This window comes from Sphingobium algorifonticola (assembly GCF_004005485.1).
GTDB classification, from domain to species: domain Bacteria; phylum Pseudomonadota; class Alphaproteobacteria; order Sphingomonadales; family Sphingomonadaceae; genus Sphingobium; species Sphingobium algorifonticola.
The window spans coordinates 1-114,066 of the sequence record NZ_RZUL01000002.1; the positions used below are offsets into that span (position 1 = coordinate 1).

At 63.6% G+C, this 114,066-nt stretch carries 106 protein-coding genes and 2 tRNA genes (1 of these 108 only partly in view); 52 read left to right on the forward strand and 56 right to left on the reverse strand.

What is annotated here, in order from left to right; all coding sequences use genetic code 11:
- Positions 1-49 precede the first annotated feature (49 nt).
- The 4 genes from ENE74_RS05085 (at position 50) to tnpC (ending at position 2,671) form a co-directional block, all read left to right on the forward strand.
- A tRNA-Met gene (locus ENE74_RS05085) sits at positions 50-126 on the forward strand.
- 247 nt (positions 127-373) lie between these two features.
- A complete protein-coding gene (gene tnpA, locus ENE74_RS05090) occupies positions 374-733 on the forward strand; it encodes an IS66-like element accessory protein TnpA (RefSeq protein WP_127689598.1) in 360 nt (119 codons plus the stop codon).
- Complete coding sequence (tnpB, locus tag ENE74_RS05095) at positions 730-1,077, forward strand: IS66 family insertion sequence element accessory protein TnpB (RefSeq protein ID WP_009824048.1); 348 nt, start codon at positions 730-732, stop codon at positions 1,075-1,077. Before tnpA ends, tnpB begins: the two co-directional genes overlap by 4 nt.
- A 61-nt stretch (positions 1,078-1,138) precedes the next feature.
- The gene (gene tnpC, locus ENE74_RS05100; RefSeq protein ID WP_127689599.1) at positions 1,139-2,671 is read left to right on the forward strand and encodes an IS66 family transposase; all 1,533 of its coding nucleotides are present in this window, start codon (positions 1,139-1,141) and stop codon (positions 2,669-2,671) included.
- Positions 2,672-2,776: 105 nt separating this feature from the next.
- Here the strand turns inward: tnpC and ENE74_RS05105 are convergent, their stop codons facing one another.
- From ENE74_RS05105 to ung, 3 genes are all read right to left on the reverse strand, one after another.
- Positions 2,777-5,299, reverse strand: a complete 2,523-nt coding sequence (locus tag ENE74_RS05105; protein WP_127689600.1) for a TonB-dependent receptor domain-containing protein — start codon at positions 5,297-5,299, stop codon at positions 2,777-2,779.
- A gap of 149 nt (positions 5,300-5,448) precedes the next feature.
- A complete protein-coding gene (gene purT, locus ENE74_RS05110) occupies positions 5,449-6,621 on the reverse strand; it encodes a formate-dependent phosphoribosylglycinamide formyltransferase (RefSeq protein ID WP_127689601.1) in 1,173 nt (390 codons plus the stop codon).
- Between the two features lie 36 nt (positions 6,622-6,657).
- Positions 6,658-7,380 carry a uracil-DNA glycosylase gene (gene ung / locus ENE74_RS05115; RefSeq protein ID WP_127689602.1) on the reverse strand — a complete coding sequence of 241 codons (723 nt, stop codon included), beginning with the start codon at positions 7,378-7,380 and terminating at the stop codon, positions 6,658-6,660.
- A gap of 157 nt (positions 7,381-7,537) precedes the next feature.
- Here ung and ENE74_RS05120 point away from each other — a divergent pair, with 157 nt between their 5' ends.
- Together ENE74_RS05120 and ENE74_RS05125 are read left to right on the forward strand one after the other, a co-directional pair.
- On the forward strand, positions 7,538-7,897 hold the full coding sequence (locus ENE74_RS05120; protein ID WP_127689603.1) for an Mpo1-like protein: 360 nt from the start codon (positions 7,538-7,540) through the stop codon (positions 7,895-7,897).
- Between the two features lie 48 nt (positions 7,898-7,945).
- Positions 7,946-9,037, forward strand: coding sequence for a GNAT family N-acetyltransferase (locus ENE74_RS05125; RefSeq protein ID WP_127689604.1), 1,092 nt, complete (start codon positions 7,946-7,948; stop codon positions 9,035-9,037).
- On the opposite strand, the gene ENE74_RS05130 is transcribed toward ENE74_RS05125, so the two are convergent.
- From ENE74_RS05130 to ENE74_RS05155, 6 genes are all read right to left on the reverse strand, one after another.
- Positions 9,015-9,893, reverse strand: a complete 879-nt coding sequence (locus tag ENE74_RS05130) for a cupin-like domain-containing protein (protein WP_127689605.1) — start codon at positions 9,891-9,893, stop codon at positions 9,015-9,017. The two genes, ENE74_RS05125 and ENE74_RS05130, sit on opposite strands and share 23 nt — an antisense overlap.
- Positions 9,894-9,896: 3 nt before the next feature.
- The gene (locus ENE74_RS05135; RefSeq protein WP_127689606.1) at positions 9,897-11,042 is read right to left on the reverse strand and encodes a GNAT family N-acetyltransferase; all 1,146 of its coding nucleotides are present in this window, start codon (positions 11,040-11,042) and stop codon (positions 9,897-9,899) included.
- A 74-nt stretch (positions 11,043-11,116) separates the two neighbouring features.
- The gene (locus tag ENE74_RS05140; RefSeq protein WP_127689607.1) at positions 11,117-11,827 is read right to left on the reverse strand and encodes a class I SAM-dependent methyltransferase; all 711 of its coding nucleotides are present in this window, start codon (positions 11,825-11,827) and stop codon (positions 11,117-11,119) included.
- Positions 11,827-12,954, reverse strand: a complete 1,128-nt coding sequence (prfB, locus tag ENE74_RS05145) for a peptide chain release factor 2 (RefSeq protein ID WP_127689608.1) — start codon at positions 12,952-12,954, stop codon at positions 11,827-11,829. Before prfB ends, ENE74_RS05140 begins: the two co-directional genes overlap by 1 nt.
- Before the next feature lie 47 nt (positions 12,955-13,001).
- Positions 13,002-15,551 (reverse strand): penicillin-binding protein 1A, encoded by a 2,550-nt coding sequence (locus tag ENE74_RS05150; protein WP_127689609.1) that lies wholly within the window; start codon positions 15,549-15,551, stop codon positions 13,002-13,004.
- Between the two features lie 70 nt (positions 15,552-15,621).
- The gene (locus tag ENE74_RS05155) at positions 15,622-16,521 is read right to left on the reverse strand and encodes an N-acetylmuramoyl-L-alanine amidase family protein (RefSeq protein ID WP_127689610.1); all 900 of its coding nucleotides are present in this window, start codon (positions 16,519-16,521) and stop codon (positions 15,622-15,624) included.
- 515 nt (positions 16,522-17,036) lie between these two features.
- On the opposite strand from ENE74_RS05155, the gene ENE74_RS05160 reads away from it, so the two are divergent.
- The 3 genes from ENE74_RS05160 to ENE74_RS05170 all read left to right on the forward strand — a co-directional run bounded on the left by ENE74_RS05160 (position 17,037) and on the right by ENE74_RS05170 (position 22,054).
- The gene (locus tag ENE74_RS05160; protein ID WP_241241845.1) at positions 17,037-19,781 is read left to right on the forward strand and encodes an Rne/Rng family ribonuclease; all 2,745 of its coding nucleotides are present in this window, start codon (positions 17,037-17,039) and stop codon (positions 19,779-19,781) included.
- A 129-nt stretch (positions 19,782-19,910) separates the two neighbouring features.
- A complete protein-coding gene (locus ENE74_RS05165; RefSeq protein WP_127689612.1) occupies positions 19,911-21,284 on the forward strand; it encodes a M48 family metalloprotease in 1,374 nt (457 codons plus the stop codon).
- Complete coding sequence (locus tag ENE74_RS05170) at positions 21,281-22,054, forward strand: DsbA family protein (protein WP_127689613.1); 774 nt, start codon at positions 21,281-21,283, stop codon at positions 22,052-22,054. Before ENE74_RS05165 ends, ENE74_RS05170 begins: the two co-directional genes overlap by 4 nt.
- Before the next feature lie 27 nt (positions 22,055-22,081).
- Here the strand turns inward: ENE74_RS05170 and ENE74_RS05175 are convergent, their stop codons facing one another.
- Together ENE74_RS05175 and ENE74_RS05180 are read right to left on the reverse strand one after the other, a co-directional pair.
- The gene (locus tag ENE74_RS05175; protein ID WP_127689614.1) at positions 22,082-22,765 is read right to left on the reverse strand and encodes an RlmE family RNA methyltransferase; all 684 of its coding nucleotides are present in this window, start codon (positions 22,763-22,765) and stop codon (positions 22,082-22,084) included.
- On the reverse strand, positions 22,762-23,910 hold the full coding sequence (locus ENE74_RS05180) for a Ppx/GppA phosphatase family protein (RefSeq protein WP_127689615.1): 1,149 nt from the start codon (positions 23,908-23,910) through the stop codon (positions 22,762-22,764). Before ENE74_RS05180 ends, ENE74_RS05175 begins: the two co-directional genes overlap by 4 nt.
- A 201-nt stretch (positions 23,911-24,111) precedes the next feature.
- On the opposite strand from ENE74_RS05180, the gene ENE74_RS05185 reads away from it, so the two are divergent.
- Positions 24,112-24,185: transfer RNA gene (locus tag ENE74_RS05185), tRNA-Gln, on the forward strand.
- Between the two features lie 79 nt (positions 24,186-24,264).
- A complete protein-coding gene (locus ENE74_RS05190) occupies positions 24,265-24,966 on the forward strand; it encodes an NnrU family protein (protein ID WP_127689616.1) in 702 nt (233 codons plus the stop codon).
- Positions 24,967-24,969: 3 nt separating this feature from the next.
- On the opposite strand, the gene ENE74_RS18155 is transcribed toward ENE74_RS05190, so the two are convergent.
- From ENE74_RS18155 to ENE74_RS05200, 3 genes are all read right to left on the reverse strand, one after another.
- Entirely contained in the window at positions 24,970-25,119 is a 150-nt protein-coding gene (locus ENE74_RS18155; RefSeq protein WP_164847383.1) for a hypothetical protein, read from the reverse strand.
- Between the two features lie 34 nt (positions 25,120-25,153).
- Positions 25,154-25,894 (reverse strand): hypothetical protein, encoded by a 741-nt coding sequence (locus ENE74_RS05195; protein ID WP_127690535.1) that lies wholly within the window; start codon positions 25,892-25,894, stop codon positions 25,154-25,156.
- Positions 25,895-26,031: 137 nt separating this feature from the next.
- Positions 26,032-27,246, reverse strand: a complete 1,215-nt coding sequence (locus ENE74_RS05200) for a toxic anion resistance protein (RefSeq protein ID WP_127689617.1) — start codon at positions 27,244-27,246, stop codon at positions 26,032-26,034.
- Positions 27,247-27,492: 246 nt separating this feature from the next.
- On the opposite strand from ENE74_RS05200, the gene typA reads away from it, so the two are divergent.
- Positions 27,493-29,310, forward strand: coding sequence for a translational GTPase TypA (gene typA / locus ENE74_RS05205; protein WP_127689618.1), 1,818 nt, complete (start codon positions 27,493-27,495; stop codon positions 29,308-29,310).
- Between the two features lie 45 nt (positions 29,311-29,355).
- On the opposite strand, the gene ENE74_RS05210 is transcribed toward typA, so the two are convergent.
- From ENE74_RS05210 to ENE74_RS05240, 7 genes are all read right to left on the reverse strand, one after another.
- Positions 29,356-30,591 (reverse strand): SAM-dependent methyltransferase, encoded by a 1,236-nt coding sequence (locus ENE74_RS05210; protein WP_127689619.1) that lies wholly within the window; start codon positions 30,589-30,591, stop codon positions 29,356-29,358.
- Positions 30,592-30,622: 31 nt separating this feature from the next.
- A complete protein-coding gene (locus ENE74_RS05215) occupies positions 30,623-31,384 on the reverse strand; it encodes a molybdopterin-binding protein (RefSeq protein WP_127689620.1) in 762 nt (253 codons plus the stop codon).
- Positions 31,381-32,118 carry a cytochrome b/b6 domain-containing protein gene (locus tag ENE74_RS05220; protein WP_127689621.1) on the reverse strand — a complete coding sequence of 246 codons (738 nt, stop codon included), beginning with the start codon at positions 32,116-32,118 and terminating at the stop codon, positions 31,381-31,383. The genes ENE74_RS05215 and ENE74_RS05220 overlap by 4 nt, the downstream gene beginning before the upstream one ends.
- Before the next feature lie 395 nt (positions 32,119-32,513).
- Positions 32,514-32,966, reverse strand: a complete 453-nt coding sequence (locus ENE74_RS05225) for a hypothetical protein (RefSeq protein ID WP_241241846.1) — start codon at positions 32,964-32,966, stop codon at positions 32,514-32,516.
- A 226-nt stretch (positions 32,967-33,192) separates the two neighbouring features.
- Complete coding sequence (gene rlmN, locus ENE74_RS05230) at positions 33,193-34,434, reverse strand: dual-specificity RNA methyltransferase RlmN (protein ID WP_127689622.1); 1,242 nt, start codon at positions 34,432-34,434, stop codon at positions 33,193-33,195.
- Positions 34,434-35,153, reverse strand: a complete 720-nt coding sequence (locus ENE74_RS05235) for an NYN domain-containing protein (protein ID WP_127689623.1) — start codon at positions 35,151-35,153, stop codon at positions 34,434-34,436. The genes rlmN and ENE74_RS05235 overlap by 1 nt, the downstream gene beginning before the upstream one ends.
- Positions 35,154-35,283: 130 nt before the next feature.
- Complete coding sequence (locus tag ENE74_RS05240; RefSeq protein WP_241241847.1) at positions 35,284-35,784, reverse strand: hypothetical protein; 501 nt, start codon at positions 35,782-35,784, stop codon at positions 35,284-35,286.
- A 153-nt stretch (positions 35,785-35,937) separates the two neighbouring features.
- Here ENE74_RS05240 and dnaN point away from each other — a divergent pair, with 153 nt between their 5' ends.
- Positions 35,938-37,050 carry a DNA polymerase III subunit beta gene (gene dnaN / locus ENE74_RS05245; RefSeq protein ID WP_127689624.1) on the forward strand — a complete coding sequence of 371 codons (1,113 nt, stop codon included), beginning with the start codon at positions 35,938-35,940 and terminating at the stop codon, positions 37,048-37,050.
- Between the two features lie 143 nt (positions 37,051-37,193).
- On the opposite strand, the gene ENE74_RS05250 is transcribed toward dnaN, so the two are convergent.
- The 6 genes from ENE74_RS05250 to ENE74_RS05275 form a co-directional block, all read right to left on the reverse strand.
- Entirely contained in the window at positions 37,194-38,525 is a 1,332-nt protein-coding gene (locus ENE74_RS05250) for a dicarboxylate/amino acid:cation symporter (RefSeq protein ID WP_127689625.1), read from the reverse strand.
- Between the two features lie 269 nt (positions 38,526-38,794).
- Positions 38,795-39,601: a hypothetical protein gene (locus ENE74_RS05255; RefSeq protein ID WP_127689626.1), complete on the reverse strand. Its 807-nt coding sequence runs from the start codon at positions 39,599-39,601 to the stop codon at positions 38,795-38,797.
- Between the two features lie 220 nt (positions 39,602-39,821).
- Positions 39,822-40,910 carry a chorismate synthase gene (aroC, locus tag ENE74_RS05260; protein ID WP_127689627.1) on the reverse strand — a complete coding sequence of 363 codons (1,089 nt, stop codon included), beginning with the start codon at positions 40,908-40,910 and terminating at the stop codon, positions 39,822-39,824.
- A 167-nt stretch (positions 40,911-41,077) separates the two neighbouring features.
- Positions 41,078-41,872, reverse strand: coding sequence for an enoyl-ACP reductase FabI (gene fabI / locus ENE74_RS05265; RefSeq protein WP_127690538.1), 795 nt, complete (start codon positions 41,870-41,872; stop codon positions 41,078-41,080).
- 23 nt (positions 41,873-41,895) lie between these two features.
- Positions 41,896-42,864, reverse strand: a complete 969-nt coding sequence (locus ENE74_RS05270; RefSeq protein WP_127689628.1) for a YihY/virulence factor BrkB family protein — start codon at positions 42,862-42,864, stop codon at positions 41,896-41,898.
- 18 nt (positions 42,865-42,882) lie between these two features.
- Positions 42,883-43,833: a DnaJ C-terminal domain-containing protein gene (locus ENE74_RS05275; protein ID WP_127689629.1), complete on the reverse strand. Its 951-nt coding sequence runs from the start codon at positions 43,831-43,833 to the stop codon at positions 42,883-42,885.
- A 139-nt stretch (positions 43,834-43,972) separates the two neighbouring features.
- On the opposite strand from ENE74_RS05275, the gene pdxH reads away from it, so the two are divergent.
- Entirely contained in the window at positions 43,973-44,551 is a 579-nt protein-coding gene (gene pdxH, locus ENE74_RS05280; protein ID WP_127690539.1) for a pyridoxamine 5'-phosphate oxidase, read from the forward strand.
- A gap of 71 nt (positions 44,552-44,622) precedes the next feature.
- On the opposite strand, the gene ENE74_RS05285 is transcribed toward pdxH, so the two are convergent.
- The 3 genes from ENE74_RS05285 to hflK all read right to left on the reverse strand — a co-directional run bounded on the left by ENE74_RS05285 (position 44,623) and on the right by hflK (position 48,258).
- Positions 44,623-46,131: a Do family serine endopeptidase gene (locus ENE74_RS05285; RefSeq protein ID WP_127689630.1), complete on the reverse strand. Its 1,509-nt coding sequence runs from the start codon at positions 46,129-46,131 to the stop codon at positions 44,623-44,625.
- A 130-nt stretch (positions 46,132-46,261) separates the two neighbouring features.
- Positions 46,262-47,107: a protease modulator HflC gene (gene hflC / locus ENE74_RS05290; protein ID WP_127689631.1), complete on the reverse strand. Its 846-nt coding sequence runs from the start codon at positions 47,105-47,107 to the stop codon at positions 46,262-46,264.
- Positions 47,107-48,258: an FtsH protease activity modulator HflK gene (hflK, locus tag ENE74_RS05295; protein WP_127689632.1), complete on the reverse strand. Its 1,152-nt coding sequence runs from the start codon at positions 48,256-48,258 to the stop codon at positions 47,107-47,109. The genes hflC and hflK overlap by 1 nt, the downstream gene beginning before the upstream one ends.
- A 72-nt stretch (positions 48,259-48,330) precedes the next feature.
- On the opposite strand from hflK, the gene ENE74_RS05300 reads away from it, so the two are divergent.
- The 4 genes from ENE74_RS05300 (at position 48,331) to msrA (ending at position 51,751) form a co-directional block, all read left to right on the forward strand.
- Positions 48,331-49,308: an Mrp/NBP35 family ATP-binding protein gene (locus tag ENE74_RS05300; protein WP_127689633.1), complete on the forward strand. Its 978-nt coding sequence runs from the start codon at positions 48,331-48,333 to the stop codon at positions 49,306-49,308.
- A gap of 109 nt (positions 49,309-49,417) precedes the next feature.
- Positions 49,418-50,620 carry a pyridoxal phosphate-dependent aminotransferase gene (locus ENE74_RS05305; RefSeq protein ID WP_127689635.1) on the forward strand — a complete coding sequence of 401 codons (1,203 nt, stop codon included), beginning with the start codon at positions 49,418-49,420 and terminating at the stop codon, positions 50,618-50,620.
- Between the two features lie 233 nt (positions 50,621-50,853).
- A complete protein-coding gene (locus tag ENE74_RS18160; protein ID WP_164847382.1) occupies positions 50,854-51,042 on the forward strand; it encodes a hypothetical protein in 189 nt (62 codons plus the stop codon).
- 37 nt (positions 51,043-51,079) lie between these two features.
- The gene (gene msrA, locus ENE74_RS05310; protein WP_127690540.1) at positions 51,080-51,751 is read left to right on the forward strand and encodes a peptide-methionine (S)-S-oxide reductase MsrA; all 672 of its coding nucleotides are present in this window, start codon (positions 51,080-51,082) and stop codon (positions 51,749-51,751) included.
- 610 nt (positions 51,752-52,361) lie between these two features.
- Here msrA and ENE74_RS05315 read toward each other — a convergent pair.
- The 7 genes from ENE74_RS05315 to thrS all read right to left on the reverse strand — a co-directional run bounded on the left by ENE74_RS05315 (position 52,362) and on the right by thrS (position 58,721).
- Complete coding sequence (locus ENE74_RS05315) at positions 52,362-52,574, reverse strand: hypothetical protein (RefSeq protein ID WP_127689637.1); 213 nt, start codon at positions 52,572-52,574, stop codon at positions 52,362-52,364.
- 65 nt (positions 52,575-52,639) lie between these two features.
- Complete coding sequence (locus ENE74_RS05320; protein WP_127689639.1) at positions 52,640-53,590, reverse strand: hypothetical protein; 951 nt, start codon at positions 53,588-53,590, stop codon at positions 52,640-52,642.
- Positions 53,591-54,027: 437 nt separating this feature from the next.
- Positions 54,028-54,204 carry a hypothetical protein gene (locus tag ENE74_RS18165; RefSeq protein WP_164847384.1) on the reverse strand — a complete coding sequence of 59 codons (177 nt, stop codon included), beginning with the start codon at positions 54,202-54,204 and terminating at the stop codon, positions 54,028-54,030.
- On the reverse strand, positions 54,201-55,175 hold the full coding sequence (locus ENE74_RS05325; RefSeq protein ID WP_127689641.1) for an IS1595 family transposase: 975 nt from the start codon (positions 55,173-55,175) through the stop codon (positions 54,201-54,203). Before ENE74_RS05325 ends, ENE74_RS18165 begins: the two co-directional genes overlap by 4 nt.
- A gap of 487 nt (positions 55,176-55,662) precedes the next feature.
- Positions 55,663-55,809 carry a lmo0937 family membrane protein gene (locus ENE74_RS05330; RefSeq protein WP_127689643.1) on the reverse strand — a complete coding sequence of 49 codons (147 nt, stop codon included), beginning with the start codon at positions 55,807-55,809 and terminating at the stop codon, positions 55,663-55,665.
- Between the two features lie 243 nt (positions 55,810-56,052).
- The gene (infC, locus tag ENE74_RS05335; RefSeq protein WP_127689649.1) at positions 56,053-56,586 is read right to left on the reverse strand and encodes a translation initiation factor IF-3; all 534 of its coding nucleotides are present in this window, start codon (positions 56,584-56,586) and stop codon (positions 56,053-56,055) included.
- Between the two features lie 125 nt (positions 56,587-56,711).
- On the reverse strand, positions 56,712-58,721 hold the full coding sequence (gene thrS / locus ENE74_RS05340) for a threonine--tRNA ligase (protein ID WP_127689651.1): 2,010 nt from the start codon (positions 58,719-58,721) through the stop codon (positions 56,712-56,714).
- Between the two features lie 150 nt (positions 58,722-58,871).
- Here thrS and ENE74_RS05345 point away from each other — a divergent pair, with 150 nt between their 5' ends.
- The gene (locus ENE74_RS05345) at positions 58,872-59,951 is read left to right on the forward strand and encodes a YjgN family protein (protein ID WP_127689653.1); all 1,080 of its coding nucleotides are present in this window, start codon (positions 58,872-58,874) and stop codon (positions 59,949-59,951) included.
- A complete protein-coding gene (locus tag ENE74_RS05350; protein WP_127689654.1) occupies positions 59,935-61,050 on the forward strand; it encodes a M48 family metallopeptidase in 1,116 nt (371 codons plus the stop codon). The genes ENE74_RS05345 and ENE74_RS05350 overlap by 17 nt, the downstream gene beginning before the upstream one ends.
- 43 nt (positions 61,051-61,093) lie before the next feature.
- Here ENE74_RS05350 and ENE74_RS05355 read toward each other — a convergent pair whose 3' ends face one another.
- Positions 61,094-61,480 carry a hypothetical protein gene (locus tag ENE74_RS05355; RefSeq protein WP_127689656.1) on the reverse strand — a complete coding sequence of 129 codons (387 nt, stop codon included), beginning with the start codon at positions 61,478-61,480 and terminating at the stop codon, positions 61,094-61,096.
- Between the two features lie 58 nt (positions 61,481-61,538).
- Here ENE74_RS05355 and ENE74_RS05360 point away from each other — a divergent pair, with 58 nt between their 5' ends.
- The 3 genes from ENE74_RS05360 to ENE74_RS05370 all read left to right on the forward strand — a co-directional run bounded on the left by ENE74_RS05360 (position 61,539) and on the right by ENE74_RS05370 (position 63,621).
- Entirely contained in the window at positions 61,539-62,288 is a 750-nt protein-coding gene (locus ENE74_RS05360) for an alpha/beta hydrolase (RefSeq protein ID WP_127689658.1), read from the forward strand.
- Positions 62,285-63,124, forward strand: coding sequence for a tetratricopeptide repeat protein (locus tag ENE74_RS05365; protein WP_127689660.1), 840 nt, complete (start codon positions 62,285-62,287; stop codon positions 63,122-63,124). Before ENE74_RS05360 ends, ENE74_RS05365 begins: the two co-directional genes overlap by 4 nt.
- Before the next feature lie 80 nt (positions 63,125-63,204).
- Positions 63,205-63,621, forward strand: coding sequence for a VOC family protein (locus tag ENE74_RS05370; RefSeq protein WP_127689662.1), 417 nt, complete (start codon positions 63,205-63,207; stop codon positions 63,619-63,621).
- Between the two features lie 10 nt (positions 63,622-63,631).
- Here the strand turns inward: ENE74_RS05370 and ENE74_RS05375 are convergent, their stop codons facing one another.
- Positions 63,632-64,345, reverse strand: a complete 714-nt coding sequence (locus ENE74_RS05375) for an SIMPL domain-containing protein (protein ID WP_127689664.1) — start codon at positions 64,343-64,345, stop codon at positions 63,632-63,634.
- Positions 64,346-64,437: 92 nt separating this feature from the next.
- Between ENE74_RS05375 and gloB the strand changes: the two genes are divergently transcribed.
- Both gloB and ENE74_RS05385 read left to right on the forward strand, forming a co-directional pair.
- The gene (gloB, locus tag ENE74_RS05380; RefSeq protein WP_127689665.1) at positions 64,438-65,166 is read left to right on the forward strand and encodes a hydroxyacylglutathione hydrolase; all 729 of its coding nucleotides are present in this window, start codon (positions 64,438-64,440) and stop codon (positions 65,164-65,166) included.
- Positions 65,167-65,214: 48 nt separating this feature from the next.
- Positions 65,215-65,619 carry a hypothetical protein gene (locus ENE74_RS05385; protein WP_127689667.1) on the forward strand — a complete coding sequence of 135 codons (405 nt, stop codon included), beginning with the start codon at positions 65,215-65,217 and terminating at the stop codon, positions 65,617-65,619.
- Positions 65,620-65,625: 6 nt separating this feature from the next.
- Here the strand turns inward: ENE74_RS05385 and ENE74_RS05390 are convergent, their stop codons facing one another.
- From ENE74_RS05390 to ENE74_RS05400, 3 genes are all read right to left on the reverse strand, one after another.
- Positions 65,626-67,419, reverse strand: a complete 1,794-nt coding sequence (locus ENE74_RS05390) for an AMP-dependent synthetase/ligase (RefSeq protein ID WP_127689669.1) — start codon at positions 67,417-67,419, stop codon at positions 65,626-65,628.
- 274 nt (positions 67,420-67,693) lie between these two features.
- Positions 67,694-69,361, reverse strand: a complete 1,668-nt coding sequence (gene ggt, locus ENE74_RS05395) for a gamma-glutamyltransferase (RefSeq protein ID WP_127690541.1) — start codon at positions 69,359-69,361, stop codon at positions 67,694-67,696.
- Positions 69,362-69,417: 56 nt separating this feature from the next.
- Positions 69,418-70,452, reverse strand: coding sequence for a quinone-dependent dihydroorotate dehydrogenase (locus tag ENE74_RS05400; RefSeq protein WP_127689671.1), 1,035 nt, complete (start codon positions 70,450-70,452; stop codon positions 69,418-69,420).
- Between the two features lie 530 nt (positions 70,453-70,982).
- Between ENE74_RS05400 and ENE74_RS05405 the strand changes: the two genes are divergently transcribed.
- The 10 genes from ENE74_RS05405 (at position 70,983) to ENE74_RS05450 (ending at position 79,154) form a co-directional block, all read left to right on the forward strand.
- A complete protein-coding gene (locus ENE74_RS05405) occupies positions 70,983-71,795 on the forward strand; it encodes a helix-turn-helix domain-containing protein (protein ID WP_241241849.1) in 813 nt (270 codons plus the stop codon).
- Positions 71,796-71,901: 106 nt separating this feature from the next.
- A complete protein-coding gene (locus ENE74_RS05410; protein WP_127689675.1) occupies positions 71,902-72,339 on the forward strand; it encodes an SUF system Fe-S cluster assembly regulator in 438 nt (145 codons plus the stop codon).
- The gene (sufB, locus tag ENE74_RS05415) at positions 72,336-73,820 is read left to right on the forward strand and encodes a Fe-S cluster assembly protein SufB (protein ID WP_127689677.1); all 1,485 of its coding nucleotides are present in this window, start codon (positions 72,336-72,338) and stop codon (positions 73,818-73,820) included. The genes ENE74_RS05410 and sufB overlap by 4 nt, the downstream gene beginning before the upstream one ends.
- Positions 73,820-74,311 (forward strand): endonuclease domain-containing protein, encoded by a 492-nt coding sequence (locus ENE74_RS05420; protein WP_338142980.1) that lies wholly within the window; start codon positions 73,820-73,822, stop codon positions 74,309-74,311. The genes sufB and ENE74_RS05420 overlap by 1 nt, the downstream gene beginning before the upstream one ends.
- A complete protein-coding gene (gene sufC / locus ENE74_RS05425) occupies positions 74,295-75,041 on the forward strand; it encodes a Fe-S cluster assembly ATPase SufC (protein WP_127690543.1) in 747 nt (248 codons plus the stop codon). The genes ENE74_RS05420 and sufC overlap by 17 nt, the downstream gene beginning before the upstream one ends.
- A 100-nt stretch (positions 75,042-75,141) precedes the next feature.
- Positions 75,142-75,894, forward strand: a complete 753-nt coding sequence (locus ENE74_RS05430) for a SufD family Fe-S cluster assembly protein (RefSeq protein ID WP_127689679.1) — start codon at positions 75,142-75,144, stop codon at positions 75,892-75,894.
- Positions 75,891-77,201: a cysteine desulfurase gene (locus tag ENE74_RS05435; protein WP_127689681.1), complete on the forward strand. Its 1,311-nt coding sequence runs from the start codon at positions 75,891-75,893 to the stop codon at positions 77,199-77,201. The genes ENE74_RS05430 and ENE74_RS05435 overlap by 4 nt, the downstream gene beginning before the upstream one ends.
- Positions 77,198-77,671: an SUF system Fe-S cluster assembly protein gene (locus tag ENE74_RS05440; RefSeq protein ID WP_127689683.1), complete on the forward strand. Its 474-nt coding sequence runs from the start codon at positions 77,198-77,200 to the stop codon at positions 77,669-77,671. Before ENE74_RS05435 ends, ENE74_RS05440 begins: the two co-directional genes overlap by 4 nt.
- Positions 77,672-77,775: 104 nt before the next feature.
- Entirely contained in the window at positions 77,776-78,135 is a 360-nt protein-coding gene (locus tag ENE74_RS05445) for a HesB/IscA family protein (protein WP_127689685.1), read from the forward strand.
- A gap of 203 nt (positions 78,136-78,338) precedes the next feature.
- Positions 78,339-79,154, forward strand: a complete 816-nt coding sequence (locus ENE74_RS05450; protein ID WP_277601356.1) for a ferredoxin--NADP reductase — start codon at positions 78,339-78,341, stop codon at positions 79,152-79,154.
- A gap of 148 nt (positions 79,155-79,302) precedes the next feature.
- On the opposite strand, the gene ENE74_RS05455 is transcribed toward ENE74_RS05450, so the two are convergent.
- The 3 genes from ENE74_RS05455 to rnd all read right to left on the reverse strand — a co-directional run bounded on the left by ENE74_RS05455 (position 79,303) and on the right by rnd (position 82,030).
- On the reverse strand, positions 79,303-80,376 hold the full coding sequence (locus ENE74_RS05455; protein ID WP_127689686.1) for a calcium:cation antiporter: 1,074 nt from the start codon (positions 80,374-80,376) through the stop codon (positions 79,303-79,305).
- Between the two features lie 135 nt (positions 80,377-80,511).
- A complete protein-coding gene (locus ENE74_RS05460) occupies positions 80,512-80,826 on the reverse strand; it encodes an I78 family peptidase inhibitor (protein ID WP_206517651.1) in 315 nt (104 codons plus the stop codon).
- Between the two features lies 1 nt (position 80,827).
- Positions 80,828-82,030 carry a ribonuclease D gene (rnd, locus tag ENE74_RS05465; RefSeq protein ID WP_127689688.1) on the reverse strand — a complete coding sequence of 401 codons (1,203 nt, stop codon included), beginning with the start codon at positions 82,028-82,030 and terminating at the stop codon, positions 80,828-80,830.
- Positions 82,031-82,154: 124 nt separating this feature from the next.
- Between rnd and aspS the strand changes: the two genes are divergently transcribed.
- The 4 genes from aspS (at position 82,155) to ENE74_RS05485 (ending at position 85,656) form a co-directional block, all read left to right on the forward strand.
- Positions 82,155-83,939 (forward strand): aspartate--tRNA ligase, encoded by a 1,785-nt coding sequence (gene aspS, locus ENE74_RS05470; RefSeq protein WP_127689690.1) that lies wholly within the window; start codon positions 82,155-82,157, stop codon positions 83,937-83,939.
- A 141-nt stretch (positions 83,940-84,080) separates the two neighbouring features.
- Positions 84,081-84,473 carry a hypothetical protein gene (locus ENE74_RS05475; protein ID WP_127689692.1) on the forward strand — a complete coding sequence of 131 codons (393 nt, stop codon included), beginning with the start codon at positions 84,081-84,083 and terminating at the stop codon, positions 84,471-84,473.
- Complete coding sequence (locus tag ENE74_RS05480) at positions 84,470-84,853, forward strand: type II toxin-antitoxin system VapC family toxin (protein WP_127689694.1); 384 nt, start codon at positions 84,470-84,472, stop codon at positions 84,851-84,853. The genes ENE74_RS05475 and ENE74_RS05480 overlap by 4 nt, the downstream gene beginning before the upstream one ends.
- An 11-nt stretch (positions 84,854-84,864) precedes the next feature.
- Positions 84,865-85,656 (forward strand): polyphosphate kinase 2 family protein, encoded by a 792-nt coding sequence (locus ENE74_RS05485; RefSeq protein ID WP_127689696.1) that lies wholly within the window; start codon positions 84,865-84,867, stop codon positions 85,654-85,656.
- 30 nt (positions 85,657-85,686) lie between these two features.
- Here the strand turns inward: ENE74_RS05485 and greB are convergent, their stop codons facing one another.
- Together greB and ENE74_RS05495 are read right to left on the reverse strand one after the other, a co-directional pair.
- Positions 85,687-86,172: a transcription elongation factor GreB gene (gene greB, locus ENE74_RS05490; RefSeq protein WP_127689698.1), complete on the reverse strand. Its 486-nt coding sequence runs from the start codon at positions 86,170-86,172 to the stop codon at positions 85,687-85,689.
- Between the two features lie 32 nt (positions 86,173-86,204).
- A complete protein-coding gene (locus ENE74_RS05495) occupies positions 86,205-88,289 on the reverse strand; it encodes a lytic transglycosylase domain-containing protein (RefSeq protein ID WP_127689700.1) in 2,085 nt (694 codons plus the stop codon).
- A gap of 98 nt (positions 88,290-88,387) precedes the next feature.
- Here ENE74_RS05495 and dapA point away from each other — a divergent pair, with 98 nt between their 5' ends.
- From dapA to recA, 6 genes are all read left to right on the forward strand, one after another.
- The gene (gene dapA, locus ENE74_RS05500; RefSeq protein WP_127689702.1) at positions 88,388-89,266 is read left to right on the forward strand and encodes a 4-hydroxy-tetrahydrodipicolinate synthase; all 879 of its coding nucleotides are present in this window, start codon (positions 88,388-88,390) and stop codon (positions 89,264-89,266) included.
- A gap of 145 nt (positions 89,267-89,411) precedes the next feature.
- Positions 89,412-89,900, forward strand: coding sequence for an SsrA-binding protein SmpB (gene smpB, locus ENE74_RS05505; RefSeq protein ID WP_127689704.1), 489 nt, complete (start codon positions 89,412-89,414; stop codon positions 89,898-89,900).
- Positions 89,897-90,487, forward strand: coding sequence for a DUF2062 domain-containing protein (locus tag ENE74_RS05510; protein WP_420902561.1), 591 nt, complete (start codon positions 89,897-89,899; stop codon positions 90,485-90,487). The genes smpB and ENE74_RS05510 overlap by 4 nt, the downstream gene beginning before the upstream one ends.
- A 173-nt stretch (positions 90,488-90,660) precedes the next feature.
- Entirely contained in the window at positions 90,661-93,057 is a 2,397-nt protein-coding gene (locus ENE74_RS05515; RefSeq protein WP_241241910.1) for a PAS domain-containing sensor histidine kinase, read from the forward strand.
- Between the two features lie 98 nt (positions 93,058-93,155).
- On the forward strand, positions 93,156-93,524 hold the full coding sequence (locus ENE74_RS05520; RefSeq protein WP_127689706.1) for a response regulator: 369 nt from the start codon (positions 93,156-93,158) through the stop codon (positions 93,522-93,524).
- A gap of 131 nt (positions 93,525-93,655) precedes the next feature.
- Positions 93,656-94,753 carry a recombinase RecA gene (recA, locus tag ENE74_RS05525; protein WP_127689708.1) on the forward strand — a complete coding sequence of 366 codons (1,098 nt, stop codon included), beginning with the start codon at positions 93,656-93,658 and terminating at the stop codon, positions 94,751-94,753.
- 254 nt (positions 94,754-95,007) lie between these two features.
- Here the strand turns inward: recA and ENE74_RS05530 are convergent, their stop codons facing one another.
- A complete protein-coding gene (locus tag ENE74_RS05530) occupies positions 95,008-97,149 on the reverse strand; it encodes a S8 family peptidase (RefSeq protein ID WP_127689709.1) in 2,142 nt (713 codons plus the stop codon).
- Positions 97,150-97,475: 326 nt separating this feature from the next.
- On the opposite strand from ENE74_RS05530, the gene ENE74_RS05540 reads away from it, so the two are divergent.
- Together ENE74_RS05540 and dapD are read left to right on the forward strand one after the other, a co-directional pair.
- Entirely contained in the window at positions 97,476-98,141 is a 666-nt protein-coding gene (locus ENE74_RS05540) for a pyrimidine 5'-nucleotidase (RefSeq protein WP_127689712.1), read from the forward strand.
- 1 nt (position 98,142) lies between these two features.
- A complete protein-coding gene (gene dapD / locus ENE74_RS05545; protein ID WP_127689714.1) occupies positions 98,143-98,982 on the forward strand; it encodes a 2,3,4,5-tetrahydropyridine-2,6-dicarboxylate N-succinyltransferase in 840 nt (279 codons plus the stop codon).
- Between the two features lie 18 nt (positions 98,983-99,000).
- On the opposite strand, the gene ENE74_RS05550 is transcribed toward dapD, so the two are convergent.
- Entirely contained in the window at positions 99,001-100,695 is a 1,695-nt protein-coding gene (locus ENE74_RS05550) for a hypothetical protein (RefSeq protein WP_164847385.1), read from the reverse strand.
- Between the two features lie 480 nt (positions 100,696-101,175).
- Between ENE74_RS05550 and ENE74_RS05555 the strand changes: the two genes are divergently transcribed.
- The 3 genes from ENE74_RS05555 to ENE74_RS05565 all read left to right on the forward strand — a co-directional run bounded on the left by ENE74_RS05555 (position 101,176) and on the right by ENE74_RS05565 (position 105,418).
- Entirely contained in the window at positions 101,176-103,017 is a 1,842-nt protein-coding gene (locus ENE74_RS05555) for an ABCB family ABC transporter ATP-binding protein/permease (RefSeq protein WP_127689718.1), read from the forward strand.
- A 146-nt stretch (positions 103,018-103,163) separates the two neighbouring features.
- Positions 103,164-104,933 (forward strand): DNA helicase RecQ, encoded by a 1,770-nt coding sequence (gene recQ / locus ENE74_RS05560; RefSeq protein ID WP_127689720.1) that lies wholly within the window; start codon positions 103,164-103,166, stop codon positions 104,931-104,933.
- 56 nt (positions 104,934-104,989) lie between these two features.
- A complete protein-coding gene (locus ENE74_RS05565; RefSeq protein ID WP_127689722.1) occupies positions 104,990-105,418 on the forward strand; it encodes a protein tyrosine phosphatase family protein in 429 nt (142 codons plus the stop codon).
- Positions 105,419-105,421: 3 nt separating this feature from the next.
- Here ENE74_RS05565 and ENE74_RS18635 read toward each other — a convergent pair whose 3' ends face one another.
- The 6 genes from ENE74_RS18635 to ENE74_RS05590 all read right to left on the reverse strand — a co-directional run bounded on the left by ENE74_RS18635 (position 105,422) and on the right by ENE74_RS05590 (position 110,478).
- Positions 105,422-105,556, reverse strand: coding sequence for a hypothetical protein (locus ENE74_RS18635; RefSeq protein ID WP_277601357.1), 135 nt, complete (start codon positions 105,554-105,556; stop codon positions 105,422-105,424).
- Between the two features lie 9 nt (positions 105,557-105,565).
- The gene (locus ENE74_RS05570) at positions 105,566-106,219 is read right to left on the reverse strand and encodes a glutathione S-transferase family protein (protein ID WP_127689724.1); all 654 of its coding nucleotides are present in this window, start codon (positions 106,217-106,219) and stop codon (positions 105,566-105,568) included.
- A 314-nt stretch (positions 106,220-106,533) separates the two neighbouring features.
- Entirely contained in the window at positions 106,534-107,964 is a 1,431-nt protein-coding gene (locus tag ENE74_RS05575) for an ammonium transporter (protein WP_127690548.1), read from the reverse strand.
- A gap of 13 nt (positions 107,965-107,977) precedes the next feature.
- Positions 107,978-108,316 (reverse strand): P-II family nitrogen regulator, encoded by a 339-nt coding sequence (locus ENE74_RS05580; protein WP_127689725.1) that lies wholly within the window; start codon positions 108,314-108,316, stop codon positions 107,978-107,980.
- A 293-nt stretch (positions 108,317-108,609) separates the two neighbouring features.
- The gene (tldD, locus tag ENE74_RS05585) at positions 108,610-110,052 is read right to left on the reverse strand and encodes a metalloprotease TldD (protein ID WP_127689727.1); all 1,443 of its coding nucleotides are present in this window, start codon (positions 110,050-110,052) and stop codon (positions 108,610-108,612) included.
- 198 nt (positions 110,053-110,250) lie between these two features.
- The gene (locus ENE74_RS05590; RefSeq protein ID WP_127689729.1) at positions 110,251-110,478 is read right to left on the reverse strand and encodes a zinc-finger domain-containing protein; all 228 of its coding nucleotides are present in this window, start codon (positions 110,476-110,478) and stop codon (positions 110,251-110,253) included.
- Between the two features lie 84 nt (positions 110,479-110,562).
- Between ENE74_RS05590 and ENE74_RS05595 the strand changes: the two genes are divergently transcribed.
- Positions 110,563-111,516 (forward strand): ABC transporter ATP-binding protein, encoded by a 954-nt coding sequence (locus ENE74_RS05595; RefSeq protein WP_127689730.1) that lies wholly within the window; start codon positions 110,563-110,565, stop codon positions 111,514-111,516.
- 146 nt (positions 111,517-111,662) lie between these two features.
- Positions 111,663-113,267 (forward strand): L-aspartate oxidase, encoded by a 1,605-nt coding sequence (gene nadB / locus ENE74_RS05600; RefSeq protein WP_127689732.1) that lies wholly within the window; start codon positions 111,663-111,665, stop codon positions 113,265-113,267.
- Positions 113,268-113,400: 133 nt separating this feature from the next.
- Here nadB and ENE74_RS05605 read toward each other — a convergent pair whose 3' ends face one another.
- A protein-coding gene (locus ENE74_RS05605; RefSeq protein ID WP_127689734.1) for an alpha/beta fold hydrolase crosses the window boundary here: on the reverse strand, positions 113,401-114,066 show its 3' portion. The gene runs 183 nt beyond the window's last position; the window shows 666 of its 849 coding nt (coding positions 184-849); its start codon lies off the right edge, out of view; the stop codon is at positions 113,401-113,403.

The following is a 114,066-nucleotide window of genomic DNA, read 5'->3' on the forward strand; positions in this document are numbered from 1 at the left end:
GGCTTGCGGAGACTACCCCTCCGTCTCCTCCTGAGACCAATATTGGTGGCGCGGGATGGAGCAGCCCGGTAGCTCGTCAGGCTCATAACCTGAAGGTCGTAGGTTCAAATCCTACTCCCGCAACCAGTTCAAGCACATCACGTGCGCCACCCCCCTTATTGTTGCCGCTCAGAGCTAGTGCCCCGCTGAGGGACCCCGGTTGCTTGTGGTGATGGCAATATGTCCGCCGATGAAACGTAACCGTGGCGCCGAGGCCGCCTTGCGCGGTTGCTGGATGAAGGGCTGATTGCCGCTCGGATAGGGGGCGGCGATGGATAGCGAGATCGAAGGTGGACCAGCGAGCAGTCATATGAGTGCTCATACGAGCGGTCGTATGAGCACTCGGATTGAGGTCGTTGCAGGTCGGCGCCGCTGGACAGTGGAGCAAAAGCTGGCGGTCCTTCGCGATGCCTTCGGCCCCGAGGGTTCGGTTGGGGACGCCTGCAAGCGACACGCGATCGGCAGCGGGTCGATCTACACTTGGCGGCGGCAGGCGATGTCGGGTGAGCTTGGCGGTGCCAGACCAGCAGCATTGCCCACATTCGCGGAGGTCGAGCTTTCTACCCCGGTTCCGGCACTGTCGGCGCCCGGCGGTCATATCGGGATCGAACTGCCCTCGGGCGTGAAGCTGACCGTGGACGCCGGTGTCGATGCCGAGGCCCTGGCACGGGTCATTGCCGTTCTCACGCGATGATACCGCTGCCACCTTCCACCCGGATCTATTTGGCCTGCGGCGCGACCGACATGCGCAAGGGCTTTGACGGCCTGGCAGTGCTGGCCCAGCAAGTGCTGGAGCAGAGTCCACATTCTGGGGCGCTATTTGCCTTCCGGGGCAAGCGTGGCGATCTGGTGAAGCTGCTCTGGTATGATGGCCAGGGCCTATGCCTGTTTTCCAAGCGGATGGACCGTGGCCGGTTCGTCTGGCCAGTGACGAAGACGGGCAAGGTCGGCCTGACCTCTGCACAACTTTCCATGCTGCTTGAAGGCATTGACTGGCGACGCCCGGAGCGGACAGCCGCGCCGCTGCTGGCGGGCTAAAAAGTACGGATTCCTGTGGGTTTATCTGGCATCGATGGTGCCGCTTTGATACTATTCCAAGGTGTCGGATCGAGGCTCTTCCCCCGTCGATAAGGACGCCCGCATTGCCGAGCTGGAGGCAGCTCTGGCGGCCCGCGACACGCTGATCGATACCTTGCGTTTCCAACTGGCCCAGCTCCAGCGGCTCACCTTTGGTCAGTCTTCGGAGAAGCTGTCCCTCCAGATCGAACAACTCGAACTCACCCTTGAGGAGTTGGAAGGCGAAGCCGAGCTTACCGACATCCGCAAGGTCCAGGCGGATCAGAAGGAGCGACCGGCGCCGGTCCGTGCCTTGCCGGCGCATCTGCCGCGGGCCGAACGCCGGATTGAGCCGGAAGCAGGCACCTGCACCTGTCCTTCCTGCGGAGGCGCCCTGCGTCCGCTCGGGCAAGACAGCGACGAGATGCTCGATGTCGCGCCGGTGCAATGGCGCGTCATCCGCACTGTCCGTCCTAAATATAGCTGCCGATCCTGCGAGCAGATCGTGCAAGCCCCGGCACCCGTAAAGGCGATTGCCCGGGGCAAGGCCAGCTTCGCCACACTCGCCCATGTCATCGTCGCCAAGTTCGATCATCATCTCCCCCTCTATCGCCAGGCCGAGATGATGGCGGCACAGGGCCTCGATATAGACCGATCGACGCTGGCAGGCTGGGCAGCACAGGCCGCACATCTGCTCGACCCGATCGTCAGTCGCATCCGGGAAGAAGGGATCAAGGCCGGCAAGATCCATGTCGATGACACGCCCGTGCCGATGCTGATGCCCGGTAAGGGCAAGACGGTGCAGGCAAGGCTCTGGGCCTATGTCGTCGATGATCGTGCCGCTGGCGCATCCACGCCCGCGCTGGCCTGGTATCGCTTCACCCCTGACCGCAGCGGCGTCCACCCGCAAAGCGAGCTCAAGGACTTTACCGGGCTGCTACAGGCTGATGCCTATGCAGGCTTCGACAAGCTCTACAGGGGCAACCGCATTCGGGAGGTCGCCTGCTGGGCGCATTTCCGGCGCAAGATATTCGAGAACCATGCCACCAGCCCGACGCCGTTGACGAGCAACCTGCTGGATCGGATCGCCGCTCTCTACCGGATCGAGGAAGAGATACGCGGGCAGCCGCCCGACCAGCGCCGCCGGCATCGGCAGGACAGAAGCAGGCCTCAGGTGAACGAGTTACGCTCAATCATCGACGATGCGCTGCGCCGCCTGTCGCCCAAGTCCAACATGGCCAAGGCGCTCAGCTATGGCCGCAAGCGCTGGGATGCGCTCACCCGCTACATCGACGAGGGCGTTGCCGAGATCGACAACAACATCGCCGAGCGTGCGATCCGCCCCGTGGCGATCGGCCGCAAGAACTGGATCTTTGCCGGATCGAAGGCTGGCGGCGAACGGGCTGCCGCCATCTATTCCGTCATCGAGACCGCCAAGCTCAACGGCATCGAACCGCAGGCCTACATCGCCGATGTCATCGAGAAGATCGCTGGCGACTGGCCCGCTTCTCGCTGGGACGAGCTCATGCCCTGGAACTGGCAGCCAACCCAGCAGCACGTCGCTCAAGCCGCATAACGGTACTCAGGCCACGCTTACGATGAAACGGCGGCACGGCTTCGCGCAATGCCTCATGACGGGTGAAGGGAGCGCAAATCTTTTCGCCCACTTCACCCGCCGTCTTCAGAATTCCAGCTTTGCTGTCGCGCTGACCGTCCGACCGTTGATCGCGCGGGCCCGGACGAAGTTGGTGATGCCGCTGGTGATGCTGCCTTCCTCCGCTTCCGTCAGACCGAAAGCGTTGAAGATGTTGTTCGCATTCACGGAAAGCGTCAGCGTCGGCAGTATCCGCGCTTCGACGAAGCCGTTGACCACCGTATAGGCGGGCATCACGAGATCGTTGGTGTTGGTCGAAAAGCTCTTGGTCGTACCCACGACATTGGCACCGATCGTGAACCGGTCCAGCGTGTATCGCGGCGACACCGCATAAATGAAGGTCGCCTGCCGCTGCGGCCGGTTCCCGTTCAGCGCCGGGGCCTGCTCGTCCCGCTTGATGTTTGCATCGGTAAGCGTGGCCGTGGCGTTAAGCGAGAAGCCGCCGGACCGGAAGCTGCCCTCCAGCTCGACCCCCTTCGATTCATAGACACGGTTGGTCACGAACTGCCCGGCGCGATCGTCCGCCAGCAACTCGCTGGTGCGGGCGTAGAAGCCCGTGAGGAAGATGCCGAAGCCGCGCCCCCGATATTTGATCCCGGCTTCCGCCTGTTTCACCGGATTGACGATGTCGCCCGGCCGTGCCGAGCCGTCGGGCCGGATGCGGTCGATAAGTAGACGATCGTTGTTGGCGCGCGCGCCCTTGCTGTAGCGGGCGAACAGGGCCGTGTCGGGGGTCACCAGATAGTTGAGGCCTGCCGAATAGGACCAGTAGCCATAATCAAAGTCGATGACGCGGCGCGTGGCGGGATCGAAGGTGTTGACGCGCCGCTCGATCGGCGAAATCGTGCCGTTCCCGTCGACATCGACATTCTGGCGCAGCGTGCTGCCGATATAATAGCCTTTCGTCGAACCTTCGTCGCGCCGTACGCTGAGGTCGACATTCAGCGCGTCGAAATTGGCGACCAGCGATCCGAAGAAGGCGTCGGTGTTGGTTTCGGTATAGGATGTGCGCGTGCAGCAATTGCCGAAGGTCGGCACGCCATAGGCCCATTGGCCGCCCTGCGTCAGCTTGTTCCCGGTCGCGTCATAGACATCGAGGAATGCTGACTGGCCGTCGCCACGCACATCCTGGAGATAGCTGGCCCAGGTCCAGGTCGTGCCGACTTCCTGATAGCTGTGATAATAGCCGGCCGTGGCGCTGATCGATCCGGTGCCGACGTCGAAGGTCTTGGACAGTTTGAGGTTGTTCATCCAGTTGTCGAGGCTGTCGAGCTTGGTATTGAATGTATTGGTCTGCATCGCCAGGCCATTGCCGTTCAACGTCGCGGGATTGACGACTTGCCCCGCATTGGGGCCGGTCGCAAAACGCAGGTTGTAGACTGCACCGGTCGGCGTCAGGCTGCCCGTGTTGATATAGGCACCCACCTGATTGGCGGCCGCCTGCGCGCTGATGACGCTGGAGGGGAACAGCGAAATAAACTCGCCGCCGACATCGGCAATCTTGAAACGGTTTTCGATCACCCAGCCGTCGGCAAACTCATAGCTGCCTTCAAGGCCGAACTGCTTGACCGTCGGGTTCATCCCGTTGCCCACATCGTCTTCGGAACGACGATTGTCGGTGGTCAGCGATGCGATCGCGCGGGTGAAGGGGCTGTGCGGCGTATCCTGCTTGATGTCGAAGTCGGCGATGGAGGCATAATCCGGGTCGCCATTGCTGCCGGTCACCTGCAACGGCATCGGCAGATAGGATATCGCCTTGTCGTTGAGATATTTGAAGTTGGCGCGGATATAGCCGCCGTCGAATGTCTTGGTGATGTTGGCGCGGACCTGCCCGCCCTTTTCGGCAGTAAAGCCCGTGCGCCGCGCGCCTTCGCCCCAGCGGTAGAAGCCGCCGACATGCGCGGTCCAGCCAGCGCCGAAATCATGGCCGTAGTCGCCGTCGAACCGGTTCAGCCCGAAATCGAGACCCTTGGTAAAGGCGATTGCGCCGCCAGGCCGGGCACCAGTCTTGCTGATGAAGTTGATGACGCCGCCCGGCGAGTTGCTGGCGAGCGTCGATGCCGAGCCGCCACGAATGCTTTCAATCGTATCGATATTATAGTCGGCGCGTAGAAAGATGTCGGCATTGCCAAAGGCGATGTCGCCATATTCCAGCACCGGCAAGCCGTCTTCCCACAGTTGCAGAAACTTGGCGCCGCCAGAGGAAATCGGCAGCCCGCGCACCGCAATATTGGCATTGCCTTCCCCGCCCGAGCTTTCGGCGCGCACACCCGGAATGCTGCGCAGCAGTTCCGCGGTTGACCGCGGGGCATTCGCGAGCGCCGCTGCGGCATCCAGATTGCTGACCGATACGCTGGTGTCGAGCCGTGTCTGTCCGCGCCGGGTTGCGGTAACGACGATATCGCCAAGGCCAAGCGCGTCATCACCGGCGGTGGCTGCTTCGGTTTGGACGGCTTCGGGGGCCGGGGGTGCCTCCTGCGCGAACGCATGGCAGGAAATTGCGGTAGCAGCGACGGTGGTCAGGGCTGCGGTACGCCAGGCTTTGGTCATTTCACTCTCCTCCACAATGCCGCATCTCGGTACGGTACAGCCCATCGGCTATCGCATCATGCAAACGATTGCAAGAAGATTAATGTAAACGTTTGCAGAAATCCGTACGCGCGTTTCGTTTCAAATGTTTATCGGATGGTTCCCCACCTTCAGGGGTAGTGCAGAATGATCCGTTCCGTGACCGCGGCCGCCAGCGCGCGCGCTTCATCCGTTGTGGCGCCGCGGGCAAGGGCCAAACCCATGCGGCGGTTCACCCGCGTAACAGGCTTGCCGAACAGGCGGACATCGACATCCCGCCCTGGCTCGCCCAGCGCCAGCGCACCGGCAAGCCCGCCGATGTGAAAGGCATCGGCGTCGCGATCCGCCAGTATGACCGCGGATGCGGTCGGCCCATGGAGGGTGATATCGCCGATCGGCAGGCCCAGTATCGCCCGGATGTGCAGATCGAACTCCGTCAGGTTCTGTGACATCAGCGTGACCATGCCGGTGTCGTGCGGGCGTGGCGACAACTCGGAAAAGATCACTTCGTCGCGCGTCACGAAAAACTCGATGCCGAACAGCCCATAGCCGCCCAGATCGTCCACCACTTTTGTCGCCATGGTCTGTGCTTCCGCCAGAATGGCGTCGGTCATCGGCGCGGGTTGCCAGCTTTCCTGATAGTCCCCGCGTGCTTGCCGGTGCCCGACCGGCGGGCAGAAGAATACGCCCTGTCGCGTCCGCACCGTCAGCAGGGTAATTTCATAGTCGAAGGCGATATACTCCTCGACGATCACCTTGCGTCGGTCGCCGCGCATGTTCGCCACGGCATAATCCCACGCGGCTTTCAGCCCGTCCGCGTCCTGCACAGTGCTCTGTCCCTTGCCGGACGACGACATCACGGGCTTTACCACGCAGGGGAAGCCGGTATGCGCGGCACCCTCCAGCATCGCTTCCCAGCTTTCGGCATAGCGATAGCGCGCGGTGCGTAGGCCCAGGTCAACTGCGACCAGATCGCGGATACGGTCCCGGTTCATCGTCATCGCGGTGGCCCGCGCCGATGGTACGACCGTGAAGCCGTCGGCTTCGGCGTCCTGCAACACTTCGGTACGGATCGCCTCGACTTCCGGCACGATGAAATCGGGGCGATGCTTCAGGATCGTCGCGCGCAGGGCGTCGGCATCGAGCATGGAAAAGACTTCACGCGCGTCCGCAACCTGCATGGCCGGCGCATCGTCATAGGCGTCGCACGCCACGACATGACAGCCCAGCCGCTTGGCCGATATAGTGAACTCCTTGCCCAACTCGCCCGAACCGAGCAGCAGCAGCTTTGCAACAGGTGCCATGAATTATGCTCCTCAAATGCCGACCGGACTGCTGCGTTATACGCCTGGCCGGTCAGCCTCAACCACCGGTGGCAGCGACCAGTCGATCGGCGCGTGGCCATGCGCTTCCAGAAAGGCGTTGGTCCGCGAAAAGGGGCGGCTGCCCAGAAAGCCATTATGCGCCGAAAGTGGCGAGGGATGCGCGGATTTGATGACGAGGTGGCGTCCGCCGCGCTCGACGCTGTCCACAAAAGCCGCCTTGCGCTGCGCATAGGCGCCCCACAGAAGAAAGACGACCGGATCAGGCCGTGCGTTGACCAGTCGGATTACAGCGTCTGTAAACTGTTCCCAGCCCTTGCCCTGATGCGAAGCGGCCTGCGCCTGCTCGACGGTCAGCACGCTGTTGAGCAGCAGCACACCCTGCCGCGCCCAATGATCCAGAAAGCCATGGCGAGCCGGGGCGACACCCAGATCGCTCTGCAATTCCTTGAAAATATTGACGAGCGATGGCGGGGTGCGGACGCCCGGCAATACGCTGAACGCCAGACCATGCGCCTGGCCAGGCCCGTGATAGGGGTCTTGGCCCAATATCACCACCCGCACGGCGTCCAGCGGTGTCAGGTCGAGCGCACGGAAATACTGGCTTCCCTTCGGAAAAATGACTTTGCCAGCGGCCTTTTCCGCCACAAGAAATGCGCGCAGCGTCTGCATGAACGGCATCGCGAAAGTGTCGGCCAAAGGCTGCTTCCAGCTCTCGTGCAGTTTCACATCCTGTGCCATGGTCGTCTCCTTGCGCGGTGCAACTGTGGGTCCGGTAGCAGGCAAGTCAATGCACTGGCTGTCATTTGTGGATGACGACCAACCGTTGGTCGCAAGACTCTTATCCTGGATCAGCTTTCACGATATCCTCTGTGGTGGAGAGGAAGGACGGGGCGTCATGCGACATTTCCCGACATTTCGGGATTTCTGGCCATTTTACCTGCAGGAACATGCGCGCCCGGCGACGCGTGCGCTTCATTATGCGGGGACCAGCCTTGCGTTGCTGCTTGTCCTTACTGCCCTGTTTCGCCACTGGCTCTGGCCGCTCGCGCTTTTGCCCGTCGCAGGCTATGGTTTTGCATGGGCCGCGCATTTTCTGGTGGAGCGCAATCGCCCGGCCACCTTCCGTTATCCGCTCTGGTCGCTCGCTGCCGACTGGGTGATGTGGTTTCGCTTCCTGACCGGGCACATTGATGGCGACCTCGCTTTGGCAGGCGTCAGGCCCGACGGTACGGTAGACCCGGCCCGGCGGCTGTAGCGGCGCTATTTCCTTGACGCTCGCGCCTGCCTCTGGACAAGGGGGGCGATGCCTCTTGCCGCCACCTTCTCTGCCCTTCCCGATCTGGCGTCGCTCGGCCAACGCTGGCAGGCGCTTGAGGCCCGCAGCGCACCGGGGACCAGCATCTTTCTGGGATGGACATGGATGGAAAGCTGGCTGTCGACCAGCGGCGCGCGGCCCGAACTGCTCGCCATCACGGCGGACGGGGCCGATGTCGCGCTTGCGCTCATGGGCCGCGCGATGATGTCACGGCCGCTCGGCGCGGTCGCGTCGCTCTCGCTCAACCAGGCGGGCGTCGCCGCGCAGGATCGCGGCTTTATCGAGTATAATGGCCTGCTCACCGCCGCCGATGCGCCGGAGGATGTTGCCGCCTGCGCGATGCACGCGTGCCTCGCGCGGAACGACTGGCGGGTGCTGCGCCTCGCCGGGGTCGCGCCGGACAGTCCTTTGCTCGGCCCTCTGCCCGGCGCGCCTCGCCTGCGCCGCCGGGTGCGGATCGACGAATCGCCTGCCTATTTCATCGACCTGGCGGCTGTTCGGGCGGCAGGTGGCGATTATCTCTCGTTGCTCAGTGCCAATACGCGCAGCCAGATCAAGCGATCGTTCAAGGATCATGGCGCCGGTCAGGCGGCCATCGAGGTTGCCCCCGATGGCGCGACGGCCAGCGCGTGGCTTGCCGAAATGGCGGCACTCAATGTCGGGCGGCATGTTGACAATGCATGGGATGATCCGCTGTTTCGGGCCTTTGCCCAGGCGCTCGTGCAGCGGGGGCTGACAACGGGCCAAGTCGAGCTGCTGCGCATCGCGATCGGCGACACGCTGCTCGGCTATCTCCTCAATTTCCGCCATGCGGACAGGGCCATGAACTATCAGTCGGCCTTCACCGCGCCGATCTCCCCCAAGACCAAGCCGGGCCTGATGTGCCATGCCGCTGCGGTCGCGCGCTATGCCGATGCCGGCCTGTCGGTCTATTCGCTGCTGGCCGGGAAAGATCGCTATAAGCAAAGCCTCGCCACCGGGCACGAGACGCTTGAATGGTGGAACCTCGAACGCTTCTCGCCGCGTCTCGAAGCCGAAGCCTTGCTAAGAACCGTGCTCAGGCGCCCAGCTTCCGCATGATGCGGTAGAGGAGCCGCGCGCCGCGCTGGCTTTCGGGGCGGCGGGTGACCGGCCATTGCGGCAGTCTGCGGCGGCGCAGCATGGCGTTCAGACTATGCAACTCCCCCTCCGCGATGCTGCGCCGCGACCGCCAGGTGATCGAGAAGCTGATGGAGACGGCAGCGCCGTTGTGCACGAAATGGGGTGCCTTGACGGGCACATGGATCGCGTCGCCCGCATGCAGGACTACGGCTTTTCCCCGGCCGCGGAACGCTTCGTCCCACGCAAGATTGCGATGCGCCCCCGCGTGGAACGCTTCGCTCTGTTGCGACGGCACCAGTGCGTCGTCGCCTGCGGGAAAGACGGTCATTGTCTTTTCCCCTTCGATCTGGAGCAGGATGTTATGTTCCGGGTCCATGTGGAACGGTGTCACGCTTTCGGGGGAGGACAGGAAGATGAACGCTTCCCGGTGCAGCATCGGTCCGGTCCGGCGCGCGACGATCGGCGCAAGCTCCGCCAGTGCGGCATCCAGCATCGCCGCATAGGCGGGATCGCGCTCGACATTCTTCATGACCACCCAGCTTCCATTGCTGTCGATGGTGCGGACGGTCTCGCCCAATGTCAGGCCGTTGGTCGGCACATCCTCCGGGCGGATACCGAGCGGCAGCTTGCCCGGATTATATTCGACGCGATCGGCCGGCATCCGCTCTGCCAGCTGGGCCAGCGCCTCGCGGGAAAACAGCGGATGACCCGCCAGTTCGTGGTGCAGTTTCGTCGCGGCATCGGGATAAGCCGCGCCGAACGCTACACGCGCCGATTCTGGAAAGGCACGCGGCGCGCTGGCCACACCGGGATCAATGGGATCATGCAGCGACATGGATCATCGTTCCTTCAGACGGGCCGCTAGGCCCTCGACCAGATTGGCTGCGGCGAATGTGGCGGATCGGCGCATCTTCGCATAACCTGCGCCGCGCAATGCGATGCGATATTGCACGATGCTGCGCCGTTCGCCCCACAGGCTGTCGATCATCGGATGATCGGGGGCCGCACAGCTGTCCATCCACGCAATGCCGGGGTCGCCCAGGACCGCGCGCAGATTGTCGATTTCGATCAGCACACCGGGGGAAAACCGCCCCAGCGTCTCGTCGATCGCGATCTTGAAGGAAAAGGCACCCTCGCCGTGGCGGAAATTGACAAGCATGGCGATCGCCTTGCCGTCGAGGTCGATGCGGAGGAACTGCAAGCGCCCCGCCGCCATCGCTGCCGCGGTCGCCGCGCGAAAGAATGCGGCAGTATGCGGCGCGCAGGACAAGGCGGTGCCCGCACGACCTTTCCACCCCGAAGCCTCCAGCGTCAGGAAATCCCCGCACCAGCGTGGCAGGGTGGCCGCATCCGTCAGAATGTGGCTTTCGATTCGCCCCATGTCCGCCAGTCGGTTCTGCAATCGGCGGATTTCCTTGCGCGTCTTGGCACGTACATTGGCTTCCCAATAGGCTTCGGCCGACAGATCGGATCGCAGCAGCGCCCGGTCGTAGCGCCCGATTTCACGAACCGGACGACGCTGTGCGGCACAGACCGCTTCCAGCGCGGCGGCATTCGCACCGGCCGCGTCAAGGCCGCGCATGTGCAGAAATCCCGGCGCCCAGTCGGCCTGGTCGAGCTGTGCGAGGAACGCTGTCCAAGCCGCGCGCTCACGCCCCCGCGCCACAATGGGTGCGCCGAAAAAGCATTGGTCGTGCATCCAGTTGGCGATGTTGGCGACCGGCAAACGGCCATGCGCGCGCATCGCCGTCACCGGCATCAGGCCGATGAGGTACGGCCCGTCAAAGGCTTCCAGGATCCGCACGTCGGCATTGCCGCGCAGATGGTCGATGGCCGCGCGGAGCATGTCGGGCGCATAGAAGGCATTGGGTTCGGCCGCCGCCTCGGCCAGCGTGGCCCAGCGGGCATCGGGCGACAGACCATCGGGGGGCTGCAACGGATGCCCCATGCCGGGCTTGAGGGCGGGATTGGGCGCCATGTCCATGCCCCTGCGCCTAACGCCAAATGATTAGGGAATGGCTAAGCGCCTGCGCCTTGTAGCGCCTGCATCGCCGATGCTCAGTCGCGCAGCGCGCAGGGCACGATGCTGTCGGGGCGGGGGCGGGCGGCGATCTTGCGAAAACGCGCCAGATAGCCTCCCGCGCTCGGGCGCGCGATCACCTGTTCCAGCCGATATCCCACCGCTGCGAACTCGCAGGCCAGCAGGCGCGGCGGTGTCCCGTGCTGTTCGGTCGGCCGGTTGGCGTCGACCACGATAACTTCGCCGTCCTTTTTCAACGCCGGGTGCAGATTCCACAGAAACGCATAAGGCTCGCTGATCTCGTGATACATATGCACCATCAGCACCCGGTCGAAACTGTTGGCCGGCAGCTTGGGATCATCGACGGTGCCCAGTTTCAGGCTTACATTCTTCCAGTCTTCCCGCGTCACGCGGCGGCCCAGCGCGTCGATCACCTCCGCCAATATGTCTTGCGCCAGCACGCGGCCTTCCGGCCCCACCCGTTTGGCGAGGCGCACGGTGTAATAGCCTTCGCCCGCGCCGATGTCCGCCACGGTCATGCCGGGCCGTATCCCGGCGAGGTCCATGATGCCTTCCGCTTCGTTGACCCGGTCGCGGGCCTCCTCGGTCGACCAGCGTGTCGATACGATCGGTGCGACCGGGCGGTCGGCCTTGGGAAAGGCCTGGGCCGACGCCGGGCGATCGGGATCAACGGCCGCGCCGCATCCGGCAAGCAACGCTGCAACAGCGAGCAGGCCGGACCGGACCATCAGTCGACATCCTCGACGACGACCTTCTCTCCCGTCACCTTCTGGCTGAGGGCAGCCGCCATATAGGGGTCAAGCGCGCCATCGAGCACATCGTCGGGCGCGGTGGAAACGACGCCGGTGCGCAGGTCCTTCACCATCTGATAGGGTTGCAGGACATAGGACCGGATCTGGTGGCCCCAGCCGATGTCGGATTTCGATGCATGTTCCGCGCTCGCCGCTGCCTCACGCCGTTGCAGTTCGGCTTCATACATCCGCGCCTTCAGCATGTTCATGGCTTCCGCCTTGTTCTTGTGCTGGCTACGCTGGTTCTGGCAGGCAACGATGATGCCGGTCGGGATGTGGGTGATGCGCACCGCCGAATCGGTGGTGTTGATGTGCTGGCCGCCTGCACCCGACGCGCGATAGGTGTCGATTTTCAGGTCGCCTTCGTTCACTTCGATATCGATGTTGTCGTCGATCACCGGATAGACCCAGACCGAGGAAAAGCTCGTGTGTCGCCGCGCGGAGCTGTCATAGGGGCTGATGCGGACAAGGCGATGCACACCGCTTTCGGTCTTGGCATAGCCATAGGCGTTCTCGCCCTTGATGAGCAAGGTGGCGGACTTGATGCCCGCCTGCTCGCCGCCATGATAATCGACGATCTCGACCTTGTATCCGCGCCGCTCAGCCCAGCGCACATACATGCGCTGGAGCATTTCGGCCCAGTCCTGGCTTTCCGTGCCGCCAGCACCGGCGTGGATTTCGAGATAGGTGTCGTTGCCGTCGGCTTCCCCGGCGAGTAGCGCCTTGACCTTGTCCTGGTCGGCGCGTTCGGCAAGCTCTTTCAGTGACCCGATCGCTTCGGCGATCATCCCCTCGTCGCCTTCCGCCTCGGCCATTTCCAGCAGCTCGGCAGTGTCGTTCTTCTCACTTTCAATCGCCCGCGTCGCATTGATGGCGCTGTCCAGCCTTGTGCGCTCGCGCATCACCTCCTGCGCCTTCTTCGGGTCGTCCCACAGGGTCGGGTCCTCGACGCGCGCGTTCAGCTCGTCCAGCCGCCGCAGCGCCCGGTCCCAGTCCAGAAAGCGCCGCAGAAGATCGAGCGCGGCGTCGATACGATCAATATGTTGCTGCGCTTCGGCGCGCATGGTCAATCTCCAGTTTCGTCATTCCGGCGGAGGCACTCAGGTGCCCGTCAATATATGCCGCCTTGTTCCTGCATGAAGTCGCTGTCGTTCCTTGGCCGCCCGGCCACGGCATTGGCGCGTGCGGCGGCGACTTTTTCCTGCTCCTCGACTTCTTCCTTCCGGATGGTGCGCCGCGGTTCGGATTCGGGCTTGAACGCTTCCCAGATAACGGCCGACTTGGGGTCGTCGCCCGGCCACGCACCATAGACGCGCTTGCCCGATCGCCGGTCGATCCGCACCATGCGGATGCCGTTCGGGGCGATGAACGGCGTTTTCGGCATTTTGGCCAGTATCGGCGCCATCGCCTGTTTCCAGATTGGCGCCGCGATCCGCCCGCCCTGCGCGTAACCGCCAAGGCTGCGCGGATTGTCATAGCCCAGATAGACACCGGCCACGAGATCAGGCGACCCGCCGACGAACCAGACGTTGGTCGGGCCGTTCGTCGTGCCGGTCTTGCCGAACAATGGTCGGTCGAGATCGCGCAGCACCGTCGCGGTGCCCCGCTGGATAACCCCTTCGGTGATGTGGACGATCTGATAGGCCGTCATCGGGTTCATCACCTGCCGCCCTTCGGGCGCAAAGCGCGGCATCGGCTTGCCGTCCCAGTTGGGCATGTTGCAGCCTGCGCAGGCCCGCCAGCGATCGGGCCAGATCACCTTGCCGCGCCGGTCCTGCACATAATCGATCACCCTGGGGCTGAGCGCGCGGCCATGATTGACCAGCATCGCATAGGCATTGGTCATCTTTTCGACCGTCGTATCGCCGGCCCCCAGCGCAAAGGCCAGATAGGGCTGATAGTCGCCGATGCCCATCGCCTTGATGGTTTTCACGACCCGATCCATGCCGGTCTGCGATGCCGCGCGCACGGTCATCAGGTTGCGCGACTGCTCGACGCCCCAGCGCATCGTCTGCGGCCCGGCGCTGCTGCCGGAGAAGTTGCGGAAGCATTTCTGCCCGAGCCGCCCGCCCTGATAGACGCAGAACGGCCCGTCGACGATGATCGAGGCGGGGGTCATCCCGCTGTCCAGCGCGGCGGCATAGACAAACGGCTTGATGGTGGATCCGGGTTGCCGCTGCGCCTGTGTTGCGCGATTATAGGCCGAAAGGCGCGCGTCGAAGCCGCCTTGCATCGCATGGATGCGGCCACTGCGTGTTTCCTCGATCACCATGCCGCCCGACACCTCAGGCACGTTGCGCAAGGCCCAGGCGCTGCCGTTGCGGATCACCGCGATCAAGTCGCCCGGTTTCAGCGCGTTGAACGCCGGGCCGCCGGTCCGGCGATAGGGCATTTGCGCGGCAGCGGCAGGCAGCACGCCCGTTTCCCCGCCGCCAAAGCCGATCTGCGCCGCGCTGCTGTCGCGGCTTATGACGGCCGCGACTTGCCAGCCCTCATAATCGATGCTGACCGGACTGACTGCCATTTCGCGCTGCCAGCCATTTTCGATGTTGATCTTGCCGACCGGACCGGACCAGCCCTTGCCCGCATCATAGCGTTGCAGCCCCGCGCGCAATGCGGCGCTGGCCAGCCGCTGCATTTCGGGGTCCATCGGGGTGCGGACCCACAGGCCACCGGCGTAGACGCTGTTGGGGCCATCCTGCGCCTTTTCACCAAACTTCTGGATCAGGCGGCGGCGCACTTCCTCGATATAATAGCCACCCGCGCTGCCATAAGGCGAACCCCGCTGCGCGACGGTGCCCAGCGGCGTCGCGATCGCGGTGCGATACTGCGCGTCGTCGATGAAGCCGTTGCGGCGCATCTCGCCCAGCGCCCAGTTGCGTCGCTCGATCGCGCGGGCAAGGCCCGTTGCGCTTTCGGGGCGGTAATTGGCGGGGCCTTTGGGCAGGATGGCGAGATAGGCCATTTCGGGCAAGGCCAGCTGCGCCACATCCTTGTCGAAATAGGCGCGCGCCGCCGCCTGGACGCCATAAGCGTTGCGGCCCAGAAAAATCTGGTTGAGGTACAGTTCCAGAATCTGCGGTTTCGTCAGCACATTTTCCATGCGCCAGGCGAGGATCATTTCCTTCACTTTGCGCGTGGGCGAATATTCGTCGCCGATCAGCAGGTTCTTGGCGACCTGCTGCGTGATCGTCGATCCGCCGCGCGCCCGCTGACCGGAGCCGAGCTTGCTGACATAATCGACCACCGCGCCCGCAAAGCCGGGGAAATCGACACCATGATGCGAAAAGAACGTCTTGTCCTCCGCCGCCAGATAGGCCTTGACCAGCAACGGCGGATAATCGGCATATTGCAACTGCACCCGTCGCTCGCGCGCATAGCTGTGGATCGGCTTGCCATCGATGTCGCGCACGATGGTGGGCAGCGGCGGCTCATATTCCAGCAGGGTTGCCGCGTCGGGCAGACCGCGCGCGAAAATCAGCCAGAACAGCGCGACCGCGAGGACCAGCGCGCCACATGCGTAGGTGGCTAGGCGGAACCAGCGGCTATGCCAGCGGTCTCTTATGACTGCCTTCAGGCGCGCCCATGCGCCGCCTGCATCCCTGCGCAGACGATAGCGGAAATTGTCGGTATCCGGGGGGGTAGGGGCGGCCTCATCCATCGCACAGAGGCTTTAGGGTCCAAAGCGGGGCAGGACAAGTGTGCCTGCGTCGGGCATCGGCCGATGAGGCTCAGGGTGTCGCCAGCCTGCGCGCGAAATAGACTTCAATGCCCCGGGCGACGCCGTCGGCAATTTTTATGCGCCCGGCGCGCGATGCCATGAATGCCGCGTCGCGGGCATTGCTGATATAGCCGGTCTCGAAAAGAACCGATGGCGTATCGGGGGCCTTGAGCACGATCAGCGAGGCAAAGCGGTGGGCGGCGGTGCGGAACGTCAGGAAGGGTGCCGCCTCGCGCTGGAGCACACGCGCGAAATCGGACGACTGGCCCATCGTCTCGCGGCGCGTCAGGTCTATGAGGATCGAGGATATGTCCGCATCCTGCCCGCCAAGGTTGACGCCGTTGATGATGTCTGCCTTGTTCTCGCGCGCCGCCAGCCGTGCGGCTTCCCGGTCCGACGCGGTTTCGGACAATGTGTAGATGGTGGCCCCCTGGGCGTCCCTGTTGTCGGCGGCGTCGGCGTGGATCGACAGGAAAAGGTCGGCGCTCAGCCGCCTGGCGATGCCATAGCGTTCCTGTAGCACGAGGAAGCGGTCATCCTCCCGCGTCAGCGCCACGCGTACGCGTCCTCCGGCAACCAGCCGATCACGGATCGCCTTGGCGATCGCCAGCGTCAGATCCTTTTCCTTCGCGCCATTGTCGGGATTGCTCGCCCCCGGATCATGCCCGCCGTGGCCCGCATCGATCACCACCAGCGGGCGTGAACCGTCGCGCGGTCCGTCGACGCGTGGCAAGGCGATGCCGCTTGCGGCGGGCGGGATCGGCACGGTGATGCTGTGCATGCGGCGCGGCGGGCGAGCGGCCCAAGCGACTGGCCCGGCGCTTTGCCGGGCGGCCGCGATCTCCGCCGACCCCGCTGCATCGGGCAGCAAGCGCGACAGCGCGACGCCAAGGGCCAGGGCAGCGATCATGCCCGTGCTTCTGCCCTTGGCTGCGGGCTGGCGTCCAGCCTAAAATGCGCAGGGGCTTAACGATCTGTTTACCATGTCGGGCGCAGACCCGATCGGAGGGAAGTCTTGCGTCCGTAACAAAAAAGTTGGGCGCGCCGTTGCTCGAACGGCGCTTGGCTGCTACCCCTCTCGCGTTCCGTGAAGTCCGCCACGCTGCGGCATACGCCCGGAACATGTACGTATCGCCACCCATGGTGAAGGCGATCCAACAGGTTGACGCTGCATGAGGCATTTTTCCCCGTCCCAGAACAGGCCCGACAAGGGCCTTGGGGCGTGGGCGGCTCTCGCCCGGCCCGGACACTTTACCGGCCCTGCCGTTGCAGCAGACACGCATGACCACCATCACAACCGGACGCTGCCCCGGCAGGCGCAGGGTTGGCCTGTGCCACCCGCCATGCGCATCGCCAGGCCGTCCCCCTTATTTGGCGTGGCCGCCCGGCCCCCGGCCGCTGGCCCCCACGCCCGGAGTATAATGCATGACATTGCGTATGATGATAGACGCGCGCCACCGGGAGGAAACCCGGGTCGCCGTCGTAAAGGGAAACCGGATCGAGGAGTTTGATTTCGAGTCCGCAGAGCACAAGCAGCTCAAGGGCAATATCTATCTCGCCAAGGTTACACGGGTAGAACCTTCGTTACAGGCGGCATTTGTCGACTATGGCGGCAATCGCCACGGCTTTCTCGCCTTTTCGGAAATCCATCCCGATTATTACCAGATTCCCAAGGAAGACCGTGAGGCTCTGCTGCGTGAGGAGCGCGAGCATGCCGCCGAGGAAGCCGCGCTGCGCGCCGAAGAGGATGATGCGGCGGCCTTGTCCGGCGATGTCGAGGAAATCGATGCGCCGCACGAGCGCGATGACGCGCATCATGACGATGAGGAAGCGGACGTCGGCGACGAAGGTGCCGAGAAACCCCGCGGCGACAATCGCCGCAAGGGTGGCGGTGACGATGCCGCGGACGAACTGCGCCGCAAGCGCATGGCCCTGCGTCGTCGCTACAAGATTCAGGACGTCATCCGCCGCCGTCAGGTGCTGCTGGTGCAGGTCGTCAAGGAAGAACGCGGCAACAAGGGCGCGGCGCTCACCACCTATCTCAGCCTTGCCGGCCGCTATTGCGTCCTCATGCCCAACACCTCGCACGGTGGCGGCATCAGCCGGAAGATCAGCAACGCGGCGGATCGCAAGCGGCTGAAGTCGATCATTGCGGAAATGAAGCTGCCCTCCACCATGGGCTGTATCGTGCGGACGGCGGGCCTGGCCCGCACCAAACCGGAAATCCGCCGCGATTTCGACTATCTTGCCCGCCTGTGGGACGAAATCCGGGAAAACACGCTGAAAGCCGCGGCCCCGGCGCTCATCCATAACGATAGCGACCTCATCAAGCGGGCGATCCGCGATATCTACAACAAGGATATCGAGGAAGTGATCGTCGAGGGCGAGGAAGGCTATCGCGCGGCGAAGGACTTCATGAAGCTTCTGATGCCCAGCCACGCGCGTCGGGTAAAGCCCTATGCCGATACCGTGTCGCTGTTTCAGCGTTTCGGCGTCGAGGATCAGCTGGCGGCGATGTACAATCCGGTCGTCCAGCTGAAATCGGGCGGCTATCTGGTCATCAACCCGACCGAGGCGCTGGTGTCGATCGACATCAACTCGGGCCGCTCCACCCGCGAACATGGGATCGAACAGACTGCCGTCGCCACCAATCTGGAAGCGGCGCGGGAAATCGCGCGCCAGCTTCGTCTGCGCGATATGGCGGGTCTCGTCGTGATCGACTTCATCGACATGGAAGTGAACAGCAATGTTCGCAAGGTCGAAAAGGCGATGAAGGAAGCGTTGAAGGACGATCGCGCGCGCATCCAGGTCGGCCGCATTTCCGGCTTCGGCCTCATGGAAATGAGCCGTCAACGGCTGCGCACCGGCGTCCTTGAAGCCTCGACGCGCGAATGCCCGCATTGCGAAGGCACCGGCCTTGTCCGCACGGCATCGTCGGCGGGTCTCAGCGCGCTGCGCATGCTGGAGGAAGAGGCGGCGCGGGGCCGCGGCACCTTCATCACCTTGCGGGCCAGCCAGGAGGCGGCCTTCTACGTCCTCAACAACAAGCGTCGCGAACTGGACGAGATCGAGAACCGCTATGGCGTGTCGATCCAGATCCTGCCCGACGGCGAAGTCGAGGGCGCGCGCATGTCGGTGGAAGCCGCCGGGCCGAAGCCCGATCGCGTCGTCACCTTCGCGCCCATCGTCGAGGATGAGGACGATGATTTCATCGAGGAAGAGGACGAACTGGAAGACGCCGAAGCCGACGCCGAAGAGGCCGAGGATCGCGCGCCGCGCGCGCCTCGGGAACCGCGCGAGGCACGGGCGGGTGAGGAAGGCGAAGGCGGGCGTCGTCGCCGTCGCCGCCGCCGTCGTCGCGGCGGGCGTCGTGACGAGGAAGGCGTAGAAGGCGAAGCGCGTTCCGACGGAAACGGCGAAGCTGCCGAGGCATCCGATGGAATGGACAGCGAAGCCGAATCCGAGGCCGATGCGGGCAACGAAGCGCCCGCCGCCGAAGGCAGCGAGGAGCAGGCCGAGCAGCGCCGTCGCGGGCGCCGTGGTCGCCGTGGCGGTCGCCGTCGTCGCGGCGAAACGGGCGATGGTGCAGAGGGTCAGGCTGGTGACGGTCCGGCTGGTGCGGATGACGCGTCAGACGCGACGCGTGCGAATGCCGATCTGGCCGTCGAACCGGCAGAAGCCGATGCCGCCCCGGTCGCAGAAGGCGAACCGGCTGGCGATGCAGAGGTTGCGCCCAAGACACGCCGTCGTCCCCGCGCACGAAAGGCCGATGCGGTGATCGCTGAAGATGCCCCTGTCCTTGCGCCAGAGCCGGAGGTGATCGCCGACGCGCCGAAGCCCAAGCGGACCCGCAAGAAAAAGGCGGATGCTGCGGACGATGCGCCTGCGGTGGCCACGCCGGCCGCTGTGGAAGCCGAGGAGACCTCAGTCAAGCCCAAGCGCACCCGGCGCAAGGCGGCTGCGGCGGCGGTAGAACCTTCGGTCGAATCGAACGCTGAATCCGCTAAAGAGCCGGAAGCAGCCGACGTGGTCGCTGAAGCGCCGCAATCGCTGGAACCGATAGTGCAGTCCGTTTCGCCGGACGTGGCACAGGCAACGGCCGATGACGGTGCGACCGAGGCCGACGGGTCGCCCCGGCGCGGCTGGTGGCAGCGCACGTTCGGCAACTGATCGTCGATCCCATTGTGCAGGAAAAGGCCCCTTTCCGGTCGGGACGGGGCCTTTTTCTTTGTGTATGCCGGTCGCATGGTGCGCAGTCCGGGCATTGAACCGGGCACCGACTTCCCCCATAGCAGGGGCATGGCCTGTCCCCCCGCCATTGCCACGCTCACACGTCTGCTGGTTGCGCTGTCGCTGTCCTTCGCGCTGCTCGTGCGCCCGGCGATCGCGCAGCAGATATTGCGCGATGCGGAGACCGAGGCGCTGTTCAACGACATTTCCGCGCCGATCGTCAACGCGGCGAAGATGGATCCGCGCAATGTGCAGGTGCTGCTGATCAACGACAAGGAAATCAACGCCTTCGTTGCAGGCGGCCAGTATATCTGGATGCACAGCGGCCTCATCACCGCGGCCGACAACGTCAACCAGGTGCAGGGCGTGATCGCGCATGAATTGGGCCATATCGAAGGCGGCCACATCATCCGGTCGAGCGAGGGGATGAAGACCGCCACCGGCATCACGCTGCTCAGCCTCGTCCTCGGTGCCGCGGCGATCGCGGCGGGCGGCGGCGAAGCGGGAATGGGCATCATGGCTGCGGGGCAGCAGGCGGCGATGGGCAAATATCTTGCATTTTCGCGCAATCAGGAAAGCTCGGCCGACCTTGCCGGCGCGCGCTATCTGAGCGGTGCGGGGATCAGCGGTCGCGGGAGCCTTGAGTTCTTCAAGAAGTTGCAGAATCAGGAATATCGCCTCGCGATCCCGCAGGACGACAGCTACGGGCGGACGCATCCGCTTTCGGGGGAACGTATTGCGGTCCTGACCGACGTGTACGAAAAAGACCCCGCCTGGACGAAACCGGTCGACAGCCTGCTCACGCAGAAGTTCGCGCGCGTGAAGGCAAAGCTCACCGGGTTCGTGTCCGATCCTGCGCAAACCTTGCAGACCTATCCCGAGCGCGACCAGTCGATCCCGGCGCATTATGCGCGCGCCTACGCCTGGCACAAGAGCGCCTATCCGGACAAGGCACTTCAGGAGGTCGACGCCTTGCTGGCGGCCGAGCCGGACGACCCCTATTTTCTGGAGCTGAAAGGGCAGGTGCTGCTGGAAAGCGGTCGCCCGGTCGATGCCATCGCGCCGCTGCGCACGGCCGTCGCAAAGTCCGGCAATCAGCCGCTGATCGCCGCGCTGCTCGGCCATGCGCTCATCGCCAGTGAGGACAGCCGCAATTTCGATGAGGCCGAACGGGTGCTCCGCAACGCGGTGGCGCGTGATCGGGAAAATCCCTTTGCCTGGTATCAACTCGGCGTCGTCTATCAGCAGCGTGGCGACATTCCCCGCGCGGCGCTGGCCACGGCGGAACGCTATGCGATGCAGGGGCAGGATGCGCTGGCGTTGCGCAGCGCCGATGCGGCGATGCAGGGGCTGAAGGAAGGCACCACCGACTGGCTGCGCGCGCAGGATATCGCGATGGTTTCCCGCGCCGCCATTGAGGGGCAGGGCAGAAAAAGACGATGACCGATCAACCGGCCCGCTTCGGCGCGGCCATCCGCAATGGAAAGATACAGATGATGATTGGCGGAATGGCCTTTGTCGCGGCTGCGGCGCTTGGGGCGTTCTTCATGCAGGGCGCGGGGTCTGCCGCACCGGTGGCGACGACCGATCGTGCGGCGATCGAGGCCATCGTGCGCGACTATATCCTCGAACATCCGGAAATCCTGCCGCAGGCGATGGAGCGGCTGCAGGCCAAGCGACTGGGATCGGTGATCGACCAGAACCGCGCGGGTATCGAGACGCCCTTCGCGGGCGCATGGGAAGGGGCGGCAAAGGGCGATGTCGTGCTGGTCGAGTTCTTCGACTATGCCTGCGGCTATTGCCGCAAGACCTTGCCGGAACTGGCGCGGTTGCTGGCGGAGGACAAGGGCCTGAAAATCGTCTATCGCGAATTGCCCATCCTCTCCGACCAGAGCGCAGACGCGGCGAAGGTATCTTTGCTGGCCGCGGAAAAAGGGCAGTATATGCGCTTTCACCGGGCCCTTTATGACGCGGGCAAGGTGACGCGGGACAGCATCTTCGCCGCCGCTGCACAGGTTGGGATCGACCGCAAGGCTGCCGAGGCGGCCATGGTGTCGGAGAAATACGGCGCCGAAGTCGATCGCAACATCAGCCTCGCCCAGACCTTGCAGGCGACCGGCACCCCCACCTTCGTCGTCGGCGATCAGGTGCTGAACGGCGCTGTCGGTTTCGACGCGCTTAAATCCGCGATCGCCGCCGCGCGGGGAAAATAAGGGGGGCGCGGCCAAGCGACCGGGCGTTTAACCCTCCGAAGGGGCCGTCGCTGGACCCTTGAACCCCTGCGCGACCACATACCATTCGCTCGATCCCTTGCGGCTGGCAGGCGGCTTGGCATGTTTGACGCTGGTGAAATGCTTCTTGAGAACGATCAGCAAATCACGGTCGGTGCCGCCCGCGAAGACCTTCGATACGAACGTCCCGCCGGGTTTCAGCGTCCCGATCGCGAACCAGACGGCTGCTTCCACCAGCCCCATGGTGCGCAGATGGTCGGTCTGGGCATGGCCCACGGTGTTCGCCGCCATGTCCGACAGCACCAGATCGGGGGCATCGCCCAGGGCATCGCGCAGCAGGGCGTCGGCTTTCTCGTCGAGAAAGTCCATCTGGAACAAAGTCACGCCTTCGATCGCATCGGTCGGCAGCAGGTCGATGCCGACCACCTTCGCCTTCGGGGATAATTTGCGCACGACCTGCGCCCAGCCGCCGGGCGCAACGCCCAGATCGACGACATGCCGCGCCTGCCGCACGAAATGAAACTTCTCGTCCAGCTCGATCAGCTTGAACGCCGCCCGGCTGCGCCATCCCTGTGCCCGCGCCTTGTGCACATAGGGGTCGTTGAGTTGCCGCTCCAGCCAGCGCGTCGACTGGGCGGTGCGCTTCTTTGCGGTCTTGACGCGGATATGGCCGACGCCGGTGCCTCTGGTCATGACGCTGTCTTTCCGGGCAGGCCGCCGCTGTCGCGGTCCATCAGGCCGCGCAATATGCCTTCGCGAATGCCGCGGTCGGCAACGCCCAGCCGTTCAGCAGGCCAGATGTCGAGAATGCTTTCCAGAATCGCGCAGCCCGCCACCACCAGATCGGCCCGTTCGGTGCCGATGCAGGGCAGCAGCCGCCGGTCGGCGATCCCCATGCCCGCCAGCCGTGCCGATATCGCCCGCATGGAAGCGGACGGAACGATCAGCCCGTCGATCGCGGCGCGATCATAGCGCGGCAATTCGAGATGCAGGCTGGCCAGCGTGGTAACGGTGCCCGATGTGCCCAGCAAGCGCACCGATCCCGCAGGGCGGGGCAGACGCGTGGCAAAGTCGGCAAAGGCGTCGCGCACCAGCCCGCGCATCCGCGCATAGGCGTTGGCGCGCGCCGCCGGATCGTCGCTGTCCCCCGTTTCGGATTCGGTCAGGGACACCACGCCCCAGGGCGCGCTTTGCCAGTCCAATATGCGTGGCGCGGGGCCTTCGGTATCGACCAGCACCAGTTCGGTCGATCCGCCGCCGATGTCGAAGATCAGGGCCGGGCCTTCGCCTGGTTCCAGCAGCGCATGGCAGCCGAGCACCGCCAGCCGCGCCTCCTCCTCCGCCGAAATGATGTCGAGCGCGATCCCTGTCTCGCGATAGACTCGCTCGATGAACGCAGGGCCGTTGCTGGCCCGCCGACAGGCTTCGGTCGCGACGGAACGCGCCAGCGTGACATGGCGTCGCCGCAGCTTGTCGGCGCAGATGGCGAGCGCCGCGATCGCCCGCTCGATGGCGGCGTCGCTGATCCGGCCGCTGGCGGCAAGCCCTTCGCCCAGCCGCACGATCCGCGAAAAGGCATCGACGACGATGAAGCCGTCGGCGGATGGCTTGGCGATCAGCAGGCGACAATTGTTGGTGCCAAGATCGATCGCGGCATAGCTTTTGCGGCTGGGCCAGCGGCTGCCTGCCGACACCCGCAAGGCTGCACCGTTGACGGGCGTGCCGGACGGTGCGGCGGTCGCCGACGGGCCGGGACGGTGCGAAGCCGCAGGCGCGCCATCGCCCCACTGGCCAGGGCTTGGCGGATGCTGCGGCGATGGGCGGCTGTGCTGCGCCATGGCCGGATACTCACTCTTATGTTTTCCGTGCGCCGCGACAGGCACCGGTACTTGCCATCAAGAGTAGGGGCAGAACCGCAAAAGCGCAAGTTTGGGTGCCTGGCGGCAGGCCGGGGCGGCAGGCCATTGACAGCGATAGGTCACCTGCCTATTTGCGCGTCTCCGTTCCCAGGGCAATGCTGCCCGCGCGCGACGGCCCGATGCCCCGTCGTCTAATGGTAAGACAGCGGATTCTGACTCCGCCAATCGTGGTTCGAATCCACGCGGGGCATCCAGATTTTCGGATATTCTCTCCTGTCTTGCGGCATGGCTGTGCTATGCGGGCGCGGAAGATATCAAGGGAAATGCCGGACCATGGCCGCTCTTACATCCGTTGCAATGGCCGCTGCGGCCTTTGTCGGCACGCATTTCCTGCTGTCTCACCCCTTGCGCCGTCCGCTGGTGACGCGGCTGGGGGAGCAGGGGTTCATGGGCGTCTACACGGTGGTGGCGCTGGGCACGATGGCCTGGATGGTCCATGCCTACAGCGCCGCGCCCGCAACAGTGCCCTTATGGGATGTCGGCCATGGCCTGTGGGTGCTGGTCACCGTTATCATGTGGCTGGCGAGTGTGCTGCTGATCGGGTCGCTGTTCCGCAATCCCGCCTTCCCCGATCCGCGCGTCGGGCAGGCGCCGCCGCCCCATCCCGCAGGCGTATTCGCGATCACCCGCCATCCGATGATGTGGAGCTTCGCCTTGTGGGCAATCGCGCATATGCTGGTGTTTCCTCTCGCCGCCAATCTCGTCGTCACCGCGGCCATTCTCGTGCTGGCGCTGGTCGGGGCTGCTTTGCAGGATCGCAAGAAGGTGCGGACGCTGCCCGGGTTCTGGCCTGAATGGATGCGCAGGACGAGTTTCGTGCCTCTGGCGGCCTTCACCGCCGGGCGGGTTTCGGCGGCCTCGCTCTGGCCCGGTGTCCCGGCTATCGCAGGCGGGACGGCGCTGTGGCTGGCGGCAAGCTGGGCGCATATGCCGCTGGCCGGGGTCGCCGCAGGGATATGGCGCTGGCTCGGCTGACGCTCAGTTACCCTTTCTGCGGATCAGCCCCGCAGCGGCCCACAGCAGCGCCAGCGCCCCGGCGATGATGCCGCCCACGGTCAGCAGTGCCCAGCCTCCGGCCTCGATCAGGCCGGTGAGCAGATCGACGAGGATCAGCGTCAGGTGGATCACGCGACGATCCTGAAGCGGCGCGGACTGTGGCGGGTCAGGACGGCCCCGGCTCTGCAAGGCTCTGGGGCGCGCCCAGTTGCTTGGCTTCCTGATATTTGAGCTCCAGGAAGCGGCTGTGCGTGGCCAGACTGTCCAGATTGCCGGACGCCAGTTGCTGGGTCATCCGGTCGATCTCGCTCTCGATCACCGAAAGGCCTTCGATCAATTGCTTTTCGGGCACGCGGCCATTGCGTTCCTGCCGCCGCATCGGTTCGGGGATAGCCTGATAGCCGGTGACAAGTTCGGGCAGATGATCGGACAGCAGGCGGCGGACTTCCAGCGCTGCCGGCTCCTGCGGATTGAGCGTTGCAAGCTGCGGTGCCAGCGTTTCCAGCTTGACACCGATGCTGTCGACAAGTTGGACCGCCGGGGCGGGTAACGCCTTGCGCTGGTTGTCGAGCCAGATCTCCGTCTGGAGCGGCAGTGCCTTGATGTCGGTTTCGGCCAGCTTTTCGGCCTGCACGCGTTGTTCGCCGCCGGTCAGACCGAACAGCAGCACCGCCGCCAGGATCAGCCCCAGCACGATCATGATGCCGTTCGCGCCCAATGGCAGGAACCAGCCCACTACCGCCGCGCCGATCAGGATGGACAGGATCGCGCCGGAAATGCGCTTTATCTTGCGCATCATCGCCGCATTGCGCCGCTGTCGCGTACGCGCCGACAGGCTGCGATAGCGGTCTGACGTGCGGGTCAGGACAGCATCGGCATCGGCAAGTATCTGGTCGGACCGGCTCATCTGTGAAGCGTCCATAAACCGTTCGCCCTGAGCGAAGTCGAAGGGCGCTGCTGAGCGCAAGCGAAGCAAAGTTCGCTGCGCTCAGCAGAAGGCTTCGACAAGCTCAGCCCGAACGGGAGCAGGGGTGTCATGCCCACTCAAGCCTCGATTGCGCTCAGCAACGGATTGGCCGCGCTGCCACCGCTCGCCTGCGCCTGTGCCTGCCCCTCGGCGCGGGCGATATAGCCTTTCGACTTTTCCACTTCGCTCGACAGCGTGGTCACGGTTGTTTTCATCGATTCCAGTGCCTTGAGCTTGAAGGCGTCGATATTGTCCATCGTGTCGTAAATATTCTGGAAGGCGCGTTGCAGCGTCTCGATCGGGATGGTGCTGGATGCGGCCTGTTCGTGAATCTGCGCGGTCTGGGTCTTGAGTAGTTCGCCGGTGGAATCGATCATGTTTGCGGTCGTGGTGTTGAGCGCGGTGATCTGTTCCAGCACGAGTTTCTGGCCCATCAGCGCCTGCGCCACGGTCACGGCCGTACGCAATGCCGCGACGGTCGTCGTGCTGGCGCGATCGACGCCCTTGACCAGCTCGACATTGTTCTTCTTGACGAGGTCAAGCGCCAGATAGCCTTGCACCGTCACGGCCATCTGCGTCAGCAGATCCTGCGTGCGCTGACGGACGTAGAACAGCGCGCTCTCCCGGATCGCCTTGGCCTTGGCGGGGTCGGTTGCGTCCAGTTCCAGCGCCTTTGATTCCAGCCGCGCGTCCATCGTCTTGCTGATGTGGATCATCTGCTCCAGCTTGCCCATGGTCGCCCACATGTTCTGGCGTTCCACATCGATGGCCGCATTGTCCTTGATCAGCACGTCCTTCCCGCTGGCGAGGCTGCCGAGAATGCCGTTGATGTGGCTCTGCGCGCTTTTGTAGCCGTCGAAATAGTTGCGCAGCTTGTTGCCAAACGGGATGATGCCGAAAAGCTTGCGCGGCGCGGTCAGGTTGCCGCGCTTGCCCGGATCGAGATCCTCGACCGTGCGGCGCAACTCGGCCAGATCGGCACCGACCTGATTGTCCGAATCCATGGCGCGCACGGGCCGGTCCAGAAAGCGGTTGCTGTGGCCCGCCGCCTCCGCAATTTCCTTGCGGCCCATGTTGGTAAGCTGATCGACGCGCATGCCGAATTCGGGACTGTTGGCGTCCTGCGCCACCAGATCCTCGACGAAGGCATCGACCTTTTCTTCCAGCTTCGACTTCTTTTCGGCGTCGATCGGCACCAGGCCGGCCGCCCGTTCGGGTGCCAGTGGCGCAACCGGTTCAGGCGCGGTCAGTGTCAGAGCGGGGTCGATCGTCGCGGTCGCGGTGGAAGCCATGTCATCTCCTCATGGTGTCATATTAGTATAGAACACCGGCACTGCAAGAGCGCGTGGCATGCTATAGAGCCACGGGGCGATTTAGCCAACTGGAACGCCACAGAGGCCAGGCCAGAATCGGCGCCCGTATCAGAAGCGGGGCAGGGGCCAGTATCGCCGCAGTTGCGAAATGGGGAAGTTTCAGTTATTGGCCCGCGAAACCCGATACGGCACAGTGCCGACCGGCCACTATCCCAAAGGCATCTCATGTCCCTGCGTAATATCGCCATCATCGCGCACGTCGATCATGGCAAGACCACCCTTGTTGATCAGCTCTTCCGCCAGTCGGGCACCTTCCGCGACAACCAGCGCGTCGAAGAACGCGCGATGGACAGCAACGATCTGGAAAAGGAACGCGGGATCACGATCCTTGCCAAGCCGACGTCGATCGAGTGGGAAGGGACACGGATCAACATCGTCGACACGCCGGGCCACGCCGATTTCGGCGGTGAGGTAGAACGCATTCTCTCGATGGTCGATGGCGTCATTCTGCTGGTCGACAGTTCCGAAGGGGCGATGCCGCAGACCAAATTCGTGACCGGCAAGGCGCTCGCGCTCGGTCTCAAGCCGATCGTCGTCGTCAACAAGATCGACCGGCCCGACGAGCGGACGCAGGAAGTGCTGGACGAGGTGTTCGATCTGTTCGTCAGTCTTGAGGCGACGGACGAACAGCTTGATTTTCCGGTGCTGTTCGCGTCGGGGCGCAACGGCTATGCGAGCGAGGATCCGCAGGCGCGGTCCGGCACGCTGACGCCGATGTTCCAGAAAATCGTCGATCATGTACCGCCGCCCGCACTGGATGTGGATGCGCCATTCACCTTCCTGGTCACGCTGCTCGACCGCGACAATTTCCTGGGTCGCATCCTTACCGGCCGCGTGACCTCGGGCACCGTCAAGGTCAATCAGCCGATCCATGCGCTCGACATGGACGGCAAGGTGATCGAGACCGGTCGCGCGTCCAAGATCATGTCGTTCCGCGGTCTTGACCGTGTGCCGGTCGAGGAAGCGCGCGCAGGCGATATCATCAGCCTGGCCGGGCTGGCCGTGGCGACCGTGGCCAACACCATTTGCGACACCTCGGTGACGGTGCCTATCCAGGCGCAGCCGATCGATCCGCCGACGCTTTCCATGCGCTTTGCGGTCAACGATTCGCCGATGGCGGGTCGCGAAGGGACGAAGGTGACGAGCCGGATGATCCGCGACCGGCTGGAGCGGGAAGCCGAATCCAACGTCGCGATCAAGGTGACCGAAAGCGAGGACAAGGACAGTTTCGAAGTCGCCGGACGTGGCGAACTGCAACTGGGCGTCCTCATCGAAACCATGCGTCGCGAAGGCTTCGAGCTGGGCATCAGCCGCCCGCGCGTGCTCTTCAAGGATGGCGAAAACGGCCTGGAAGAACCCTATGAAACCGTCGTCATCGACGTGGACGACGAATATTCGGGTACCGTTGTCGACAAGATGGCGATCCGCAAGGCGGAACTGACCGACATGCGGCCTTCGGGCGGTGGCAAGACGCGCATCACCTTCTCCGCGCCGTCGCGCGGTCTGATCGGCTATCATGGCGAGTTTCTGTCCGACACCCGCGGCACGGGCATCATGAACCGGCTGTTCGAGAAATATGGGCCGCACAAGGGGAAGATCGAAGGCCGCAAGAACGGCGTGCTGATCTCCAACGGCGCAGGTGAGGCCAATGCCTATGCGCTGGGTCCGCTGGAAGAACGCGGCGTCCTGATGGTCGGCGTGGGCGAGGCGCTGTACGAAGGCATGATCGTCGGCGAAAATGCCAAGCCCGAAGATCTCGAAGTCAATCCCATGAAGAGCAAGGCGCTCACCAACTTCCGCGCCAGCGGCAAGGATGATGCCGTGCGCCTCAGCCCACCCAAGAAGCTGACGCTGGAACAGGCGATCGCCTATATCGACGATGATGAAATGGTCGAGGTGACGCCCAAGTCGATCCGCCTGCGCAAGCGGTATCTGGACCCGAACGAGCGCAAGCGCATGTCGCGCGCCAAAGCTGCGGCCTGACGTTTTGGAAGGCCCGGCGATTAGTTGCCGGGCCTTTTTCCTTGTTCAGGCCAGGTCGCGCAGGTGCTTTTCCGCCTGCACCATATAGTCGCGCGTGATGGGCAGCGTGTGACGGTTGCGCGCATATTGAAGCTGGAAATTGACCATGCCGCCGCTTTCGAACGCGGCGGTCGCGCCAGCGAGGTAAAAGCTCCACATCCGAAAGAAGCGGGCGTCGTACAGGGCCTCGATCTCCGCCTGCCGTGCCTGCACCCGCATGTACCACTGCCGCAGCGTGTGGGCATAATGGAGCCGCAGCACTTCCACGTCTGTCAGCATCAGCTTGTTGCGTTCACTCGCGGCGACGACTTCGCTTAAGGACGGGCTGTAGCCGCCGGGGAAGATATATTTGCGCGTCCACGCGTCGGTCGTCCCCGGCTTCCCCACCCGGCCGATGGTGTGGAGCAGCATCACGCCGTCGGTGGTCAGCAGATTGTGGCAGCAGCGGAAGAACTCCCGATAATGCGCGGGGCCGACATGTTCGAACATGCCGACCGACACGATCCGGTCGAACCGTCCCTGAACGTCGCGATAGTCGATCAGTTCGAAGCGCACCCGCTCCGCCACGCCCGCTGCCTGTGCTCGCTCCCGCGCGATCTTGAGCTGTTCCTGGGACAAAGTGATGCCCAGCACATCGACATCGCACATCCGGTTGAGATAGAGCGCCATGCCGCCCCAGCCGCAGCCGATGTCGAGCACCTTCTGCCCCGGTGACAGGTGCAGCTTCGCGGCGATATGCGCTTTCTTGTCGGTCTGCGCCTGCTCCAGGCTGTTGGCAGGGTCCGTCCAGTAGGCGCAGCTATATTGCCGGTCGGCATCGAGGAACAGGTCGTAGAGCCGGTCGGACAGGTCGTAATGATGCGCGACATTGGCCTTGGAGCGGGCGCGCTGGTTGAGGCGGTTGATCCGCCCGATCATGTCTCCTGCGATGCCTGAGAGCGCCCCCTTGCGCTTCAGCCCGTAGTCGCCGCTTTCCCAGGGACGGTTCGCGCGGATGAAGGTGACGAAATCGAGAATGTCGCCGCCTTCGATGGTGATCCGTCCGTCCATATAGGCTTCGCCGAGACCGAGGCGCGGATCGCGGACGATCTCGCCCGCCACTTTGCCGTCGTGGAGCCGCAATGTCAGGCAAGGCCATTGCGGGTCGCCGTCGCCAAAGGTCCGTGCCTTGCCGTCCGGCGCGACGACGGTCAGCCGACCCTTGCGGATCAGCCGGGGGAGTAGCCTCTCAAGCAACCACATGGGCGCAGGTTAAGCGCAGGCGGCAAATGCGTCAAATCCCCGCATACCATTGATAACCCGCGACATCCTCCCAATAGCCACCGTTGCCGCCGTGGATGTTCTCCAGGCTGGCGACGGCCTCTATGCCGGTCAGGAACTTCGCGTGCTTGTATCCCAGGTGACGCTCAACTCGCAGCCGCAGCGGCGCGCCATTGGCGACGAACAGCGGACGGTCGTTGAGCGCAAAGGCCAGGATCGTTTGCGGGTGGAAAGCATCGACCAGATCGATGCTTTCATAATAAGGCCGCGCGCCACCATTGGTATCGGCGCAGCGGAATACGAGATATCGGGCGTTGGTCTTGAGGTCGGCGCCGTCGAGGATCGTGCGCAGTGGCACCCCGCGCCATTTGCCGATCGCGCTCCACCCTTCCACACAATCATGCCGGGTGATCTGCTCGCGATGCGGCAGCGCCTGGATCTGCGGCAGCGACAGGGAAAGCGGGCGGTTGACAAGGCCGGTCACCTGCAATCGCCAGGCGGCGAAATTGTCGGCGGACATCGCGGCATATTCCGGCGTTCCTGGGTTGCGAACGCCATTGGGCCGGAAATAGGGCGAGATCTGATCGGGGCGAAACTCCCGCGCCAGCGCGTTGCGGTCGGTCAGCGCCCGCTGGGTCCAGCGGTGGACATTGTCCGCGCTAAACAGCGCCTCGCGAAAGCTTTCGTTCCTGGCGAGCTGGTCGCACCCTGTCAGCAAGCCGCCCGCCGTTGCGGCGATCCCGGTCAGCAGCGACCGGCGCGTCATCGCGGTCATTGTCCGCGCTCCTTCGGCAGGCGATACCAGCCCGTCACCATCGACCGTATTTCGTTGAACGGGCCGGCCAGCACCACCATCAGGATATGAACGAGGAAAAAGCCGACCGTCGCGAAGGCGAGGATGAAGTGGATAGACCGTGCCGACTGCCGTCCGCCGAACAGGTCCACCAGCCATGGCCATGCGGCATTCATGCCCGGTGACATGGTCAGCCCGCTCAGGATAAGGCCGGGGATCAGCACGAAGATGACCCCGACGTAGCTGGCCTTCTGAAGAATATTGTAGCGCAGCGCCGCTGCGCCCGTCGGAAAGCGCAGCCGGGCATGATCCTTGATGTCGGCCCATATATGACCGGGCGATAGCTCCTCCCGGCGAAAGGCCAGATCGCGGCTGACATGCCGGTTCACAAGGCTCCAGAGCATGTAGAACAGGATCGCGAACGCGAAAATCAGCGCGAACGTCAGATGCCAGTGCCGCGACATGGCAAGGCTGTAACTGCCGGGCAAGGTGATCCAGCCGGGAAAGCGCGACAGTTCGAGCCATGGCGTGTCGGCATTGGCCCCGAAGTGGCCCCAGTAGAGCCGCGGATGTGCGTTGAAGATGCCAAGGCCGCTGGTGAACAATGTCGCGACAGTGACGACATTGGTCCAGTGCCACAGCCGGGTCGACAAGCGATGCCGTTTCACCAGCGTGCCGCCCGCAGGCCTGTCGTCGGTCGATCGTTCCGCTGTCATCGGCTGGTCCCCGTCGCACGCGCATCGGTGCTGCTTTGCCTACGCAATGCCGCTTGCGCGGGTTACAGGCCAGCCAAAAATAATCGGATGCATGTGGGGGAAGGATGGGGGAGAGCCATGCGCGCCAAAGGCTCGATCCCCCATGCCACAGCCTCGCCTTGCCGGTCTGACCGGCGGCACCGCTCCAAATTATGTTATTCGGCGCGACAGCAGCAAGAGGCCGATAGAGGATAATGCGGCGAAAAAAAAGGGCTGATCCGAAGATCAGCCCGAAAAGTTTTAGGAGAGGATGCCTGAAAGGCACCTCTGATATGTATGACTGCGGTGTCTGCTGCAAGTGCGAACGATGATTTTGCAGATGCAAAGATTGCAATCGCGTTACGGAATACGCCTTTTCAATAGGGTAGCGGTGCAATATCCGGCTCCACCCAAGCAATGCGTGCTGCGCTGCTCATCAGGGCAGCCGATGTCCAATAGGCAAGCAGCCAGTCCTTGTGGCCGCACGCGCCGGTCATGAGCGCCTCGTGCACGTAATGCAGCGGCGTATCGGGCGCCGCATCGCGCAGCGCCGCTCGTGCCGCCCGGATCGATGCCTGTGTGATCGTCTCGTGATAGCCTGCGGTTGCGCTGTTCACGCCACCGGTTGCGACATTGTATGCGCGGATCATGTCCGGCATGTCCCGTTCCGCAACCACATCGGGGCGGCATCGCAGCAGCCACAGGCACGCGGCGAAATGCGCGGCATGCGTCCACTGCGCCTTCGGCAGGCTCCTGTCCGCAAAGCTGCTGCCGATCGCGATGATTGCAGGTTCGTCGGGATAGGGAATGAAATTGTCCGTTTTTGTCATGGGACATCCTTTCTTCTGTACCGCCCGGCGACGCGCAAACAAAAACCCCGCCGGAACGGCGGGGTGCTGGTGGTCATGATCCGTAATGCCTGAAGCCTTCAGCTTCGCCATCTACCGTCATGCCAAGCGCAATGCCCCGCCGGATGACGGGTATTTTGCATTGCGCTCAGGATGTGGTCGCGGATCATGCGCGGCATTCTAAACCAGAGGCTGCCGTATCGCAAGCTCAGCCCAGCGCCGCCTGCTTTTCCTCCGCCAGCCGATCCAGTTCGGCCCGGCTCTTCTTTTCCGATGCCGACTTGAGCTGGCCGCAGGCCGCCATGATGTCGCGTCCGCGCGGGGTGCGGATCGGTGCGGAAATGCCTGCGGCGAAGATCAGGTTGCTGAACGCCCTGATCCGTTCCGGCGACGAGCATTCGTACAGCGCGCCGGGCCAGGGGTTGAAAGGAATGAGGTTGACCTTCGCGGGCAGTTTGTAGTGCTTGATGAGGCGCACAAGTTCCCGCGCATCCGCGTCGCTGTCATTCTTGTCCTTCAGCATCACATATTCGAAGGTTATGCGGCGCGCATTGTTCGCCTTGGGATAATCGGCGCACGCCTGGAGCAGTTCCTCGATGCCATATTTGCGATTGATCGGCACGATCTCGTCGCGCACTTCCTTGGTGACGCCATGCAGCGACACGGCCAGATTGACGCCGATTTCCTCCGCCGCGCGCTTCATCATGGGCACCACGCCACTGGTCGACAGAGTGATGCGCCGCTTCGACAGCGCCAGGCCATCGCCATCCATCACGACTTTCAGGGCATCGCGCACATTATCGAAATTGTACAGCGGCTCGCCCATGCCCATCATCACGATGTTGGTCAGCATCCGCCCGTCGGTGGTGTAGAGCGGGGCGTCGTCGTCCTCATCCTCGTCGTCCACCGCGGCTGCCATATTCCCCTTGGGCCATTCGCCCAGCGCATCGCGGGCCAGCATCACCTGGCCGACGATCTCTCCGGGCGTCAGGTTGCGGACAAGGCGCATCGTGCCGGTGTAGCAGAAGCGGCAGTTCAGCGTGCAGCCGACCTGGCTCGACACGCACAGGGTGCCCCGGTCGGCATCGGGGATGAAGACCATCTCATAATCCTGCCCGTCGTCGGACCGCAGCAGCCATTTGCGCGTGCCATCGCTGGATAGCTGCGCCTCGACAACCTGCGGACGACCGATGACGAAGCGATCCGCCATCCACAGCCGCATCGGCTTGGCAAGATCGGTCATCATCGCAAAGTCGGTTTCGCCGCGATGATAGATCCAGTGGAACAGCTGCTTTGCGCGCAGCTTCGCCTGTTTCACGTCAAGCTGCGATTCCATCAGCGCGCCCTGAATCTGCATCTTGTTGAGACCAAGCAGATCGACACGGCCGTCGGCACGGGGTGTCACGGTGCGCGGAACGGGCACCGGATCGATATGTCCGGGTATTTGCATCACTCAGCTTCTTTCTTTTGTCCAGCGAAGCGGCAGTTTCGAACGCCATCGACATGCGACACAAGATCATGGGCTGCATGGCCGCCCATCGTATCAAGGACAACGTCGATGCCCTCTCGGCGCGCAAGCTTGACCGCTGGAACGAAATCGGCGTCAGCAGCGACCAATATGATCTGATCGACCTGTCTTTTGAATGCCATGGAGGCGACATCAAGCCCAAGTCGCATATCGACACCCTTTTGGACCACATCCAATTCAAAGTCGGTATCGTCAGGCACAAAGTTCGCCGTATCGAGCAGCCACTTCTTCATGGCCTCTGGCTTTGGTCGCCAGATAAAATCATCGTTGAGACGACCGAGCCGTAGTGCGACTTTCCGAACAGTTTTGAGATGTTCGTGGACGGCAATTCGAAATAGCGCAGTCTCGGTTTTCGAAAGATCCAACGACCGCTTTGATACCGGCCTGTGCACCTTCTTAGTCAGGGGTGCGCAGTCATAAAAGAATACACGATATAGATGGCTTGTCTCTTGAGGCCGAAACGTATTTGGCTCCAACGTCTCATCCGGCAGTTCGGCGCGGCGTTTGAGCGCAATATGCCAACCAGCCAAATAGGTCAGACCCCAAGCAATATCTTTGGGATCATTGGAATCCAAACTGGGGAAGCTGGATCGAAAGCGCCTAAGAAAAAAGGCACCATCGACAACGATCGCGGTAGACATTTATGCTTCGCTTAAAAATTGTCCCCGGGAGCGGCCTTGAGTTGATATCTGCTCTTGCGAGCGCCTCAAGACGGCATGCCGGGGACGGAATGCTCATGATGTGGCAGATTGCCACATGAAAGTCAAGATTTCAGCGCCGTGCGCAGCCCAGTGCCGCCGCGTCGATCGCCGTTGCCGCGCCGCGCAGGGCGTAAACATCGGCGAAAGCGCGGCCGCCGGCGTCCACTGTCTGGACGCTCATGCTGGTGGCTGATCGCATCGCGGCGACAATCGCGGCATCGCCCTGCCGGTCGGGTGCCCAGGCGTCGGCCGTCCCCGCCGCAAGGGCAAAACGCCGATCGCCGATGCTCAACGTCACGGCCGCCTCCGGCCGTCGTGCCTGGCTGAGGCGGATATGCACCTGGTTGCGGACATTGGCTTTCGGCCAGGACCCGACCGATGCGAAAGGCTGCCATGTGGCGCGCCGCCCGCGCTGCACCGGCTGCGCAATCGCATAGCAGCGCGGCACCGACGGATCGACGAAGGCCCCCCAGCTTTCGAAGATGCCCAGCGAATCGCGCCCCTGTGCGCTATCGACCGCCATCAGGCTCAACGGCAACAAGGCGAGACGCAAAAAGGGCAGGGATTGCATGGCGCCAACGCAAAGCCCAACCGCCGCTTTTTTGCAAGCGGGACCGCTTGCCCCCTGTTGCATTGTTGTTAATGAAGGGAAGGCATCTTGCCCGACCGGCCGGACTCGGGCGGACATCCAGACAGGCAAGCAGAATAGAAGCGGGACCAGGGAATGAAGGCCACCATCGAACGCGCGACCCTCCTCAAGAGCCTGGGCCATGTCCAGTCGGTGGTGGAGCGGCGCAACACCATTCCCATCCTATCCAATGTGCTGATTGAGGCAACCGCCGACGGCGCAATCAAGCTGATGGCGACCGACCTTGACCTTCAGATCGTGGAAATCATCCAGGCGCAGGTGGAGACGGCGGGCGCGACCACCATTTCGGCGCATACGCTGTTCGACATTGCGCGCAAGCTGCCCGAAGGCAGCCAGGTGTCTTTGCAGGCCGCCGAAGGCAAGATGCTGATCCAGGCGGGCCGGGCGAAGTTCAACCTCTCCACCTTGCCGCGTGACGATTTCCCGGTGATTGCCGAAGGCGATCTGCCGACCAGCTTCGAACTGCCTGCCGAAACGCTGAAGCAGATCATCGACAAGACGCGCTTTGCGATTTCGACGGAGGAAACGCGTTACTATCTCAATGGCATCTTCCTGCACGTGTCGGACGATCCGCAGCCTGTGCTGAAGGCAGCGGCGACTGACGGCCATCGCCTCGCGCGCGTCACCGTGGCGCGGCCCGATGGCGCGGAAGGCATGCCGGACATCATCGTGCCGCGCAAATGCATCGGCGAACTGCGCAAGCTGCTCGACGAAGTGGACGGCAGCGTCGCGGTGTCACTGTCCGCAGGCAAGATCCGCTTCGGCATCGGCAATGCGATCCTGACCAGCAAGCTGATCGACGGCACTTTCCCGGATTACAGCCGTGTCATCCCGACTGGCAATGACAAGCTGCTCAAGATCGATCCCCGCGGGTTCGAGGAAGGGGTGGATCGCGTCGCGACCATCGCCACCGAAAAGACCCGCGCTGTCAAGATGTCGGTCGATCGCGACAAGATCACCTTGTCCGTCACCAGCCCGGAAAACGGCACGGCGGCGGAAGAAGTGTCGGCCGATTATGTGTCGGAGGGGATGGAGATTGGGTTCAACGCGCGCTATTTGCTCGACATATTGGGGCAGATCGACGGCGATGTGGTGGAACTGCATCTCGCCGATGCCGCAGCGCCCACGCTGATCCGCGAGAATGACAAGAGCGCGGCGCTCTACGTGCTGATGCCGATGCGGGTGTGATTCTCAAGCGCAATCTCAACATCGCCGTTCGCCCTGAGCTTGTCGAAGGGCACCCTGAACGCAGTGAAGGCGCTTCGCCCGCGGCTCAGCCTCACCCTTCGACAAGCTCGGGGCGAACGGGCTTTGTGGATTGCGTCTTCCCCTCACCCCTTCCGCCCGTCCTCCACCATATCCGCTGCCAGATCGAGGCCCGCCGCCCCAGCCGCCGCCGTATGCGCGGGCGCATGGGGCGGCTCGACATAGTCGGGTTCCTCGACTTCCAGCATCCCTTCCCATTTGGTGACGACGGCGGTGGCGACGGCATTGCCGACCACATTGGTCGCGGTGCGGCCCATGTCGAGGAACTGGTCGATCGCGAGGATGAAGGCGACGCCTTCCACCGGCAAGTCGAACTGCGCCAGCGTCGCGGCGACGACCACCAGCGAGGCGCGGGGCACGGCGGCGATCCCCTTGCTGGTAATCATCAGCACCAGCAGGATCGTGATCTGCGTGCTCATCGGCAAGTCGATGCCATAGGCCTGCGCGATGAACACGGTGGCGAAGGCCGCGTACATCATCGACCCGTCTAGGTTGAAGCTGTAGCCCAAAGGCAGCACGAAGCTGGATATGCGGCGCGGCACGCCGAAGCGGTCGAGCTGTTCGAGCAGCTTGGGATAGGCGGCTTCCGATGAGGCCGTGGAATAAGCGATCAGCAGCGGCTCGCGGATGTAGCGGGCAAGGCGGAAGATACGCTTGCCCAGCACGAGGAAGCCCGCAAAGCCCAGGATCAGCCACAGCGTCGCCAGCCCCAGGTAAAACTCGCCGATCAACTGGCCGAAGGTGACGAGGACGCCCAGCCCCTGCACCGTCACGACCGACGCGATCGCGCCGAACACCGCGAGCGGGGCGACTTTCATGACATAGCCGGTGATCTGCAGCATCAGATCGACCAGCGCCTCGACCACCGCGACGATCGGCTTGCCCCGTTCCCCGATCGCGGTCAGCGCCACGCCGACGAACAGCGAGAATACGACGATCTGGAGAATGGCGTTGCTCGCCATCGCCTCGACCATCGATGTCGGGAAGATGTGCAGCACGAAATCGCGGAAGTTGAGCGCCTTGGTGTCCACCCCCGAATCCGCGCCGCTGCGGACGAGATCGAGGCCGACGCCCGGCTCGAAGAAATTGACGAAGACGAGGCCGAGGCTGAGCGAGATCAGGCTGGCGGTGATGAACCACAGCAATGCCCGCCCGCCGATCCGCCCCAGCGCCGCGCTGTCCCCCATATGCGCGATGCCGGACACCAATGTCGCGAACACCAGAGGCGCGATGATCATCTTGATAAGGTGCAGGAAGATGTCGGCGAGCAGATGGAAGTATCCCGCGATATCCTTCGCCTGCGCCTTGTCCGCCCCGACAAGCTGGTTGGTGATGTACCCGACGACGACGCCCAGGACCATGGCGATGAGGATGATGGACGTAAGGCGCTTGGCCATGCTGGCTCCCGGATTATGGAATTGCGGGGGGACGGCCCCGATGCTGTTGCATCCTTGCTATCAAGTCGGAGCGGATGCCGCAACGTGAGGTGGTGGGGGTGTATCGGAAGGTCACGAAGTTGCGGAAGTTGCGCCGTTGAAAACCGCAAAAAAGCTGGGTTTGGGAAAATGGGTGTGGGGAAGTGGAAAGCGGGGATGAAGGTTGGGCAGAGAGCGTGATGTCGTTTTTTCCGGACATAAGCAGTGAAGTATATCCTACCGCGCTGACCCTAAACTGGTGATGCGGCTTCTTTGTCACGACGCATAGCTTCTCCTAATGCCTCTCGGTATCCATCGACGATGCTAGCATACAGATAAATTTCCTGCTCCAGTCCTTCCTTCATGCCGATGCCATTAGAAATCTCGTTCGCGCGCCGCATTGTTTCCACAATCAGGACAACCAGTCGGCAGAAGCTCATGAGGAATGCTCGGCTCTCGTTGAGGCCAAGATTATCGAAGAACGATCCCATGAACACATCGCTATTGTCGGTCAGGCTATCGATCTCAACAGTCAGATGCGTGACATAGATGCTGGCGTGAGCAGTGCTGTCATTAATGCTGTCTTTGAAGTCCTTTAGTAAACGGTTCAGTTCCGGCTCTTGTGCCTTAAGCCACTTATATGCTTTCTCACGCAGCTTCTGGGCCGATACAAATATCGGATTGTTAGGTTCACTATAATCGAGAAGTTCCACTGCCGGGTTTGCAAGCACATAGGCCGCAAGAGCCGTGAACTCGATGGCCTGCCTGCAATTGAATTCTGCTTGCGCAGTATGCGCCCGAATATAAGATAGGAATGCGAGCGTCACGCTCTTCTGGATCGCCAACATGAACGCTGCCATAACACCATTGTTGGCAGCCACACTGACAACTGATGTGTTTAGAATGGCAAGCCCCTGCTGGGCGATAGGTACAATCGTACCTAGGCGCTCCTGTGCACCCGTGGTGCGGTGATGCTCCTCGTCAAGGAGTGCTTGCAACGTGGTTGTCAGTGGGAGTGGACCTATCGTCACTCGATCGCTTTTGGTGTTCGATACCATGACACCGTTCTAGCGGACTTATACTGTGAATAGAACTGTCGCATCGCAGTAGCGCAGTTCTACTACTGATGGTCTGGCGTTGGTCGCCTGCCGCTATTCCCTATCCTCGTCATGCCAGCGAAGGCTGGCATCCCAGGCGATGGCGCGCCTTCGCTTGAGGCCCCAGCCTTCGCTGGGGTGACGATCAAGGTGAGGGGTGACGCTCTTGGGGGGCAGGGCGTCAATCGCCCCCCGCTTCCCCGCACTGCGCCCGATGCAGCAGCCGCTGATCCGCCAGCACCAGCGCCATCATCGCTTCCACCACCGGCACGCCGCGGATGCCGACGCAGGGGTCGTGGCGGCCCTTGGTGATGATGTCGGCGGGCTCGCCTTCGCGCGTGACCGTGTCGACCGGGATCAGGATCGAGCTGGTCGGCTTGAACGCGACGCGCACTTTCACCGGCTGGCCGGTGGAAATGCCGCCTGCGATCCCGCCGGCGTGATTGGCCATGAACTGCGGCGCGCCGTCCGGGCCGGGGCGCATCGGATCGGCATTGTCCTCTCCGCGCAGGCGCGCGGCCGCGAAACCGTCGCCGATCTCGACGCCCTTCACCGCATTGATGCTCATCATCGCAGCGGCCAGCTCTGCGTCGAGTTTGGCGTAGAGCGGCGCCCCCCAGCCTGCGGGCACGCCGATCGCGATACACTCGACCACCGCGCCCAGCGACGATCCGTCCAGCCGCGCGCCATCGACCAGCGCCTCCCAGCGTTGCGCGGCCACAGGATCGGGGCAGAAGAAGGGATTGCGGTCGATCTCCGCAGGGTCGAAGCGCGCCGGGTCGATCGCGTCATCGCCGATTGCGCTGACATAAGCGAAGATGTCGACATCGGGGATCACCAGCCGCGCCACGGCACCCGCCGCCACGCGTGATGCCGTCTCGCGCGCGCTCGACCGGCCGCCGCCACGATAGTCGCGAAAGCCATATTTCGCGTCATAGGCATAATCGGCATGGCCGGGGCGGTATGCCTTGGCGACATCCGAATAATCCTTCGACCGCTGATCCACATTCTCGATCATCAGGGCAATGGGCGTCCCCGTCGTCTTACCCTCGAACACGCCGGAAAGGATGCGGACCTGATCGGGCTCCTGGCGCTGCGTCGTGAACTTCGACGTGCCGGGGCGGCGCTTGTCGAGGAAAGGCTGGATGTCGGTTTCCGCGTTGATCGACAGGCCCGGCGGGCAGCCGTCCACCACCGCACCGATGGCCGGACCATGGCTTTCCCCCCAGGTGGTGAAGCGGAACACGCGCCCGAATGTATTGAAGCTCACGAAAGCCCTCTCCCCTGCAGGGAAGAGGGTTGGGAGAGGGGGCTGTGCCCCGTCATATCCTGGTCCCGCAAACGCATGTCATTCCCCCTCTCCCCGGCCCTCTCCCCCTTCGACTGCCTGCCAAGGCAGGCGCTCAGGACGAAGCCTGAAGGGAAGAGGGAGAAGAGCTACTGTTCCAGCCCGATATCCGGCGCGTCTTCCGCCTTCATGCCGATGACATTGTACCCGGCATCGACATGGTGGATTTCGCCGGTCACGCCGCTGGCGAGGTCGCTCAGCAGATAGAGGCCCGCGCCCCCGACATCCTCGATGGTGACGTTGCGGCGCATCGGCGAATTATATTCGTTCCATTTCAGGATATAGCGGAGATCGCCGATCCCGCTTGCCGCCAGCGTCTTGATCGGCCCGGCCGAAATCGCGTTCACGCGGATGTTCTCCGGGCCTAGATCCATTGCCAAATATTTGACGCTGGTTTCCAGCGCGGCCTTCGCCACGCCCATCACGTTGTAATGCGGGATCACCTTTTCCGCGCCATAATAGCTCAGCGTCAGCAGCGATCCGCCTTCGGGCATCAGCGCGCGGGCGCGCTGCGCCACGGCGACGAAGCTGTAGGCGGAAATGTTCATCGTCAGCAGGAAATTGTCGAGGCTGGTGTCGTAGAACTTGCCGCGCAGCTCGTTCTTGTCCGAAAAGCCTATGGCGTGGACGATGAAGTCGATTGTGCCCCAGCGTTCCTTGATCGCCGCGAACGTCGCGTCGAGCAGCGCCATGTCGGATACGTCGCAGGGGATCAGGAAATCCGATCCCAGCTGCTCGGCCAGCGGCCGCACACGCTTTTCCAGCGCCTCGCCCTGATAGGAAAAGGCCAGTTCCGCACCCTGCGCATGCAGCGCCTTCGATATGCCCCAGGCCAGCGACTTTTCGTTGGCAAGACCCATGATGAGGCCGCGTTTGCCCTGCATCAGGGTACCCGTGATCGCGTCCTTCATATGTCGTCAGTCCTTGGTAGTGGCGGTTCGGGGGCCGCTTCCGCATCGGGGAAGTCCGCCAGAGCCGCATTGAGTTCCGCGCCAATTACCACGCCAAGCCCGACGAGGAAGAAAAAAATGAGCGTGATCATGACGCCTGCAAGGCTGCCGTAGGTCAGGTCGTAGCTTGCGAGGTTCGAAAGCGCGACCGGCAGGAGGATCAGCGTACCATACCACCAGCCCGCCGTCAGCACCGCGCCAGGCCATTTGGGAAAGCGCCGGTCGCGATATTTGCTGGGGGTGAGCGAGACGAACAGCGAATAGAGCGCGAGCGTCAGGATCGCCATCGGCACGATCTTGCTGGCGGTGACGATGCGGATCGCGTCGTCGGCGAAGGGCAGCACGCGCAGCAGGAACTCTTCCGCCCCGGCGAGGGCGATCTGCATCGAAAACGCAAACATCGCGGCGAAGATGCTCACGAAAATGATGCCGATCGAGCCAAGCCGATATTGCCAGAACGCCCGTCCGCTTTTGGTGCCATAGGCGCGGCGCAGGATGTCGCGGATCGTCTCGATCAGGCTGCCGACCGACCACAGGCCAACAAGGCCGCCCAGCCACAGGACGCCGCTCGACAGGCGGGCATCGATCACTTGGTTGATCGGTCCGCGCAGCACTTCGCCGACGCTGGGCGGCACGGTGAGCAGAAAGGCGTTGACGGTGGCAACGCCATCGCTCGTCCGGCCGAAGACGCTGGTGATCGCGGCTGCAACAATGAAAAAGGGAAAGAGCGTCAGCAGCGCCATATAGGCCAGGTTGCCGGCATGGATGAACCCGTCGGTGTAAACGCCGATGGCCACGCGCTTCATGACCTGCACCGCGTTCGCGCCGGGATGGAACCGCGCGAGGCGCGAGCGGCGCGCCACTTCGGGCTGGTCCAGCAGCCGCTGGCGGCGCGCTTCGGGCGATTCGGGGGAAACATCTCTCATGACAGGAGGGTAACGCCCTCAGACGCCCAGATGTCCCCGGACCGACCGTCTGTCCTGCCAGCCTGCGACGAAATCGTTGAGCGCGGCATCATCGGCGGGCACATCGATCTGGAGCGTGACGAGCTGATCGCCGCGCGCGCCACTTTTGCCCGTGAAGCCGCGATCCTTGAGGCGCAGCGTCTTGCCCGATGCCGACCCTGCCGGAATGCCGAGCATCACCGGTCCCTCGACGGTCGGCACCTTCACCTTGCCGCCCCGGACGGCTTCGTCGAGCGTGATGGGCAGGGTCAGGCGGACATGGTCGCCATCGCGCGTGAAAAAGGGATGGCTGCCGATCTCTATCGTGATGATCGCGTCGCCGGGGCCGCCCGGACCGGGCTGGCCTTTGCCGGCCAGACGCATCTGTGTGCCCGTTTCCACCCCCGCGGGCAGTTTGACGTCGATCGTCTTGCCGTCCTGCAGGGTGATGCGTTGCGGCGCGCCGGTCGCTGCATCGATGAACCCGACGGCCAGCCGATAGCCGACGTTGGCGCCCTTCGCCGGGGGGGCGCCACGCCCGCGCCCGAAGCCGCCGAAGCCACCGCCGCCCGCGCCCGCACCGCGCGCGCCGCCGAACAGGCCTTCGAATATGTCGCCGAAATCGCCGCCGGGGCTGAACTCGAATCCGGCCGGTCCACCGCCATGACCGCCGCCCGGCTGGCCGCCCGCGCCGCCGCGCGCACTGTTGAAGCCGAACGGCATGGCAGGGTTGCCGTCCCCATCTATTTCCCCGCGATCATATTGCGCGCGCTTGTCCTTGTCGGTCAGCAGATCATAGGCGCGCGTCACGTCGGAAAAGCGTTCGGCCGCCTTGGGGTTGTCGGCATTGCGATCGGGATGCAGCGTCTTGGCCAGCGTGCGATAGGCTTTCTTGATCTCCGCTTCGCTGGCGCCGCGCGCCACGCCCAATATGCTGTAGGGATCGGCCATGTTCGTGGTAATGTCTCGTCCTGTGAAGTTGCACGGTCGCTATCATGTGGAAAGCGACTTGTCGCGCTTCAAGCGCGTTGTCGTTGCGCGACCGCAACCCTAGATAGGCGCAATGACAGACCCAGCAGGCGATACCGCCATCCATGATCCCTTCGCCCTGTTCGACCGATGGTATGAAGAGGCGCGCGGCACCGAGATCAACGACAGCAATGCGATGGCGCTGGCGACGGCGGATGCGCAAGGCCGTCCGTCGGTCCGCATGGTACTGCTGAAGGGGCACGGACCGCAGGGTTTCGTATTCTACACCAATCTGGAAGGCCGCAAGGCGGGGGAGCTGATCGCCAATCCTCAAGCGGCGCTGCTGTTCCATTGGAAGTCGCTGCGGCGGCAGGTCCGTATCGAAGGCGTGGTGGAGCGTGTGGACGATACCACCGCCGACGCCTATTTCGCGACGCGTGCGCGGGATTCGCAGCTCGGGGCCTGGGCTTCGGACCAGTCGCGCCCCTTGCCTTCGCGCGATGTGTTCATGGATCGTTTTGCGCAGGTGCAGGCCCGTCATGAAGGCGGCGCGGTTCCCCGGCCGCCGCACTGGTCAGGCTTTCGGGTGGTGCCACAGGCGATCGAGTTCTGGCAGGACCGGGAATATCGCCTGCACGAACGCCGCCTGTTCACGCGCGATGGCGACGGCGCATGGCGCGAAGGTCTGCTCTATCCCTGATAAGGGCTGACCAGCCCGGCAATGCCCCGGCAGCGAGATGCGTCACCATGCTGCCGGGCATAGTATGCCGCTTATTTGTCGCGCAGGCGTATCCCGACGAAGGTCGCGGGCTGGCCGCGACGCAGCACCTGCAACAGAACCGCATTGCGGCCTGCCGCCGTCACCTGCGCGATGGCAGCCTTGAGGTCCGCCTCCGTCAGGGTCGGGCGATTGTTGGCCGACAGGATGATGTCGCCGCGACGCAGGCCCTTGGCACCCGCGTCGGTCGAGGGATCGACCGTCGTGATGACCACCCCGCGCGTTTCGGCGGGCACGCCAAGCTGACGGGCGATTCCCGCCGTCAGCGGCGTTACCGCAACGCCCAGGCTCTGCTGCGCGGCGGCACCCGCATCGGGCTGGCTGCGCGGATTGGAGAAGTCATCGTCATCGCCCTGCTGCGCGAAGCTGTTCAGCTGATCCTCGGGCGGGCGCTGGCCCACCACGGCGGTGACGGTCATCCGCTGGCCGTTGCGGATCAGTTCGATCGGCACACGCGAGTTGATCGGCAGATTGGCGACGATGAAGGACAGGGTTTCGTCCGGCGTCACTTCGCGATTGTTGACCTTCACGATCACGTCGCCAGGCTTGATGCCCGCCTTGTCGGCGCCCTGGCCCGGTTCGACACCCTGGATGAACTCGCCCCGGTTCTTCGCAAGTCCCAGCGAATCGGCGATATCTTCCGACAAGGGCGTGATCTGTACGCCCAGATAGCCGCGCCGCACGCTTTCGCCCTTGCGCAGCGTCTCGATGACGGGAACGGCCTGTTCCGCCGGAATCGCGAAACCGATGCCGACATTGCCGCCCGAGGGTGAAAGAATCTGGCTGTTGATGCCGATGACATTGCCGTTCATGTCGAACATCGGCCCGCCGCTGTTCCCCTGGTTGATCGAGGCATCGGTCTGGATGAAACGGTCGCTGCCGCCGCCGGTGTTGCGATGCACGGCGGAGATGATGCCCGCGGTCACCGTGCCGCCCAGGCTGAAGGGATTGCCGATCGCAATCACCCAGTCGCCCACGCGCGCCTTCGTACTGTCACCGAACTTCACGAAGGGCAGTGCCTTCTTAGGCTCGATCTTCAGCACGGCAAGGTCGCTGGCGACGTCGCGCCCGACCAGCTTTGCGCTATATTCTTCGCGGTTGGTCAGCGTCACCGTAATGCTGTCCACGCTCGCGCCTTCCGCGCCGGGGGCAACGACATGGTTGTTGGTGACGATGTAGCCGTCCGCGGAAATCAGGAAACCAGACCCCAGCGACTGCGCCTGCCGTGTTTGCGGGGTGCCGCCGGGTGCGCCGAACAGGTCGCCAAAGGGCGTGCCGGCGAACGGGTTCTGCACCTGCACCCGCTGACGCGTCGAGATGTTGACGACGGCCGGTTGCAGCTTTTCCACCATGTCGGCAAAGCTGACCGGCGCGCCACGCGGCGCCGCGGCCTGCATGCCTTCGTTCTGCGCGGTCTGCGCGCCGAGCGGCTGGTTCGAGGTGACGGCAATGGCCGTGCCGCCGAGCAGAAGGGCTGCGGTGATGGCGTAAGCGTAGCGCACTGATGATTGTCCTCTCATGACGTTCGGGAAAAGGCCGGGACCACAGGAATGGCTGCGATGCCTCGTCTTCCCTTAACCCACATTGAATAAGGGTCGTTCCCGCCGGTCAGGGTGGAAACGCCCGAATATCTCACTTGCCGCGAAACTCCCGCAGGAAGTCGTTGTCAGGCGACAGGATGACCGACGTCTGGCCAGACCGCGACGGATCGAACGTGTAGCGATAGCTTTGCATGGCCCGGTAGAAGTCGTAGAAATCCGGGTCCTTGCCAAAGCTTTCGGCGTAGACGCGGGCGGCACTGGCGTCCGCCTCGGCGCGGATGATCTGCGCCTGCTTTGCACCCTGCGCCTGGATCGTCAGCGCTTCCTGATCGCGCGCGGTGCGCATCCGCTGCAACGCGCTTTCCAGCGGCGCACCGTCAGGCAAATCGGCGCGCTTGATCCGCACATCGACGATTTCGGCACCATATTGCCGGGCGACGCGGTTGAGACCGGCTTCGATATTCTGCATCACCTGGCCCCGCTCCGGGCTGAGCAGCGCGGCGAAGGGCCGCTTGCCGAGCTCGTTGCGCAGCGCGGAACCCAGGATCGGCCGCAAGGCTTCCGACACGCGATCCTCGCTGCCTGCCGAAATATACATCCGCAGCGGATCGACGATGCGATAGCGGGCGAAGGCATCGACCTGGAGCCGCAACTGGTCGGTCGAGAGCACCTGCTGCCGCTCCATCTCGACCGACAGAACGCGCTTATCGATCCAGACGATCTGTTCGGCAAACGGAATGCGCAGGATCACGCCCGCGCCGGTATAGCCGAACTGTTCGTTGGGGCGGTAGCGGTTGACGATCCGCACCGGCTCGCCGAAACGCACGATCACGCCCTGCCGGGTTTCGGGCACGATCGAAATGGTGCTGCCCAACAGCAGCAGGAAGGCGATGGCGATCAGCGCGAAGGCGATCGGGTTGCGCAACAGGCCTGGCATCACTGCACTCCCGTCGTCGCAGCCGGGGCCGCCGGAGGCGCGGCAGCTGCGCGGCGCTTGATTTCGGGCAGCGGCAGATAGGGCGTGACGTTGCCGGTCTCGACGATCGTCTTGTCCATGTTGCCCAGCACCTTTTCCATCGTCTCATAATACATGCGCCGCCGCGTCACTTCGGGTGACAGGCGATATTGTTCGTAGGTCTTGTCGAACTGCGCCGCCTCACCCTGCGCCAGAGCGGTTTGCTGCTGCGCATAGGCGCGCGCCTGGTTGAGGCTGGTCTGCGCCGCCTGCTGCGCCGCGGAAACGCCCTTGAACGCGTCATTGACGGCCGCCGGCGGATCGGCCTGCTTGATCGCGACGCCCTGTACCCGCACGCCCGAGCGATAGCTGTCGAGGATTTCCTGCATCCGCTGTTCGACCTGCTGCTCGATGCCGGTACGGCCCGCGCCCAGCGCATCGTCCAGATTGACGCTGGCGACGACCGAACGCATCGCGCTTTCGGCGACTTCGCGGATCGCGCTGTCGGGGTTGGAAAGCTGGAACATGTAGAGTTCCGGGTTGCGAATGTTCCACCGCACCGAATAAGCGAGATCGATGATGTTCTGATCGCCGGTCAGCATCAGATTTTCCTGCTCTGCGCTGGTCGACCCGATGTCGATCGTACGGATTTCCTCGACATCGACCGTCGCGACCGATTCGAGCGGCGCAGGCAAGGTGATGCTGATCCCCGGCGAGAGAGTACGGCTATATTTGCCGAGCATCAGCACGACGCCACGTTCCTGCGGGCCGACGCGATGAATGCAGGTCAGCGCCAGCCACACCAGCACGACGAGCGCCAGCGCGATCGGCCAGATCGCCTTGCCATCGGGGCGCTGCGGCAGGCCGCCAAAGCCGCCGCCATTGTTCCCGCCGCCACCGAAGCTTTCACGACCGCGGCGGAGCAGTTCCTCGATGGCACTCGGCCCGCTGCGGCCCTGCGGGCGATTGCCGCCGCCCGGCTGCGTCCACGGGTTGCGCGGGCCGTCGGGCTTTCCGCCATTCCCCTCATCATCGCTGCCCTTGTTGCCCCAGGGGCCTTGCGCCATGGCATGTCCTGCCGTGCGCCCGATTGCGGCGATCCATTGCGGCATCCAGCCGTTCATTCTGTTCATGCATCATCTATAGGAATGCCGCGGCGGGAAAAACAGTGCCTTTGCATCGATAATCCATTATGCGCGCTGATCATGAGCGATCCCGTGCCCGATCTTCCCGCTGCCATTGCCGAACACCTGTCCGCTCTGAGCGAGGGCCGTGCGAGCGGACTGCGCCTGAAGGACGGTATTGTCAGCCTGGTGCTCGACGTGACCGGGCTGTCGGCCGATGCGCGCGCCGCCATGGAAGCGGCCCTGCGTACGGCCATTGGCGACCTGCCCGATGTCACGCAGGTGCGTATCGCGATGACGGCGGAGAAGCGCACCCTGCGGATAGTCGCGGTCGGCTCCGGCAAGGGTGGCGTCGGCAAATCGACGCTGTCGGCGAATCTGGCCGTGGCGCTGCATCGCCTCGGGCACCGGGTCGGCCTGGTCGATGCGGACATCTACGGCCCCTCGCAACCGCGCCTGATGGGCAGCGAAGGCGAAAAGCCAACGGCGGAAGGCAAGCAACTCGTGCCGGTGATGAGCCACTGGGGCGTGCCGATGCTGTCCATGGGGCATCTGGCCGATCCGGGGCAGGCGATTGCATGGCGCGGGCCGATGGCGGGCAACGCGCTCGGCCAGCTTATCGATGCGCAATGGGACGGCATCGACATATTGATCGTCGACCTGCCGCCCGGCACCGGCGACGTGCAGCTGTCGATGATATCGAAGCACAAGCCCGCGGGGGCGCTGATCGTCTCGACACCGCAGGATCTTGCCCTGATCGACGCGACCCGGGCGGTCAGCCTGTTCGAGCAGGCGGACGTGCCGTTGATCGGGCTGGTCGAGAATATGGCAGGCTATGTCTGTCCGCATTGCGGGGAAGCCTCCGACCCGTTCGGCCAGGGTGGCGCCGAAGCGGCTGCGGCGCAGATGGGCATGCCCTTCCTGGGCCGCATCCCGCTGACCATCGCCATCCGCACCGCGTCCGACGCGGGCCTGCCCCCGGCAGGCGGCGACGCGGCGGAAGCGGCACCCTTCCTCGCCATTGCGCGCAGGCTGGAGGCGTGGCTCGCGACCGGCTGAATGGCGACGGCCGATCCAAAGCCGGTTGCCCGTCACGACATTGCGCAGTAAGGGACCGACCGTTCGCCTTACCGGCTGCGCGCCGGGCTTTCAGGAAAGATTATTACCGATGACTCGCACCAGCGCCGCCCTTGGCCGCATCCAGCCCAGCGCCACCCTGGCGATGAGCGCCCGTGTGAATGCGCTGAAGGCCGCAGGTGTGGATGTGATCGGCCTGTCGGCGGGGGAGCCCGATTTCGATACGCCCGACTTCATCAAGGATGCCGCCATCGCCGCGATCCGCAGCGGACAGACCAAATATACCGACGTGGACGGCACGCCGGCCGTCAAGGATGCCGTGGCGTTGAAGTTCAAGCGCGACAACGGCCTTGCCTATGACCGCAGCCAGATCAGCGTCAATGCCGGTGGCAAGCACACGCTGTTCAACGCGCTGGTCGCGACCGTCGACGTGGGCGACGAAGTCATCATTCCCGCGCCCTACTGGGTCAGCTATCCCGACATCGTGAACTATGCGGGCGGTACGCCGGTCATCATCGAAGGCCCGGCGGCGCAGGGCTACAAGATCACCGCGGCGCAGCTTGATGCCGCGATCACGCCGAAGACACGCTGGGTGATGCTCAACTCCCCGTCCAACCCCTCAGGCGCGGCCTATTCGGCGGACGAGTTGAAGGCGCTTGGCGAGGTGCTGCTGCGCCATCCCCATGTGCTGGTGATGACCGACGACATGTATGAGCATGTCTGGTATGCCGCGACGCCCTTCGCCACGATTGCGCAGGTGTGCCCCGATCTTTACGATCGCACATTGACGGTCAACGGCTGTTCCAAGGCCTTTTCGATGACCGGCTGGCGGATCGGCTTTGCCGGTGGTCCGGCCTGGATCATCAAGGCGATGAGCAAGCTGCAATCGCAGTCGACATCGAACCCCTGCTCGATATCGCAGGCTGCTGCTACGGCCGCGTTGACCGGCGACCAGGATTTTCTGGAAGAGCGCAATGCCGCGTTCCGCAGGCGGCGTGACATGGTCGTGGCAATGCTCAACGATGCGCCGGGCCTCAACTGCCCCGTTCCCGAAGGCGCGTTCTACGTCTATCCCGACGCCTCGGGCGTGATCGGCAAGACGACGCCCAAGGGCGTGCGAATCGCGACGGACGAGGATCTGATTGCCTATTTCCTTGATGAGGCGAAAGTGGCGGCGGTGCATGGCGGCGCCTTCGGCCTCAGCCCGGCATTCCGTATTTCCTATGCGACGTCGGAAGAGGTGCTGAAAAAGGCGTGCACCCGCATTCAGGAAGCTTGCGCCGCCTTGCGCTGATCCACGCCCAGGATGGCCTGACGTCAATCGGCGAACGACGGCGAAATCGAAACGGTCGGTTTCATTCCCGCACCTTGTTTGCGGCAGGTGACAGTCTATATCCGTTTCCATCAGCAACCTTGTTGAAGCGGCTGGTCGATCCCACAGGCATGTTCGTCGCCGGATTGTGCCATCGATCACTGCATTCATGCAGGGCTCATGCAACTTTTCCTAACCAGCCTCCGTAGCTGGATGTGAAGCAAGACAGAAAGGTGTGCGACATGGTCGCCTTCTTGAAATCGGGCCTGTTCGTTAGGTTCATGGGTGGTTTTCTGCTGGGTCTGGTCGGCGTTGTGACGCTCAACCCGGCCGATGCGCAGCCGCGTCCCGATGATCTGTCTGCTGCCCCCATCCAGCAGGAGCGGAGTTATGACATCCTTTAGGGCACTGGTCGCCGCCACGATGATCGGCGGCGGCATGATGGCGGCGGCGTGGCATTATGCGCCCGCTACCTTGCCCGATGCGATCATCCCCGCTGCCATTGCTGGTGAGCGCACGGTGCTTGCGCCCCAACCACGTCTGGACGTGCCCGCCACGACGGGCCTGCAGACCGCGATTTTCGCGGGCGGATGCTATTGGGGCGTCGAGGGCGTGTTCAGCCATGTGAAGGGCGTCAAGCGTGTCGAATCCGGCTTTGCCGGTGGCCCGCCGCGCCTCAAGGTCGATTATGACAGCGTCAGCGCAGGCGGCACGGGCTATGCCGAGGCCGTGCGCGTGGTCTATGATCCGCGGCAGGTGAGCTATGGCACCTTGATGCGGATATTCTTTTCGGTGATCGCCGATCCGACCACGCTTAATTATCAGGGCCCCGATCACGGCACGCAATATCGCAGCGCGCTCTACCCCACCAATGCCGCGCAGGCGAAGGCGGCGCAGGCCTATCTGGCCCAGCTTGGCCAGGCCAAATTGTGGACCGGCAAGATCGTCACCCGTGTGGAGCGGTTCGACGGGTTCCAGATCGCCGACAGCTATCATCAGGACTTCATGCGCAAGAACCCGCGCCACCCCTATATCCTGCGCTGGGACGCGCCCAAGCTCGCAGCCTTCCGCCAGGCCTTTCCGCAGCAGTATAGCGGCACATGGGTGAGCTGATTTAGGTTATTCAAACAACGTCCAGATGCCATAGACGAGTAGCGGCCAGAAAACGACGATCCACGTTACCAAAACTATGAACATCAGATAGTTGCGGACAAGTTTCCATAGCTTGAGCTCTCGCGGCTGTGTGGCGTAATCGCCAACTTCATTTGACGGTTGATCCCAAAGTGCCGATCGTCTGGGCGTAGTGATTGTCGCATCGACGTCGCTATCTTGAAACATCGTAACGCGCCCTCTGATTAGATGCGAGGCAGCATGCTAATCGAAGGCTTCATCCTATGCTAATAGAACATCATGCGCGCAAAATATGCGAAAATGCAAAGCATAATGGACTGTTTTCCTTGTCGAAATGATCCTAAAAATAGCTATCCATATCATTATATTACTTTTTGCTGACGAAGGCATGATGATATCATCGATATGGGGCAAAAGTGATGGGAGAATATGGTGAGTTAGATTTCGAAATATGCAGAAACGCTATAATATTAAATAACTACTTTAATAGTATAACCGGTTTTGATGCTCTACGCCCCGAAGCAAAACTGCTATTTAATATAGGTTTGATTTGGGTTCTATATACGTGCTTGACCCAGATTGATGATGGCATTTAGTCAATTGTGTCGATCCAGCGCCAAGCGGCCCCAAAAATGGTGATGGCGATTATCGCTAACCCAAGCTGAAAGATGCCTCGAACATCACCATACTTATCGAGCAAGATCACGTCAGGCACCACGGCTATGATGCCTTTTACAACAACGACAGCCGCCAACGCGCTGCCACAGGCACCCGCCACGCTTCGTTTAAAATCCTGATTGGTCATGGGCCTCTCCCGTTAGAGGTCAATTATCACAAAAAAAGCCCGGCGGGTTAGGCCGGGCTTTTCAATCAGTCGTCCTTCTGCTTGCCATCGTCACCCTCCGGCAACAACGGCATTAACTTAGCAAGCCGCGAGATGAGCTCAGTAAGATGCCACTGGCTCGTAATCTTCGTATTGATCGTAACACTATCAAAGTCGAACACTGGCTTAAGGTCGTTAGTCGATGTGGCGACCTTCGCTTGCTCAAGAGGAAGGGTCGGCGGTTTGCGATCCTGACCATCCGGATGGTCAACGATTTTTACTTGTTCCATAGAATATCCCGTCTCGGTTCCCTCGACAAAGAACCAAGCGCCATCGGGCGTGGTGGCTCGTACGCGAACTGGTTTCGCGAACTGAAGCTGCCCTCCCACCTCGACTTCCACAAAATCACCTACGCTTGGTTTGGGCGTATCTACCATGTCTGGCTTACGCTGTGAACCGTTCTCGTCGGGCTTTTGCGTCGGCTTATCCATCCCGGCATACATAAATGACGAAATGAAGTTGGCCACTGCGGCTTCAGCCCCCTGCTGATTGAAGCCCTTCTCGGATACCAGCCAATATTCCATTACCGTCTTGTCGGGGAGGATGGGGCCATATGTGTCATAGAGCTCCGCGAAAACAGGCGGCTCAATCACAGCTTGCGCCATCGCTCGCTCACGATCAGGTGACCCCGGACGCTTGTCTAGCGCAATCCTGCGAGCCAAATCTGTTAGCTGGACTCGCCTGTCGGTCCCTTTCCCAACGTATTCCACTAGTCCGTATGAATTTAGCGCGGCCATCGTCTGTCGAGCACCACTGCTCTTTGGAGCGTAATTCCACAGCTTGTAAAAGGTTTCAGGAGAGAGTTTCGTTCTCTCCGCACCTTTTGCGGTGATCTCGAAGACCCGATCGAGCGCTCTCTGCAAATCTATGAAGGGGTAGCTTGGCCCCCTGCCAACGGTGAGCTTTAGATCGTCACCAGCGTCGATATCATCAGCCATCACATAACCCTCTCAAGTGTCGATGGATACAATAAGCCTTTTTCTAGTAATATGTCTAGAAAAAAGCCCTTCATGCCTTTTTTGGGCTCTTCGGCAAATTATGCCTCTTGCCACATGCTTGGTAGGTCGTTAAGCAATACGACGTCGGACTGAACGAAAGCCGACCCGGAGATCGTGTTTGATGTGATAGTGGAACGGACACCGCGACCAACGAAAGGCCGCCAGAAACGGAAAAGGCCGGAGCAAAGCCCCGGCCATCCGTAGTTTCAACGGGCGCTAAGCGCTGCGTTTCCACCGCTGTGACAAGCAAGGAATCGCACGGTTAGCGCCCAAATTCAAGGAAAAAGCAAATGCGCTTCATCCAGGGATATTACCGCATCAGGCGCTGTCGCGTCGAACGTGTGCGGTGCTATTATCGCCGCCGTTAATCCAGAGGATTAGTCACCGCCCTTAGTGGGCTTTTCATCAACACCTAGGGATCGCTTCTGCGGTCCCTTTTTTTGTCTCAGCTTCACGTTGTCCGGCAACTCGTCGGGATCGACGCCTATGAACCTTTCGAGCGCTTCGGCGAGCGGCATGTCCAGCCCAAGGGGCTTCTCTCGCTTGCCGCTCATGCCTTCAAAGCCTTGTAGGTGAGGCGTCCGGCGGTCTGCGCGAGAAGGGCGTTCACGCGGTCGCCTTCGCCCATGCTGCGGAGATTGAAGCGCCATGTCATCTCGCCAAGGTAGGCGTTCAGGTGCTTGGGCGAAAGGAAATGGTGAGTGCCGATGATTTGACGCTTGAACAACGCCCAAACACTCTCAATCCCGTTAGTGTGCAGGATATAGTGGCGCACATACTCGCCAGCGCTGTGGTTTACGCGGTGGTGATTGTAGGCGTCGGACAGGCCGACGAACGCGCCATGCTCATCGGTCATCAGGTTAGCGCCCGACTTCACATTGTCACGGATGACGGTCTGGACGGCCTTGGCGCTCAGGTTCGGCGTGGTGCCGGTGCGCAATTCGCCGTCGCGTTCCAACATACCAAGAACGGCAACCTTACCTTTGCCACCTTGTTTGCCGCCGGTGCGCTGATGAGCGTGCTTATTCTTCTCTTTGCCGCCGATGAAAGTTTCGTCGGCTTCTACAATGCCGTCCAGCGGGCGGTTGAAAGACTGGGTTTTGATCGCATAGCGCAAGCGGTGGGTCATGAACCAAGCCGTCTTTTGCGTAACGCCGATATCCTTGGCGAGTTGGGTGCTGGCGATGCCTTTCTTGTGCGATGTGATAAGCCAGATCGCCAGCATCCACGAGCGCAGCGGGATTTTGCTGTCTTCAAAGATCGTGCCGACCTTTATGGAGAAGCGCTTGCGGCAGGCATAGCACTTGTAGGTGTTGGTCGGAGTTTTAACCTGATTTTCGCCAGCGCCAACAACGCGATTCATGCGCCCAATACGGTTGGCGTCCGCATTTTTGCAGAGCGGACAAAAAGCACCGTTTTTCCAGCGGATCGCCGTAAAATGGTCGATCGCGGCCTGTTCGTCGGGGATTACGGCCATCATCTGAAGGATGGTGTCAAACTGCTGAATGGCGGGTTTCTTGCTCATGCAGCCTGATTAGCACGCTCCCCGCCTTGGGTCAAGCATGTATATAAGTCCCTTTGAGTGGCCCTTTAAGTGTTAAAGAGGCTATGTTTGTAAGTGGCCTGTCTTATCGCGGATTCTACGGTACGCTGGGGCGCTTGATTGATGGCGGAATGATCGAAGTCCAAAAGGACGCACGAGATGGACGAGTGCGGCGCGTATCCCTTACCCCGGCGCTGCGTGCGGTCGAACAAATCAAGCCAATATATGGTTAGTTCCATTTACTGCTACGGCCAGATCAATCCTGTCGCGTTTCTGGCGCCAATACAATAATCTATCGGGTCTTAATCTATCCCGCTAGTGCTTTCCCCGACCCTTTTGAAAGCATTTGCCGGGAGCCGCTGCGGCGCCGACTTTCGCCGCAGCGGCACTATATCCAGCACTGTCAACCGGAATCCTATCCAAGTTGGTCACTAACACGGGCCATCCATGCGGGGTTGCCCGGTGCATGTCACAGCCCGCGACGGCCGGTGAAAAGCTGGTAGAGGCCAACGATCACGGCCAGCACCAGCAGGATGTGGATGATGCCACCGGCAATGTGAAAGGCAAAGCCCAGCGCCCACAGGATCAACAGGATGAGTGCGATCGTCCAGATCATGGCGATGTTCCTTCGATGCTGCGGGCAATGATCGCCGACAGTCGAAACAGAAACACGTGCGGAACATGATCGTTCCGGCGGCGACATGGGAATGTGCTCCCAGATGTGGTTCCCCGGCGACGGCCAAGGCTCAGGGCGATGCAGTGCAGCCTCTGCGGCCCTCGACCCCGGCTTTCAGCCTTCGGCTGAGTTTATCCTGAACACCTGCCTTGCAGGCCGTCGAGGGGCCGGGGCGCAGCGACTTTACTTCGGGGACAGCACCATCAGCATCTGGCGGCCTTCCATGCGGGGATAGGCTTCGACCTTGGCGATTTCCGCGACATTTTCGGCAACCCGCTGCAACAGGGCCATGCCGAGTTGCTGATGCGACAGTTCGCGACCGCGAAAGCGCAGGGTGATCTTCACCTTGTCGCCTTCTTCAATGAAGCTGTGGACCTTCTTCATCTTCGTATCATAATCATGATCGTCGATGTTGGGACGCATCTTGATCTCCTTGATCTCCTGCGTCTTCTGGGTCTTGCGGGCGATATTCGCCTTTTTCTGCGCCTCATATTTATATTTGCCGATGTCGAGGAACTTGCAGACCGGCGGATCGGCATTGGGGGAGACTTCGACCAGGTCCAGGCCCACTTCGGCGGCCTGTTCGATCGCTTCCTGCGTAAACATCACGCCCAGATTTTCGCCCTCGTCATCGATCACGCGCACCTTGGGCACTGTGATGAACTCGTTGTAGCGGGGGCCGGATTTCGGCATTGGCGCCAGCGGGCGGCGCATCATCGGGGGACGTATAGCAGACTCTCCTGTAGTCGTTGACAAAAAGGCTCATAGCGCCTTTCGACGAAGCCGAAAAGGCCGCATGTCCTCCGTGGATACGAAGGACAGCGGCCTGTGGCTTCAGCGCCTCACTGCATATCGGGCGGCGTCGCCTCTTTTGCAAGGGTGGCCACGACTTCGTCGAGCGTCAGCACGGCCTGCGCCTGCTCGCCCAGGGTGCGCAGGGCGACGGTGCCTTCCTCCGCCTCGCGCTTGCCGACGACCAGCAGCTTGGGCACCTTGGCCAGGCTGTGTTCGCGCACCTTATAGTTGATTTTCTCGTTGCGCAGGTCGAGTTCGGCGCGGATGCCCGCGGCGCGCAGCCGCTCCACCACGGCGCGCGCATAATCGTCCGCCTCGGACACGATGGTCGCGACCACAGCCTGCACCGGCGCCAGCCACAGCGGGAAGCGCCCGGCATGATGCTCGATCAATATGCCGATAAACCGCTCGAACGTGCCCAAAATCGCGCGGTGGAGCATGATCGGGCGATGCCGCTCGCCATCCTCGCCAACATAGCTGGCATCGAGCCGCTCGGGCAGCACCGTGTCGGTCTGGAGCGTGCCGCATTGCCATGTCCGCCCGATCGCATCGGTCAGGTGAAACTCCAGCTTCGGGGCATAGAAGGCCCCTTCGCCGTCCAGTTCCTCCCAGCCATATTCAGGCGTCGCGCGCCCCGCCTGCGCCACGGCATCGCGCAGCGACTGTTCGGACCAGTCCCACATTTCGTCGGAGCCGAAGCGTTTTTCCGGGCGCAGCGCGAGCTTGATCGCATACTGTTCGAAGCCCAGATCCTTGTATATGCCGTCGAGCAGATCGCAGAAGGCCTTCACCTCATCGACGAGCTGGTCGGCGCGGCAGAAGATATGCGCGTCGTCCTGCGTGAACTGGCGTACGCGCATGATGCCGTGCAGCGCGCCATGCGCCTCGTTGCGATGGCAGCAGCCGAACTCGGCAAGGCGCAGCGGCAGATCGCGATAGCTCTTGATCCCCTGGCGGAATATGAGGACATGCGCGGGGCAATTCATGGGCTTCAACGCCATCATGTCCGCCTCGCCCGACAGCACCGGGCCGTCATCGTCGGTATTGGGCACTTCGTCGGGCACGACGAACATGTTCTCGCGATATTTGCCCCAGTGGCCGGACTGCTCCCACTGGCGCGCGTCCATCAATTGCGGCGTTTTGACTTCGCGATAGCCCGCCGCATCCAGCTTGCGGCGCATATAGGCTTCCAGCGCGCGCCAGACGATATAGCCCTTGGGGTGCCAGAAGACCGAGCCTTGGGCTTCGGGCTGAAGGTGGAACAGGTCCATTTCCTGCGCCAGCCTGCGATGGTCGCGCTTCGCCGCTTCCTCCAGCCGCGTCAGATGCGCGTCGAGCTGCTTCTTGTTCAGCCAGCCGGTGCCGTAGATGCGGCTGAGCATCGCATTCTTCTGATCCCCGCGCCAATAGGCCCCCGACACCCGCGTCAGCTTGAAAGCCTGCGGATCGACCTTGCCGGTGGAGGCGAGATGCGGGCCGCGGCACATGTCATACCAGGAGCCGGGCTGGTTTTCCGGCCCCGAATGATAGACTGTCAGCGGCTCGTCGCCCGCCAATTCGGCCGCCCATTCCGCCTTGAACGTCTCGCCCGCCGCCCGCCACTGCGCGATCAGCGTTTCGCGATCGACTTCCTTGCGGATCAGTGGCTTGTCGGCGGCGATGATACGGCGCATTTCCGCCTCGATCGCGGGCAGATCCTCGTCGGTGAAGGGGCGATCTTTAGGCGCGAAATCATAATAGAAGCCATCGTCCGTCGATGGGCCAAAGGTAATCTGCGTACCCGGAAACAGGCTCTGCACCGCTTCGGCCAGGATATGCGCATAATCATGCCGCACCAGTTCCAGCGCGTCGGCTTCGTCGCGCACGGTGATGAGCGCGAGTTGCGCATCGGCTTCGAGCGGGCGATGGAGATCGCGCACTTCGCCATCGACTTTCGCCGCCAGCGCCGCCTTGGCCAGCCCCGGCCCGATCGCCGCCGCGATCTCCGCCGGGGTCGTGCCGGGCGCCACTTCGCGCACGGAACCATCGGGCAGGCTGATCTTGAGAAGCTGTGTCATGGGAAGGGCAAAGCCTTTGTTTTCGGGATTTTTAGACGGTTTGCATGTGTCCAGCAGGTGCCGGGAAGTCAAGGGCTGGATCACGCAACGGCTTGACAGGTCGCAGCGGCGCGGCTTGGTTGGCGACGGGGAATATCGGGGGGATTTTACTTGGATAACGAACAGCATAGCGCCTTCGTGTTTCACGGAAGCTGGCGGGATTTCGCGCCGATCGCCTTTACCAACCTGCTGCTGACGATCGTAACGCTGGGCATCTATCGCTTCTGGGCAACCACGCGGGAGCGAAGGTATCTGTGGGCGCAGACGCAGTTCATCGACGACCGGCTGGAATGGACGGGCACGGGGAAGGAATTGTTCATCGGCTTTCTGCTGGTGCTGGGGCTGTTCGGTATTCCTTTCATTTTCATCCAGTTCGGTGCGCAGGCGCTGGTGTTTCAAGGCTACCCTGGCATCGCCGCGATCCTGACGCTGATAGCGGTCGTGGTGATTTTCTACCTCGTCGGCCTCGCGCGTTATCGGGCGCTGCGTTATCGACTGAGCCGGACCTACTGGCATGGCATTCGAGGCGGCAGCGACAATCCGGGCTGGGGCTATGGCCTGTCCTATATGTGGAAGACGTTCGTCAGCTACTTGCCTTTTGGCCTGCTTATCCCATGGGCGATGATGTCGCTGTGGAATCAGCGGTGGAACGCGATGAGTTTTGGCCCTTACGCTTTCTCGTCCACCGGCAGCGCAAGCGCGACCTTCAAACGTTTCCTGCTGTTTTATCTGACGCCGATATTGTTCGTGCTGGCGGGCGTGGCGGTCGCTAGTGTGACGGGGATGAACATGGGTGGGGTTTTTGTGGAATCCAGCCTCCCGCCGGTACTCCAGATCATAGTCTTTTTCGTCATCGTACTGGGTGTCTATGTGCTGCTCGGCATGATCGCGCTGGCCTATTATGCAGCCTTCCTGCGCGAGGCGATCGGCAAGCTGACGCTGGAGGGGCTGTCCTTCAGGTTCGAGGCGGGTACCGACGAATGGTTGAAACTGATTTTCGGCGACATCGCGCTGGTGATGCTCACGCTCGGCATCGGCACCATCTTCCTCTCCTATCGCCACTGGGCCTTTTTCATCCGCCATATGGAGGCGACGGGAGAGATTGATTTCAACCAGCTTACCCAGTCGACCACGCGCAAGCCCGGGCAGGGCGAAGGGCTGCTTGACGCCTTCGATGTCGGCGCGATCTGAAGTGGCGGCCGGCGCAACCGATGCGGCGGGGCCATGGCATTATGACGGGCGCAATGCCTGCCGCTGGCATCCGCGCGTCCTATTGGCGGCTGACAGCTTCCGCCTTGTCGGGGATGACTGGGAAAGTGGCCCTTATGCGTGGAGCGACCTGATCGCGCTGGATGGCACCGGCGGCCGCTCGGTGTACGGATTGAAGGGCGAAGGCGGCTGGCGGCTGGGTTTCGACGGCCCGCCGCCGCCTGATTTTGCTGCGCATTTGCCGCTCCATGGGCGCTATGGGCGATGGATCGACCGCATCGGCCTGCCCCGTGCGGTGGCGGGCTTCGCCGTGATCGCCGCAGCCGTCATCTATGTCGGGCTGGAAGCGCCCGGCTGGGTCGCCCCGCTCGTGCCACGGGCCTGGGAGAATCGGCTGGGCGATGCGATGGTTGGCGATTTCGGCGGACGCTTCTGCCGGTCGCCGGAAGGTGTGCAGGCACTCGACGCGCTGATCGCGAAAATGGACCCGAATGCTGACGCTCGCGCCATCGAAATCGCCAATGTGCCGATCGTCAACGCCATCGCCTTGCCAGGCGGGCGCATTATCCTGTTCGACGGGCTTATACAAAAGGCTGCGTCCGCCGATGAAGTTGCGGGCGTGCTGGGCCAGGAACTCGGCCATGTCCGCCACCGAGACACGCTGGTCGGGCTGATGCGGCAGCTGGGGTTGAGCGTCGTTCTCGGGGGCTTTTCCGGGGATGTCGGCGGCTATGTGAATGGCCTGCTTTCGTTGAGCTATGGCCGTAGCGCGGAGGCGCGCGCGGACGCCGCTTCGATCGTTGCGATGCAGGCGGCCAATATCTCCCCTGCTGACACCGCCTCTTTCTTCGGACGAATGGCAAAGAGCGAAGAACCAGGCGGCAGGCGCACCGCGCGAGCGATGACCTGGCTTTCCTCGCATCCGCTCTCTCAATCCCGCCGGGCAATATTCGCACGCAGCGTGAAGAGGGGACAGAATTATGTCCCGGCGCTGACTGACGCACAGTGGCAGGCATTGCGGCAGATGTGCAAACGCGACCCGACCGTGAAATCCGGATGGAGCTGGGAAGACGGACTGTGACGGCGCGTTCCCGCTGACGCCGTACCTCGGCAATTGGAAAAGGTTACGCCGCCTGCGCGCCCAATGTGCCGGTCAACACCCATTGTTCGGCATCGGCGGCATTGTCGAACATCATTGCCTGATCGCGCACGAGAATGCGACGGACCTGCATCCGTGACAGGGAACTGCCGGTCACGATCGCGATCCGTTTCGATTTCAGCGGCGAATCGGTGATGAGCGCCTGAAACGCGCCGACCACGTCCTGCGCCTGCAACGCGCATCGCGTGGTATCGACCAGCAGAAGATGTTCGCCCGACTGGCAGCCCATGCCAGCCGACGCCATTTGCACGGCGCGACCGAACTGCGCCACCGTCGCGCCATCGAAAAAGCCCGACAGCGTGGCACGGATCAGCTTGTACGCAGGCTCGGTAACGATATCGAACTTGTCCATGGCGGCCTCCCGGCATCGAACTACTGTACGGTCTTTGATTTTCGGTTAAGGCGACGCCATGACAGGCAGCCCCGCGCTTTCCACCATCACGCGACCAGACGGCGTGCGTCTGGCTTGCCGCCATCGTGCGGGGCGGGGGCCCACGATCGTCTTTCTGCCGGGCTATATGTCCGACATGGAAGGCGGCAAGGCGCTCGCCCTCGATGCCTGGGCACAGGCGCATGGGCAGGCGATGCTGCGCCTCGATTATTCGGGCAATGGCGCCAGCGAGGGCGATTTTGCCAGCGGCACCCTCGATATCTGGCGGGACGACGTGCTGCTGGCGATCGACGTCCTGCTATCCGGGCCGGTTCTGCTGGTCGGCTCCTCGATGGGCGGATGGATCGCGCTGCTGGTCGCGCTCGCCCGGCCGGACCGGGTGGCGGGGATCGTCGGGATCGCGGCAGCGCCCGACTTTACCGAATGGGGCTTCACGCCCGCACAAAAGGCGCAGTTGCGGGATGAGGGGCAGATCGTCGAACCCACGCCCTATGGCGATGCGCCTTATGTCACCACCCGGGCTTTCTGGGAATCGGGGCAGGCGAACCGGCTGCTGACCGGGCCGATCGCGCTCGATTGTCCGGTGCGGCTGTTGCAGGGCCAGTGCGATCCCGATGTGCCCTGGTCGACGGCGCTCGATATCGCCGCCGCGCTGCGTTCATCCAACGTCCAGACAGTGCTGATTAAGGACGGCGACCACCGGCTGTCCCGCGACAGCGATATCGCCGTGCTGATCGGGGTCGTTGCCGACCTGCTGGAGCGTTCATGACCCTGCTGCTGCTGCTTGCGCTGCAAGCCACTTCGCCTGAAACCGATGCCGTCATGGCGCGATCGCGTCGGGAAGCCGCCGCTGCACGGCAGGCCGCGTTGCCTACGCCGGTGCTGCCGCTCGCGCCGGAAACGGCCGCCAAATTGCAGAATTGTCTCGACAGCGCCATGGCCGACCCGGAGGCAGGCATCCGCGCCGCGAATGCATGGCGAATGGCAGGCGGCAGCTTTCATGCCCGGCAATGCCTGGGCTTCTCCTATGCCAAGGCGGATCGCTGGGCACCGGCGCTGGTGGCGTTCGAACAGGCGGCAGAGGAGGCGGAACGCGCCAATGATAGTGCCAGCAGCGCCCGTCTTTGGGCGCAGGCGGGCAATGCGGCGCTGGCCGGCGGCGACGCGGCGAAAGCGCGCGACTGCTTCGATGCGGCACTGGCGCGTGGCATGCCCGACGGGCTGGCGAAGGGTGAAGCCTATCTGGATCGCGCGCGCGCGCGCGTCGCGCTTAACGATCTTGCGGGCGCGCGGCAGGATATGGACAGCGCGCTCGATTTCGCGTCGCAGGATCCGCTGGCATGGCTGCTGTCGGCGACACTCGCACGGCGCACGGGCGAAATGCCGCTGGCGCAGGCGCATATCGCTCGCGCGGTACAGATGGCGCCGGACGACGCCTCGGTCGCGCTGGAGGAAGGCAATATCGCGATCCTGACCGATCACACCGATGTTGCGCGCGCCGCCTGGCAGCGTGCGGTGCGGATTGCGGGCCGGAACGGCGCTGGCCAGAACGGCGTGGGGAAAGCAGCCGCTGACAGTCTCGCGCGGCTCGATGCCAGACCGTGAGAGCGGCGCGACGCAGGCGGTTGTCCCGCGTCGATGCCGCGTTATCTAACCTTTGATCCCACGCCTTCGGAGGCTGACGCATGCCCAAATATCTGCACACGATGATCCGCGTGACCGACATCGACGCCACTGTCCGCTTCTTCAATCTGCTGGGGCTGGAAGAGCAGAAGCGGATCGACAGCGAAGCCGGGCGCTTCACGCTTGTGTTCCTGGCCGCGCCTGGCGACGAGAGTGCGCAGGTCGAACTGACCTACAACTGGGACCCGCAGACCTATGACGGCGGGCGGAACTTCGGCCATCTCGCCTATCGGGTCGAGAATATCTATGAGACCTGCCAGCGGCTGATGGACGCCGGCGTGACGATCAACCGCCCCCCGCGCGACGGGCACATGGCGTTCGTGCGGACGCCGGACAACATCTCGATCGAACTGCTGCAGGACGGGCACCTGCCGCCGCAGGAACCCTGGGCCTCGATGCCCAACAGCGGCACCTGGTAATCCGGGCCGATCAGTCGAGATAGAACTCTACCGTCGTGACGACTCGCACTTTCTTGTAGGGCGTGTCGCCGCCACCGCCGGACTGGTCGCCGTCGCGCGCGTCGATCGAAAAATAGCCTTGCGTGGCGCTCTTGATCCGACCGACGGCGGTGCCGCTGTCCTTGGCGAATTGTTCGGCGGATTTGCGGGCGTCACGCGTTGCTTCCGCCACCATTTCGGGCTTGATGTCGTTCAGGCGGGTGAAGCTGTAGACCATGCCCGACCCTTCCTGCAGAACGACGCCACGCCGCACGAGGTCGAACTGCCCGGCAACGGCCTTTTGCGCACGGGCGATGTCGGTGGTGCGCAATTGCATCCGCTGGTTGACGGTGATGGTGTTGACGCCGTTGTTGTAATATTGGCTGACATTCGTGCTGCTGGGTTTCAGATCGCCGGGCTGGAAGCCCATGCCACGGAAATAGTCCTGCAACGCCTTGCTGTTGGCGTCGATCTCGCTGCGCACCGTCGGCAGGTCGAACCCGGTCGCCGAATAGCTGATCGTCCAGGTCGCAAGGTCCGCCGTCACATCCTTTTCGGCCAGACCACGGACGGTCACGGCACGGTCGGCGGCCTTGGCGCGGGTCAGACCATCGCCCAGCAGATAGCCGCCGGTGACGATGCCGAGGCTCAGGATCGCGGCGCTGCCGATCAGAATCGCATTGGTTTTTCCCGTCCAGCCCGTCATGTATCTCTCCTGCCCTGTCAGAAGGGTGTATGTCACTGATATGGTGTAATCAAGGTGAACCGTTGCTTAAGGGCGATGAACGGAGTATGAGGATGATGTCGCTTGAAGTGGTCCGTATCCCGGTGCTGCACGACAATTATGTCTGGCTGATGCATGATGCCGCCAGCGGCGATACGGTGGTGATCGATCCTGCGGTCGCCGATCCCGTGCTGGCCGCAGCGGCGGCGCGCGGCTGGACGATCGGGCAGATCTGGAACACGCACTGGCATGGCGACCATATCGGCGGCAATGCCGCGATCAAGGCGGCGACCGGCTGCACCGTGACCGGCCCCGCTGCGGAGGCGGACAGGATCGATACGCTCGACCGGGGTGTGGGCGAAGGCGATACCGTCCGCATCGGTGCGCATGTCGCGCAGGTGCTCGCCGTTCCCGCACATACCGCAGGCCACATCGCCTATCATCTGGCCGAGGCGCAGATGCTGTTCATCGGCGATACGCTGTTCGCCATGGGCTGCGGCCGCCTGTTCGAAGGAACGGCGGCGCAGATGTTCGCGAACATGCAGCGGCTGTGCGCCATGCCAGACGACACCACCGTCTATTGCGCGCATGAATATACACAGAGCAACGGCCGTTTTGCGTTGGTGGCCGAGCCGGACAATGCCGCGATCGCAACGCGAATGGCGCAGGTCGATGCGGCGCGGGCGCGGGGCGAGCCGACGGTGCCGACGACGATCGCGCAGGAACGCGCGACCAACGTGTTCATGCGGGCGCGGGATGCCGTCCATCTCGCAGAATTGCGATCCGCAAAAGATGCGTTTTGAGCTATGGTAGGCGCCATCGAATCCGGGGGCGGATGGACGAGGACAAGCATGCGTACCCTGATCGCACTCATCCTGCTCACCGTCGCTGGCGGCGCGTCCGCCGCGTCTGAATCTCCTTTGAACAAACGCCAGGCGGCTGTTCTGGAGCGGGCATTGCTGGGCAAGGTGCCGCAGGCCCCCGTGCAATGTGTGGCCCGCGATCTGCTCAATGACGTCGAACCGATTGGCGATACGATACTGCTTTACCGTCTCGGTCCCAAACGTCTCTATCGCAACGATCTGGTCGGTCGATGTTCCGCGCTTGGCCCGGGCAGCATTCCCGTCATCCAGCGGGTCGGGCCGGATTACTGCGCGGGTGATGTCGTGCGCACCGTCGATCGGCAAAGCGGCCGGTTGCGCGGCGGCGCTTGTGCCTTGGGACCGTTCATCGCCTATCGGGCGCGGGAAAACTGAGTTCCGTTACGCCTTGTACAGGGCGTCCAGCCGTTCTCCATAACGCGCGCGGATCACATGGCGGCGAATCTTGATGGACGGTGTCATTTCCTGATTTTCCACCGTGAAGGCCTCGTCGGCCAGGATGAAACGACGCACCCGTTCGGTCACTGACAGGTCGGCGTTCACGCGATCGACCGCCGCCCGGATCGCCGCCATGAAAGCGGCGTTTTCCCGCAATTCGGCGAGATCGGCGGCGACATCCTTGGCCCTCGCCCAATCGCGCAGCCATTCGGCATCGGGCACGATCAGGCCGACCAGATAGGGCCGCTTGTCGCCGGAGACCATCGCCTGCCCGATTTCGGGCTGAAGCGTCAGCATGCCTTCGATCTTCTGTGGCGCGACATTGTCGCCCTTGTCGTTGACGATCAGGTCCTTCTTGCGATCGGTAATCCTGATGCGCCCCCGGTCATCGATTTCGCCTATGTCGCCGGTGTGCAACCAGCCATCGACCAGCACTCGCTCGCTTTCCGCCGGATTGCGCCAATATCCGTGCATGACGAGTTCGCCGCGCACCAGCAGTTCGCCGTCCGGCGCGATCTTCACCTCCACCCCGTCGAGCGGCGGGCCAACGGTATCCATGGCAACGCCCGCGCGGGGGCGGTTGCAACTGATGATCGGCCCCGCTTCGGTCTGGCCATAGCCTTGCAGCATCGTGATGCCGAGCGCGTGGAAGAAGATCCCGACATCGGGGTTGAGCGGCGCGCCGCCCGACACCATCGCCTTGATCCGCCCGCCGAACTTCTGCTGCACTTTCGGCCTGATGGTGCGATCGACCAGCATCCGCACCGGCGCATCGAACAGGCTGGCGCGGCCTTCCATGTCTTTCGCGCCGACGCGCAACGCCTGATTGAGCAGGAACATGGGCACCTTGCCCTGCTTCTCGATCGCCTTGAGCACCCGTGCGCGCAAGACCTCGAACAGGCGGGGCACCACCACCATGATGGTCGGCCGGACTTCCTCGATATTGCCGGCCAGCTTTTCCAGGCTTTCGGCATAGAATATCTGCGCGCCGGTGATGATCGGCAGAAACTGTCCGCCGCTGTGCTCATAGGCATGGCTCAGGGGCAGGAAGGACAGAAACACTTCGTCGCCGACGCCGAAATCCTCCGCCAGCAACTGGAACGCGCCTTCGACATTGCACAAGATCGCGCCATGATGCTGCATCACGCCGCGTGGCGCGCCGCCGGTGCCGCTGGTGTAGATGATGCAGGCCAGATCCTCGCGCGTCGCCGTCTGTGCGGCGGCGCAGGCATCGACATCGGCAGGATGGGCGGCGATCAGCGCATCCCACTGCGCGCAGTGAATGCTATCCCCCTGCATGCCGCGCAGCGGCTCCATGCCGATCACCAGACGCACCTGTGATCGCAGCACGGCCGGCATCAGCTCCTTCGCCAGCTTGGCGGTGGAGACGATCACCGCCGCAGCGCCGCTGTCGGTCAGGATATGCGTATGGTCGCGCGTCGTATTGGTGGTGTAGGTCGGCACGGTGACGCAGCCTGCTGCCATGATCGCCAGATCGGCGATGCAGAACTCGGGCCGGTTCTCGCTGACCAGCATCACCCGGTCGCCCGGCCGCAGCCCTTGCGCTTTCAGCGCCGCGGCGAGCGATGCCACCTGCCGTGCCGCCGTATCCCAGCTCAGCGCCTGCCACGCGCCGTCACGCTTGCGCGACAGAAACGGCGCCTCGCCTTTTTCACGCGCGCGGGTGAAGAAAAGGGCGACGAGACTGGGAAAGCGGTCTTGGGTGAAGGCGGGCATCGGATCTCCTGCGGCTTATACGCCCCTCGCGCCGAAGGGTTGCCGTCAGGGAAGGCTATAATGCGGCCTTTGCGTAACGGCTAGGGAGGTGTTGCCCCGGATAAGTCATCCTGACCAAGGTCAGCATCCATTGGCGTCATCATCATATCTTCGTTCGCCCTCAGCGCAGTCGAAGGGCCAGCCGGAACGCCGTGAAGGCGCTTCGCCTCTGGCGCAGCAGAACCCTTCGACCGGCTCAGGGCGAACGGACGATGGCATTGTCCTGTGCGCGCCTTCACTCCGTCCGCGATTCGCCGGGGCTGCGCGGGTCGGCGGCGCCGACCCATCGGCCGCCTTCAAGCGCGGCGGCATTGGCCTTGAGGCCCAGCTTCGCCACGTTGACCTTGTGCCCCAGCGCCTCCATCGCGCCTTTCATCGGCTCCAGTATCGTGCCCTGTTCCAGGATGATGCCATCGCGATTGAAATAGACGAGGCCGAGGCCGATGGCGTCCTGCGCCGACAGTCCCCAGTCGAGCCGGGCGATCAGCGCCTTGGCGACCTGCATGATGATTGTCTTGCCGCCTGCCGCGCCGACCGTGAATACCGGCTTGCCGACCGCATCATAGACGATTGTCGGCGCCATGGACGACAAGGGACGTTTGCCTGCCTCGACTCGGTTGGCAACCGGCGCGCCGTCCTTTTCCGGCGCGAAGGTGAAATCCGTCAGTTCGTTGTTGAGCACATAGCCGTTGGCGATGAGCTGGCTGCCGAAACCGCTTTCGACCGTCGATGTCATCGTGGCGATGTCGCCGCTGCGGTCGACGGCAATGAAATGGGTTGTGCCCGCCACTTCGGAAGAAAGCGCGGCCGTGCGCGGCTGTGCGCCCGGCGGCGTTCCGGCGGCATAGGTCCCGAGTGTCTTGTCCGCAGAAATCAGGCGAGACCGCGCCTTAAGATAGGCGGGATCGATCAGCCCGGCCACCGGCACCGCCACGAAATCCCGGTCGGCCAGATATGTCTCGCGGTCGGCATAGGCCAGTTGCATCGCTTCGGCGATCACATGCCAGGCGCGCGGATTATCCTTGCCCAGCGCCTGCATGTCGAAGCGTTCGACCATGCCCAGTATCTGGAGCACTGTCGTTGCGCCCGACGACGGCGGACCCATGCCGCAGATCGTGTAGCTGCGATAGGGACCGCAGACGGGCGCACGCTCCTTCGCCCGATAGGCGGCAAGATCGGCGACTGTCAGCGGCACGGGATTTTTCGGCGCATTGCCAACCGTCGCGCTGATCGCCTCCGCATTGGCCCCGGTGTAGAAGGCGTCGGGACCACGCGTGGCGATGTCCTTCAGGACTGCGGCCAGCGCCGGATTGCGGATGCGGGTGCCGACCGGCGCGGGCGCGCCATCCCTCCAGTACAGCTTTTGCGCGTCGGGGAAGTCAGCCCAGATTTTCTGAAGACCGGTCAGCGCGTTGAACAGCCGGGGCGTCACGTCGAAGCCGCCTTCGGCCAGCTTGATCGCCGGATCGAACAGCGCCGCCCATGGCAACGCCCCCCATTTGGCATGCGCAGCCTTCATCAGCGCGACATTGCCCGGTACGCCCACCGAATAGCCGCCCGGCCATGCCTGGATGAAAGGCAGCGGCTTGCCATCGGTGCCGAGGAACCGGGTCGGCGTCGCTGCGGCAGGGGCCGTCTCGCGTCCGTCGATCGTATCGATCAGCCCGGTTTTCGCATCGTGATGCAACAGGAAGCCGCCGCCGCCGATGCCGCTCGATTGCGGTTCCACCACGGTCAGCGCCAGCATCATGGCCATCGCCGCGTCGGTCGCGCTGCCGCCCTTGCGCAGGATTTCGAGGCCCGCGTCGCTGGCGCGGGGATCGGCCGATGTCACCACCCCCTGCGCCAGCGCCGGAACCGGCAGGACAATCAGGGCGAAGGCGATGAGGATGCGCTGGATCATGCGCGCCAGACTATCGGCTGCCCGTCGTGCGGCAAGTGTTTTGTTGCGCATGCGAACTAGCTGTCGATGCCGACGGCCTGCGCGATATTGGCGAAGCCGTCGCGAACGAGCAGCTGTTTCAGCCCGGCGTGAATCCCGCGCGCAAGCCACGGCCCTTCATACACCAGCGCGCTGTACAGTTGGACCAGCGACGCACCGGCGCGGATGCGGGCATAGGCCTGTTCGGCCGTGGCGATGCCGCCGACGCCGATCAGCGGCAGGCTGTTGCCGGTGATCCGGCGGAAATCGCGGAGCCTCTGCAATGCCATATCGTGCAGCGGCGCGCCCGACAGACCACCGCCTTCCTGCGCATGCCGGGAGCGCAGCGGCGGGCGGGCGATCGTTGTATTCGATATGATGAGCGCGTCGATGCCATGCATCATCGCCGCTTCTGTAATGTCGGCGACATCGGCGCTTTCCAGGTCGGGCGCAACCTTCAGGAAGACAGGCGGCCCGCTGGCACCGCGCGCGTCCATGACTGCACCTAGCAGGGCGTTCAGCGCACCCTTGTCCTGCAAGGCGCGCAGCCCGGGCGTATTGGGGGAGGAAATGTTGATAGTCAGATAATCGGCCAGCGGCGCCATCGTGCGAACGCCCGTGGCATAATCGGCGATCCTGTCTGTCGCATCCTTGTTCGCGCCGATGTTGATGCCGATGATCCCGTCGCCACGCGTACGGCGTGACAGGCGCGTCACGGCGGCCGCTTGTCCGCCATTGTTGAACCCCATGCGGTTGATCACCGCCCGATCCTCGACCAGGCGAAACAGGCGCGGCATAGGATTGCCGTCTTGTGGGAAGGGGGTCAGCGTACCCAGTTCGGCAAAGCCGAAACCCAGCCCGCGCATCTTGTGGGCGACGCGCCCATCCTTGTCGAATCCCGCCGCCAGGCCGACAGGCGCGGGGAACGTCAGCCCCGCGACTCGGGAGGCAAGCATCGAATCCGGCGCGTCTGCGCGGCGCGATGGCATCGCTTGAAGCGCCGCCAGCGTCAGATTATGTGCCATTTCGGGATCAATGCGGAACAGAAGCGGGCGGATGGCGGCATAGAACATGGCGACGCTATGCCAGCGCCACCTGTCGGGGTCAAAGACAGGCCGTCCCACGGCCCAAGCTGTTGCATTTGCGCAACATGATGACGTTCACATGGGTCATTTTGGATCGTTGTGCCGAAGAAATGTCGAATCCATACAATAAAATTGCAACGCTCTTGGCCTAGAGACGCCCTGCGACCCGAAGGGCTCCTGGTCTTGTACCAAGAGACCTTTTCCTGGACCCGGACGGGAAACCGTCCGGGTCTTTTTTTGTCTTGCCGCTATTGCGGGCCTGGCAAAGGCGCATCTTTGCGTGCCATTGCCGGTTACAAATCTGTTGCGTCCTGCGTTGCGTCGCGTCATGACGTCGCAGGGGGTATACAAGATCATGACGCGCGTTCCGGGTCGTTTCATTTTCGTTATGAAACAATGGGGTGACGCCGTGTCGACGCCGGACGGCAGATCGGCCTGATCCCGTGCCACCGCGCAACAAGCAGGTCGGTGCCTCCCGCGCCGCAAAAGCGCCATCATCCGCTGCGCCTCCCGAATCGTTGCGCAATTATTTCGGTGCGCTCTATCGCTTCACCACGGCCCTGCCGCATTATGAAGATGTCACGCGCGCCGATGCCGGCCAGTTGCGGTTCATGCTGGCGGGCCGCGGCCATTATCGCTTTCACGACGGGCATTGCATGGCGACGCCGGACGTCTGCCTGCTTGGCCCGACGATGGGTTCGACCAGCTTTACGCTAGATACGCCGGCTGACGTGTGGGGCATTTCGCTGCTGCCGCTTGGCTGGGTGGCGATCGATGGCGGGGACGTCAGCCGGATGGCCGACCGCTTGTGCGACATGACCTTGGAACAGGGCGCGGCCTATGCCGCGCTGCTGGATCAGTTGCGCGCGTCGGCGGCCGATACGGCGGCGTCGGCCACGGGCATCTGGGCGTTTCTGGAGGCGCGCCTGCGCCCCGTGCCACCGGCGATGGTCAGTTTCGTGGCGGCGGTGGATGCGTGGCTCGCGAATGAAGGGTCGCCGCGCGTCAGCGATCTGGTCGCCGCGACGGGCCTTTCCGACCGGCAGGTCGCCCGCCTCACAAACCGGCTCTACGGCGGGCCGCCCAAGCTGCTCGCCCGCAAATATCGCGCGCTGCGCTGCGCGGTGAAGATCGCGATCGACCATACGCCCTGGCAGGATCTGTGCGACGCCGCGACCTTCTACGATCAGTCGCATTTCATTCGTGAGATCAAGCATTTCGTCGGACTGACGCCGCACCAGCTGATGACCGATCCGACCGAAGTCGCGCGCCTGACCCTTCAGCGTCGCGACATGGGCATCGCCATGGCGGAAATCAACCGGATCAGCTGACACGCCGGACCGGCTGACCAGCTGACCGGCCGATTGCGGGCTTGATTTCCGCCGGTTTAAGGCCCAGATGACAATCGGAACAAATCAGTCCGAATTGGGATTCGCCATGCGGCTATCCAGCCTCGCCGATTATGCCATCGTCGTCATGTCTGCCGCCGCCCGCGCGGGCGATGACATGCGCCTGTCGGCCACCGATATCGCGCTCCAGACCGGCGTGCCTTTGCCCACGGCGCAAAAGCTGCTGGGGCGGCTGGCGGGGGCCGGGCTACTCGAATCGGCGCGCGGCACCGGCGGCGGCTTTGCCCTGGCGCGCCCGGCGGACAGCATCAGCCTCGCTGATATCGTGGAAGCCGTCGAAGGGCCGATCGCGATGACCGCCTGTGTCGAAGAAGGCGAAGCGCGCCACGACTGCGCGCTCGAAACCACCTGCCGCGTCCGTCCGCACTGGGGTGCCGTCAACGGCGCGATCCGCGGCGCGCTGGCGGGCGTGTCGCTGAACAGTCTTTCGAGCGAGGCTACCCCGCTCCCCGGAGTTCCTGCATGACCGACACCGAAACAACCGTTCGCAACGCCGAAGCGCAAGAGGCCGTCGATCGCGCCTCCACCTATGAATTCGGCTGGGCCAGCGACATCGAGCAGGATTTCGCGCCCAAGGGCCTGAACGAGGATACCGTCCGTTTCATTTCGGCCAAGAAGAACGAGCCGCAATGGATGCTCGACTGGCGGCTGAAGGCCTTTGCCCTGTGGAAAACGATGACGCCGCCCGACTGGGCCAAGCTCAACGTGCCGCCGATCGATTATCAGGACGCCTATTATTACGCCGCGCCCAAGCCGCGCGCGGAAATCGACTCGCTCGATCAGGTCGATCCCGAAATCCTGCGTACTTATGAAAAGCTCGGCATTCCGATCGCGGAGCAGGAAATGCTCGCCGGGGTGAAGGGCGCGCGCAAGATCGCGGTGGACGCGGTGTTCGACAGCGTGTCCGTCGCCACCACCTTCCGCAAGGAGCTTGAGGAAGCGGGCGTCATCTTCCGCTCGATCAGCGAAGCGGTGCGCGAATATCCCGATCTCGTCCGCCAGTGGCTCGGCAAGATCGTGCCGATGCGCGACAATTACTTCGCGACGCTCAATTGCGCGGTCTTTTCCGACGGCACCTTCGTCTACATCCCGGAGGGCGTCCGCTGCCCGATGGAGCTTTCCACCTATTTCCGCATCAACGCGGAAAACACCGGCCAATTCGAGCGCACCCTCATCATCGCGGAAAAAGGCAGCTACGTCAGCTATCTCGAAGGCTGCACGGCGCCGATGCGCGACGAGAACCAGTTGCACGCCGCCGTTGTGGAGCTGGTCGCGCTGGACGATGCGGAGATCAAGTACAGCACCGTGCAGAACTGGTATCCCGGCGATGCGGATGGCAAGGGCGGCATCTACAATTTCGTCACCAAGCGCGGGCTTTGTCAGGGCAAGAACAGCAAGATAAGCTGGACGCAGGTGGAAACCGGCTCTGCGATCACCTGGAAATATCCGTCATGCGTGCTGGCGGGGGAGAACAGCGTCGGCGAGTTCTATTCCGTCGCGCTCACCAACAACATGCAGCAGGCCGATACCGGCACCAAGATGATCCATTTGGGGCGCGGCTCCCGCTCCACAATCGTCAGCAAGGGGATCAGCGCGGGCCGCTCGAACAACACCTATCGCGGCCTCGTGCGCGTGGCGGCGACGGCCGAGGGCGTGCGCAACTTCACCCAATGCGACAGCCTGCTGCTCGGCGACCAGTGCGGCGCGCACACCGTCCCCTATATTGAAGTGAAGAACCCCTCGGCGCAGATCGAGCATGAAGCGACGACGAGCAAGATCAGCGACGACCAGCTTTTCTACGCGATGCAACGCGGCCTCGATACGGAAAGCGCCGTGTCCCTGATCGTCAACGGCTTCGCAAAGGACGTGCTCCAGCAACTCCCCATGGAGTTCGCGGTGGAAGCGCAGAAGCTGCTGGGGATTAGCCTTGAGGGGTCGGTGGGGTGATGGACAAGGGCCAATCCACAAACTCCCCTCCCCTTCAGGGGAGGGGCCGGGGGTGGGGGCTGTCCGTCCGCCATCTTGAAAACCTGGGTACCCACGCCCAGACTATGCGCCGCAACCCCACCGAACCCGAAAAACGCCTCTGGCGCGCACTGTCCGGCGCGAAACTCGGCGGCCACAAGTTCCGCCGTCAATCCGTCATCGGCGGGGCGATCGCCGACTTCCTCTGCCCGCAAAAGGCCCTGATCGTCGAAATCGACGGCGACACGCATGATGCCCCGTCGGACGCATTGCGGGACAAGGCGCTGCATCAACTTGGCTACCGCGTGATTCGCTTTTCCAATCCCGAAGTCATGACCAACCTCGATGGCGTTCTCGAACGGCTGCTCGCTGTTCTGGACGCCACGCCCGACCGCTGGAACAGCCCCCACCCCAACCCCTCCCCTGAAGGGGAGGGACTTGAAACTCGGAATGACAATGCTCCAAATCAATAACCTAACCAATTCCATCGACGGCAAGGCCATTCTCAAGGGCCTCTCGCTCACGCTGAACGCGGGGGAAATCCATGCGATTATGGGGCCGAACGGGGCGGGGAAGTCCACGCTGGCCTATACGCTGGGCGGGCGGCCCGGTTACGAAGTGACGGGTGGCACCACGACGTTCGAGGGCGCGGATCTGTTCGCGATGGACCCGCATGAGCGCGCGGCCGCGGGGCTTTTCCTGGGTTTCCAGTATCCGGTCGAAATCCCCGGCGTCTCCAATCTGCAATTCCTGCGCGAAAGCCTCAACAGCCAGCGCCGCGCGCGCGGGGAGAAGGACCTGACCGGCGGCGAGTTCATCAAGCTCGCCAAGGAAAAGGCGGCGCTGCTCGGTCTCGACATGGACATGCTCAAGCGTCCGGTGAACGTCGGTTTTTCGGGCGGCGAGAAGAAGCGGAATGAGATGGTGCAGATGGGCATCCTCGATCCCAAGCTCGCGATCCTCGACGAGACCGACAGCGGCCTCGATATCGACGCGCTCAAGGTGGTCGGCGCGGGCATCAATGCGATCATGCGCAAGCCGGACAAGGCCGTGCTGCTCATCACCCACTACCAGCGCCTGCTCGATTATGTGCGGCCCGATTTCGTCCACGTCCTCGCGGGCGGCCGCATCGTGAAGTCCGGCGGGCCGGACCTCGCGCTGGAGCTGGAACGCGAAGGCTATGCTGAGGTGGTGGCCGCATGAGCGCCGCAGGCCCTCTCTTCCTCCTCCGCGTCTCCGCGTCTCTGCGCGAACTCAATTTTTTCGCGCGGAGACGCGGAAACGCGGAGAAAGGGGTGTTTGGATGACCGCGCTTGCCCTTCCTACCCGCCGCGACGAAGCGTGGCGGTATAGCGATCTGGATGCGGTGGCGCGCCTCTGGCCCGTCCCCGCGCCCAGGCGCATCAGCGTCGCACAGGGCGAAACCGCGCATCATCATCTGGTGCAGGACGCCGCCGACCATGCCACCGCAATCCACGATTATGTCATCGACATCGCCGATGGTGCGGCCTGCCATTTCCATATCCTCAACATCGGCGGTGCCTTTGGTCGCGTCACGCTGGAAGTCACCCTGGGCGAGGGCGCGCATTTTGAACTCGGCGGCGCGATCATCGGCGGCGGGCATCAGACGCTGGAAATCGTGACGACGCTGCATCATGCCCTCCCCGATGCGACCAGTCAGCAGACGGTGCGTTCGATCCTCGCGGGCCATGCGACCGGCAGCTATCTCGGCAAGATCGCCGTCGCGCGCGGCGCGCAAAAGACCGATGCCGCGCAATCGGTGAAGGCCATGCTGCTGGATCGCACCGCGACCGCCAACGCCAAGCCGGAACTGGAAATCTACGCCGACGACGTGAAATGCGCGCATGGCGCGACCGTGGGCGAACTCGACAAGGCGGCGCTCTTCTACATGGCCAGCCGGGGCATGGACCCTGCGACCGCGCGCACGCTGCTGCTGCAATCCTTCATCGCGGGCGTGTTCGACAGCGTGGCGGACGAGGCCGTGCGAGCGACGCTGGAAACAGCGGCTCTGGCGAAGCTGGAAAGCCTCTCATGAATATATCAGTCTCCCCTCCGTTCGGGCTGAACCTGTCGAAGCCCTCGCCTGAGCTTGTCGAAGGCTCGGACACCTCACTGCGTTCGGTGGAACCGTTCGACAGGCTCAGGGCGAACGGATTGAAGAATTATCGCCCCGACTTCCCCGGCATCGGCGACTGGCATTATCTCGATACCGCCGCCACCGCGCAGAAGCCGCGCCAGGTGATCGACGCGATCGCCCGTGCCTATGGCGAGGATTATGCGACCGTTCACCGCGGCGTCTATGCGCGTTCCGCCAACATGACGCTCGCTTATGAAGCGGCACGGCGGAAGGTCGCGGCGTTCCTGGGCGCAGCGTCGGACAGCGAAATCGTGTTCGTGCGCGGCGCGACCGAGGGGATCAACCTCGTTGCGCAAAGCTGGGGCGGGGCGAACCTCAAATCGGGCGATCGCATTTTGCTGTCTTGCCTTGAGCATCACAGCAATATCGTGCCCTGGCAATTGCTCGCCGAGCGGGTCGGGGCGCAGATCGACGTTGTCCCGCTGACCGCCGATGGCCGGATCGACCTGCACGCCATGTCGGCGATGATCAGCCCTTCGCACAAAATCGTCGCGCTCGCGCATGTGTCGAACGTCCTGGGCTCCGTGCTGGATGCGCGCCGCGCCGCCGACATCGCCCATAGCGTCGGGGCCAAGCTGTTGCTCGACGGATGCCAGGCCGTGCCGCGCATCACTGTCGATGTGCAGGCGCTCGATTGCGATTTCTACGTCATGTCCGCGCACAAGCTTTATGGTCCAACCGGCATCGGCGCGCTCTGGGCGCGACAGGCGATACTGGATGCGATGCCGCCATGGCAGGGTGGTGGAGCCATGATCGACAAGGTGACGTTCGAAAAGACGACCTATGCCCCGGCACCCAACCGGTTCGAGGCGGGCACGCCGCATATCGTCGGGGTCGTCGGGTTGGCGGCCGCGATCGATTATGTGCAGGCGATCGGGCTGGACGCGATCCACGCGCATGAAACGGCGCTGGTGGCGCAGGCGCGGGCGGCCTTGCAGGGTCTCAATTCGGTTCGCCTGTTCGGGCCGGAGGACAGTGCGGGCATCCTCAGCTTCGAAGTCGAGGGGGTGCATCCGCATGACGTCGGCACCATATTGGATGAAGAAGGCGTTGCCATCCGCGCCGGGCATCATTGCGCACAGCCGCTGATGGGGCATCTGGGCGTCGAGGCAACGGCGCGGGCGAGTTTCGGCCTCTATAACGATGAAAGCGATGTCGCGGCGCTGGTGCGGGGCATCGAACGGGTAAGGAAGATCTTCGGATGAACGAAGAAACCAATATTGCGATCGAGGAAGTCGACGCCGTGGCACCGCCGCCCAAGGCACGGGTCGAGGATGCTGCGGCACCGGCCGTCGGCGAAGCGCGTCAGCGCGACTATCTCGACGGATTTCTCAGCGCCGCGCCGTCGGCCCCAGCAGCCGGCGAACCTGGCGGCAGCGTCTATGACGGCATCATCGAGGCGCTGAAGGACATTTTCGATCCGGAAATCCCGGTCAACATCTATGATCTCGGGCTGATTTACGGCGTCGAGGTGACGGACGATGGCCATGCCGTCGTCTCGATGACGCTCACGACGCCGCATTGCCCGGTTGCCGAAACCATGCCCGCCGAAGTGGAGTTGCGCGTCGGTGCGGTGCCGGGTGTCGGCGATGTCGAAGTGAATCTGGTCTGGGACCCGCCCTGGGACCCGGCGAAGATGAGCGACGAGGCCAAGCTCGAACTGGGGATGCTGTAATATCTCCCCTCCCCTTCAGGGGAGGGGCCGGGGGAGGAGGCTGTCAGCCATGTGCCGGTCATCCCCCCGCCTCCCTGAAAAGGAAGGGTTTTTGGAGAAAGCGAATGACCATCGAAACCACAACCCGCCTGCGCCCCGCCGCCGTGATCCTGACGGCCAGTGCGGAGCAGCGCATCGCCGATCTGATGGCGAAGGCGCCACAGGACGCCATCGGCGTCAAGTTGTCGACCCCGCGCCGCGGTTGCTCGGGCCTCGCCTATTCGGTCGATTACGTGACGCAGGAAGCGAAGTTCGATGAAAAGATCGAAACGCCCGGCGGCACCTTCTACATCGACGGCGGATCGGTGCTCTACCTCATCGGATCGACGATGGACTGGGTGGAGGATGATTTCACCGCAGGCTTCGTGTTCGCCAATCCCAATGCCAAGGGAAGTTGCGGCTGCGGCGAAAGTTTCACGATCTGAAGCCGCGCATGCCCCCGCGACGATGATGGTAACGGTGGCATAGCTCTCCTATCGCACTCCATGGCATTTCGATGGATGGCAGTGCCGAGATTGCGAGACAGGCGCGGCGCTTTGCCCTAGAGGCGTCGCGAAAAGCACCGACAGACAATACAGACAGACAATGCAGATAGGGCGCATAGCCCGGCACTATCGGAAGAACGAATATGGACATTAACGACGTCGCCGCCGTCGAGGCCTTTGCCGAAAGCAAGGGCATGTATTTGCAGACGGTCACCTGGGTGCATCACTGGACGCCGGGGCTGTTCAGCTTTCGCGTCGATCGCCCGCAAAGCCTGCGCTTCGATTCCGGCGAGTTCGTGATGATCGGCCTGCCTGCCGAGGATGGCAAGGCGATCATGCGCGCCTATTCGATCGTCAGTCCGGCGTGGGAAGACCATCTTGAGTTCTTCTCGGTCAAGGTCGCCGACGGCGCGCTGACGTCGCGGCTCCAGCATCTCAAGATCGGCGACAAGGTACTGATCGGCCGCAAGCCGACGGGAACGCTGGTCATCGACGCGCTGACGCCGGGCAAGCATCTGGTCATGATCGGCACCGGCACCGGGCTTGCCCCGTTCCTCTCCGTCCTGCGCGACCCTGCGACGCACGAGCGGTTCGAAAACATCATCATCACCCATACGGTGCGGCAGAAGGAAGAGCTGGCCTACAGCCAGTTCCTGCAGGAGGAAATCCGCAACGACGAGATTTTCGGCGAGTTGCTGCGCGATCGCTTCACTTATTATCCGACTGTGACCCAGGGTGAGTTCCACACGCGCGGTCGCATTACGGACCGCATCCGCGAAGGCCTGTTCCGCAGCGACATCGGCCTCACGACTGCCGATCGCCCCGATTCCCGCTGGATGATCTGCGGATCGATGGCGTTCAACAAGGACATGATCGAGATATTGGAAGGCTGGGGTATGACCGAAGGCACGCGCAGCAATCCGGGCCAGTTCGTGGTCGAGCGGGCGTTCGTGGGCTGAACTGTTTGTGAGCATGCCATGGACCGTTCGTCCTGAGTAGCCACTGAGCGAAGTCGAAGTGGCGTATCGAAGGACAATGCTTCGATACGGGCCTTCGTTAAACTCAGTCCCTACTCAGCACGAACCGTACTGGATCCGACCAAAGTCCTCACGGCACGATCGTCGTGAACAGATAAACCGCGAAGATCACCAGATGCACCGCGCCTTGCAGCACGGTGGTGCGCCCGGTGCCCAGCGACAGCGTGGCGACGATCAGCGTTAGAAACAGCAGCACGATGCTTTTCATGTCGAGGCCCAGCGAAATGGGCAGGTCGACCAGAATGGAAAGCGCGGCGACCGCCGGTATGGTGAGGCCGATCGTGGCCAAGGCGGAGCCCAGGCCGAGGTTTAGGCTGGTCTGCAAGCGGTTGGCGAGCGTCGCGCGCACCGCCGCCACGCTTTCGGGCAGCAGGACGAGCGCGGCGATGATGACACCGACGATCGCGCGCGGCGCTCCGGCGGCGGCGACGGCCGCCTCGATCGGGGCGCTCAATATCTTGGCGAGCAGCACTACGGCCCCAAGGCAGGCAAGCAGCAGCACGGCCGACACGACCGTCTGGCGCAATCCCGGCGGATCGGCATGGATTTCGGTATCGGCGGCGAGCGTCTTGTCCGGCAGGAAATAGTCGCGGTGCCGCACTGTCTGCACCGTGACGAACGTGGCGTAGAGCAGGAACGACACGACCGCGACGAAGCCCAATTGGGAGATCGAATAGACCGGCCCGGCTTCGCTGACCGTGAAATTGGGCAGCACAAGGGTAAGGACTGTCAGCGCGCAGAGCGTGGCGAGCGAGGCGCTGACGCCGGTCTGCTGGAAAATCTGTTCCTTGTGCCGGATCGCGCCGACGAAGAGGCACAGGCCAACGAGGCCGTTGAGGATGATCATGACCGCGGCGAACACCGTATCGCGGGCCAGCGTCGCGGAGCCTTCGCCCGCCGCGGCCATCAGCGTGACGATCAGGCCCAGCTCGATGACGGTGACGGCGATCGCCAGCAGGAAGGTGCCGAACGGCTCGCCCACGCGATGTGCGACCAGCTCGGCATGATGCACGGCGGCCAGCACGGTGCCGATCAGCACGGCTGCGAGCAGCAGATTGGGCAAGGCAACGGCCGCGCCTGCCCCGATCAGCAGCCATCCGGCGACCGGGGCAGCCCATGTCCAGCTATCGATCAGTTTGCGCATCGCGCTGTTCTAGCGGGAAGGGGGGCATGCGCAACGGGCAATCAGCGGATTTCTGCGGCTTTCAACGCCGCAACTTCCGCAACTTCATGGCCTTCCGCGTGACGCTTTTCCGGCAAAGGCGCTGGCCCGTTCTCCTTATCCGCAGCGGGCCGACGTAACTTTCATCGCGTCGTCATAGCTGACCGTCAGGCGGTCGGGGCGGAAGTCCATCGTCATCGCGCTGCCCGGTGCGCCCCAGCGCAAGGTGCGTGCACCGGATACTTTCAGCATCTCCGCGCCGAGGTCCGCCGTCACGGTCTGCCCCGTAAAGCGATCAAGACCAGCGTTACGGCACGGGCCTTCGCTTTCGGCGGCCGGGGCCGGTGCCGCGCCGTCCATCGGGGCGCAGGCCGCCAGCAGCGGGAGCACCATCATCGCGCCAGTCCCGGCGCGCAGCAGCTTTGCAGGCATCTCAGTCCTTTCTTGCGGAGGCCGCCGGTTCCGCCACGGCAAGCGTCCGCGTCATTTTAAGCCGTCCGTTCTTCACCGCAAACGCCAACCGCCCCTCGACCAGATCGACGGCATCGCGCCCAAATTGTTCATAGCGCCAGCCTTCGAGGATCGACAGGCCCTCGCGCTCGCCTGCCGCCAGCGCGTCCAGATCATCGGTGCGCGCCAGCAGCCGTGAGGCGACGTTGATGTCGCGCGACCGTATCTTGAGCAGCAGCTTCAGCAGATCGGCGACCAGTGCGCCATCCTTGCCAAGGCCCGGCTTCTTCGGGTCGCGCTCGGGCATTTCGTCGCGGTCCAGCGGCTTGGCATTGGCCAGCGCCTGCATCATCCGGGTGCCGATGTCGTTGGTCTTCCAGCCTGCCGAAAGCCCGCGTACCTTCACCAGATCATCCTGGCTGCGCGGCGGGTGGCTGGCGATGTCGGCCAGTGTCTCGTCCTTCACGATGCGGCCGCGCGGCAGGTTCTTGTCCTGCGCCTCGATTTCGCGCCAGGCCGCCAGTGCCTTCAGGCGCCCGAGAACATCGGCCTTGCGGCTGGCGATCCGCACGCGCTTCCAGGCTTCCTCGGGCAAGTTGATGTAGTTGGACGGATCGCTGATCCGCTCCATTTCCTGATCGAGCCAGCCGCCGCGCCCGGTTTTCTTGAGGTCGGCGAGCATCATCGGAAAAATCTGGATGAGGTAGGTCACGTCGCCGATCGCATAATCGATCTGGCGCTTGTCGAGCGGGCGGCGGGCCCAGTCGGTAAACCGCGCGCCCTTGTCGAGCGTGATGCCCAGCCACGCATCAACCAGATTGCCATAGCCGATCTGCTCGCCCAGCCCCAGCGCCATGGCCGCGATCTGGGTGTCGAACATCGGCTGCGGCGTCTTGCCGGTCAGATTGTGGATGATTTCCAGATCCTGCCCGCCCGCGTGAAAGACCTTCAGCACGTCATGATTGTCGACCATCAGGTCGAGCAGCGGTGTCATGTCGAGGCCGGGGGCCTTGGGGTCGATTGCGGCCGCCTCATGTTCGTCCGCCACCTGGACCAGGCACAGCTCGGGCCAATAGCTGTTTTCCCGCATGAACTCGGTATCGACGGCGATATAGGGGGATTTGGCGATGCGCTGGCAGAAGTCGGCGAGGGTCTTGCTGTCGCTGATCAGCGGATGGATTTGCATATGGTCTTCGATCTTATTATGGGCAGGCCCGCTCCCTGGCGGGCTGGTCGGTATCGACATCATCGGCCATAGCCCCGATCCACGGGTTTGTCATTTCCGTAAAGCATTGGAAGATACCACAACCATGCACCTGTATCGCACCCACACTTGCGCCGCCCTTCGCGAAAGCGATGTCGGCAGCACTGTCCGCCTGTCCGGCTGGGTGCATCGCAAACGGGATCATGGCGGCGTGTTGTTCGTGGACCTGCGCGATCATTATGGCCTGACGCAGATCGTGGCGAAGGCGGACAGCGATCCGCTGCGCGTGCTGGAGGGGCTCCGCGTCGAATCGGTCGTAACGATCGACGGCACCGTTGTGGCGCGCGGGGCGGAAGCGTCCAACGCGAACCTCGCCACCGGCGCGATCGAAGTGGTGGCGGACAGCGTGACGGTGCAGTCCGCCGCGCAGGAATTGCCACTGCCGGTTGCCGGGGAACAGGACTATCCCGAGGACATTCGCCTGCGCTATCGCTTTCTCGACCTGCGGCGCGAAACGCTGCATGCGAACATCGTCACCCGCACGAAAATCATTTCGGACATGCGCCGCCGGATGGAAGGCGCGGGCTTCACCGAATATTCAACGCCGATCCTGACGGCCTCCAGCCCGGAAGGCGCGCGCGACTTTCTGGTGCCCAGCCGCATTCATGCAGGCAAGTTCTACGCGCTGCCGCAGGCGCCGCAGCAGTACAAGCAATTGCTGATGGTCGCGGGCTTCGACCGCTATTTCCAGATCGCACCCTGCTTCCGCGACGAAGACCCGCGCGCCGACCGTCTGCCGGGCGAGTTCTACCAGCTCGATCTCGAAATGAGCTTCGTCACGCAGGAAGATGTGTGGAACACGATGGAGCCGGTGATCGCGCAGGTGTTCGAGGCGTTTGCGAACGGCAAACCGGTGACGCCCGCAGGTAGCTTCCCGCGCATCCCCCATGCCGAAGCGATGCTGAAATATGGCAGCGACAAGCCGGATTTGCGCAATCCTATCCTCATCACCGACGTCACCGAGCATTTCCACGGGAGCGGCTTCGGTATCTTCGCAAGCCTCGTGGAAAGCGGCAGCGTGATCCGCGCGATCCCTGCGCCGGGCGCTGGAGCGGGCAGCCGCAAGTTCTTCGACGACATGAACAACTGGGCGCGTAGCGAAGGCTATTCTGGCCTCGGCTATATCAACATCAAGGATGGTGCACCGGGCGGCCCGATCGCCAAGAACCATGGCGAGGACGCGACCGCAAAGCTGATCGCGGCGCTCGGCCTTGGTCCCAATGACGGCGTGTTCTTCGCGGCGGGCAAGGAAAGCCAGGCGGCGAAGCTCGCGGGCCTCGCGCGCATCCGTATCGGCGAACAGCTGGACCTGATCGACAAGGACCGTTTCGAGCTGTGCTGGATCGTCGACTTCCCGTTCTACGAATATGACGAGGACGAGAAGAAGCTCGATTTTGCGCACAACCCCTTCTCGATGCCGCAGGGCGGGCTGGAGGCGCTGAACGGGCAGGACCCGCTGACGATCAAGGCGTACCAGTACGACATGGTCTGCAACGGATACGAGATCGCCTCGGGCTCGATCCGCAACCAGCATCCCGATTTGATGGTGAAGGCGTTCGAACTGGTCGGCCTGTCCAAGGCCGATGTCGAGGAGCGTTTCGGCGGCCTCTATCGCGCGTTCCAATATGGCGCACCGCCCCATGGCGGGATGGCGGCCGGGGTCGATCGCATCGTCATGCTGCTGGTCGGCGCGCAGAATCTGCGTGAAGTGACGCTGTTCCCCATGAACCAGCGCGCCGAGGACCTGCTGATGGGCGCGCCCAGCCCCGCGGCGCTCAAGCAGTTGCGGGAACTGCACATCCGCGTGCTGGAAGCGCCTGCGAAAGCATAAGCTCGTCAAAAGTAGGTGTGCGCGAAGACGCAGAGACGCGGAGGGCAATCTCTGCGTCTTTACCTCTCCGCGCGACCAAAATTGGTCCAGTCCGAACCGGACAATTGGCGATGACTGTGAAACTGTGCTACACAGTCTTTCATGAAAAACGTCACCATCGCCCTTGATGACGAAACCCACCGACTCGCCCGCATTCGCGCGGCGGAACTGGGAACGTCTTTGTCGGCGCTGGTGAAGGACTATCTTACCGGCCTTGTTCGGGACGATCCGCCGCAGGAGGTGCGCGCCATGCCCATGCAGTACAGCGCCCCGCCGCAGGATCAGGCGCGGGCAGCGCCGCCGACCGACGGCCCGCCCTGGCTGGTCGATGGCCAATGGGTCTACACGCGGGATGGCAAGCCGCGGCAGCCCGGTGCATTGCGGGGGATGATCGGCTGGACCGAGGATTTTGCGGAAACCCCGGATTGGCTGCTTGACGCCTTTGAAGGCAAGGACACCGAATTACCCTGGCCTGACGTACCAACCAAGACATGAAGCTCCTCCTGGATACGCATGTCCTGCTCTGGTGGCTGAAGGATGATCTGAGACTCGGGCGAAAAGCGCGGGCCGTCATCGCCGACCCAAAGGTGCATGTGATGGCCAGCATTGCATCGCCATGGGAAATGTCGGTCAAGCATCGCATCGGCAAACCTGCCGAGCGCGGCGGTGATATGCTCGAATGGCTGGTTGGTCAGGGTGTCGAGATTTTACCTGTTCGCGCGGCCGATTTGCGCGCGCTCGAAGCCTTGCCTTTGCTGCATCGCGACCCGTTCGATCATCTCATTGTCGCCCAGGCGCAAACCGAAAATGCACGAATCATGACCGATGACGGTCTCATCCTTCGATACGGCGTCCCCTGTATCGGTATCGGCTAAGGCACGCGATCATGACCATAAACCTCAACGACCATGAATCCGGCACCAAATACACCGGCGATTATGATGCCGCGCTCGCGGCATTGCAGGAACGGCTGGCCAAGGTGCAGGTGGCGCATATCGTCCATAAAAAGCGCAGCGTCATCCTGTTCGAGGGGTGGGACGCCGCAGGCAAGGGCGGGATCATCCAGCGCCTGACCGCCGAATGGGACCCGCGCTATTTTCAGGTCTGGCCGATCGCCGCGCCGACGCAGGAGGAACTGGCCCGTCACTATCTCTGGCGCTTCTGGAACCGCCTGCCCGCCAGCGGCAATATCGCGATCTTCGACCGGAGCTGGTACGGCCGGGTTCTGGTCGAGCGAGTCGAAGGCTATTGCAGCAAGGCCGACTGGAAGCGGGCCTATGCCGAAATCAATGCGTTCGAAGCGCAGCAGGTCGATGCGGGCACCCATATCGTCAAGCTTTTCGTCCACATCACGCAGGAAACACAGGACAAGCAACTGGCCGAGCGGCTCGATGTGCCCTGGAAACGCTGGAAGACGGGCACGGACGATTATCGCAACCGCAGCCAGCGCGCCGCTTATCTTGACGCCATGCACGACATGTTCGGCAAAACCCACACCAAACATGCGCCCTGGTGCGTGATCGACAACAACCACCGCAAGGCGGGGCGGATCGCCGCGCTCACGCATATTGCCGACACGCTGGAAAGGCTGGTGCCGATGGATATGCCCGAAGCGGATCCCGATGTCGTCGCGCTGGCGCAGGCGGCGTTCGGCTACAAAGCCAAGAGCAAGGGCTAAGGCGCTGCGTCCGCAGCCCCCGGCACCGTGTCAGCCTGACGGGTAGGTGATCGCCATCACTTCATAATCCCGCTCGCCGCCGGGCAGCGTCACGCGGCGCACGTCGCCCACCGCGGCACCGCGCAGCGCGCGGGCCAGCGGTGCGCCCCAGCCGATGCGGCCTTTGTCGGCGTCGGCTTCATCGTTGCCGACGATCGTGACGGTGCGCTGATGGTCATTCTCGTCGGCGACCGTCACCGTCGCGCCGAAGAAGATGCGGGATTTGTCGGGCTGCGCTGCCGGATCGACGATTTTGGCGTCCTTCATCTTTTTCGACAGGCGGCGCAATTGCCCGTCGATTTCGCGCATGCGCTTGCGCCCATAGAGATAGTCGCCATTCTCCGACCGATCGCCATTCCCGGCCGCCCAGCTTACCACTTCGACGATGCGCGGGCGCTCGACACCCAGCAGATGATCATATTCGGCGCGCAGCGTGGCAAAGCCCGCAGGCGTGATGTAATTGATCGTCGGGTTCATCGTCGGGGCCATAGCGTGGGCAAGGACCGGCGTCAGCCCGGCACATTCTTGCCCAGATAGCGGCTGAGCGGCGCAGTACTGCCGCGGAAACGCGCCTGCGCCGGGTTGATCGCATCATAGACCACGGCATTCTCCAATACGCGCTGCACATAATTGCGCGTCTCGAATATCGGTATCTGCTCGATCCAGCGGAGCATGTCCGAACCGGCAAGGCGCGGATCGCCGTTTGCCGCGATCCATTTGTTCACATTGCCCGGCCCGGCGTTATAGGCGGCGACCGCCAGCGGATAGCTGCCGCCGTAATAGTTGAGCATCTGCTGGAAATAGGTGCTGCCAAGCTGAATGTTATAGGCCGGATCGCTGGTCAGCGCGGACATGCTGTAACTGAGGCCGATTTTGCCCGCCGTTTCGCGCGCCGTGCCGGGCATGAGCTGCATCAGGCCGCGCGCACCCGCATGGCTGATCGCGGCGCGATCGAACTGGCTTTCCTGCCGCGCGATGGCGTGGATCATGGTCCAGTTGGCCTGATGACCCGATGGCACGGCGATGCTCGGGAAGCTGCCCTTGCCATAGCTCGACATGCCGTCGGCGACGGTCCGCCTGCCGACCATCACGCCCAGGTCCGGGCGCCCGATCGCCTGCGCCAGCTCGGTCGACAAGGCGTGGGTGGGCGCATCATTGGCACTGGCGGCGATCGCCCGCAGAAACTTGCTCTGATCCTCCCAATAGCCCATCTGCCCCAGCGCCTTCGCCGCGCGCACGACGCTGCGTCCGGCGAAGGCGGCGCGCTGTTCGGGCGTCGGGCTGGCGGTGACGGCCGGTGGTGGCGCAGGCACGGGACGGCCCAGCCGTTCGAGCGCCAACTGGCCGTAGAACTGGTCGGGATAGGCCGCCGCCTGTGTGAAGAAGCCGCCGGCCGCCACTGCGTCATTGCCTGCCAGCGCCGCGCGCCCTGCCCAATAATAGCCTTTCGACATGGTCTGGGGCGACCGGGCGGCATTGGCATAGCGTTCGAACATCACCTGCGCATCGCGCGGCCTGGCGAGATTATAATAGGCTGTGGTGCCCGCCAGCCAGGCAAGGCTGGTATAGTCGTCCCGCTCGCCCAGGCTTTTGTCGCGCACCGCGACACCGGCGGGATAAGCGTCGTCCAGCTTGGCCGCGATGGCGAACGCAAAGCTCCACTGGCTGTCATTGGCGGCCGCCCGGGCATTGGTCAGCAGCGTTTCGAACCATTTTTCCGGGTCACCCGGCTGCGTCGAAAGCGCCGGGCGATTGGCAAGCAAGGTACGCGCGGCAATGCTGTTGCCGCTGTCGCGCAGCCACATTGCCTTGTCAGCCAGAAAGCCGGGATCGCCAGCACCATAGGCTTCGGCGGCCTGCATCAGCGTCGCGGCGGTCGGTGCCTTCCGCTGCAAGGCGATGCGCGCGGCAAAGACCGGCCGGCGGTTGGCCGAGACATAGGCGAGCATCCGTTCCGCCCCGGCGCTGGCACGGGCGAACAGCAACACATCGGCACGCCGGTCATGATCGGCAGTCGTCAGGCTGCTGCCGAACAGCGAAAGGATGCGCGCTTCATCCTCGGGCGCAAGTGCTCCGGTGATCCAGGCGTTGCGTGCGGCGATCTTCGCTTCGCCCATGCGGCCGAGGGCAGAGAGGGCGACGGCGTTGCGCGCATGACCGGTCGCCGTCCGCGCCGGGAAGCGGGCGAAGAAGGCGACCACCTGCGCGGGTTCATAGGATATCGGATTGATCGAGGTCTCCGCCAGCCGCCGCATCCGGTCTTCCCCCGGCCAGTCGGGATAGGTCGTGATGAAGCTGGCATAGGCCGAGAAGCCCAGACCATCGCTCTGCTGGAGCCGGCGCCATTCGTTGATCGCGCTGACGATCGCGCCATCCTGCGCCACGCCCACCTGCGCGCGCGCCGCGTTCCAGTTGGGCGATCCGGGAATCGGCTGCACCATGGCGGGATTTTCAGCCGGAGGCACGGGCACCTGCGCCTCCAACGGCGCATCAGACTGTGCGCTGGCCACGGCGGTGGTAGACAACAGCACCACAAGGGCGGCCTTCATCAGGCGATCGGGGACCAGAAACGTTGACGTGACCATGCTGGACATTATGGGGACAGGTTCCTTATCAGGCGCTGAACGGTGCCGACTAAGCCCGCTGCCGCCCATCATGCCCGTTCCGTCCGGCGCTTTGAAGGAGATAATGCATGTTCTCCGGTTCGATACCGGCCCTGGTGACGCCTTTTCGGGATGGAGCGATCGACGAGGTGGCGTTTCGTGCCTTCGTCGATTGGCAGATCGCGCAAGGCAGCGCGGCGCTCGTCCCCTGCGGCACCACTGGCGAAAGCGCGACGATGACGGTCGAGGAGCATAACCGCGTCGTTGCCATATGCGTCGATCAGGCCGCAGGACGCGTGCCAGTGATCGCCGGTTGCGGATCGAACGACACGAAGATCGCGCTTGACCATATGTATGCGGCGCAGGGGGCGGGGGCCGCGGCTGCCCTGGTCGTCGCGCCTTATTATAACAAGCCCAATCAGGATGGCGTCTATCGCCATTTCGCCTATCTGGCCGAACGCTGCGACTTGCCGATCATTCTCTACAATGTGCCCAGCCGCACGATCACCGACATCGGCGTGCCGGTGATGTTCCGCCTGGCGGAAGAGTTCCAGTCGATCGTGGGGGTGAAGGACGCCACCGGAAATCTGGGGCGCGTCACCGCACAGCGTTTGGCCTGCGGTACGGATTTCTGCCAGTTGTCGGGCAATGACGAAACGGCATTGGGCTTCATGGCGATGGGGGGCGTGGGTTGCATATCGGTGACCGCCAACATTGCCCCGCGCCAGTGCGCCGACTTTCAGGCCGCGTGCGCCGCGGGTGACTGGAAAGCGGCACTGGCGTTGCAGGACCGGCTGTACCCGCTGCACGATGCATTGTTCAGCGATTCTTCACCCGGCCCTGTCAAATATGCGCTGTCGCGTGTCCGGCCCGACATGCCGGCCGACGTGCGCCTGCCGATCACCTGGCCATCGGAATCGAGCCGGGCGGCGGTCGATCGGGCGCTGGAAATTGCGGGTTTGGTTTGAGTGTCATCAAGACTTATATCAGCCGTTCGCCCTGAGCTTGTCGAAGGGCACTGCTGAACGAAGTGAAGCTACTTCGTCTGCGGCTCGGAGGAAGGCTTCGACAGGCTCAGCCCGAACGGCTTTTTTGGATTTAGAGTTGGAACTGATGGCCCGTCCCCGCCCCGAAACCTTCGACAAGAAGAAGATCGTCGCCGAGAACCGGCGCGCGCGCTTCGAGTTCTTCATCGAGGACGTGTTCGAGGCGGGCATCGCCTTGCAGGGCACCGAAGTGAAGGCGCTGCGCGGCGGCGAAGGGTCGATCGCCGAAAGCTATGCCGAGGTGAAGGGCAATCAGATATTCCTGGTGAACAGCAATATCCCCGAATACAGCCACGGCAATCGCGAAAATCACGAACCCAAGCGCCCCCGCAAGCTGCTGCTGCATGAGCGTGAGATCACCAAGATGCACACGGCGGTGGAGCGGCAGGGGATGACGATCGTGCCGCTGATGGTCTATTTCAACAGCAAGGGCCGCGCGAAAGTGGAACTGGCGATTGCCAAGGGCAAGAAGCTGCACGACAAGCGTGAAGTGATCAAGGATCGCGATTGGAAGCGGGATGCCGCGCGCATCATGAAGGACCGAAACGGATCATGAGTCGCCTGACGCGATGGTGGCATGCCAATGCCCCGACCCGCGAGTCGCTGGAGCATAACCGCTTTCTCGCGCCGGTCGCCCATCGCGTGCTCGAACCATCGCTGTGGCGCTTCACGCGACGCTCGGTGCCGCGCGGCGTGGCGCTGGGCCTGCTGGTCGGCATATTCCTGCTGGTGCCCGGCATCCAGATCGCCGGGGCGGCGCTGCTCGCGCTGCCCGTGCGCGCCAATATTCCGGTGGCGGCGGCCATGACCTTCCTCAGCAATCCGGCGACGACGCCCTTCATTCTGTGGGCGTCGGTCTATATCGGCAATTTCATGCTGGGGCGCAGCGCCGACGCATCGGGCTTCATGGCACTGGTCCGTAATCATGCGGGCGTGCAGCAATGGATGGCCTGGCTGTTTTCGGAGGCCGCACCCGCGATGCTGTTCGGCCTTGCCATCATTTCGGTCGTGACGGCGGCGATCGGCTATCTGATCGCCGTGGGATTCTGGCGTGTCCGCATGAGCCGCAAATGGCAGGCCCGCAAATTGAGGATTTGCCTCGAAAAGAAATCCAGCACACATAACGGGACGGCCGCGATCTGAATGGGGCGCGCCACAATTTGATCGTCCACGGTCTGTGCCGGGGAACGGCCGCTCGTCAGACGATTCCTCCTCTTTGCTGGTGTATTTTGGTCATGGCAGCACAAGGCATCCCGTCCCAGAAAAGCGAGATCATCGCCATGGCGGCGGTACGGCCGATGCGCGGCCTGCTGGCGATGCTGTCGGGCGGGGCGCTCGCCTGCGCGCTGCTCATCTATCTGGCGGTCGATCATGTGGCCCTGGCGGCGGGCTTCGCCGCGACGCTCGTCGCCATCGCGACGCTGGGCTACTGGTTCGTGCAACTTGCGCCGCGGCAGGCGATCGATATCGACGCCGTGCCGGACTGGACGGTGGCGCGCGCGGCGGCGGATGCCTCCAGCATGGCGATTGCCGTCACCGACCGCAGCGGCCGACTGGTCTGCGCGAGCGATCTCTATGGCGAATGGTTCCCCGGCTTCCCCACGCCGCCCGGCCTGCCCCTTGATTCGAGCGATGCGGACCGGTTGACGGCGGCGGGGCGCGCGGCCTGGTCCGATGGCGAAGGGCGCGCGGGCGGCATCGGGCGCGGCGCGCTGCGTCTCGACGCCGATGTGAAGCGCACCGGCCGGTCGGAAGATTATCTGCTCTGGCGCTTCACCCCCGTGAAGCAGGTCAGCGTCCTCGACGATTTCAACCGGATGCTGAGCGGAGAGGCCGGGCGACAACTGACCGAGGCGGGTATCATGGCCGTCATCATCGGCGGCGAAGGGCGCATCCGTGTCGCGAACGGCGCCTTTCTGCTGCGCGCGGCGGGGCGGATCGATGCCAATATCACCGGGCGCGATTTTGCCAGCTATCTGCGCATCGATGACAAGGGCCGGGTATTTTTCGCGCGGGAGGAACGCAGCGCCCTGCCGGTCCGCCTGCTCCAGGTGCCGCTGCGCCGCAACGACGCCGAAGGGCCGATGCTGATCCTGATGCTGGACGAGCAGGGCGGCAGCATGGATGGCACGTCGGCGCTCTCCTATATCGAAACCTTGCTGTCGCTGCTGCCTTTCGGGCTCGCCATGGCCGATCGGGACGGGCGGGTGCTGTTCCTCAACAATGCCTTCTCGCGCGCCGTTGGCCTCAAGCCGGGCGAAAAGCCAAGCTATCCGGGCGATCTGGTCATTCGCGAGGATCAGGCGGCGGTGGCCGATTCGGTTCGACGGTTCGCCGTGGGACCGCAGATGTCCGGCGACATCGCCGTGCGCATGCGGGTGCAGCCCGATGAGCCGGTTGCGCTCAGTCTGGCGGGGGTGCGCGGGCTAGGCGAGGCGGCGGTGCTGCTCAGCCTCAAGGACAACAGCGAGGAAAGCAAGCTCAAGCGGCAGGTGGCACAGGCGACCAAGATGCAGGCGATCGGCCAGCTGGCGGGTGGGGTCGCGCATGATTTCAACAATATACTGACGGCGATCATCGGCCATTGCGACCTGATGCTGATGCGCCATACGCCGGGCGACAGCGACTATGACGACATTCAGCAGATCAAGTCGAACAGCAATCGCGCCGCCGGGCTGACACGGCAGTTGCTGGCCTTTTCACGCCAGCAGACCTTGCGGCCGCAGGTGCTGCAACTGCCCGATATCGTCGCCGACGTTTCCAATCTCCTCAACCGCCTGCTCGGCGAAAAAGTGAAGCTGGTGGTCAGTCATGGCCGCAATCTGGGGGCGGTCCGCGCCGATCCGGGGCAGCTTGAGCAGGTGATCGTCAACCTCGCCGTCAATGCGCGCGATGCGATGCCGCAGGGCGGCACGGTCAACATCCAGACCTATGCCGTGCCCGCCGCGCGCGTGCGTGAGATGCGCCACGAAATCTTGCCGGTAAGCGATTATACTGCGCTGCGCGTGTCGGACACGGGTCTTGGCATTGCGCCGGACCTGCTCTCGAAGATATTCGAGCCGTTCTTCACCACCAAGGATGTTGGCAAGGGCACCGGCCTTGGCCTGTCCACCGTATACGGCATCGTCAAGCAGTCCGGTGGCTTCATCTTTGCCGAATCGGAGCCGGGGCAGGGCGCGAGTTTCGTCATCTACCTGCCCGTGTACGCCGCCATCGGGAAGGCGCCGGAACCGGAAAAGCCCCGCCTGCCTGATCGCCGCAGCGAAGTGTGGGGCACCGGGACCATTCTGCTCGTGGAAGATGAGGACATGGTCCGTACCGTGGCGGAACGGGCGCTCGTGCGGCAGGGCTATAGCGTCATCACGGCCGCTGACGGCGAACAGGGGCTGGAAATGCTCGCAAAGGCGGCTGCGCAGGCGCAAACCATAGACCTTCTGATTTCCGACGTGGTGATGCCCAACATGGACGGGCCGACGATGGTGGCGCAGGCGCGCCGCACACACCCCGACTTGCCGGTACTCTTCATGTCGGGTTATGCCGAGGAGCAGTTGCGCAAGTCGATCGCGATCGCCAACGTCAACTTTCTGCCCAAGCCTTTCTCGGTCAGCCAGCTTGCCGAGGCGGCCCGCGATACGCTGATCGCTTACGCGCCTGCACGCAGCGGCCATAGCGCCGCCGAACCGGAAGCCGCCGTCGGCCTTGCTTCAGATTAAGGCGAATGGACTAGGCAAGCGCCGCGCCATGCGATAGCGATAGCCATCCTTACGCCCCCGAAACGCCCTGTCGGGCCGCCATTTCGAGCATTATCATCATGACTGAAGGCAAATCCATCCTGGTCGTCGAGGACGAGGCGATGATCGGCATGATGCTGGAGGATTTTCTCGAAACGCTGGGCTATCATGTGCATGGCGTGGCATCGACCGTTACCGAAGCCTGCGACATGGTGCGTGAGGGTGGTTTCGATGCCGCCATTCTCGACTGCAATCTTCAGGGTGAAAAAAGCTGGCCGGTGGCCGAAGCGCTGGCGGCCGCCAATCTGCCGTTCCTGTTCGCGACCGGGGGCAGTGCGGACGACGTGCCGACCGCGTTCGACGATCGCCCTACTCTTGCCAAACCCTTCACGATCGGCGCGGTTGAACGGGCGCTGGACCGCATATTGGGGCGCGGAGACTCCCTCTGACGGCAGCACAATGAAAATGTCGTTCCCCTCTTGTTCTACAAGAACAAATGGGATACATGGATGTCAGGCGTCGGGATCGGCGCGGCTTTCCCGTCCGGTTTCGATCGGGCTGCTTGACAGGGGACCATGTGATGACAGCAATGCTCAAACTGATCGATTCCGACAAGAAGACGGGGACCATGGATAAGACGGCACTGGACAGGCAGAAGGCACTGGATGCCGCCCTTGCGCAAATCGACCGCGCATTCGGCAAGGGATCGGCCATGCGGCTGGGTTCGAAGGAAACGATGCAGGTCGAGGCGATCTCGACAGGCAGCCTTGGCCTCGACATCGCGCTGGGCGTCGGCGGCCTGCCGCGCGGTCGCGTCATAGAGATTTACGGTCCCGAAAGCTCGGGCAAGACGACGCTGGCGCTGCACGTCATCGCCGAAGCGCAGAAAAGCGGCGGCACCGCAGCCTTTGTCGATGCCGAACATGCGCTCGATCCTGTCTATGCCAGGAAGCTGGGCGTCAACATCGACGAACTGATCGTGTCGCAGCCCGACACCGGCGAGCAGGCGCTCGAAATCGTCGATACGCTGGTGCGCTCCAATGCGATCGATGTGCTGGTGGTCGATTCGGTGGCGGCACTGGTGCCACGCGCCGAAATCGAAGGCGAAATGGGCGACAGCCATGTGGGTCTTCAGGCGCGGCTGATGTCGCAGTCGCTGCGCAAGCTTACCGGTTCGATCAGCCGTTCGCGCTGCATGGTGATTTTCATCAACCAGTTGCGCATGAAAATCGGCGTAATGTACGGCAATCCGGAAACCACGACCGGCGGCAATGCGCTGAAGTTCTATGCCTCGGTCCGCCTCGACATTCGTCGCACCGGCCAGATCAAGGATCGTGATGACATCGTCGGCAACGCGACACGCGTGAAGGTGGTGAAGAACAAGGTCGCGCCACCCTTCAAGCAGGTCGAGTTCGACATCATGTATGGCGAAGGCATTTCCAAGATCGGCGAAATCCTCGATCTGGGCGTGAAGGCCGGGATCGTCGAGAAGTCCGGTGCGTGGTTCTCCTATGACTCTATCCGCATCGGTCAGGGGCGTGAGAACGCCAAGACCTTCCTCAAGGAAAATCCCGAAATTACCGACAGGCTGGAAAAGGCTATCCGCGCCAGGACCGAAAAGGTCGCGGAAGGCATGATGACCGGTCCCGAACCCGACGAAGCGGAGGACGAAGGCTAAGGCTGCGTCGCCCGCGCCCGGCCGGTACAGCCGGGCGCAAGGCGCAGCGAGGCATCGCCTGCCGTTTCATGATCCGAAAGGGCCTGCCGCACGGCGTCGTCGGCAGGCCCTTTATCGTTCGGGCGGCCATGGAGGCGCGCCGCGCGCCGTCCGGTCCAAGGTCATCGCCCCGGATCCCCATCCCGCATGTCCCGATCCCCGGACGGCATGCCATTGGCCGAGGAACCGCAGGCGCCCCGCGACAAGCCCAATAGCTAAAAGCCTATCGTGTAGCGCATCGCGCCGCCGATATCGTCGGGGAACCAGGCAAGATTGCCGCTTTGTCGTCGCCAGTAGAGGTTCGAGCTCATCCAGCCTGCGCCGACCGGGATGGCATAGACGGCTTCGCCATCGATCTGACGCCCGCGCGGTGCCAGGCCCAGTGTGACCGGGGCGCTGCGCGCCATGCCGGTCGCATAATCATATTCGGTCGGCAGGTTCAGCGTCAGGCCGCCGCTCTCCACCCGCAGCGGTTGTGACAGGCGCACCGCCAGCCGATCGGCGGCAACGAACAGTCCGCGCCGTTCCCCGTCGACTGTCCAGCCATTGCTCGTCAGCCTCGCCCGACCCTCGGCAGCGACAGTCGCGCGTGTCCATCCTTGTCGCCACGCCAGTCCCACGCTCCAGCGTGCGTCAGGCACATAGCGGGTCGACAGGTCAAGAAACAGGCTGCGCCCCGCCACGCCGCCGATGGCGGGGCCAAAACGCGCGCCCAGCAGCGTCGCGTCTTCGCGCAGGAAAGACAGGCCAGCGCCAAGCTGCCAATCGCCTGCCTGCCGATCGATCGCCACACCAAAGCGGGCATAGCGGGCGCGGTCCTGCTCGCGCTGCTCAGCCTGGATCGGCAAAAGGCCGTTACGGCCGTCCCACACATGCCCTTGCTCGCTCGTGGCGGTAATTGCGGTACGCAGGCCGATCATCTGCCGGACGGCCACGGCGCCGTCCGCACCATGTGCGAAACCCAGTGTCTCACGCGCGTCGCCCGAAACCAGAAAGGCGGGTTGCGCGGCCCCGGCGATGCGCCCGACCAGTCCCGCAGCACCCTGCGAAAGGCCCAAGGCAAAGAATGTGTCGCGCCCCAGCCGACTGATCACCGACCCGGAAAGCAGACGCGCCTGACGGGCATCCCTGCCCGTCAGGGTCAGTGATGTGACGCGGTCAAGCGCAGGACCACCCGGCGCAATCGTCATCGCGACCGCCATCGGTCCCGCCGTCGCGGCGATGTTGCGTTGCATCGATTGCAGCGACGGGGCCAGCGAGAGGCGTGGGCTTGCCTGCGCGAATGTCTGTCCAAGGTCCATCGCATAGGCGCGGCCATAGCTGTCGGTGATCGCAACGCGTGCCGCCGACTGGCCGGTCGCGTCCCCCATCGCGCTCGACAAGGCGGCATTGTTGTCGAGCGATACCGGCTGCGCGCTACCCGCCAGGCTGGTCGAACCGACCGGTGCAAAGGCGCGCGCGATGTTGAGCACACCGCGCCCATAAAGCGCGTCGGCACCGCTCGTGCCGGCATCGGTCGCGCTGCGTAGCAGCAGGTCGACGATCTGCGCGCCTGTCAGATTGGGAAAGGCCTGGGCCAGCAGCGCCGCCGCACCGGCAATTTGCGGCGCGGAAAAGGATGTGCCGGTGTAGCGGAACTGCTCCCCGCTGTTGTCCTGTGAAAGGACGCGGCTGCCAAGCGCGGACAGCGTTGCCTGCTCATATCCCTGCGCGCCGTTCGCGTAACTGCTTTTGATGCCATCGGCATCGACCGACCCGGCGATGATGACGAGGCCGCGGCCAAGGCCCGCATCGACGATCGATGTCGCAAAGGCGTCCGGTGCCGCCTGCGCATCGTTGCCCGCCGATACCACGATGATGACACCGGCCGCCGTCGCCCGGTCCACCGCCGCCCGCAGATTGGCGGGAATGCCCCCGCCGCCGAGCGAGATGTTGACGACGCGCGCGCCGTTCGTCCGCGCATGGTCCAGCGCCTGGGCGATGGCGGTGGTCCCGTGCGAGCAGCCGCTCTCCGTCACGCCGTCGCCCGGTGCCGCGCAACTGTTGGGCGAATCGGTCCGCAGCGCCAGGATCGTGGCACCCCATGCGACGCCGAGTGTGCGGCGATCGTTGCGCGCCGCCGCCAGCACGGTGGCCACCGCCGTGCCATGGCCGTCCGCATCCTCGATCGTGTCGTTCCCCGCAAAATCCCGTGAGGCCGCGCTGATCCGTCCTGTAAACTCGACGTTGGCCGTGGCGATGCCGCTGTCGATGATACCGACGGTCACACCTGCGCCACTGGCACCGGCTTCATAAGCGGTCACCGCGCCATGCGCGACCGGGCCGTCGGACCGTTCATATTCGGCCGTTCGGAACATGCTCGGCGCCGGGGTGGGGGCCGGAGTCGGAGAAGGTGTCGGGGCCGGAGCCGGGGTAGGGGCTGGCGCAGGCGTGGGCGCGGCTGGGGGCGACGGCGTGGAACTGACGCCGCCCCCACCGCCACCGCATGCGGACAAGGCCGTCCCCGCCAGCAGCAGGGCCATGGCACTGCGCGCCGATCGCCCTGATTGTGTTTGTCCCTCGATCATCGTCGCCCCCGATCGTTACGCTTATGCTATCCCACGCCGCGCATCGTGAACATCATTTTGCGACGCTGTGCCGTCGCACGCTTGCCCTTCGCGGCGCCGCCGCCTAGGCAACCTCCATGCGCGCCGATCTCGCCCATATCGATTGCTGGATTTTCGATCTGGACAATACGCTCTATCCGGCAAAGGCCGACCTGTTCGGCCTCATCGACATCAAGATGGGCGAATATATCCAGGCGTTGCTGGGGTGCGATCCGGCGGAGGCGCGGCGGGTGCAGAAGGCTTATTTCCTCGAACATGGCACCACGCTTGCCGGTCTGATGCGCGACCATGGCACCGATCCGCATGACTTCCTGGACTATGTCCATGACATATCGCTCGACCGGATTGTCGCGGACCATGCGCTGATCGACCATATCGCGGCGCTGCCGGGGCGGCGGCTGATCTTCACCAATGGCGACGCCGCTTATGCCCGGCGCGTGCTCGACCGGCTGGGCCTTTCCGACGCGTTCGAGATGATTCACGACATCCACGCCTGCGCCTATGTGCCAAAGCCCGATCCGGCGGGTTATGCAGCGCTCTGTACCCGTCATGACATCGATCCGGGCCGGGCGATCTTTTTCGAGGACATGGCCCGCAACCTGCGCCCGGCCAAGGCGCTGGGCATGACGACCGTCTGGGTCAACAACGGGTCCGAGGCGGGGCATGTGGATGCCCATGCCGATTTTATCGACTATGAAACCGACGACCTGACGCCGTTTCTGGCAGCACTCTATGGGGAATGAAATGAGCGACGCGCTGATTGCTACGATTGATGCCGCCTGGGAAGATCGGGCCACTATCGGCCTTTCGACCGCAGGCGCGGTGCGCGATGCCGTGGCGCAGGCCCTTCGCATGCTCGATTCGGGCGAAGCCCGCGTGGCCGAGCCGGTCGCAGAGGGCTGGCGCGTCAACCAGTGGCTCAAGAAGGCGGTACTGCTCTCGTTCCGCCTCAACGACAATATGCTGGTGTCCGGCGGTCCGGGTGGCGGCGTCTGGTGGGACAAGGTGCCCGGCAAGTTCGCCGGATGGGATGAGGCCGCCTTCCGCGCCGCAGGCTTTCGGGCGGTACCAGGCGCGATCGTGCGCGCCGGTGCGCATGTCGCGAAAAATGTCGTGCTGATGCCGAGCTTCGTCAACATCGGCGCGTTTGTGGACGAAGGGACGATGGTCGATACCTGGGTGACGGTGGGGAGCTGCGCGCAGATCGGCAAGAATGTGCATCTGTCCGGGGGCGTCGGGATCGGCGGGGTGCTCGAACCGCTTCAGGCGGACCCGGTCATCATCGAAGACGACTGCTTCATCGGCGCGCGTTCGGAAGTGGTGGAAGGGGTGCGGATCGGCACCGGATCGGTCCTGTCGATGGGCGTGTTCATCACGAAAACGACCAAGATCATCGATCGCAGCACCGGCGAGATCTTCACCGGTTTTGTGCCGCCCTACAGCGTCGTCGTGCCCGGCTCGCTGCCCGGCAAGCCTCTGCCGGATGGTACACCCGGACCCAATCTGGCCTGCGCCGTCATCGTCAAGCGGGTGGATGCCCAGACGCGCGCGAAAACCGCCATCAACGATCTGCTGCGCGACTGAAGCCTGTCGCCGAGAAGTTCAGCCGAACACGCCGCGCGCACGCAGATAGGCTTCGGTGCGGCTGGCAAGCTGCGGGGTCAGCACGATCCTGCGCAACACGGCATCGGGTGGCGTATCCGCCGTCACACGGATAGCGCGCATCGCCGCAGCCCAGCTTGCGCGCGCGGCTGTCCGGTCGCCCGCGGCGGCGTGCGCTACTGCCATGGTCAACTCATAGCCCGGCCGACGATAGCCTTCCGCCACCGGCAGGCTGCGCGCGAACCGCAAGGCGGCCGCACCGTCGCCGCGATCCCCCATGCTGACGAGCAGTGGCATCGCCGTAATGGCGGGCAGGCCGCTGTCGAGCCGCCATGCGCGTTCCAGCGTCTCGACATAGTCCGGGTCGCCGCACTGGAAAAGGAACAGGCCGGTCTGCGCGTGGGCGTGGCTGTTGTACGGATTACGGTCAAGGGCGCGCATCGCGCTGGCTCGGCCGAGATCGCACATTTCGTTCGCATAGGCGGCAACCGCCATCGCCATCGCGGCCTCGGCGGAATAGGGGTCGGCATCGACCGCACGGCGCGCCAGCGAAAGCGCATCGCGCCGCGCGGCGTCGGCCTGTGCCGGATCACCGATGGCATCGCGCAGGCGCAGAATGATCTCCGCCGACAGCGCCGGGCTGAACCCCGGATCGCGCGCCAGCGTCTCGCGCAGGCAGCGCCGCACCGGCGCTGTCATCTCGCTGCGGTTGGCGGTGTAATATTCGGCATAGCGCATCATGCAGGGGAAACCGGGCGCAAAATTGCCGTCCAGTGCGCGCCGTTCGCGGGTGGCAATGATACCGAAGGGCGACATGAGTGCGGCAAACGTCGGACCAAGGGCCTCGCGGATCGACGCACCCCGTTCCAGATCGATACGCTGCGACCATAGTTTCGTGCCTTCGGTACCGTGCCACAGGTTGAGATAGAGCAGCGGCCGATCTTTGCCCACCAGCGTACCCGTCAGGCGATAATGGCTGCGCCGTGCCGCAAGGTCGTCGGCTTTGCGATCGGGATCGTCCGTTGCCGCGCGTACGCTCAGCGCCCAGCTTCGGTGCAGCGCGTCGCCCATGATGCGATCAACGCGCCGGGCCAGTACCGGGTCGGCATCCTCGACGGGCGTTATCGCGGCAAGATCGATGACCGGCGAAGGGACCAGCTTCGCGGGCGTGGGCGCGGCGACGGAGGTGCCGCGCGCTGTCTGCTCCTGCGCTTGCCGCTGGGGCGGCCGCTGGCTGATCCAGACACCGCCGATCAGCAGCACCGCCAGCAAAGCGGCGACCGCGACCGTCAGCGGGCGGCGGAACCAGGGTGTCGGCCGATCATCGTGAACCAGCGGTGCCGGATCGGCCGGCGGCGCCAACCGGTCGACAGGCTGACTCGACCAGAATACGCGATATCCGCCGCTTGGTATATCGAGCCGGATGTCACCCGCTCCCGGCCCGTGGTTCATGTAAAAGCTGGCGATCATGCGGCGCAGCCGACCGACCTGCACCCGTGGATAGCTGTCAGCCTGCGGATCGAAATCAGGATCGCGACCCAGACCGTCGACCGCGACGCCATAGGCTTTCAGCCCGTCACCGCGACCCGCCAGTGTCTCAGTCACCAGGAAACGCAGCAGCCTGCGCATCACGGGCGCGCGCTGGAAAGCCTCGCTGGCGGCTATGCGTTCGGCTTCGGCCTGGCACTGGTCCACGACGTGCTCATCGCGATGCCCGTCCAAACGACTCTCTTCCACCACCCTGCATGCCCCGCACGACTGGCCACGCCGGGTCAGGTAGTGGCCGCGCCAGAACTATACACGGGGAAGGGCCAGGGTGCCAGCCCTCCCAAGGCATGCCTCGCCACCACCACGTTACCGTGACACGGGTGGTTGACACTTGCGGATGCTATCGATTGCGAGGCACCTGCGAACCACCGGGTACGCCATGCGACATGGCGCGCCTATCCATCGCGGCGCATCCTTTCCCCTCGGTCCCTCCCCACAAGGCCGACCGGATGTGCCGATACTGGTGGCGGCTGCAAACGGCCTGCGTCCGAACCCCACACGGATCTGGCGATGGTTGTGGCCTGCCGCCCGGACCGAACATGGAGGAACCCCACCCTCCCCATGTTCGGTCCGGGCCTATTTTTCCGATGGTTGGCTTATTGGGTCCCTGCGCCTACATGCAGAGCAATGCCGCCAGACAATCCCGCCACATTTGCATCCCCGGCTGACGCGCCGCCCGCATGGGCGACGATGCGCCGCTTTTTCGCCTATCTCTGGCCGGCGGACTCTGCGGCGCTGCGGATGCGCGTGGTGTTCGCGATGCTGCTCGTGGTCGCGGCCAAGGCGACTGCTTTCGCGATGCCCTTTGCCTACAAGGCGGCGATCGATCGCATGGCGCCCGGTCTGGAACCGGCGGCGCATCTCGCCATCGCGCTCGTCGGTGTCTACGCGCTCGCCCGTTTCGTATCGGTGGTGTTCGATAATGTCCGCAATGTCGTGTTCGAGCGCGTGGGGCAGGAAGCGACCCGGCGGCTGGCCGAGCATGTGTTCGGCCATCTGCACCGGCTGTCGCTCCGCTTTCATCTCGACCGCAAGACAGGCGCCGTGACGAAAATCGTCGAGCGGGGCACCAAGAGCATCGACACTATGCTCTATTTCCTGCTGTTCAACATAGCGCCGACGGTGCTGGAGCTGGTCGCGGTCTGCATCTATTTCCAGATCAAGTTCGGTTTCGGCATGGTGGCGGCGACGCTCGTCATGGTCGGCCTCTACATCTGGTTCACGCGCACGGTGACCGAGTGGCGCAACCAGTTGCGCCGCGACATGGTGGACCTGGACACCGGGGCAGTCGCGCACGCCGTCGACAGCCTCCTCAATTTCGAGACAGTGAAATATTTCGGTGCCGAAGCACGCGAGGCCGAGCGTTATGGCACGGCGATGCGGCGCTATGCGGCAGCGGCAGTGAAGTCGGAAAACAGCCTGGCATGGCTCAACATCGGCCAGTCGCTCATCACCAATCTGATGATGGCCGGGGCGATGGCCTATACCGTATGGGGGTGGAGCCGGGGCACGTTCAGCACCGGTGACGTGGTACTGGTCAACGGCCTGCTGACACAGCTTTTCCGGCCGCTCGATCTCCTCGGGATGGTCTATCGCACGATCCGGCAGGGGCTGATCGATATGGAGGCGATGTTCGCGCTGGTCGATACGCCGCAGGAAATCCGCGATCTGCCCGATGCGCCCGCGCTGCATGTCGCGCAAGGCGAAGTGCGGTTCGAGGCTGTGCGGTTCGGCTATGATCCGGCGCGCGAAATTCTCCATGGCCTCAGCTTCACGATCCCGGCTGGCAAGACGCTGGCGATCGTCGGTCCCTCCGGCGCGGGCAAATCCACGATCGCGCGGCTGCTGTTCCGCTTTTACGACATTCAGTCGGGGCGCATCCTGATCGACGGACAGGATATCGCGCGAGTGCAGCAGGACAGCCTGCGGGCCGCGATCGGCATCGTGCCGCAGGACATGGTGCTGTTCAACGACACCGTCGGCTACAACATCGGCTATGGCCGGGCCGGGGCGAGCGAGGCGGAAATCGAGGCGGCAGCGCGCGGCGCATCGATCCATGATTTCATCCTGTCCCTGCCTGACGGCTATGCGACGCGTGTGGGCGAGCGCGGCCTCAAGCTTTCCGGCGGCGAGAAGCAGCGAGTGGCCATTGCCCGCACACTGGTCAAGAACCCGCCGATCCTGGTCCTCGACGAGGCCACCAGCGCGCTCGACAGCCGGACGGAAGAGGCGATCCAGGGCGTGCTGGGGGAAATCGCGCGGCGGCGCACGACGATCATCGTGGCGCATCGCCTCTCTACCGTTGTGGACGCGGACGAGATACTGATGCTGGATGCCGGTCAGATCGCCGAACGTGGCACCCATCAGCAGCTGTTGCGGGCAGGCGGCCTCTATGCAGCGATGTGGGCGCGACAGGCACAGGAGCGTGCATCGGGGGATGCCGCGGTGGGGGAAGCTGTGGAGGCGTAACATCTTCAGATGCGCTGCGTCCCCAGCGCAGTCGAGGGAAAGGCCGCGCAGAGCGTGACCCGCTGTCTCGACTTCGCTTAACACGAACGGCATTTTCTGGTCCTGGACGCTTCCCCTTGACCATCCTGGCCGCTAAGCCGCCGCCAATGCCTCGCGATCCGCGCCAGCTTCTTCACGACATCTTCGGCTTTCCCGCCTTTCGCGGCGTGCAGGAAGCCGTGGTCGCGCGCGTCATGGCAGGGCAGCGGACGCTGGCGATCATGCCGACCGGCGCGGGCAAGTCGCTCTGCTATCAGCTTCCCGCCGTCGCACTGGAGGGATGCTGTGTCGTCGTTTCGCCGCTGATCGCGCTGATGCATGACCAGTTGCGCGCGGCGCAGGCCGTCGGCATCCGCGCCGCCAGCCTGACCAGCGTCGACGCGGACTGGCGCGAGACGCAGGCGCGCTATCGGGACGGCGACCTCGACCTGCTGTATGTCGCGCCGGAACGGGCGAGCGGGGAAGGTTTCCGGTCCCTGCTGCGGTCCGCGCCGCCCGCCCTGTTCGCGATCGACGAGGCGCATTGCGTGTCCGAATGGGGGCATGATTTCCGCCCCGACTATCGTCTGCTGCGCCCGCTGCTCGATGCTTTTCCCGATGTGCCGCGCCTTGCGCTGACCGCGACGGCGGATGCGCATACCCGCACGGATATTCTGCATCAACTCGGCATAGCCGCCGATGGCATGATCATATCGGGCTTCGACCGGCCCAACATCCGCTATGCCGTGCATCCCCGCGATGGCTTCACCGCGCAGATTGCCGATCTGCTGGCGACGCAGCCGGGACCGGGCATCATCTATGCGCAGACGCGCGCAGCCACGGAGAAAATGGCCGCCAGCCTTTCCGCAAAGGGCAGGCGGGAGGTGCGCGCCTATCACGCCGGGCTGGACCCGGCAGTAAGGAGCGCCAATCAGGCCGCTTTCATCGCCAGCGAGGATATGGTGATGGTGGCGACGGTGGCGTTCGGCATGGGCATCGACAAGCCGGACGTGCGCTTCGTCGCCCATGCGGGCCTGCCCAAGTCGATCGAAGGCTATTATCAGGAATCGGGTCGCGCCGGGCGTGACGGCGAACCGGCGGAGGCGCATCTGTTCTGGGGCGCGGAGGATTTCGCCCGCGCCCGCCAGCGCATCTTCGAGCTGGAGGAGGCGCGGCAGGGGGGCGAGCGCACGCGCATTGCCGCGCTGGGTGCGCTGGTCGAGACCGGCGGGTGTCGCCGTGCGGTGCTGCTGCGCCATTTCGGGGAGGATCCGCCTGCGACCTGCGGCAATTGCGACAATTGCCTGTCGCCGCCCGCCAGCATCGACGCGACCGAGACCGCGCGCAAGTTTCTGTCCGCCGTCTATCGTACCGGGCAGAGCTTCGGCGTCCAGCATATCGAGGCGGTGCTGACCGGCGCGCCGAACGACAAGGTGCGGCAGCGCGGTCACGACAGATTGTCGGTCTCGGGCATCGTTTCGGGCGAGGAGGTGGCGTTGCTGCGCCCGGTGTCGCGCGCGCTGCGGATCCGCGATGCGCTGGAAACGAACGAACATGGCGGGCTGATGCTTGGCCCCCATGCCCGGCCGATATTGCGGGGGGAAGAGACGGTGTCGCTGGTACTGCCGCCCAGGCGGACGCGTCGCCGCACCGCCCGCGACGGCGCGGCAAACCCGAGCGACGATCCGCTGTTCGACGCTCTGCGCGCCTGCCGCCGCGAACTGGCGCAGGAGGCCGGGGTGCCGCCCTATGTCATCTTCCACGATTCCACCTTGCGCGAAATGGCGCAGTATCGCCCCGACAGCCTGTCCGCATTGGGCACCATCAGCGGCGTCGGCACGCGCAAGCTGGAGGCTTATGGCGACGCGTTCCTGGCGATATTGCGCCGCTTCGCTTGAAAGCGGGGCGGCTTTTCGGCATGGCAGGGGGCGCCATTGTAACGAAGGATGCGCCCATGTTCCGCCAGATCACCGATACGCTCTATGTCGCGCCGCAGATCGACGTCGGTCAGGTTGCAGAGGCGCAGGCGCTGGGCATCACGATGATCGTCAACAATCGGCCCGAAGGCGAGGAGCCGGGTCAGACGACGGGTGACGCGATCGAAGCGGCGGCCCAGGCGGCGGGCATGGCCTATGTCGCCGTGCCGGTGACCCATGCCGGCTTTGCCCCATGGCAGCTCGACCAGATGGGCGCGGCGCTGGACGCAGCGGGTGCGGGAAAGACATTGGCCTATTGCCGCTCCGGCACCCGCAGCACGTTGCTCTGGGCGCTGACGCGCGCGCGCGCAGGCGACGACCCGGAGATACTGTCGGCACAGGCGGCGGCGGCAGGTTATGACCTGTCCCCGATCCGCCAGATCATGGATGCGGTACGCGCCGGGTAGCGCCTAGAGCACGTCGCCGAACATCAGCCAGACGAGGGCGAACCAGGCGAACAGGCCGACGACGCCCATCATCACGACGAAACGTTCGCGTATCCAGATTATCAAACCGGGCCGATCGGGATCGTGCGGATCATCCATATCCGTAGATCAGTCGCGGTCGGGCGCACCGAGCGGGAAATAGCCGCGATAGGGGCGGGCTTCCTCCACAGCGCGGGCGAAAGAGGGGCGGGCCAGCAGTTGCGCCCGGTAATCCCGCAAGCGGGGGAAAGCAGCATCGATCGGGTGTACCCAGTCGGCATAGAACAGCGACGGCGCGGCGGCGCAATCGGCAAGCGTGAAATCCGCGCCTGCCGCCCATGTCCGTCCGGTCAGGCGCTGCTCCAGCCAAGCATAAGCAGTGTCAAGCGCCGCACAGGCCTTCGTCATTGCTTCCTCGCTGCGATCGCCTTGTGATCGCAGCGCCTCGGTCACTGGGCCTTGCATCGGTGTCATGACATAATGGTCGAAGAACCTGTCCATGAACCGCGCCTCCAGCGCCGCTGCGCGATCGTCGGGCAGCAGACGGACCGACCCGCCATGATTCTGGTCCAGATATTCGATGATGATGCTGGTTTCGGCGATCGTCCTGTCACCATCGACCAGTACGGGAAAGCGCCCGATCGGCCATAGCGCCGCCAGTTCCTCGCCCGCGCCCTGCTCCTCCAGATGGCGGTAGGTGAAGGGGATGTCGTTCTCCCACAGGGCAATCAGCACCTTCTGGCAGTAGGAGGAAAAGGGGTGAGCATAGAGCGTCAGCGGCATCGGTGCATTCCTTGCGTCACGGCAAAGCTGCGTCGGCTGTCGCTTGGTGCTTCACAGTCGTGCCGTAATAGGTAGCGCAAGCGGCATCATGGCCATAGGCAATCGATCTGTGCGCTATACTCTGCATGGCGGATGTCCCTTGTGGCGGATCAGCTTATCCTGACGGTGGCGTTGCGCAAGTCAGTCAGTACGATTTGATGCCCCATGCATCATACAAAAAAGGGGCCGATGCTTGCGCACCGGCCCGAGTGTGTTCGCAGGAGGAACAGCGTGTGGCGGGCGGGTCGTTTGGTCTGACCCGCCCTGCCGAAGCCTTAGTAGTTGTAAGCGCGTTCGCCGTGGCTGGAGAGGTCGAGACCTTCCTGCTCGGCATCGACCGAGGGACGAAGCCCGATGGTCTTGTCGATGACGAAGAAGATGATCGCACTGCCCACGCCCGAGAAAACCAGCGTGAAAAGCACCGCCTTGATCTGCGTCACGACCTGTGTCGAGATCGAGTAGCTGGCTGCGTCGAAGCCGGCCGGGAACACCGTGTAGTCGAATACGCCCTGTCCACCGAGCGCCGGCGATGCGACGATGCCGGTGGCGATGGCACCGACGATGCCCCCGATGCAATGCACCCCGAACACGTCCAGGCTGTCATCATAACCGAGCTTGCCCTTGATGGACGCCACGAACAGATAACAGATCGGCGACACCACGAAGCCGAGCACAATCGACGTCATCGGCGCGCCAAGACCGGCGGCAGGCGTGATGGCAACGAGGCCAGCGACCGCACCGGTGACGGCCCCCAGCAAGGACGGCTTGCCGTGGTGGAACTGTTCGACCAGTGCCCAGCTGACTGCCGCCGCGCAGGTGGCGACCATGGTGTTGATGAAGGCAACACCCGTGACGGCGTTGGATTCTAGGTTGGACCCGGCGTTGAAGCCGAACCAGCCGACCCACAGCAGGCTGGCACCGATCATCGTCATGACCAGCGAGTGCGGTGGCATCGGTTCCTTGGGATAGCCCACGCGCTTGCCGATGATGAGGCATCCGACGAGGCCCGCGATACCGGCATTGATGTGCACCACGGTGCCGCCGGCAAAGTCGAGCGCCCCCCAGCCCCACAGCAGACCGGCATCGGTCGGCGCGTCGGCCAGGAAGTCGGGTCCGGCCCAGTACCATACCATGTGCGCCATCGGGAAATAGATGAGCGTGAGCCACACGACCACGAACACGATCAGCGCCGAGAACTTTACGCGCTCGGCGAACGCGCCGACGATCAGTGCCGGCGTAATCATGGCGAATGTCATCTGGAACACCACGAACACAAGCTCGGGCAGATAGATGTTGTTGCTGAACGTTGCGGCGAACGTGGAGCTTGAGACATTCGCGAGGAATATCTTGTCCAGCCCGCCGACGATGGCGGGAAACGGCGTGTTGGTTGACGTGAAGGCCAGTGAATAGCCCCAGCTTACCCAGACGAGGCCCGCGACCGAAACGATCATAAAGACCTGCATCAGGACGGACAGCATGTTCTTGCTGCGGACGAGGCCACCATAGAACAGGGCAAGACCCGGGATGGACATCATCAGCACCAAGGCTGCGGAAATCAGCATCCAGGCGACATCACCCTTGTCGACCATACCGGCCATCTGTTCGACGGTCGGTGCCTTGATTGGACCGGCCCATGCCGGTGCCGCGGCGAACAGGGAAGCGGCCATCGCCCCCGCAGCGCCGCAAAGTTTCTTGGAAACAGTCATCATTCCCCCTTCCTTACAGCGCGGTTTCGCCGGTCTCGCCGGTGCGGATACGCACGGCCTGACCCACGTCGAGAACGAAAATCTTGCCATCGCCGATCGCACCGCTGTTTGCGGCCTGCTGCGTCGCTTCGACGACGCGCGGTGCGAGATCGTCGTCACAGACCACCTCGATCTTGATCTTCGGAACCATGTTCGTGGAATATTCCGCGCCGCGATAGATTTCGGTCTGGCCTTTCTGGCGGCCAAAGCCCTTCACTTCGCTGACCGTCATGCCCGCGATGCCCAGCGCCGACAGCGCCTCCCTTACATCGTCGAGCTTGAACGGCTTGATGATAGCCATGACAAGTTTCATGTCGCCCCCTTATTCTGGTGTGCAGAGGGATATCAGCAAGAGCCGTGCCAGTTTCTAAAGGAAGCGTTAACGGGAGGTCTGACCGCGACAGACCGAGTCGCGTCGCTGAAAAATTGTGCAACGCAAAATTACTGCCTGTTTTTTGGGCAGTGCGAGACAAGCGATTCTATTCTGTCATGCTGAACTTGGTTCAGCATCCATTCGCGCTGACGGTGAAATGACGCCCCAAAATAGGAACCTATGGACCCCCAACTTTCGTCAGGATGACGCGTAGGAAAATGCAATAGGCCGTCTTACGCCGCGGTGCCTCCCACGGTCAGGCCTTCCATGAGCAGCGTCGGCTGGCCGACACCTGCGGGGACGCTCTGACCGCCCTTGCCGCACATGCCGATGCCTTCGTCCAGCGCCATGTCGTTGCCGATGCCCATCACTTTGGTGAGCGCCGTGGGGCCATCGCCAATCAGGGTCGCGCCCTTGATCGGATCGCCGATCTTTCCGTTCACCACCCGATAGGCCTCGGTGCAACTGAACACGAACTTGCCCGAAACGATATCGACCTGCCCGCCGCCGAAGCTCTTGGCGAAAATGCCGTTCTGAACGCGGCTGAGCAATTCCGCCGGATCGTCGTTGCCGCCACGCATGAAGGTGTTGGTCATGCGCGGCATCGGCGCATGGGCATAGCTTTCGCGCCGGCCGTTGCCGGTGGGCGCTACGCCCATCAGCCGCGCGTTCAGCCTGTCCTGCATATAGCCGCGCAAGATGCCGTCCTCGATCAGGATATTCTCCTGTGTCGGCGTGCCTTCATCGTCGATGCTGAGCGATCCGCGTCGGTCGGCGATGCTGCCGTCATCCACAACCGTCACGCCGGGCGCGGCAACGCGCTGGCCGATGCGGCCGGAAAAAGCCGAAGTCCCCTTGCGGTTGAAATCGCCTTCGAGGCCATGGCCGATCGCCTCGTGCAGGACGATACCGGGCCAGCCGGGACCGAGCAGCACGGTCATCTCCCCCGCCGGTGCGGCAACCGACGACAGATTGACGCGGGCCTGCGCAAGGGCCTCGTCGATCGCCCGGTTCCAGATTTCGGGGGCCATCACGCGGTCGTAGAGATAGCGGCCGCCCATGCCGAACACGCCGGATTCGCGGCGGCCGTTTTCTTCCAGAATGATCGAGACGTTGAGGCGGACGAGCGGCCGGACATCGGTTGCGACGAAGCCGTCGGCGCGCACCACTTCGATCACGGACCAGCTTCCCGCCAGGCTGACGGACACCTGCGCGACGCGCGGATCGCGGGCGCGGGCCGCAGCGTCGATCTCGGCGCACAGCGCGACTTTCTCCGCAAAGGGCACGATCTCCATCGGATTGGCGTCGGTGTAGAGATGGCGGTTGGTCCGCTGCGGCGGGGCGGCAGGGGATGCAGTCGCGGGATCGAGCAACGTCAGCGTTTCCGCCGCGCGGCGGATGGCCGCCTCGCTGATGTCGTTGGCATGGGCAAAGCCCGTCATTTCGCCCGAGACGCCACGCAGCCCGAAACCGGCTTCGGTCGAATAATCGGCGGTTTTCAGTCGCCCGTCATCGAAGCCGAAGCTCTCCGACGCGCGATATTGCAGATAGAGTTCGCCATCGTCGCACTGGCCCAGCGCCTGCGCCGTCAGGCGGCGCGCGCCATCGGGATCAAGCAGGCCGTCACGATAGAGAAAGCCGCGGGCATCGGTGAACCGGGAAGTGATATCGATCATGGAGAGGGATATAGGTGTCGTTGTCCGTCAACGCCAACTTCTAATTCCGTTCGGGCTGAGCGCAGTCGAAGCCCTTTCCCGAGCGATAGCGAACGAAGCCTCGCTATCCGCTCGGCAGAACCCCCTTCGACTGCCCGCCTGCGGCAGGCGCTCAGGACAGGCTTCGACTTCGCTCAGGGCGAACGGAATGGAGAAATGTTAAACACTCGCTCCCGAAGCCACGTCGGGCAGTGCGCCATGACTCGCGCCGTCCGCCGGACCGCCGATCAGCACGAACCGACGATCGCAATAGCCGCAATCGACATAGCCCTTTTCATCGATTTCCAGGAACACGCGCGGATGGCCGAGGGCGGCGGGAATGTCCCCCGATCCGTCGCAGGACACACGGGGTTTTGCAGTGCGGAGGATTTCGGGCGGCTGGATCATGCGGGGGCCATATCATCGCCCGTGGTGCGCCGCAATATAGCGCCTGCTCGACCTGCCGGTTTCACCGCGCTAAGAGCATCGTTCATGAGCACCGCATCGCACTCCGCGCCCGAACCGGCGATCGTCATCGACAATCTGACCAAGGTCTACAAGACACGCGACGGCGCGGGCAAGCTGGCGCTCGACCATGTGTCGTTCGATGTGCCGCGCGGGCAGATTTTCGGGCTGCTCGGGCCCAATGGCGCCGGCAAGTCGACGCTGATCAACATTCTTTCGGGCATGGTGAAGAAAACCGGCGGCACGGCGCGCATCTGGGGCTTCGACATCGATGCCAATCCGCGCAATGCCAAGAACTCGATCGGCATCGTGCCGCAGGAAATCGTGTTCGATCCCTTTTTCACGCCGTTCGAGACGCTGGAAAATCAGGCTGGTTTCTATGGCGTACCGAAGGCGCGGCGCAACAGTGCCGCTCTGCTGCGGGCGGTGCATCTGGAGGACAAGGCGAACGCCTATGCCCGCACGCTGTCGGGCGGCATGAAGCGGCGGCTGCTGGTGGCCAAGGCGATGGTGCACGCACCCCCGATCCTGGTGCTGGACGAGCCGACAGCCGGCGTCGATATCCAGTTGCGGCAGCAGCTCTGGGCCTATGTGAAGCAGTTGAACGACCAGGGCGTCACCATCGTGCTGACGACGCATTATCTGGAGGAAGCCGAACAGTTGTGCGACCGGATCGCCATCATCAACCACGGCCGCCTGATCGCCGACAAGCCGACCCGCGAGCTGGTCGGCATGGCGACGGAGAAAGTGGTGCAGGTCACGGTGGACCGCGATCTTGTCGAAGCGCCGATGCACCCCCGCTTCGAGAAAGTGGAGCTGACCGGCGGGCGTGTGCTCAGCATCACTTATGCCAAGGACAAGGCGAATGCGGGCGACGTGCTGAGCGCGGTGCAGTCCATGGGGTTACAGATCGTCGACGTGGTGACGCGCGACCCCGATCTGGAAGACGTGTTCCTGAACCTGACGGCGGCGGCGGCCTGAAACGCTGCGGCCTCTCTTCCGTTCGGGCTGAGCTTGTCGAAGCCCTTGCCTGAGCGTAGTCGAAGGCAGAAACACCCTCACTGCGTTCGGCATGGCCCTTCGACAGGCTCAGGGCGAACGGCATAAAAGACAGCGCCAGGAAGACGATGCCCACCCATCAATACGACGTCATCATCATCGGTTCCGGTGCAGCGGGCCTGACCGCCGCGATCACGCTGGCGCAGGACAAGCGCGTGCTGGTGCTTGCCAAGGGCGCGCTGGATGGCGGATCGACCAATTGGGCGCAGGGCGGGATCGCCGCGGTGCTCGATGGCGGCGACAGCTTTGCCGAGCATGTCGAGGACACCATGGTCGCGGGCGCGGGCCTCAACAACCGCGAGACCGTCGAGTTCGTCGTCGAGAATGCGCCCGCCGCGATCGAGCGGCTCGCCGAACTGGGCGTGCCGTTCAATGCGGGCGAGGGTTTCGGCGAACGCTGGCACCTGACACAGGAAGGCGGGCACAGCCATCGCCGTATCGTGCATGTCGACGACGCGACCGGCGCGGCGGTACAGCGCGCGCTGGTGAAGGCGGCGCAGGCCAATCCCAACATCACGCTGATGAGCGACATGGTCGCCATCGACCTCATCACGTCCCGCCATGGCGAACGTTTCTCGGGCGACGGCCATGTGTGGGGCGTCTATGCCTTCAACAAGAAAAGCAAACATGTCGACGCGCTGATCGGCAAGGCGACGATCCTGGCGACAGGCGGGGCAGGGCGCACCTATCTGTTTTCGACCGCGCCGCGCGGGGCGACGGGGGACGGGATCGCCATGGCCTGGCGCGCGGGCTGTCGCGTGTCGAACATGGAAATGAACCAGTTTCACCCGACCTGCCTCTACAATCTGGAGGTCAAGAACTTCCTGATTACCGAAGCGATGCGCGGCGAGGGCGGCAAGCTGAAGCTGCCCCCCGGCGTGCCCGGTGGTGGCAAGCGTTTCATGGACCGGCACGATCCGCGCGGGGAAATGGCGCCGCGCGACGTGGTGGCACGCGCGATTGACCATGAGATCAAGCGTCTGGGCCTCGATTATGTTCATCTCGACATCAGCCATAAGCCGGAAGCGTTCATCAAGGAGCATTTCCCGACCATTTACGCGCGGCTGCTCGATCTCGACATCGACATCACCAAGGAGCCGATCCCGGTCGTCCCGGCGCAGCATTACACCTGCGGCGGGGTGGTGATCGATCTGGACGGGCGCACCGACCTGCCGGGGCTGTATGCTGCGGGCGAAGTGACCGAAAGCGGGCTGCATGGCGCCAACCGCCTTGCGTCCAACTCGCTGCTCGAATGTTTCGTCTTCGGCGAGGCGGCGGCAAAGCATATTCTTGCGCATTGGGATGCCCTGCCGGATGCGCCGCCGATCCGTGCGTGGGACGAGAGCCGCGTCACCGATTCGGATGAGGAAGTGATCGTGCAGCACAACTGGCGCGAAATCCGCCGCTTCATGTGGGATTATGTCGGCATCGTGCGGACAACCAAGCGGCTGGAGCGGGCCAAGCATCGCATCGACCTGCTCGCACAGGAAGTGGACGATTATTACGGCAATTTCCGCGTGACGCCGGACCTGATCGAGCTGCGCAACCTGCTCGAAGTGGCGCGGCTGATCGTACGGTCCGCCCTGCACCGCAAGGAAAGCCGCGGGCTGCATTATATATTGGATTATCCCGAAACGCTGCCGCAAGCGGTGGATACGGTACTGGTGCCATAGAGTGAAGCCCCTCCCCTTCAGGGGAGGGGTTGGGGTGGGGCATGTAATTGCGTCGATTGGCTTCGCCAGCGATTGCGAAGGGCAATCGCACCCACCCCAACCCCTCCCTTGAAAGGGAGGGGCTATAAGAAAGCTACCCCCTCAAAAACCCCCGCAACACCGTCGCAAACCGTGCGGGCTGGTCCGCCATGATGACATGGCCGCTGGGGCCGATGGGCGTCAGCAGTGCGCCTTTCGCGGGCGCATAGGCGGTGCGATAACGCGCCATCTGCGCCTGTCGCTGCTGCGCATCGCTGCCAACGGCATAGGCCACCTGCAGCGGCGCCCGCAGTGTCTTGAGGCGGGGGCCAAGGTCGGTCTGCGCCAGTTCGCGCAACGCGGTGGCGATTACGTCCGGGTCGCTGCCTTTCGCGCCAGGCTGCTGCCGCACGATGTCGGCGAACAATTGCCGCCCCGCCTTCGTGCCGGTGAAATAGCCGCTGAGCTGATCCGCCAGATAGCCCATGCCGCTGGTCGTGCCGCCCACCATGCCCGCGCCGTCGGGCAGCATATCGACCACCATGACCCGCCCGATCGCGGGGGCTGGTCGCATCGCCAGCAGCATCGCCAGGGTGCCGCCCATCGAATGGCCCACCACGGCCGGGCGGACGAGCTTTGCCTGTGTGATGTACGCGGCGATGTCGGTGACGAGCGGTGCGATCAGCGGGCCAGACCTGTTCGCGTCGGGCGGCAATCCGGCAAAGCCGCGCACCTGGACGAGGTGATAGCGATAGCCCGTTACCGCGGCGATCGTGCCCGC

Coding starts and splice junctions, on each gene's coding strand:
- tnpA (WP_127689598.1), top strand. CDS start 374: ATGAGCACTCGGATTGAGGTCGTTGCAGGTCGGCGCCGCTGGACAGTG.
- tnpB (WP_009824048.1), top strand. CDS start 730: ATGATACCGCTGCCACCTTCCACCCGGATCTATTTGGCCTGCGGCGCG.
- ENE74_RS05105 (WP_127689600.1), bottom strand. CDS start 5,299: ATGACCAAAGCCTGGCGTACCGCAGCCCTGACCACCGTCGCTGCTACC.
- purT (WP_127689601.1), bottom strand. CDS start 6,621: ATGGCACCTGTTGCAAAGCTGCTGCTGCTCGGTTCGGGCGAGTTGGGC.
- ung (WP_127689602.1), bottom strand. CDS start 7,380: ATGGCACAGGATGTGAAACTGCACGAGAGCTGGAAGCAGCCTTTGGCC.
- ENE74_RS05120 (WP_127689603.1), top strand. CDS start 7,538: ATGCGACATTTCCCGACATTTCGGGATTTCTGGCCATTTTACCTGCAG.
- ENE74_RS05125 (WP_127689604.1), top strand. CDS start 7,946: ATGCCTCTTGCCGCCACCTTCTCTGCCCTTCCCGATCTGGCGTCGCTC.
- ENE74_RS05130 (WP_127689605.1), bottom strand. CDS start 9,893: ATGTCGCTGCATGATCCCATTGATCCCGGTGTGGCCAGCGCGCCGCGT.
- ENE74_RS05135 (WP_127689606.1), bottom strand. CDS start 11,042: ATGGACATGGCGCCCAATCCCGCCCTCAAGCCCGGCATGGGGCATCCG.
- ENE74_RS05140 (WP_127689607.1), bottom strand. CDS start 11,827: ATGGTCCGGTCCGGCCTGCTCGCTGTTGCAGCGTTGCTTGCCGGATGC.
- prfB (WP_127689608.1), bottom strand. CDS start 12,954: ATGCGCGCCGAAGCGCAGCAACATATTGATCGTATCGACGCCGCGCTC.
- ENE74_RS05150 (WP_127689609.1), bottom strand. CDS start 15,551: ATGGATGAGGCCGCCCCTACCCCCCCGGATACCGACAATTTCCGCTAT.
- ENE74_RS05155 (WP_127689610.1), bottom strand. CDS start 16,521: ATGATCGCTGCCCTGGCCCTTGGCGTCGCGCTGTCGCGCTTGCTGCCC.
- ENE74_RS05160 (WP_241241845.1), top strand. CDS start 17,037: ATGACATTGCGTATGATGATAGACGCGCGCCACCGGGAGGAAACCCGG.
- ENE74_RS05165 (WP_127689612.1), top strand. CDS start 19,911: ATGGCCTGTCCCCCCGCCATTGCCACGCTCACACGTCTGCTGGTTGCG.
- ENE74_RS05170 (WP_127689613.1), top strand. CDS start 21,281: ATGACCGATCAACCGGCCCGCTTCGGCGCGGCCATCCGCAATGGAAAG.
- ENE74_RS05175 (WP_127689614.1), bottom strand. CDS start 22,765: ATGACCAGAGGCACCGGCGTCGGCCATATCCGCGTCAAGACCGCAAAG.
- ENE74_RS05180 (WP_127689615.1), bottom strand. CDS start 23,910: ATGGCGCAGCACAGCCGCCCATCGCCGCAGCATCCGCCAAGCCCTGGC.
- ENE74_RS05190 (WP_127689616.1), top strand. CDS start 24,265: ATGGCCGCTCTTACATCCGTTGCAATGGCCGCTGCGGCCTTTGTCGGC.
- ENE74_RS05195 (WP_127690535.1), bottom strand. CDS start 25,894: ATGAGCCGGTCCGACCAGATACTTGCCGATGCCGATGCTGTCCTGACC.
- ENE74_RS05200 (WP_127689617.1), bottom strand. CDS start 27,246: ATGGCTTCCACCGCGACCGCGACGATCGACCCCGCTCTGACACTGACC.
- typA (WP_127689618.1), top strand. CDS start 27,493: ATGTCCCTGCGTAATATCGCCATCATCGCGCACGTCGATCATGGCAAG.
- ENE74_RS05210 (WP_127689619.1), bottom strand. CDS start 30,591: ATGTGGTTGCTTGAGAGGCTACTCCCCCGGCTGATCCGCAAGGGTCGG.
- ENE74_RS05215 (WP_127689620.1), bottom strand. CDS start 31,384: ATGACCGCGATGACGCGCCGGTCGCTGCTGACCGGGATCGCCGCAACG.
- ENE74_RS05220 (WP_127689621.1), bottom strand. CDS start 32,118: ATGACAGCGGAACGATCGACCGACGACAGGCCTGCGGGCGGCACGCTG.
- ENE74_RS05225 (WP_241241846.1), bottom strand. CDS start 32,966: ATGACAAAAACGGACAATTTCATTCCCTATCCCGACGAACCTGCAATC.
- rlmN (WP_127689622.1), bottom strand. CDS start 34,434: ATGCAAATACCCGGACATATCGATCCGGTGCCCGTTCCGCGCACCGTG.
- ENE74_RS05235 (WP_127689623.1), bottom strand. CDS start 35,153: ATGTCTACCGCGATCGTTGTCGATGGTGCCTTTTTTCTTAGGCGCTTT.
- ENE74_RS05240 (WP_241241847.1), bottom strand. CDS start 35,784: ATGCAATCCCTGCCCTTTTTGCGTCTCGCCTTGTTGCCGTTGAGCCTG.
- dnaN (WP_127689624.1), top strand. CDS start 35,938: ATGAAGGCCACCATCGAACGCGCGACCCTCCTCAAGAGCCTGGGCCAT.
- ENE74_RS05250 (WP_127689625.1), bottom strand. CDS start 38,525: ATGGCCAAGCGCCTTACGTCCATCATCCTCATCGCCATGGTCCTGGGC.
- ENE74_RS05255 (WP_127689626.1), bottom strand. CDS start 39,601: ATGGTATCGAACACCAAAAGCGATCGAGTGACGATAGGTCCACTCCCA.
- fabI (WP_127690538.1), bottom strand. CDS start 41,872: ATGCAGGGCAAACGCGGCCTCATCATGGGTCTTGCCAACGAAAAGTCG.
- ENE74_RS05270 (WP_127689628.1), bottom strand. CDS start 42,864: ATGAGAGATGTTTCCCCCGAATCGCCCGAAGCGCGCCGCCAGCGGCTG.
- ENE74_RS05275 (WP_127689629.1), bottom strand. CDS start 43,833: ATGGCCGATCCCTACAGCATATTGGGCGTGGCGCGCGGCGCCAGCGAA.
- hflC (WP_127689631.1), bottom strand. CDS start 47,107: ATGCCAGGCCTGTTGCGCAACCCGATCGCCTTCGCGCTGATCGCCATC.
- hflK (WP_127689632.1), bottom strand. CDS start 48,258: ATGAACAGAATGAACGGCTGGATGCCGCAATGGATCGCCGCAATCGGG.
- ENE74_RS05300 (WP_127689633.1), top strand. CDS start 48,331: ATGAGCGATCCCGTGCCCGATCTTCCCGCTGCCATTGCCGAACACCTG.
- ENE74_RS05305 (WP_127689635.1), top strand. CDS start 49,418: ATGACTCGCACCAGCGCCGCCCTTGGCCGCATCCAGCCCAGCGCCACC.
- msrA (WP_127690540.1), top strand. CDS start 51,080: ATGGCGGCGGCGTGGCATTATGCGCCCGCTACCTTGCCCGATGCGATC.
- ENE74_RS05315 (WP_127689637.1), bottom strand. CDS start 52,574: ATGACCAATCAGGATTTTAAACGAAGCGTGGCGGGTGCCTGTGGCAGC.
- ENE74_RS05320 (WP_127689639.1), bottom strand. CDS start 53,590: ATGGCTGATGATATCGACGCTGGTGACGATCTAAAGCTCACCGTTGGC.
- ENE74_RS18165 (WP_164847384.1), bottom strand. CDS start 54,204: ATGAGCGGCAAGCGAGAGAAGCCCCTTGGGCTGGACATGCCGCTCGCC.
- ENE74_RS05325 (WP_127689641.1), bottom strand. CDS start 55,175: ATGAGCAAGAAACCCGCCATTCAGCAGTTTGACACCATCCTTCAGATG.
- ENE74_RS05330 (WP_127689643.1), bottom strand. CDS start 55,809: ATGATCTGGACGATCGCACTCATCCTGTTGATCCTGTGGGCGCTGGGC.
- infC (WP_127689649.1), bottom strand. CDS start 56,586: ATGATGCGCCGCCCGCTGGCGCCAATGCCGAAATCCGGCCCCCGCTAC.
- thrS (WP_127689651.1), bottom strand. CDS start 58,721: ATGACACAGCTTCTCAAGATCAGCCTGCCCGATGGTTCCGTGCGCGAA.
- ENE74_RS05350 (WP_127689654.1), top strand. CDS start 59,935: ATGTCGGCGCGATCTGAAGTGGCGGCCGGCGCAACCGATGCGGCGGGG.
- ENE74_RS05355 (WP_127689656.1), bottom strand. CDS start 61,480: ATGGACAAGTTCGATATCGTTACCGAGCCTGCGTACAAGCTGATCCGT.
- ENE74_RS05360 (WP_127689658.1), top strand. CDS start 61,539: ATGACAGGCAGCCCCGCGCTTTCCACCATCACGCGACCAGACGGCGTG.
- ENE74_RS05365 (WP_127689660.1), top strand. CDS start 62,285: ATGACCCTGCTGCTGCTGCTTGCGCTGCAAGCCACTTCGCCTGAAACC.
- ENE74_RS05370 (WP_127689662.1), top strand. CDS start 63,205: ATGCCCAAATATCTGCACACGATGATCCGCGTGACCGACATCGACGCC.
- ENE74_RS05375 (WP_127689664.1), bottom strand. CDS start 64,345: ATGACGGGCTGGACGGGAAAAACCAATGCGATTCTGATCGGCAGCGCC.
- gloB (WP_127689665.1), top strand. CDS start 64,438: ATGATGTCGCTTGAAGTGGTCCGTATCCCGGTGCTGCACGACAATTAT.
- ENE74_RS05385 (WP_127689667.1), top strand. CDS start 65,215: ATGCGTACCCTGATCGCACTCATCCTGCTCACCGTCGCTGGCGGCGCG.
- ENE74_RS05390 (WP_127689669.1), bottom strand. CDS start 67,419: ATGCCCGCCTTCACCCAAGACCGCTTTCCCAGTCTCGTCGCCCTTTTC.
- ggt (WP_127690541.1), bottom strand. CDS start 69,361: ATGATCCAGCGCATCCTCATCGCCTTCGCCCTGATTGTCCTGCCGGTT.
- ENE74_RS05400 (WP_127689671.1), bottom strand. CDS start 70,452: ATGTTCTATGCCGCCATCCGCCCGCTTCTGTTCCGCATTGATCCCGAA.
- ENE74_RS05410 (WP_127689675.1), top strand. CDS start 71,902: ATGCGGCTATCCAGCCTCGCCGATTATGCCATCGTCGTCATGTCTGCC.
- sufB (WP_127689677.1), top strand. CDS start 72,336: ATGACCGACACCGAAACAACCGTTCGCAACGCCGAAGCGCAAGAGGCC.
- ENE74_RS05420 (WP_338142980.1), top strand. CDS start 73,820: ATGGACAAGGGCCAATCCACAAACTCCCCTCCCCTTCAGGGGAGGGGC.
- sufC (WP_127690543.1), top strand. CDS start 74,295: ATGCTCCAAATCAATAACCTAACCAATTCCATCGACGGCAAGGCCATT.
- ENE74_RS05430 (WP_127689679.1), top strand. CDS start 75,142: ATGACCGCGCTTGCCCTTCCTACCCGCCGCGACGAAGCGTGGCGGTAT.
- ENE74_RS05435 (WP_127689681.1), top strand. CDS start 75,891: ATGAATATATCAGTCTCCCCTCCGTTCGGGCTGAACCTGTCGAAGCCC.
- ENE74_RS05440 (WP_127689683.1), top strand. CDS start 77,198: ATGAACGAAGAAACCAATATTGCGATCGAGGAAGTCGACGCCGTGGCA.
- ENE74_RS05445 (WP_127689685.1), top strand. CDS start 77,776: ATGACCATCGAAACCACAACCCGCCTGCGCCCCGCCGCCGTGATCCTG.
- ENE74_RS05450 (WP_277601356.1), top strand. CDS start 78,339: ATGGACATTAACGACGTCGCCGCCGTCGAGGCCTTTGCCGAAAGCAAG.
- ENE74_RS05455 (WP_127689686.1), bottom strand. CDS start 80,376: ATGCGCAAACTGATCGATAGCTGGACATGGGCTGCCCCGGTCGCCGGA.
- ENE74_RS05460 (WP_206517651.1), bottom strand. CDS start 80,826: ATGCCTGCAAAGCTGCTGCGCGCCGGGACTGGCGCGATGATGGTGCTC.
- rnd (WP_127689688.1), bottom strand. CDS start 82,030: ATGCAAATCCATCCGCTGATCAGCGACAGCAAGACCCTCGCCGACTTC.
- aspS (WP_127689690.1), top strand. CDS start 82,155: ATGCACCTGTATCGCACCCACACTTGCGCCGCCCTTCGCGAAAGCGAT.
- ENE74_RS05475 (WP_127689692.1), top strand. CDS start 84,081: ATGAAAAACGTCACCATCGCCCTTGATGACGAAACCCACCGACTCGCC.
- ENE74_RS05480 (WP_127689694.1), top strand. CDS start 84,470: ATGAAGCTCCTCCTGGATACGCATGTCCTGCTCTGGTGGCTGAAGGAT.
- ENE74_RS05485 (WP_127689696.1), top strand. CDS start 84,865: ATGACCATAAACCTCAACGACCATGAATCCGGCACCAAATACACCGGC.
- greB (WP_127689698.1), bottom strand. CDS start 86,172: ATGAACCCGACGATCAATTACATCACGCCTGCGGGCTTTGCCACGCTG.
- ENE74_RS05495 (WP_127689700.1), bottom strand. CDS start 88,289: ATGTCCAGCATGGTCACGTCAACGTTTCTGGTCCCCGATCGCCTGATG.
- dapA (WP_127689702.1), top strand. CDS start 88,388: ATGTTCTCCGGTTCGATACCGGCCCTGGTGACGCCTTTTCGGGATGGA.
- smpB (WP_127689704.1), top strand. CDS start 89,412: ATGGCCCGTCCCCGCCCCGAAACCTTCGACAAGAAGAAGATCGTCGCC.
- ENE74_RS05510 (WP_420902561.1), top strand. CDS start 89,897: ATGAGTCGCCTGACGCGATGGTGGCATGCCAATGCCCCGACCCGCGAG.
- ENE74_RS05515 (WP_241241910.1), top strand. CDS start 90,661: ATGCTGTCGGGCGGGGCGCTCGCCTGCGCGCTGCTCATCTATCTGGCG.
- ENE74_RS05520 (WP_127689706.1), top strand. CDS start 93,156: ATGACTGAAGGCAAATCCATCCTGGTCGTCGAGGACGAGGCGATGATC.
- recA (WP_127689708.1), top strand. CDS start 93,656: ATGACAGCAATGCTCAAACTGATCGATTCCGACAAGAAGACGGGGACC.
- ENE74_RS05530 (WP_127689709.1), bottom strand. CDS start 97,149: ATGTTCCGAACGGCCGAATATGAACGGTCCGACGGCCCGGTCGCGCAT.
- ENE74_RS05540 (WP_127689712.1), top strand. CDS start 97,476: ATGCGCGCCGATCTCGCCCATATCGATTGCTGGATTTTCGATCTGGAC.
- dapD (WP_127689714.1), top strand. CDS start 98,143: ATGAGCGACGCGCTGATTGCTACGATTGATGCCGCCTGGGAAGATCGG.
- ENE74_RS05555 (WP_127689718.1), top strand. CDS start 101,176: ATGCCGCCAGACAATCCCGCCACATTTGCATCCCCGGCTGACGCGCCG.
- recQ (WP_127689720.1), top strand. CDS start 103,164: ATGCCTCGCGATCCGCGCCAGCTTCTTCACGACATCTTCGGCTTTCCC.
- ENE74_RS05565 (WP_127689722.1), top strand. CDS start 104,990: ATGTTCCGCCAGATCACCGATACGCTCTATGTCGCGCCGCAGATCGAC.
- ENE74_RS18635 (WP_277601357.1), bottom strand. CDS start 105,556: ATGGATGATCCGCACGATCCCGATCGGCCCGGTTTGATAATCTGGATA.
- ENE74_RS05570 (WP_127689724.1), bottom strand. CDS start 106,219: ATGCCGCTGACGCTCTATGCTCACCCCTTTTCCTCCTACTGCCAGAAG.
- ENE74_RS05575 (WP_127690548.1), bottom strand. CDS start 107,964: ATGACTGTTTCCAAGAAACTTTGCGGCGCTGCGGGGGCGATGGCCGCT.
- ENE74_RS05580 (WP_127689725.1), bottom strand. CDS start 108,316: ATGAAACTTGTCATGGCTATCATCAAGCCGTTCAAGCTCGACGATGTA.
- tldD (WP_127689727.1), bottom strand. CDS start 110,052: ATGATCGATATCACTTCCCGGTTCACCGATGCCCGCGGCTTTCTCTAT.
- ENE74_RS05590 (WP_127689729.1), bottom strand. CDS start 110,478: ATGATCCAGCCGCCCGAAATCCTCCGCACTGCAAAACCCCGTGTGTCC.
- ENE74_RS05595 (WP_127689730.1), top strand. CDS start 110,563: ATGAGCACCGCATCGCACTCCGCGCCCGAACCGGCGATCGTCATCGAC.
- nadB (WP_127689732.1), top strand. CDS start 111,663: ATGCCCACCCATCAATACGACGTCATCATCATCGGTTCCGGTGCAGCG.